Genomic DNA, 114842 nt, shown 5'->3' on the forward strand with positions numbered 1-114842 from the left:
CCGAGCAGCCACATCGGTCGCCACGGCTGGTAGCCCGGCACGACGCGGCTGGCAAAGAACGGGAACATCCGGTGGGCAACGGTCAGGTACACCGGCAGCAGCAACCCGAAACTGCCGATCTTGATGCTGGCGAACAGCCATGTCGGCGATGCGCCAAGCAGGAACGCACCCCACGCCAATACGCCGAAAAAGCCCAGCGCCAAAGCCGCGAAGCACGAACGTGCATGCCAGGTGACCCCCTTCTCCCGCCATAGCAGCGGCCCCAGGGTCAGCAGGCCAGCCAGCCAGCCAGCTGCGGTCATCCACATACCGATGACGACCCCGGCCTCCCAGCCCAGTGCGCCCAGCAGGGTCGCGATTTGGCCACCGAAGAGGCCCAGGCCAACCGGGACATACCGCCAGCGATCGATGTCCGGCAGGCCGAGCCATTTCGGGAAGGTGGTCAGCAGGAAGCCGAAGAAAAAGCTCGGTAGCACCTGGTATTGCATGACGAATGCGTGGATCCAGCCGGCATACGGCTGCGACTGCGGCATCGTCCACGCCGGCCAGCGCACCGCCAGCAGCCACCCGGCCCACCACGCCATTGCGATCAGCACGTTGGTGGCACCAATGAAGAACATCATTCGATGCGGCGCGGTTGCCAGCAGGCGCGCGGACATGGGCGCGGCTGGGGAGGGGGCGGGTCGAGTATCCATGGGTGACAGTGTGGGCCGGTACGTTGGCGCGGACATTGACCTGGATCATATGAGCAAAAAAGGGGACGGCCGAAGCCGCCCCCTTTTCCGGGTCATTGCAGGATGACGACGGCTTAGCGCCTTCCGGTCTCCTTCATCCGGGCGGGGGCCGGCTTCTGCACTGGACGCGGGCCCAACCACAGCGAGACAACGAACAGTGCGATCAGGAATGCACCGATCGCGAACACCGTGTCACCCGGCACCCGCAGCCATACCAGCAGGTCGATGATCGGGCGGTTCATGAACTCCGCCGAGCGTGCATACCAGTAGCCGTGCTCCAGATTGGCTTCCAGTTGCAGCACGCCCATCGGCAGCAGGGTCAGGAGGGTCATCAGGGCCAGTCCGATATTCAGCGACCAGAAGCCGCTGCGGATCAGTCCTTCCATCCACACCCGCTCGGGCCGCAGGCCGCGCAGGCAGTACAGCATCAGGCCGATACCCAGCATGCCGTACACGCCGAACAGCGCGGTATGACCGTGGGCGGCGGTGATGTTGGTGCCCTGCATGTAGAACAGCGCCAGCGGGGTGTTGATCAGGAAGCCCAGCAGGCCGGCACCGATCAGGTTCCAGAAGCTGACCGCGAGGAAGAACATGATCGGCCACTTGTAGCGTTGCATCCATGGCGTGGCGCGGCTGTTCCTCCAGGTCTCGTGGGCTTCCAGTCCGATCAACGCCAGCGGCACCACTTCCAGCGCCGAGATGCTGGCGCCCAGTGCGATGACGCCGGTAGTGACACCGGCGAAGTACAGATGGTGGAACATGCCCAGCACGCCGCCGGACATGAACACGATGGTGGCGAACAGCACGTTGATCGTCGCCGACTTGCCGCGCACCAGCCCCAGCTTGACGAAGATGAAGCTGATCACCGCGACCGCGAACACCTCGAAGAACCCTTCCACCCACAGGTGGACGATCCAGAAACGCCAGTAGGTGACGATCGAGATATGGGTGTCCTCGCGCCACATCAGGCCGGCGGCATATAACAGCCCGATTGCCACCGTGGACAGGAACAGCAAGCCGGCAATCGAGGACGTCTGGTCCTTGCGACGCATCGCCGGCCACAGGGCGCGGCCCAGCAGGACTACCCACAACATCAGCCCGATGAACAGGTAGATCTGCCAGAAGCGGCCGATATCGGTGTATTCCCAGCCCTGGTGGCCGAACCAGAAATTGTTGGCCAGGCCGAGCTTTTGCATCACCGCGAACCACTGGCCGGCAAAGGCCCCCACCACGATGATGATCAGGCTGATGAACAGGAAGTTGACCCCGAGCTTCTGATACTTGGGTTCATGTCCGGAGATGGCCGGCCCCAGGTACAAGCCGGTGGCCAGCCACGCCGTCGCGATCCACAGGATTGCCAGTTGCGTGTGCCAGCTTCGGGTCACCGCGTAAGGCAGGTAATTCGCAAGTTCGAAGCCGTAGGCCTGCTGGCCTTCGATCTGGTAATGCGCGGTGGTCGCGCCCATCAGGATCTGGAACAGGAACAACGCCATCACCAGCCAGAAGTACTTGGCCGTGGCGCGCATTGATGGGGTGACCACGATCTTGGCGACCGGATCCTCGACGGGCGGCACCAGTGGTTTTTCCTTGCCGTGATAGGCCGCGTAATGCCAGGCCAGCAACGCGATTCCGGCAATCATGAACAGGATCGAGAACATCGACCACATGAAACTGCTGGAGGTCGGTTTGTTACCCACCAGCGGTTCGTGTGGGAAGTTGTTGGTATACGACTTCACGTCATCGGGACGGTTGGTCACCGTCGCCCAGGATGCCCAGAAGAAGAACCCGGTCATCAAGCGGCGGTGCTCTTCATCGGGGATCGGGTTCTCGCGCAGCGCGTAGGCTTCGCGCAGATGCGCGGTTGCCGGATCTGCGGAGAACACGCTGATGTAGTGCGCGGCGACCTGCGAGATTGCCTGCGCACGCTCGTCGGAGATGACGATGTTGCCGGTCTCGGGATCGTAGGTATTGCGACGGATCTCCGGTTTGATCTCTGCCTGCAGCTTGGCCTTGTTGCTGTCGTCGAGGTCCTCGTAGGACATCCCGAGCTCGGACTGCGCGCGCAACTCCAGCCACGCCATGACCTCCAGGTGCAGCCATTCGGCCGACCAGTCCGGTGCAATCAACGCGCCGTGGCCCCAGATCGAACCGTTCTGTTGCCCACCTATGCTTTGCCACACGTGACGGCCGGTCAGGATCTCGTCGCGGGTGTAAACCACCTCGCCACTTTCGGTCACGACTTGTTCCGGCATCGGCGGTGCCGTCTGGTACAGATCCTTGCCGATCCACAACATGATGCCGAAGCTGACGACCAACAGGGCCCCCAGGCCCCACCAGAGTCGCCTGGTGACTAGCACGCTTTTTGGTTCCATAGCATTCGTTCTCCGGACAGGTGCCGCATCTTCGCCGGTTGCCGGTGCGGGCACGTTGATTTGAGTCAAGCTTGGAACGCCATCCCCTTCGGCGTGTCTTGCTTATACCAGTCCGGCGGCAGTTTGTTGCTGCGACGCCGGATATCACCGGCGGCAAAGGCAACTGGCCGTCAGCGATGCAGTATGGGATCGGCCAGTGCGTCGAGCCGGTCGCGATCAAGCAATTCCAGCTCGCGCCGATCAACCAGCAACAATCCATCCTTCTGGAACCGGCGCAACACCCGGCTCACCGTTTCCGGTGCCAGGCGCAGGTAGTTGGCGATATCGGTGCGCGCCATCGTCAACTGGAACCGGTGGGCGGAAAACCCGCGCGCGGCCAGTCGCCGCGACAGGCCGATCAGGAATGCGGCCATGCGCTGGTCGGCCGTCCAGTCGCCGGCCAGCATCGCCGCACGACCGATGTCGCGGCTGAGCAGCCGGAACAGGTGGTGTTGCAGGCCGGGCAGCTTGGTTGCCAATACCGCGATCTTGGGGAACGAGAACCGGCACAACATCGCCGTGTCCAGTGCGACCGCATTGCACGGGTAGGTCTCGCCGTCGATCGCGTCCAGGCCGATGACCTCGCCGGGCAGGTGGAAGCCCAACACGTGTTCGCGCCCATCGCGATCGATCATGTAGGTCTTGACCGTGCCCGCCCGGACCGCCGCGATGGCCTCGAACGGGTCGCCCTCGCGGAAGATGTGGTCGCCGGCGTGGTACGGGCCGACATGCTCCACCAGCACGTGAAGATCCTTCAGCGAGCGCTTGTCCATGCCCTCGGAGAGGCAGGCCTGGGAGAATGCGCAGGTCGAGCAGAATGTCAGCTCGTCGCCGTCATCGGCCAGCGTGTTTGCATCCTGCCGCGGAAATGCGGTCGGGGTCACCCGCGCCTCCGTGTCGCGCTCAGATGGCGCGGGAGAAGCGGGGCGAGGTGGTGGGCCGGGTCAGGTAATGGTCGAAGCACATGGCTATGTTACGCAGCAAAAGCCGGCCGCGCGACGTTGCGACGATGCGTCGTGGCTCGACCCGCACCAGGCCATCGTCAATCAGCGGTTGCAACTGTTCCAATGCATCGGCGAAGTACTCGTGGAAGTCGATCAGGTACCGCCGTTCCAGCGCGTCGATCGGGATCTCGCCCTGGCACATCAGGCGCTGGATCACATCGGCACGCAATTGGTCGTCCTCGCTCAGGCGCATGCCGCGGAACACCGGTAGCCGGCCTTCGTCGAGCGCGATCTGCCAGCTCGGCAGGTCGCGCGGGTTCTGGCTGAAGCTGTCGCCGACATGGCTGATCGCGCTGACGCCCAGGCCGATCAGGTCGGTGTCGGAATGGGTGGTGTAGCCCATGAAGTTGCGGTGCAGGCCGCCGCGATCCTGCGCTGTGGCGAGGTCGTCGTCGGGCAGGGCGAAATGATCCATGCCGACATAGCAGTAGCCGGCATCGGTGAGCTTTTCGATCGCCAGTTGCAGCAGTCCCAGCTTGACGTCGGCCGAGGGCAGGTCGGCGGCGTTGATCTGTCCCTGAGCCTTGAACAGTTCCGGCAGGTGCGCGTAGCTGTACACCGCCAGCCGGTCCGGTCGCACTTGGATCACCGTGTCCAGAGTGCGTGAGAAACCTGCGAGGTTCTGCCTGGGCAGGCCGTAGATCAGGTCGACATTGACCGAGCGCAAGCCGTGTTGGCGGCAGGCCTCGATGATCGCCACCGTCTCGGCGACCGACTGGATGCGGTTGACCGCCTCCTGCACCGCCGGGTCGAAGTCCTGCACGCCCAGGCTGGCCCGGTTGAATCCGATCGCCGCCAGTTCGCCGACATCCGCCGGCGAGATGAAGCGCGGGTCCAACTCGATCGACAGGTCGCGCTTGGGTGAGTTGGAGAAATGGAAATGGCTGCGCAGCGAGTCCACCACATCGCCCAGTTGCGCCGGCGACAGGAAGTTCGGGGTGCCACCACCGAAGTGCAACTGGATTACTTCGCGGTCGCGGTCGAACAGCGCCGCGGTCATCGCGATTTCCCGATACAGCCGTACTAGATAGGTTTCGCCACGGGCGAGGTCGCGGGTGATGATCCGGTTGCAGCCGCAGTAGAAGCACGGACTCATGCAGAACGGCACGTGCACGTACAGCGACAACCGGCGCGGGATCGGGTCGCCATTGCTGGCCATCACCGCCTCGCGCAGCGCCTCCTCACCGAAAGCGGAGGAGAACTGCGGCGCGGTCGGGTACGAGGTGTACCGCGGCCCGGGCCGGTCATAGCGTTGCAGGAGCGCCGCATCGAAGAGGAGAGGGCTGGACATGCGGTCAGGCTATCCAGCCTTTCCCGGCAACGCCTTGATCGGCGTCAAATGACTGGGGATGAGTGGGAGGAGCAGCTACAGTCGGTTAAGTGGCCAACGCGCGCGGCCCCCGTCCTGCGTGCTGGATCCCAGGGCCCGCACTAGATATCAACCCCAAGCTCCGTGAAACCAACACAGGAATCGTGATGATGGATAGGCAGCCGAACGCAGGCTACACGGATCTCTCCGCAGTCTTCATCAATACGTCGCTGAAGAAGGACGGGGCCGGTTCCCATACCCGCGCCCTGATGAGCGTGTCGGAGAAGATCATGGAAAAAAATGGCGTCCAGGTGGAGCACATCCATTTTCTGGATCATCAGGTCGCCTTTGGCGTCCAGCCGGACATGACCGAGCATGGCTGGGACCGGGACGATTGGCCAAAGCTCTGGGAAAAAATATCCAAAGCCGAAATCCTGATTGTCGGAACACCCATCTGGCTGGGCGAAGAAAGCTCGGTTTGTCGCGTCCTGATCGAGCGTCTGTATGCGATGTCTGGACTGCTCAATGCCAAGGGCCAGAGCATCTTTTACGGAAAGACCGGCGGAGCTGTGGTGACCGGTAACGAGGATGGGATCAAGCATTCATCGATGACGATCCTGTACGCGCTGCAGCACCTGGGCTACACGATTCCCCCACAGGCGGATTGCGGCTGGATCGGCGAGGCCGGTCCGGGGCCATCGTATGGCGACAAGTCGGAACAGGGGCCCATCGGATTTGACAACGAGTTCACCCAGCGCAACACGACGATCATGACCTGGAACCTGCTCCACATGGCGCGCATGCTCAAGGACGCCGGAGGGTTTCCGAACCACGGCAACGACCGCGAGGCCTGGGAGGCGGGCAGCAGGTTCGACCACGAGAATCCCGAGTAGCGAAACTGATCCTTGGAGCAGTGACCTGATTTCGCGTGGGTAAGTCGTTCGCCAGCCGCATGGTCGCTGCACGCCACCGGGCACAAAAAACCCCGCAATTACGCGGGGTTGGCTGTTTCCCTAGTCTCGCTCCAGGGTGATCATCACGTGGTGGCAGCATTATGAGAGCTAGGACGGAGCGATACGTTTAGTGGTGTAAGAAAGCATCGACGTACATAAAGCTACCTTGAAGCGTAATGGTTATAAGGGCTTCCGTTTCACCAAGCACAGGCATTGCCGGTCAACTAGGTGCATCAATGCCGCTTAAAAAGTATAAGATTGAGGGCACCTACAGGCACGCGGATCAGCAGCTTCATGACCCCAGCACTTCGTGCCGTCGACCCAGATCGCGTACTTCAGACCATCGGCTCGACCCCAATTGGCGAGCAACTGCTCCGGCCGCTACTCGTTCTGTTCCCACTGCCGGGGCCAGCGCACGCCGTGCTGCTGGTTCGTGCAGTGGGCAGGGTCTCTAAGTCTGTTCGCTGGTTCGAGGACGCGCTCGGCATTCCGGATCTTGCAAATGAAATTGCAGAACTGGACCGGCAACTCATGCGCGCGTATGGCTCATGCCCGAACGAGGCTGCGACCCACCTGACTGGCGATTTCCTGTTAGCCAGATCTCTGGTCGGGAAGGATCTGGCTCCCGCACCGGGCCCCGAGGCGCTTCGCGCCTCACTGGTGCTTTGTAGTCTGAGGTGGCTGGAAGAGGATTCGGCACGTGCAACTGCGACAGAAACACTTGCTGCTGCGATTCGGGGGGTAACAGAGCAACGTAGGAGCCACGGTGCAAGCGTTCAGCTCCGCCCCCACCTTCGGCTGCTGGGGGATGCGGACACCCTCACGACTTTCATACAAGCAGCGCAGGCCATCGCGGCTCTTGGTGATCGGTGGTTGCCTGACGCATGGAGGCGGCATTTTGGTCCGACACTAGCCCAGATAGATGACGGGATTTCGGCAAAGAGGCGCAATCAGGCAGCCGAGGCCACTGACCCTTCGTTTCGCAAGCCACCACCCCTTGCTGATGAGGAAGAGCCTCCGGCACCAGCGGTAAGGGTCAGGTCTTCACCTCCTGGCGCAGATCGCGAGCCCTATGAGCCGGGAGACGAAGCTTCAACGCCGGACTTCATCGCCGTTCTTCCGGGCGCGCGCGGCAATCCGGACGCGAAACGGGTATCCCACTATCTCGCCCGCCAGGCGATCTGGAGCAGCAACCATCTGTTGGTGACGCAACATGCCGACGTGCTTCCGCCTGTCCAGTACCGCCGTGTGCTCCGGACCATTGTCGAGCAATTAAGTACTAACGCCCTGACATCAGACGTTGCGGTGGGACTGGCTGGGCTGCTACTGCAAGCCGTCACCGGCCGCACGTCTCGCCTGCTGCCGCCTATGGTCGCCGACGGACAGCATTCTTCCTCCGGCCAGTGCCGGCTACTCGTCACACACGGCTGCCTCGAACTTGGTGTGGCCTGGCGACTGCGCCCTGAGGGCGAAACGGGCGCTACCGGCTACTTTCAACCGTTGCCGCCGATCGCGCACCTGTTCGAGCAGGTCGCCCCCAATTTCAGGTTGCCCCTCGCTCCATCCCTTGTCACAGCCTTGGCCCATAACGAAGCGCTGCGCATTCTTGGTGGTGCCGCCGTGCCGAAGGTCGATGACTGTCTGAGAGCGGCCGCTCGCCATATCTCGCCGATGGTTGGATTCACAGTCACACCTGGCCAGGTTCGCCGTTCGTTTTCCACGCACCTTTACGAGAGCTGCCGCGATCTCGCAATGACCCAATTGATAAGCGGCGATAGCTTGGGGCAATCGGAGGCGCCGCTGCACTACTACAGCCCTCGAAGAGGCGAGGTAGCCAAAGCCTATTACCGCTTCTTGCGCGAGCTTCTAGAGCTGGACGCCGGATTGATCTCCGACCGAAAAGACTCGACGCGAATCGGCGCAGCAAGCCTGCTCGTGGAGGAGCGAGCCAAGCGCCTTGCAGCAGTCTCCGGGGCGCTTCTCAATGCGGGCATTGATGGCTTGGTCGAAGCAGGCAAGTGGAGGGAGGTCCACGATGCCATGGTGACGCATCTGGCTTGCATGCTCATGGGAGTAGCGGGGCACCGTCCTGTGCAAGCACTCTTCGACCTAACGATTGCGGATCTGCATTTGACCAGCGGAAAAGGGGCTGGCCTCTTCTGTGACAAGAGGCACGATCCCGCCCACAACCCACGCTTTGCAGCGCTACCTTCATGCGTATCGCAGCAGCTCAAGGCGTATCTCCTTCATCTACAAGGTGTCGCCGCTCTTGAGCCAGCCATGGCGTCGCATGTGCGTGCAGTTCTTGTGGGAAGTGCCCCTCTGCTATTTGGGGTCGGCGATGGTGGTGTCGTCAGCGCCATCACATTGGCCGACTGGCGTAAGACGCTTCCGCCCGAGTGGCAGGAGGTGCCCCTCAACTGGGGCCGCACCTGGATACGCACCCGAGCCGTCGAAGCAGGTCTCGCGGCGGAGTGGGCCGCCGTGCAGCTGGGTCACTTGGAGGCGGTGGGTTATCCGTTCTCCAATGCTAGCCCCACGATACCCGCACACTCAGTCAGCCTGATTGCGCCACACTTGGAAGCCATGGCGCGCAAACTGGGATGGAGAGTGCGGACCGGCGTTCCATGTGCTGAGCCTGTGAGGCAACTGCCTCTTCCCGGGCTCCGGCTGTGGCGCGGTCAGGTTGCGGAGCATGAGTCGCAGATGCGTGAGCAGATGCGGCAAGCGCGTGGGACCCGGACGGCAGCCATAGCCGCCTACAAGGTCCGAGCTGAAACCATGGTGCTTGAGCATCCCGTACTGCGCCGCAGAAATTTGGACGTCGTTTTTCGGGGTGAGGCCGTTTCCCTGTCGGCAAAACCCCTCTCGCGCGCCGAGGCAGAGACGCTGAGAGACGCGATGGTGGAATCGGCGGGGGACGATCTGGCGTTGGCGATTTCCTACGCACGCGCCTTACGGCGAATTCTCGCCCGGGTGAACAAGCGGTTGGGTATCGCGGGTCAGGACCCTGCAGCATTGGATCACTTTCGGCGGCCACTGGACAACGCATTCGTCCCTGGAATGATGGTGGCGGTTCGTCAGGTCGAAGCGCTTCGAGCTTACGCGGCATTCTTGGGCTCTCAACCGCCGGGAGATAGGAAAGACTTTGTACGTGAGTGCGCACGAGTTGCGTATGTGCTTACGGTGTTTGGGTTCATTGACGATCCGGAACAGGTCTTCGGGCTGATTAAGCACCGTGAGGGATTGATGGCCCCCGCTCGCCTTTCCGATACCGTCCTTGTTCCCTGGGGAGAAGATCAGGGTCAAGTGCTCGCTCTGCGCAATTTAGCTGCGGTGTGTGTCGCCCGTTTCGCGACACGGAACCCAGGGTCGTCGGTGCCGGAGCGCGCAGCTCTGGATGTGGCGCTCAACTCGCTGTTGCCCCAGTGGGCCAATCCCGCAGAGAAGGGGGATGTACTTCAGCGGCTGTGCGAGACGGTCGGTGTAGCCAACCGCTACGAAGTGTCACCCGCTGCGCGTTTTGCACTGGATCTTGCGGAGGGCGCTGTCAGTGCGAGCATGGCTGATCAGCTCGCATTGATTGACGGAGACCCCGTTGGCACGGTTGCACGTATTCCAGGTGACGCACGTGCCCGCGATCGAGCCAACATCACTGTCATGCCATCAATGGGTACGGGGAATGCACGCTCGCAGTACGTGGATTTGTGCAGGGTTCTTCCGCGATCCAATCATGCGTTGGTGCTCCGTCGGACAGGACTGCGCATCGCGGCGGAGCAGCTCTTTACTGCAGTTACCCGGCGGGCTGTGGTTGCGGAGGTCGACGCGCTCTTGGCGGACCAGAAGCCCGAAACGGTGCTGCGTCCAGTAGTACGGCTGCTGGCAACATGGGTTCGGCACATGCTGGTCGAAGGGACATCGGCCACGACCAACCCAGCGGACAGCACAATCGGAACCTACTTGACGAGGATCGGTGGAACGCTCGTTGAGCTGTTAGGAGGCGGATCCCTTGATGACCTGGACGAGGTAGAACTGGAGGAGGCCTATCTGGCGGCCATCCTCACGGGCAATTCCAATCGTGCTCAAGCTGCCGCCGCGGTCTTGGCATTCGACGCATGCGCCCGCGAACACCTTGATCTGCCCGACACAGATCTCAGTGAGGTACGAGCTTACCTGCGTGGCTCGATTCGGACGGTAGATGCGGAACTGATCCTGCCTCAGGAGCGGTTCGCGATGCTTGAACTCGCGAGACAACGTGACAAGGCCGCTGATACCGCGAATCCTGCGGACGCGCGTGTTCTCCGCCAAGCGTCGGCTGCGTTACCCGTATATGCATGGGGCGGAGCCCGTAGGGCAGAGATTCTAGGAATACGCGCACGCGATGTATGGACGCGCGATGGTGTTGCAATCGTTCGAGTGAGCCGCAACAGATCTCGTCGTCTGAAAACCGCGGCCGCTCGCCGGATGCTCGTGCTAGATGACAGTTATCCAGGTCTGGATGGATTCACGTCCTGGGTGGCCAGTGATCTACAGCGAAGTCCGGAATGGCGGCATTCGTCGACATATGCGTTTTCACCCCTTGCGCGGCCGGAGGGTGCTGAGGGACGCAACGCAATCGCGACAGCATGCGCGGAGATCATGCGAGAGGTCACCGGCCGCTCCCGTGAGAGGCTGCACCGGCTCAGGCATCTGGTGGCTCTCGAGAGAACATTGCCGGTCGTCCTAGCTCCCGAGGATCTGGCTTGGATGGAGGAATCCGGGTTGGTGGTAAGTCCGGCACAACACTGCGGCGTCGCACTTCCTCGGGATCTAATGGAGCGCGTTTCACCACTCGGGCACTCGGACTGGCGGACCACCTTACGCAGCTATGTACATGTGCCGTGGCTTTGGCGGTCTTGCTCCGATAAACGAATCGTGATGGACCACATGGCCCGGCGCGAGGTGGCATTCGCGATGGGCGTAACTCTCCAAGCTGCCGACAAGGTTGTCCAGCAGGGCAAACCAAACAGCGCTCGGACAGCGTGGCTTCAGCACGCTCGTACACCTAGGGCAGTGCCTAGCTTGGATGTGGAGCAGACCGAGCCCCCGCTGCCGCGGGCGCATGCCTGGTCAGCGCTAGAGCTTGATGAGTTATTTCAGACCGCGGATCGGGTTGGTAGCTTGGAGGCGGCAGTTCGGCTATCGGGAGGCAGCGGCGCGGACTTCTGCAACATCGCTGAGCTGGTGCAGATCATGGAGCTGCGAATTGGAGGCAGGATATATAGACGGCGGGACAAAGAGCGTTTCGCCAAGGGGCCGAGCCGCACGCTGCGGCGGCTCGACCAGACACTTAGGCTGGAACTACTGGGGTGGCTGGATGCACCCACGCTCAACGGTGATCCGGTGACGGCAGGGCTGGTCGAGGCTATTGTCGGCGCGATGAGTCCCTACAACCGTCCGCATGTGTTGGGTGGATCTGGCGCGATCAATCGGTTGGCGTTAGAGCTAGCGCGACTCACAGCGAACCGCGTCGTTGCGAAAGTGGGCCCTGGAGAAGGTGGGCTTTTGCAAGCGACCTTCCATGATGAGAAGGGCTCGACTGTGGTCGGCGATGTAAAGCGATCCTTCGCCACGGCATGGATCTCGTCGCAACTGCGGGCCGTGGCGTACAAAGCCGCTTAGCGCCCATCGTTTGCGGCCTCGACGAACAGATCCAGTTCCTCGACGACGGTACCCCGCGCCCGCCGTATCACTGTGAGTTCTCTAAGGCGGCCCGGTGGAATGACGTCGCCGACGGCTATACTCCCAGCCCGGTCAAAGGGCACGAGAAACGCCCCTTGCGGGTAGTACGTGATCAGTGCCATTTTGCGAACCGCTCGGACGACGTGGGGTGTAGCGGGGCGTCCAGCGGCGCGGGCGCCTAACGGTCTTGGTTTGATGCGCACACGCGGATTGTTTTCGACAACGATCTCCACGGTGCGACCACGTTTCACAGACTCGCAAACATCATCTATGGAAACGCCGAGTCGATCGATAAATTCCGCATCGCACGAATCGCCGTATCCCCCGTTGGGCCCCTGGAAACGCTGGGCCACAAGTTGAAAAAAGCGATTGATATCCATCTGGTCCATCGATTGAGCCAAACCCGTGGCGACGTGATGTACGCAGAGAATGAAAGTGCCGGGTTCAAAATGCGGTTGTGGGTCGAGCGTGCAAGCGTGCAAATGAGTAAATAGAGCTTGTATCGTCTGATACGTTTTCAGTACCTCACCGTGAGCTTCCAGGGACATCTCTACCACGCCATCCACTGTCCTAACTCCGTCGCACGTAATGCGTAGCGTGAAGATCCGAGGGGGTGGGTCGTGGGGACGATTAGGATCCGTGCTACGCCGAGTTGCGGAGTTATTCACCATTTGCTCCTGTATTTGTGTCCCAATGCTCGCCCCAACCGAACGGCTGGGCAGGGCGCATGTTGATTACGACGTGCTGCGCAGGCTGAAGGCCTTCGCCGCCGACGACGAGCACTCCGAGTCCGTCTTCACACAGCACTTCAGTGACGGCATCGACTTGCTGCACCACCGGCGCATCCTGCGACTTTAATGGTGCATTGCGGCCCCGCTGGGTGTAGAGACTCAACTGGGTTCGATGCGGGAGACGAACCTCCACTGACGAGTCCCCGATATGTGCCTGCAGTTGGCGTGACTGCGCACGCACAACGCTGTCTAGTGCATTACAAAGCGACTTCAGGGCGGCGGGGTCGAAAGCGGACTCCGCCTCCCTCAGCTCGTTCGCTTTTGTGGACGACGGATCCAGTGCGTGTGCCTCAATGGCCCCGGTCAGCCTGCCAATAGACGTAAGCTGCGCATGTAAATTCTCATTTGGTACCAACCCGCTGAACACCAGGAAGGTGCCGTCTTTGGAGAACCGCAGACGGGTACGAACGAAAGGGCTGGAGAGCGTGCTCTGCAGAGCTGTAATTGCAGTCGCAGCGGCGTGGATGTCGGCATGTTGGGCCATGGTTAGTCGTGAGCGCCCCTGTTCGTCCAGACCGATGGGGTAGAGCCTGATGGTGTGGTTCATTGGTCTTTCCAGTTGAGCCGACCTCCAGCGTATCGACTGAACGCAGACAAATTAGCCTCTAACCGGCGCTGTTCTAGGGGGGGTTAGGGACCCGCCCACGAGGTACGGAGCAGCAAGTTTCGTCGAACCGGTTTGCATGGCTTTCATAAGGCCCGGGATCTCCCCGAGTCTGCGCAAATCCTTCTACGCCAATCAACTGGCTTATCGGACGCGCGCCCTCAACGAACGTGAAACAGTAGAAGAGCCGGCTTTCGCGATGTTTACGTGTCGTCATGTGCGGGTCCGGCCAAGTGAACTGTTGGAAGGATCTCACCCAACAAGACCGAACCAAGGGCGTAACCGACCCTCGTAAAGCGGTGGTTAGCCTCTATGAAGGTTGATTTCGGATTGCGCACCCTCTATCCGGAGGTAGGGAGCCGGACCCCAGTCGGCCGATCCGGGCTTTTCCTCGCTCGCTCGGCTTGGTAGTGATAGAACGTCGCTTACAGCGAAGGTCTTCATGGAACCTCCTCGGGAAAGTCTGTGAGCAAATTTCACTTCAGGCGTCAGCTAACCTGTGGGGGGATTACCGTGCGAACCCATCAGCACATCAGAAGCCCCGAATGAACCTGTCAATCAGATTTGGCCGTTTAGATAGTGCTTACGCGATCATGTGCTATCGTCAAACGATGGAAGCGATTCCCGCCCTCGTTATACGCAGCATTGCCGAAGCCACTCGAGACTTCTTTGCGCCAATCGTTCTGGTAGGCAAGGTCGTTTGGTGGACCTTGTCAGGCGGCCCCCGGCGCTAACCCATCACCGCTGGTGGGTTAAGGTCTTTCGCCTGTGGCAGAGATCCGGGACACTGCCAACCAATCAGCGATGTTGGTCTTTCGTTCGCCAGAGCTCGCTCAACATCGACTCGACGAACGTCCGCCATGTTGGAAGCGGATGATCTGGAAACCGCGATCCCTTGCGCGCAGCAGAACTTTCTGGGCTACAAGCTACAGACCAAGTGCGCGGCTGAGCAGCTTGTCAAGGCCCTCGTTGGACCGATTGAGTAAAGCGGCCCTCATTCCAAATGCGACCGGTCCTTCTACGTCAGCTCGTGGACTGTCGCCTACAAAAAGTACGTGTTTAGGCTGAACCGCCAGCGCTTCGGTGACAGCGCGGCATATGACCGGAGCAGGTTTGCAAGCACCGACCTCGCAACTCAACACGTAGGCGTCGAGGCCTGGAAGCAGTTTCCTGATGGCAGGAGCATAGGCAGCCGCAACGTTGTGTCAACGGTCTTCATACTTCCTTACCGTGGTCATCGATCCCTTGGGGTGCGTTGTGCGGTTCTGTTGACCAAGCGCCGCTACCGCTCACGGAATCGCGCTTGTGGCCTGCCAGGCGAGTTCCACTACTTGCTTGGTGGGTCGTTGAAGCCGTCCGGCTCGCCCTCGAATGCTTCATCGTCGTCGTCTTCTGGAAAATATACATTAGGAGAACCGATGACGCCGATCAGGCGCGGGCGTTCCCCTTGGTCAGGCACATCCTCGTAGAGAGTTTCCATTTCCTCGACGACGTGCGCCCGGGCACTTTCGGACTGAAAGCAATCCAGATAGTCCTCGACAAGTCCTGGATCGAATGGCAGCGGTTCGATGCCGCGAAGGAAGTTTAGGTATCCCGATGTCTCCTTCGTGTTCATGAAGAAGACAAGCAATTCTTTCCAGAGGATGTCTTCGGTAGGGATGTTCGCTTCGCCGAGAAAAACGGTCTCGGCTTTCGATCCGCTGCGCAGCTCGTGAGTGTAGAGACCGAGGGATCTGGTGCGTTCCTCAATGATGCCGTACAAGCCGCTTGCAATCTTGACGACAATCTTGCGAATGAATTTCTTGTACTGGTCGGTGTTCTGATGGCCGAATATCGAGTTCCGGTCCTCGAACTTGACCTGCAGGTGTCCTTCGAGGAAATCGAACAACTCATGCTTCTCTTTCCCAAGAGTCAATGGCGACTTTAGCGAGAATCGGTCGTAGCGCAGGTTCTCGTAGAAGCTAGTGAGGAGGTGCAGGAAGGCATTGTCCGAATTGGAAAGCTTGAGGTCGACGTGCTTCTGGATCCTCCCAAGAAGCGCCTGATGGTTGTGGGTGGAAAGCGACTTCTCGAAGGTATCCTGATTGTTCGCGTCATCATGCTCCAGCAGGACAATGGCAATCTTCATCAGGCGCTCGATGCCGACGGAAAGCTGATAGAAGACCTCGAACAGGTCCGCGCTGTAATCGAGCTTTCGTTGCTCGTGGAATCGGCGCAGGCCGTTGTAAATGAAGGTGCCGGATACGTCCAGTTCCTCGCCCAGCCGGAAGTTCTTCCAGAGTTCGGACCGATTCATCTGCATTGATACGAGTCTCCCGGCGTTCGGTTGAATGTGCCTACAAAGGCGTGTTCACGGAGGGAATAGCAAGCCGCGCGAAGGCCCGGTGGGTAGTCCTCACGCCGGTGCCGCTGTGAAGCCGCGAGCGAGCAGTAGGGGGCGCAGCTCTTCCAGCGCGTTGGCGGGTACGCCGAGCCACAGGAGATTGCGGGCACGGGTTACGGCAACATAGCCAATGCGTCCCACTTCGGTGTCCACGCCGGCGAGCAATGCATTCACGTGGTCCCGGTTTGCGAGGTACAGCACCGCGTCCAGGCTTTCTCCTTTAGCCTGATGGACCGTATCCACGCGGATGCGCGGCGGATCATTTTTGGCAGCGAGGTCTGCAGCGGCGATCAGCGGAGCATTGGTCAAGCCTCTCTTGGCCAGCTTGTTGCCCAGATTGTCAGCGCTCGCCAAGCCCTGAACCCGTTCGATCACGGTCAGTAGCGCTCTTGTCCTTTCCAGCAACTGCGGGTGCCAATGCGTGTCTCCTGGCAACGTGGCCGCCGGCAAGCCCGAGTTGGGGTTGCGGGTGAATGCCCAGATTAGTCGGCGCAGCGGCCGGTCATCGGGATAGCGTGCAGGGTGAGTGATCCTGGTGACGAGTCCCTGCGGCGGATCGGCCAGCAGGCCGACGATACAGGTGGCAGCGAGCTTGTACGCGCCGAGGAAATCTATTTTGTGGTCCCGGAGGATTGCCGCTTGGGCCAGACCCTTTACGATTCCCTGGCCGGGGGCACCTTGGTTGCCTGCGAGCCGATCGGCCATATCGCGGCCGCGGCACAACACTGCCGATCGCTCGGGGTTCAGATCAGCCGCCGCTATCGCGGCCTGGAACGCGGCAACGAGGTTTTCCCGATCTGCATTCCGGTACGGTACGAAGAAGGCGCCATGCATTGTGCCGGGCGCGACCCGGTCTGCCGTGTCCGCGCGCGCCGACAGTCGGTTGGCCAGGCCCAGTAGCGCCGGCACGGATCGGTAGTTCCTGGTGAGGCCGAGGTTGTTCACTCCCGCCTGTTGGCCGTATTGAGTCAGGAAGGCACCGTTTGCGCCGGCGAACTCGTAGATGCCCTGGTTTGGGTCGCCGATCAGCGATACATGGCAGCCGGCGCCGACAAGCAACTCGATGATGGCCTGATGCACCGTGCCGACGTCCTGCGCTTCGTCGATCAGGATATGCGGGTAGCGGCGGACGAGGGCGCGAAGGATGCCGGGCTGGTCCGTCAGCGTCCGATGGCACCAGTAGCGTCCGAGGTTATGGGTATAGGCGCCCACCTCGCCAAGGCGATTGACAATGCGTGTCGCATACGCTGGATCCAGTCTGTGCGTTCTGTTGTTGTCCGAGTAGCAGAAATAGGCCGCGCCGTTTTCGATGCCGACCTGCATCTGGGTGATTTCCCGCGGGTAGGTGCCAGTGTTGAATTTGAACCCGTTCAGGAATGCCTCGCCACCGGTCACAAGGAAGGCCGCCTGCTGGGCGCCCATCGTTCGATAGGCGTGCGGGCGCAATACGTTGCCGGTGATGCAACCGTCCAGAGTGTCGATTTCGACGCGGTCGTGGGCAGTGCCGGCAGATGCGCTCTGAACCAGGTTCTGGTACTCCCGCCTGAAGGTGTCTACGGCGACGTTGGAGAACGACAGTAGGGCGACGCGGCCGCGATGATCCCCCAACTGCTGGCGCATTTCCGCGAGCCGCCGTACTGCGGTATACGTCTTGCCGCTACCGGCGCAGGCGATCACGGACATTGGCGCGATCGGTGCGCCGATGATCTGCAACTGTTCGGTGGATGCTTGGGTCATTGTTCGGCAGGCTCGGCCTGTTCGGGCTGCGCGGCATTGCCGGCCTGACAGGCATGGGCGACCGCATTGCCGATGTAGTCGGGTACCACGCAGGCGGCGCCATCGGCGAATACCTGCGCGAGCGCTTGAGCGAAGCGACCCTTCTGCACGTTGTTCTGGGGGCGCTCGAACATGCCGCTGAACAACGCACGCGCCTTGGCCGCATCGTCCTGAGCAGCTTCGACCGCGGCGGCGACGGTTTCGCCGATCCTAGGGTGCAGTTCCTTGAGCGCCGCCAGCATCGCCGCGCGGTTGTCCGCATGCAGGGCCAAGTCGTATTCGAGCGTCTTGAGCCCGTGGAAGACCTTGACGAAGGCGTCCTCGCTTTCCTTCATCTTCGACGTGTTGGCCGACACCTGCACCGCGTCTCCGAGAGCCGGATACAGCGCCCGTGGCTCCTCGCCGTCGGCCGCAGCAGCCACCGGATCCGCATCGGTGATGACGGCTACCGGGATCTTCAACGCCTTTGCGCCGAACAGCGGAATGAACGAGTCGAAGTTCAGTCCTTCGACGCTTATCACGCTGACGCCGTGCTCGCGCAGCTTGTGGCCGCCCTTCTCAGCCAGCACGCTCACCAGCATCAGTTCGGCAGCGCCCTCGACGAAGACCACCCTGCGGGCGAAGAACAGTTCGGCACGGGTCACGTCGAGGTAGCGCTCCAGCTTCTCGCGCTTGCCCTTGCCAAAAGTGATCGCGCGTGGAAAGAAGGTCTCCACGCCGGCCTCGGTGTCGACGAGGCAGGCCAGGCTGTCGAGGTCGGCGATGCTGGCGAAATTCGGCGAGTGGCTGGTGACGAACAGCTGCACGGGCTTCTCGCCTTCGACGGCCTTGATCGCTTCGAGGTAGCTGAGCAATACCACCTGGAGCTGCGGATGCAGGTGGGCCTCCGGCTCCTCGATGATGAGGCCGCGGTAGCTGGCCTCTGGATTCTTGGCCAATTCGCTGAGCACTACGGCCATGAAAATCAGGTTGTTGAAGCCCAGGCCATTCTGTTCGATCTCGAAAGAATCCACCATCAGCGACAGGCGTGACGCCAAGCGCTGGAAATCGCTGCCGCTTAGGCCGAGGTCCAGCGCTTGTACCAGCTGCGGTCCGAGCATGGCGCCGTGCCGCCCCTTGATCGCCATGTGGGTGCTGATGACCGGCTGGTGTTTCTTCAGTTCTTCGTCAAGTTCCTTCAATGCGTTGTTAATGCCCTCCTTGCCGGCGTCGTCGGCAAGGAGCTGGAACAGGTGCGACAGCCGGCTGGTGCGGTTGGGCTTCAACCCCTGCGAGGCATCGCGCAGCGGCGGTAAATATACGCCGCGGAGGTTCTCCATCACGTCCGAGGTCAGACCCACGTCCTCGTGGTCGCCGCACCAGCGCTTGGCGCGCAGCCGCCCGGTCTTATCCGCTTCCGAGTAGCGGATGGTGATGTGTGCTTCCATCTTGCCGTCTCCGGCGGGCTTCAGCGCCGCCAGGAAGTCGGCCTCGTCGTCCGGGTCGAGGTCGCGGAAGACGTAGTGGAGGAAGATGTCGCCATCCGGGTTGCCACCCTTGGGTCGGTGGATGTCCTCGGCGTCTAGGCGCGGGAAGGGTTCGTCGTGTCCTGCGAGCAGGGCGCGCAGCGCGTCGACGACTGCGGTCTTGCCTGCATTGTTAGCGCCGACCAGTACGTTGAGACCCTTCTGAAAGTGCAATTCGGCTTTCTTGAGCTTCCGGAAATTGGTGATGTTGAGCTGCGCCAGATACATCGATCGCCCCTTTTTTCCGTTGTTGTTGATGCGCCATTCCCCGATATGGCCATCGTAGCGGATCGGGTTGGAGCGGAAACGGGAGTGATCGGCGAAACAGGGATTCCTTGATTCTCGGAGGACGGGTCGGACGGCATAGCAGGGGCAAAACTAGCGACTGCGGGGCCCAATGCGGCCAGATCAAAGACCGCTTCTGGCCGAGAGCGGCCGTTGGATAGGATGGCGCATCCTCACCTTCGTCGGTGCTAGTTGCTACGCGAAGTCAGCGGATGGAACGGGCGGGAGGCACTGGCTAAAACGACGCTGCATCTCCCCGATCTTTCCTGTTGGGCCACCGCAGGTCATTTGAAGAACATTGGTTGCGAAAATGAAGAAGCCATTTCCATTGAGGACAATGGCAACTTTCTGACGTTCTGGGCAGCCAAGCAGAGCCTGCAGAACGGGCCGAATTCCGCCATGCACGTAGGAGTGCATTGGCTTCCAAGTAGCGTCCTTGAGCGCAGCGAGCGACTGATGCACCCATAACGGATGGTGCCTCTCGATCGTCACCAGCATGGAATCTACTGGAGGCCCCTTGATGGTCTCATCTCTAACATCCGCCTCAGGAGATGGTGGGGTGAGAAACTGCCGGATCCAGTCTTCACTAGCTCCTTGCAGACTCCAGATTGCCCGCACAAGCGATTCAAATGAAGGGCGCACCAAGGTCATGGCAGTAACGTCGAAACCAAGCGACAGCAACCGCTGCTGGCTTAGTACATGCTCACGTACGATGGAACAGTAGCCCGCGACCACGCTCCCGCGTTGCGAGGTGGGGGGCAGGAAGTTTTCCCACAGATCATCGAGCTCCGAGTGAAGCGCTGCCGACTGCTGGAGTACTAGTTCAAGGTTCTGCATGGAACGCAGCATAGCCGGATGTTTTCGGGCGGGGCTTAGCACCGTTGATTCGCAAGGCCTTCGCTCTTGCACGCTCTGCGTCTGGTCGGGCGCGGCCGTTCGTTCAAGTGGCCGCTTCCGACCCGAAGCGGACATCGGCGTCCGTATCCGCGACTCGTTAGAGCATGTCGAGTCTGTCCAACGGGCTGACAGTTCGTCGGGCGGCATGCTCCACGTGGGTGTACATCATCGTCGTTTTCAGATTGCGGTGGCCCAGTAGCAGCTGGATGGTGCGGATGTCTGTCCCCGCTGCCAAGAGGTGGGTGGCGAAGGAATGTCGCAAGGTATGCACCGACGCATGCTTGTGTATCCCCGCCTGTTCCAGCGCGACCTTGAAGGCGGCCTGCACCCCGGTTTCGGACGCATGCCAGCGCAGCCGCCGCGCCGTTTGCGGGCAGGTTCGAGCCAGGCGGGAGGGAAATAGGAACTGCCAGGTCAGGCTTTGGCTAGCGCTTGGGTACCTTCGATGGAGGGCGTTTGGCAACGGCGCGTACCCCCAGCCTTGGGCAGTATCCCGACGGTGGAGGGTGGCCACGCGAAGTAATTGTCGCTGCAGCGGCTGGACGAGGCGTTCGGGCAACAGCGTGGATCGATCCTTACCTCCCTTGCCTGCCCGCACTTGGATCAACCGCGTTTTCAGGTCCACGTCCTTGACGCGCAAGGTCATGCATTCGGTGACGCGCAGCCCGGCGCCGTACAACAGCTCCGCCATTAGCCGGCGCGGTCCATCGATGCCGTTTAGAACCGCCGCCACCTCTTCGGTGGACAGCACCACGGGCAGTCGGTCCCGGCGCTGGACACGCTTGAGTCCCGCCAAATGGCCGACCTCGATAGCCAGGACGTCCCGGTAGAGGAAGAGCAGCGCATTGAGTGCCTGCGACTGAGTGGAGGCCGCAACCTGTCGGGCGGTGTCCAGATGGTTTACAAACGGGGCGATGCCCCCTGGGCCCACTTCACGGGGATGCTGCTTAGCGTGAAAAAAAATATAGCGACGGATCCAAAAGCGATACGCCTCCTCGGTCCTCGGGCTCAAGTGTCGTCGACGGCACACCGTCGCCACTTGCTCCATTAAGCGGGGCGGCGGGTTGGGCCCGGGGAAAGGTAGCTCACCCCATTACGGTCACTCCTGTTGTGGCAAATAGCTGCAGTTTGCCAAAACAAGCTCCTCGTTTGGGTCCGGTTATGCTTCCACTTGTTAGCCGGACCCCGGTGGAATAGGATCGAATGGAGTCAAGGGGATAGGCTCATCGTTCCGTCCCTGTGGGTAAGTCGTATAACCGGACCCTAGGGTCCGGCTATTAGGTAGTTAGGCGCTATATGAAATCTTTCGCAATCGGAAGCAGTGAAGATGAGACGGTCTCGCTTACCGTGCTCAACTACATGCAGCCTCTGGCAGGCAATTTCTACGACGATAATTGGCTGCTTTGCCAGGTTGCAATTCGGGCTGGCGCGTTTAGGGGTACATTCCAAGCCAATTTCTTGACCTCTGAGTTAGAGGGGCTCCGGCAAGGACTTGAGAATCTGCACAAGGAACTACGCGGTGACTACGTCTTTGACCCCATGGAAGGCCAGCTTGTTCTTCGCGCAGCGTGCGACAGCCTTGGCCACATTCACATCGCCGGCAAGGCCATGGACCAGGCAGGCATCGGTCATGGCCTTAGCTTCAAGCTGTCCGTGGACCAAACGTACATGGCAGAGACCCTGCGCGAGCTGTCTAGTGTGGTGCGGACGTTCCCGGTACGCGCCTAACAATTCATTCAAGCCGACGCCGCTTCGCGGCGCGGCTTAATTCAGGCGTTAGGCGGCATGGAAATAGATCAGGTTGCCACTGTTGAGATTGACCAAGAGGGTCGGTTGCATATCGTGCCAGCCACCCAAGAATTTCCGTACGTCTATCGCGAGGCCATGGAGGTTTCGTGGGATCCGGCCAGGCGCACACTCAACTCCCCTGTCCCGCGCGAGTGGAGTTATGGCCGCTGGTTCCGGCAGATCCTGGCAGCCTCTTCTGCGCAAGGCGTGCAACTGGCCATTGGTCCTGGTACGCAATGGGTCAATGTTCCCGACAGCGTACGGGTTGAGGTCTTGGAGGCGGCGGCTCATGCTGCCTAACAATTCATTCAAGCCGAACTTGCTTCGTTACAGCAAAAGCGTGGCACAAAAAGCCTGCCACGCTTTTGCCTCCACTACGCAAGTCGGCTTAATTCAGGCGTTAGGCCTCATGACAGTGTTCTGGAAGAAGCCCACATTTCAGGATCCCCAGCTCGGGCTCTTGTCCCACTCCGGGAACGTATGGCAATCCAAGTCAATTCGTACTGTGTCAGGTGAGGTGCTCGTCAGCCTGGAGGGCGGTCCTGCATCTCCTGACCCAATCGCGTTGGCTATGGCGCACGACGTTCTGCCAAATACAGAGCCGGTCGTAAAGTCGGCCATGGCCTTCGCGCTGGCCCATCCTGATTTCCAAGAGTTCATGGCTGGCAACGGAGACATCGCTCTCGATGGCTTCTCGTTCAAATCTTCACCTGACACGTTCGATGTAGAGTTGGCGCTGTCGGAGTGGCCGGACGCAATGATCACGGTTGTGTGCAAGGGCGGCATTCCTTGCGGCATTCTGCTTGCGGACTGAGGCCTAACAATTCATTCAAGCCGAACCCGCTTCGCGGGTCGGCTTAATTCAGGCGTTAGGCACCATGGAAGCTCTCCTTATTCTCTTACTCAGCGCCGCTGCAGCTGACGGCCCAGCGTCAGAGCGACCGGTCGTGGCGGCCCCGGTGACACTTCCACCTCACACCCCTGCCCACGCGCGGTCAGTGAGCCTCAAAGTTAGCTTCGTCGTCCTGCCGTCGGGCGCTACAAGCGATGTTCGCTTAGAGGGTTCATCCGGCCAGCGCCCCTGCGATCGAGCGCTTCTGGAGGCAGTCAAGCGCTGGAAGTATGCTCCGCGCAGTGAGCCGCTTCATGTCACGGAGACGGTTGAGACTTGTTCGTACTAATGGTGCCTAACAATGCGTTCAAGCCGAAGCCGCTTCGTTCCACCAACCACATGGCAGGTAAAGCTTGCCATGTGGTTGGCTCCACTACGCGTCTCGGCTTAACTTAGGTGTTAGGCTGCACTGGAGACTATGGACAGGACTCGTAACAATTTCCTCATAGTTGGCGCGGCGCTCAGTGCCCTTGCTGCTCTGCTGCACCTAGGGTGCATTGCGTTCGGTGCGCCTTGGTATCGCTTTCTCGGTGCCGGCGAGCAAATGGCACAAATGGACCTGGCTGGGCATTGGTATCCCACTGTTGCAACCTTGGTCATCACCGCCATCTTGCTTGTCTTGTCGCTCTACGCGCTGTCCGGCGCCGGGGTTATCCGCAAGCTCCCGGTTACTCGGCTGGCACTGTGCGCTATCACCGGTGTGTACTTGCTACGTGGGGTAGCCTTTACTCCGCTTATGGCCTACTTTCCCGGCAACAGCACAGCATTCTGGTTCTGGAGCTCGGCCATCTGCCTATCTTTCGGCGTTGTCCATCTCGTTGGGCTTCGGCAAGTCTGGGCGCGCTTGTGAGTCGGGCGCAGCCTAACAATTCGTTCAAGCCGAACCTACTTCGCTACACCAGCAACATGGCAGGTAAAGCTTGCCATGTTGTCGGCTACGCTCCGTAGGTCGGCTTAACTCAGGCGTTAGGCGCGGGGACCAATGGACAACCTGTTTCGAGTAATTTCTGCAGCGGAATTAGCATTGGCAACGGCATCTGGGTTGGTTCCGCGCTGCCCGTCTGATGAGCGGAGCAACTGCGTGAATTTGAACCACCGGATTGATGTTGAGACCGTGGCCAACTTGTACTTCGAGCCAGACGAAGCGCCGGTGGCCCTGGAGATCCGACGCTCAGACATAGAAGAAGATTTGGCCTTTGCGCCTCCTACTGAGGGAAAGCCTTTCGGTCAGGTCACACTGGCTCGGCCGAACATCTTGCTTACGTCAGTGGTCGCAGTGCATCCACTTGATGTTGTTCAATTCAACAGCTTGCCTACGTTCAAGTTCGCTGCAGGCGCCTAACAATTCATTCAAGCCGAACCCGCTTCGTCGCTTCGTTCAAATGTGTCGCAGGTGTTGTAATGTCAGCTCACGGCCAGCGCGTTGCGGGTCGGCTTAATTCAGGCGTTAGGGCTCACAGGAAACAACGTCGTGGCTGATAATTTTGACGTAGAGCAGTTCGTGTACATCAAGATTCCCGACGCGATCCAACCTGTTGATCGGGCTCGCCTGCTCGAGGATCCAATTGACGCTGCCCTTGATCCGAAAGGGCTCGGTCATGTGTCAGGCGGTGGATCGCTCCTAGGTGACAAAAAGCCGGACGGAACCCGTGCCATTGAGTTCTGTGGCATTGACGTCGATACCACTGACCGGGACGCTGTCCTTGGGATACTTCGTAGCCTTCTGCCAGAGCTTGGCATCCCATCCGCTACTGAGCTGCACTACACTGCCAGTGACGCAAAGCTCCAAGACCGCTTCCTCGGCTCCGGTTGGGCTGTTGGGGAGCCTCGGGAGTTCCTGCATCCTGGGTTTGACATCTAATGGGGCGTGAGCCCTAACAATTCGTTCAAGCCGAACTTGCTTCGTTACACCAAAGCTATGGCAGAAAAAGCTTGCCATGGCTTTGGCTCCACTACGCAAGTCGGCTTAACTCAGGCGTTAGGCCGCATGCCAAACATCACCGCAGATTGGCCAGATGATGCAGATGGCGGAGTCTTCCGCAATCTCGCAGCAGACGGCTTCGACTTCTCCAAACCTCACTCTGTCGATTACAACGTTGACTTTAAGAGCTGGCCTCCTCAAGCGGCAGCGCTCGAGTGGCTCCGCACTCGCTACGGCGAGCTCGGGCTGTATCCGTCAAATCACGGAGATGGCTACGTCCAGTTCCAGGTCATAGATCGGGTCACCTATGAGGGTGTCACGGCTATCCAGCGGCGCGTGAGCACGGCAATGGAGCCATTTGGCGGCGTTTGCGAGTCGTGGGGAGTCATGCACAATGTGGCCTAACAAATCGTTCAAGCCGAACTTGCTTCGTTCCACCAAAGCCATGGCCAAAAAGCTTGCCATGGCTTTGGCTCCACTACGCAAGTCGGCTTAACTCAGGCGTTAGCCGCCATGAGAGGTACACGTGTGAACTGTCGGATTTGGTTTCTCGCTGCCCTAACTGCTCTGGCGTTAACTGGCTGCTCAAGCTTGTCCAATACGAGCGAAAGGGCTCATCCCTCGCCGGATGGCTCGTGGAGTGGATCCCTGCCATTCACGGATTCGTCTTCCGAGCACTTGGATCTGCGGCTCTCAATCAACGGAGAGCATGCCCAAGTTTGGGTCGTTCATGACGGGAGCTGGACTGAGGTCAAGCCTGGAACGTTCCAAGTACGACGTCATCTCAGCAACGCGATCGTCCATTCAATGGATTCTGGAGAAGATGATGACGGGACTTGGGTAGAGAGCTGGGCTCTTGTCCTGACGCCGATGGCACCAGAGAAGCTGCTGGTTGCGTGGACACGTGTCGTGAACAACATCGACATGGAGGCTGAGTCCAGCAAATTTGTTGTGCAAGCCACTGGTATAGCGCACCGTGTGCCGCGTGGCGGCTAACAATTCATTCAAGCCGAAGCCGCTTCGCGGCTCGGCTTAATTCAGGCGTTAGACCTACAGACATGACTACGCGGACACTTGCAGCCATCGCCGCCGTCTCGCTGAGCGTGTTGACTCACTCGGCACATGCGAGCCCGAGCACCGATCCTTTCGTCAAAATCTTCCTATCAGCCTGTGTCGTCAGCCACGCCCAACCTGCCGCCGTCTCCGAAGAAGCTCAGCGACTAGGCCTGAAGGAAATCGAAGATGAGGTTGCTGATCGCTACCTAGTCGAACTACCTGGGAGGGCATGGCGCGGCGACGTGGACGGCAATACCTACGCCGTTGCCGTTCGATTTGACGGCTCTTGCTCTGTCTTTGTGCAAGAAGGAAACGTCGAGCAGCTGCAAGAAGCTATTGAATCTTGGCTGCCACCTGCTGGGAGCGGAATCTCGATAGCTAGAGATCAGCCGAGTGCGCCACAAGGGCTGCAGTCATTCCGCTACGTCATGCAGGGTCGCAGAGTCCATGAGGAGTGGTTGCTAACGGTTTCTCACGTTGACCTACCTCTGCCACTAAGAGCGATAGTCACTTATCGTGGGCTATAGGTCTAACAATTCGTTCAAGCCGAACCTGCTTCGCTACACCAACAACATGGCAGGTAAAGCTTGCCATGTTGTCGGCTACGCTACGCAGGTCGGCTTAACTCAGGCGTTAGGCCTACTAATCAATGTCACTTGCACTCCAGACAATCTTTCTCCTGTCGCTGCCGCTCACGTTTGGCGCTGCGATCATGTACTACTCCACCCTGTTTGATCTCCACCGCAGCCTGGAGACGCATCACCCAGATGCACTTGCTCTAGTGCGCTCCGAGAAGCTCTTGCCTATGTCAAGGTTTCAGGCGGCGTATCAGGCGCTCCGCGGGGTCAAGGGCGGCGCCTTTCGCGGCACTCAGCTCTCGCCAGACACGGTTCGTATTTCGTCTTCGGCAAACCGATTGCTGCATGTCGCAATGTTCTCGTTCATGGCTTTGCTGTTCTCAGGTCTCGCGTCAGAGTGGTTCTCGTGAGCCACCCGGCACGTAGGCCTAACAATTCATTCAAGCCGAACCCGCTTCGCGGGTCGGCTTAATTCAGGCGTTAGGGTGTTTTATGAAATGGCGTGAGCCGTGGGCGGTTTCCCTTAAGCAACAGCGCCCGTTTAACCTCTTCGGTCGCGAAGCGCTGAAGGGAATGGCCGTGTGGACTGCTGTTCTTGCCGCAGTTGGCCTAATCGCCAACCTCGGCGAAGACCTACCAACGCAGTTGGACCGCGCGGCCAACTTGTGGATTGCGCCGGCAATCGGAGTACCGCTCGCGGTGTTTATCTACGTCACCGGCTGGCTCAGCCCCAGGAGCATCGATTCGGGGCCAAATGGGATCGTGGTCGTGAAGGGCGACCAGATCGCACTCGTCCCTTGGCCGGGCATCGAGAGCTATGGCTTCGCCCGCAGCGGAGGCCACAACGTGCTGCACATCGAGGACCAGTGGGGCGGCGGTCATTCGCTCTACCTAGCCGATAAGGTGCACCCCAAAGAGGTGGAGCGAGAGCTCGTGAAGATGACTGGAAAACACCCTAACAATTCGTTCAAGCCGAACTTGCTTCGCTCCACCAACAACATGGCAGGTTAAGATTGCCATGTTGCCGGCTCCGCTACGCAAGTCGGCTTAACTCAGGCGTTAGGTCGCACAATGAGCAAACGAAACTACGACGCGATCGGAGCTTGGTGCAAAGACGCGCATTCCATCTTGGCGATCGACCTTCCCGAGCCCATTGCAGCACTTAGGTCTGAAATAATTCAGCGCTATTCCGGACGCCCGCCAATCCTGGACGTGGCTAGAGACTTGGCTGAGGGCTTGAGCCACCTGCCCAGCGAAGTACGCGCATCTGCTAACGACTTTCTCAAGACCAAGCACGGCTTCGGCGACGAGTACTTCACCGACCGCACTCGCAGTCGCCTCAACCGGATACTCGCCCGAGGCATCATCCGCACGGAGAAAGAGCATCGTATGGTCGCAGATGCCCTCACCGACACCACCCTGGATCCCGGGTTGGGTGCCGCGCTGAGCCAACTTGTCCTCGAGCGCGAGAGGCAGATGGGTGCAACCTAACAATGCGTTCAAGCCGAAATTGCATCGCTACGCCGTCAACATGGCAGAAAAAGCTTGCCATGTTGCCAGCTACGCGCTGCAATTCGGCTTAACTTGAGCGTTAGGCTTGCAGAGACACATCACATGAGGTCGAAGATTCTTGTCTTGCTTGCCCTTGCTGTAGCGGCCTTTATTTCTGGCGCCGCAGACCAATACTTCTATCCGGGTGTAATTACTCCGCCCTCTGCATTTGCATTCGCCGTTGTCGGAGGGCTGCTGATATTTGCCTGGTATCGCCTAGACTCGGATCAGCTCGGGTATCGCCGCTCACCTTGGCTCAACGTCGGCGTGGTTGGTCTATCGCTGCTGGCACTGCCCTACTACTTCTTTCGCTCGCGCGGCGTCAAGCGCGGCACAGTCGCATCCGTTGTATTTATTGCAGCGCTCCTGCTACTGGGCGTCATCGGCAGTGCAGGTCAGTATGCGACGTACTACGGGCTGCAAGCCTAACAATTCGTTCAAGCCGAACTTGCTTCGCTACACCAACAACGTGGCAGGTAAAGCTTGCCACGTTGTCGGCTACGCTACGCAAGTCGGCTTAACTCAGGCGTTAGGCCGTGCAACCAACTTTCCCAGCAGTCTTCATATCTTCAAGCCAAAGCAGTAAGCAATTCCTGCTTGCGTGCAGCGACGCACCGACCGTTCAGTTCATCCACTACTTCACTCGGCCATTGCACTCCGCTCTACTTGTGGATGCAGACGGTTGCGTGTATCAGATCAAAGATACCTCCATATCTGGCATCAACTGGCAATGGATCTTTATGGGCGGATCAATCGCTGGTCTTCTTGGCCTCCTCGTTAGCGCACTCACACTCAGCGTGCCGATTCGCGTAAAAGTCTGTTACACGCCACACTCAGCAATGGAGCTCAAAGAATTCAAATCTGCGGTGCTCTCCCGCATTGCTGCATCAACCAGCAATTTCATGGGCGGCGGCGGTGCAACCGAGTGGCGGGGGCCAGTGCATACTGCAGTATCCTTCCGCCAGGTAATAATGCGGCTGTGCTTACGTGCGTGAGCACGGCCTAACAATTCGTTCAAGCCGAACTTGCTTCGTTACACCAAAGCCATGGCAAAAAAAGCTTGCCATGGCTTTGCCTCCACTACGCAAGTCGGCTTAACTCAGGCGTTAGGCGGCAAGGGGCAGTACTCGTATCTCCATTCTTAAAAAGGGGGCAGAGTCATGAGCACAGAGCTTCTGTATTTGACGTTGGTCGCTGCGTTCACCGCAGTGCTGTGGGTTCCATACATCCTGAACCGTTTTGCTGTCTGGGGTCTCTCCGACACCGTCGGATACCCGTCCAATCCGAAGCCCCAGTCTTCCTGGGCAGTTCGCCTACTTAAAGCACATGCCAATGCCGTGGAGAACCTGGTGGTCTTCGCCGCCCTAGTGCTCATCGCGGATGCTGCCGGCGTCAGTAACTCCATTACTGCCGGCGCATGCGTGGTGTACTTCTGGGCCCGGGTAGTACACGCAATCGCCTATGCGTTTGCACTGCCATGGCTTCGCACCCTAGCCTTCGTTGCCGGGTTCTTTGCACAGGTGGCAATTGCATGGCAGTTACTCGCTGCAGCGTGAGTTGCCGCCTAACAATTCGTTCAAGCCGAACTTGCTTCGCTACACCAACAACGTGGCAGGTAAAGCTTGCCACGTTGTCGGCTACGCTACGCAAGTCGGCTTAACTCAGGCGTTAGGCCCCTTGTTTAGCAGAATCGCCACCTTTGTAGATAGCAGACTCATTCGGGGCGCCTTCGTGGCCGTGTTGGTTGTCGCATGCGTCTTGCTTGGGCCACTGGCGGCATTACTTGTCGCTGTCGGACCGCGAGAGCCTGCGCTTATGGCATTGGGGCTCGGCGGCCTTGCTGGTCTTGTGGGTGCATGTGTCCGCCTTTGGCTTGGTCCACGCTTCTCGCCGCTCTAGATTCTTGGTAGCAAGTTCCCTGGCGCTCGGGTCGGGTGCAGCCATCCTTGCTGCGTTCGCCCTTCCTTGGCATGTTTATCTCGCTACTCTTATGCCAATAGTCGCAGTGTTTGGCATAGTGCTTCTTGCGGGCTCCATCAGGCCGGGGCCTAACAATTCATTCAAGCCGAACCCGCTTCGCGGGTCGGCTTAATTCCGGCGTTAGACGGCAACAGGGGGAATCATGCCGAAGGAAGCTCTGTACAGAACGTTCATCGCTCGCATGAAGTCAGCGTATGAGGCATCAATGTACTTGGAGGCATCTTGGTATGCCTATGCGGTACTGGAGGATCGGCTGGTTTCGCTACTCCAAAATTCTGGCGGCGTTGGAGAGAAAGCCGGAGGAGCCAATGGAAAGCCCATAAAAATGATGGGGCCAAAACTCAAAGAGTTGTCTAGACGCACTAAGCAGGACAAGCTCCTTAAGGAGAACTTCGAGCACGACAAACTCAATACCTGGAAGGAATCGCGGAACAATCTCATGCACGCCATGGGTGACGCTACGATGCCCATCGCTGATATTGATGCAGCAGCAAAGAAGCTCGCCGAGGACGGTCAAGAATTGATGCGTGAGTATGCAGCATCTTGCCGCCGACTCAAGAAGCATCGCGACAAAGTCGCCGTCTAACAATTCATTCAAGCCGAACCCGCTTCGCGGGTCGGCTTAATTCAGGCGTTAGGCCGCTGGGGAGCAACATGGCCAGTCCAACCAACAAGCTTCTGGTAGTCGGCGCCGCCCTCAGCGGCCTCGCCGCGCTGATGCATTTAGCGTGCCTGGTGGTGGGCGCTCCGCTGTTTCGGCTCTTGGGGGCTGGAGAGCAAATGGCGCAGCTGCACTTGGCCGGCCACTGGTACCCGACCGTCGTTACCCTGGTCATTGCCAGCGTTCTCACTGGGTGGAGCGCCTACGCTCTCTCCGGCGCCGGTCTGATTCGCAAGTTGCCGTTGCGGCGTACCGCTCTCTCCGCGATCACGACCATCTACATTGTGCGTGGCGTCGCATTCGTGCCGGCCATGGCGTACTTTCCAGGGAACAGCATGACGTTCTGGGCCGTGAGTTCTTCAATCTGCCTACTGATCGGCATCGTCCATCTTGTGGGGCTTCGACAGTCTTGGGTCAGGCTTTCTGGCGGCGCGGCCTAACAATGCGTTCAAGCCGAAGCCGCTTCGTTCCGCAAAGCACATGGCAGATAAAGCTTGCCATGTGCTTTCCTCCACTACGCGTCTCGGCTTAACTTAGGCGTTAGGCGCCAACCGGAGATACGTCGCAAATGGAAGCAGTCATTTTCGCGCTGAGCTTTGCTGCAATTGCCTTTCTGGTCTTTCTTGCGTTCAAGCACTTCGACAAGCGCTTGACCTTTGCCTTTGGGGTGTTGTTCGCAGCCTACCTAGGACTCGATGATCTGGTCACCGGGTTGCCGTCCGGCTCGTCTGCATTTAGCTTTATCGGCGGAGAGTGGAATTGGTCTGGAAAGATCTACAGCCTACTGTTGTCCGTCGTGGTGGTGCTCGGGCTGGGGATCAAGCCCGAGGCACTTGGCCTTACCTTGTCGCAAAGAAACCTCAGAGCATCTCTAATCGCTCTGTTCCTTTTCATCCTCTGGGGTCTCTCACTCGGGCTGCTCTTCAAACCCTCAGTCCCGTCTGTAGAGACGTTTGCGTTCCAGGCGTCGATGCCCGGAATTGTGGAAGAGCTGGTGTATCGCGGCATCGCTCCAGCCCTCTTGCTCGGCCTCATCCGTGGCAAAGAGCCTTCGCAAGGCATACCTTGGGCCGTGGTATTCATCACCGCTGTTGCCTTTGGCATCTGGCACGGGCTGAGCTATTCGGACGCTGCGTTCTCATTTGACCCAATGTCTGCCTTGTTCCCGTTCATCGGTAGCATTGCCGGCGGTTGGTTGCGGTTCAATAGTGGCAGCTTGCTCTTCCCAATCTTGGCGCACAGCTTTGCAAATGTCGCATTCCATCTCACGGCACTGATTGGCGCCTAACAATTCGTTCAAGCCGAACCTGCTTCGCTACACCAACAACATGGCAGGTAAAGCTTGCCATGTTGTCGGCTACGCTACGCAAGTCGGCTTAACTCAGGCGTTAGGTGCTTGTGGATACTTCCTCGCTCGCCGATACAACGATAGAAGCAATCCACACCTTCGCTTGCGAGCCCGTTCATCCTGCGTGGGTAGACGAGCTCACGACGGCAATTGCAACGGCTATGGCTGTAGTGCAACTTTCCGGCGGACGCCTGCTGCGGATCGCACCCCGCGAGGTAGAACTAGACCCGAGCAAGTACCCATCGCTTGGCCTCGAGGTCACGGACTGCGATGCCACGGCCTTCCAGTGGCTGGCGCCTAGCGGCAAGACTTACATCATGCAGCCCCTCGCCGCTGCAGCAGCTTTGCTTCCTTTTGCCGTGCAGTCCATGGCAGAGTCGGACACGCTCGGAGAAGGTGCTGTAAGTGAGCTCGCCCTTAGCAGTCCTGGAGGTTCTTGCCTTGTATTCCGCCACATCATGCCGCCAATGACACTTGGCATAGATCTGGTGCATCCCGGCCAAGCACCTAACAATTCATTCAAGCCGAACCCGCCTCGCGGGTCGGCTTAATTCAGGCGTTATGCGCCACGGGGGGCTGGATGCGCACTTATCCGCAGAGAGTTCGAGACAACATTCTTCCTCTATCCGTTGGCAGCACACTGCCAGAGGCCTTTGAGGAGTGGTCATTCACCGAGCGGACGATCGACCATGAAGAGCCTGTAGAGACATGTCTGCTCTGTGAGCAGGAGCAGCTTCGCTACCACTTCGAAATTAAGAATGCGCTGACGCATAAAACATTAATGGTTGGCTCACAATGCATCTTAAAGTTCAATCTTTCTGTCTTTGAGCAAGGTCGTCGTCTCTCCGCCAAAGATGCAAAGAAGAAGCTTGAGCGACTTGTGCAGCAAATGCGGCTGCAGTCATGCATCAAAGCGCTGGACAACTGCGCTACTAAGGAAGATAGCGACATCTTAAGAAATGCGCTAGATTTCTATAAGAAGAACAAGCACCTCACACCAAAGTTCGCATTCGTTGTTCTTTGGCGACTACAAAAAAACAAGATCGATCACAGCCCTTCGTTCTTTAAGATCAGCCTTAAGAAAGAAAAGTATCAAAGGGATCTTCGTGAGATGCAGCTTAGTCGGGTTCATGCGATCTGGCCTGCGCTATCAGCGTCGCAACGCAAGAAAGCCATGTCTATGGGCCACGTGGCGCCGGGTGGCGCATAACAATTCGTTCAAGCCGAAACCGCTTCGCGGTTCGGCTTAACTCAGGCGTTAGGCCGCTATGACTGATATCGGGCTCACACACATAGCACTTCCAGTTCGCTCACTCAGAGAGAGTGTCGCGTTCTATGAAATGTACGCAAACATGCATGTCGTGCATGCACGGCCTGGTGTCACTTGGGTCAGCGACCGCACTAGACCATTTGCAATCGTTCTCATTGAAACATCAAGTGAAATTCATCCACTCTTACCAATGGCTCACCTTGGTGTTGGCGTTTCATCCCGTGCAGAGGTAGATCGCCTTAGCCAACTCGCAACACAAAATTGTTGCCTTGTTCGTGAGGCGGAGCAAATGGAGCCGCCTGTCGGTTACTGGGCACTAATTCGAGACCCTGATGGACATACACTTGAGGTCTCTTATGGTCAAGATCTCGCCGGCATCGTCGAGAGCGCGGCCTAACAATTCATTCAAGCCGAACCTGCTTCGCTACACCAACAACATGGCAGGTAAAGCTTGCCATGTTGTCGGCTACGCTACGCAGGTCGGCTTAACTCAGGCGTTAGGCCGCATGGGCACTGTCGAAGACACTCGAAGCATTACCATCTGGAACCGGATTGCTAACGTCCGCGTCTGGCTATTTGCGCACACTCGGCCGCAGTTCCACTACGCGGTTGAAGTGCTCTTCCAATCTTTTTACTACGGGGCGGTGCTTGGGCTCACTGTGCTTGTGCTCAATCTCTTCAACCTCGGCGTAACCATCGACTTTGAGTTGGTCGCGCATCTTGTTGGCCCGCTTTGTGTGGGCGGCATAGCCGCGGGCATCCTGCGGGAGTCGATTCCTGCCCCAAGCCCGCTGCGGGGTTGGGGCGTGGCTGCTACATATGGTGGTGTGACGGGCCTAGTGTTTGCCGTTCTCATTGACTTGCGTTGGCGAGGGCCAACTCTCTCAGGAGTAGCAATCGGCTTTGCTCTGGGCGCAGGCTTCTTTATGCTTCTCCACTGGCTGTATGAGCGTGAGGCACGTAAGCAGCGTGCGGCCTAACAATTCGTTCAAGCCGAACTTGCTTCGCTACACCAACAACGTGGCAGGTAAAGCTTGCCACGTTGTCGGCTACGCTACGCAAGTCGGCTTAACTCAGGCGTTAGACCGCAATGACAGATCGCTTGCGATTGACCCTTACTCCGGACGACGACGGCACTGCCGAGCTACACGGAGAAGTAGTGGCGGACGGCTTTTCCGGGCGCGGCTCTGCTTGGTTCAATGTGAGCGCGATAGCGGATTTCGCCGGAGTCTTGGGCAAAGCGTTCCCCCTCTCGGATGTGGTTGAGTTGAAGGGCGGCTATTGGGGCAAAGAGTCCGGTGCTGGCCTTACGCAAGAGCATCTCGCTCTGCGCTTCTATCCGGTAGCCGGTCGTGGCGTCCTTGGCTGCCAAGTCCGTTTAGCCACATCGGTGCAAGAGCACCACCGTCCAGAAGAGCAGCGCGTCGTTCGGGCCGAGCTAACCACGTCGTATCAGGAGCTGCAGCAGTTCTCGGCAGACCTGATTAACTTGGCAAACGGAGTGACACATGAGGCTGTACTTCATGCGGTTGCGGTCTAACAATTCATTCAAGCCGAACCCGCTTCATCGCCTCGTTCAAATGTGTCGTTGGCGGTGTTGCCTCGGCTCCCGGTTCGCACGGTGCGGGTCGGCTTAATTCAGGCGTTAGGCATCATTTCCCATGAACTGGAAGCTCATATTCATAGCCGGATTCTTCATACTTCTGTCAGGAGTCACGATTGGCGTCGTGGAGAGCGGTTTCACCGCCCAATCAAGAGAGATGGTACTGGTAAAGTTCCTCGGCGCCCTAGGAGCTCAGTTTCTGCTGTATGCAGTAGTTTTTGTATGGCTCGGCTACCGCCAACTACATCGCCCCCTTGCTCATGCCGTTGCTGCGGTTTTCGTATCTTTCATTTTCGCAACTCTATCGATGGTGGCTATCAGTGGCTACCTCTCATTACCAGCAACTGAGCGCCAACCGCTTCCCCTTGTTGCGATTGATTGGGCCGTGACAGCTATAGCCCTAGCTATTGGCCTGCTCATTGGGCGCCATTGGGCCAAAAGGCGGCACTCCGCACTTCCAAGCTATGATGCCTAACAATTCGTTCAAGCCGAAACTGCTTCGTTACACCAAAGGCATGGCAGAAGAAGCTTGCCATGCCTTTGGCTCCACTACGCAGTTCGGCTTAACTCAGGCGTTAGCCCCCTTTGAGACATCACACATGATTCGATTCTTGTTACTCGCACTTCTGGCGGCGTCATCAACCGCTAACGCCATCGTGATTCGAGATGACGTTGATGACTCAAGGTATCGGGTTCTGCCATCTGAGTTCCCCGCTCTCGTTGACATGCCTGGCGAGGGGCACGGCGTACTGATTGCTCCGCAGTGGGTAATTACCGCCGCTCATGCCATCACGTGGCAATCTGAAATTAAGCAAGTAACAATTAACGGGGTACCTAGAGACGTTGAACGTCTGGTAATACACCCCGGATACAAGAAGCCTCCGCAAGAGCTACTTGATCATGCGCTGGCCACTTGGGATTGGACGCTTTTTAGGGTGCTGCTCTCCACCTCGGATGACATCGCACTTTTGAAATTGGCACAGCCCGTTGCAGACGTCTCTCCTGCCGCGTTGAACAAGAGCGACAGCCAGCTCGGCCAAATCATTAAGATCATAGGAAAAGGCGCTACGGGTAACGGAGTCACTGGGTACGAGTTTAGTAGCTCCCACCGTACTGAGCTTCGCCATGCGTACAACAAAGTGACCAGCGCCCACGGCCGCTGGTTCTGCTATATGTTTGACAAGCCGTCAGACGCCATGCCCCTTGAGGGCGGGGCAGGAAGTGGTGACAGCGGCGGGCCAATCCTTATCCAGGTTGAAAAGGACTGGCAGTTGGCCGGACTGACATCCTGGGTAGATCCTCAAAGCTCCATTAGGACGCCCGGGCGATATGGTCAACTCAGTTGCAATGTCCAGCTACACCATTACAAAGACTGGATTGAAAGCGTTATCTCTGCGCAGCCGTAGGCGGGGGCTAACAATTCGTTCAAGCCGAACCTGCTTCGCTACACCAACAACATGGCAGAAAAATCTTGCCATGTTGTTGGCTCCGCTACGCAGGTCGGCTTAACTCAGGCGTTAGGGGGCTTAGTACATGTACTCGTTTGCCGATCTAGAAGCAGCGAAAGCTGACCGGAAGAGTTGGGAGGACCGCTGGGACAACTACAGTGGCAACAATCCCAACAAGTACAACTCCCAGCGTAAAGCTGCTCAGGCCAAGGTTGAGGCCATTGAGTCGCACCTAAAAGCATCCGGCGCTGTTCCACTTTCTGCTCAAGAGGTCCTTGAGAAGGAACTGGACAGCATGTTTCCTGACGCAACAAGCAAGGAGATCGTAGAGTTTCAGGGAACTCGCTATCAGCGCCGTTTCTCCCCAGCAGAAAAGTCCCGCGGTGGTGCCGTTACCCGCTGGGACAAATCGTGGGTGGCTGTGCCATGAGTGGGGCGCCCCCTAACAATTCATTCAAGCCGAACCCGCTTCGCGGGTCGGCTTAACTCCAGGCGTTAGGCGGCTTGTCAGGCAACGTTGATGATTGAAGTCCTAGCTCTTACTATTGTGGTGCTTGCCGGGCTTTACTTCATTGCCTTGGCGGCCGTCTCGCTGTTTCTGCCAATCCGGGCCAATCGCTTCTTGCTCGGCTTCGCTGACTCTGCGCTCAAGCATTACGCGGAGCTGTTCTTGCGCGTTGTGGTTGGTGCCGCGCTCATACTTCATGCGCCTCGCATGCTTCTCTCTGGCGCCTTTACGCTCTTTGGCTGGCTTCTGCTTGTCACAACAGCTTGCCTTCTCCTCGTTCCATGGCGGTGGCATCATCGGTTTGCTCAGCGCGTCGTCCCTCGGGCAACTCGCCACATCACGCTGGTTGGCTTGGTTTCCTTAGTACTTGGCGGACTCATCCTGGCGGCGGTGGTACGTGGCAGCGCCGCCTAACAATTCATTCAAGCCGAACCCACTTCGTGGGTCGGCTTAATTCAGGCGTTAAGCCGCATGACCGGTTATCGCTTCACCTCAAACTTATTTGACGTTGAGCCCGGCGAGGACGAGGAGATCAACCCTCGTATGTACGGGCGACAACTTGCCACGTGGCTCAGAAGGCAACTGGAGCAGCGCGGTCACAACATTGAGTGCATCGTTGCCGAGGATTGGGGCCGCTGTCTCATGTGCTCTGACGAGCAATTTGAGTTGTGGGTTGGCTGCGGCAGCTCTGTTGACTACGACACCGCCCGGCCAGGCGACCCACCGCCACCTAAAGAAAGCATCGTCTGGCATTGCTTCTCGGAGGCGGAGCTTTCTCTCTGGCAGCGCTTGGTCAAGAGACTGGACGCTGGCCCCGCGCTGGCAAAGCTGGACAGCGACCTCCATCACATACTCACCAGCGAGGCTGGCATCCGGCTGGTGGAAGTACGCAGCAATGCGGCCTAACAATTCGTTCAAGCCGAACTTGCTTCGCTACACAAACAACGTGGCAGGTAAAGCTTGCCACGTTGTCGGCTACGCTACGCAAGTCGGCTTAACTCAGGCGTTATACCTGCGGAGAGACCACATGCGCTTCCTGGTTGCACTATTCCTCATTGCTGGTGCCTTTCCGTGCTCGGCGGTCGAAATTTCAAATTTCAAGGCGGGGCTCGCCTGCACCAACACGAAGATCACTGAGGATGGGGGCGGCTGGATCTGCCAACAGACAGAAGACATCTTGGTCACTGATCAGGGTAGTTGCGTGTACGACGGCAGGGCCGAGCCATGTACTTGGATAGGATTTGAGTTCGACTACAGATCTTCGGAGGAGCGGACAAAACTGCAGTGCGTCGGTGAGACATCAATACCTTCATCTCCTGGCAACCCTCGTGAGGTGCTTGCTAAAAACGTCAAATCTCAATCGTATGAGATTGAGTTACCGGGAAAGGCAGGTCATTTCTACAATCCGATGTACTACATATTTTCCGTTAGGCCGTCTGGCGACTCGGTGATAGTAGACACTCTCACCTGCAAGGCTAACGGCGTCGTGCTGTTTCAATCCAAATTCACCTTGCATTTTCCATCGCCACCCGATTGAACCGCGGCAGGTATAACAATTCATTCAAGCCGAACCCGCTTCGCGGGTCGGCTTAATTCAGGCGTTAGGTGCGGCCGGATGGTTACGATGAATCTGCAAGTTAAGAGCGGCCTTGGATACGGTGCCGCGATGGCTGCATCAGTCGCTTTCTTCTTGGTATCGGAGCCTAGCCTTGCGGGTGCCGGTGCGCCATGGATCGCTGGCGTGACCTCTTCGCTTGCCGCTTTGACCGTCGGATGGTGGCTTGGAGATTGGTACGCTCCGGTGGACGGCGAGCGCCCCACATACGAGTTCGTACTTTGCCCGTTTGTGGTCCTCGGGCTGTCGCTATCGATCGGTCTTGCTCTCCTCACAGCCTGGGGGCTGGCGGTTGGCCCATCCGAACCGCGGCCATTGATGGGCTTGGCGGCAGTTCTATATTTCGGCGTGCTCATTTTCCTCGGCGCCGCGTGGCCGGCCATTGCTGTCACGTTTGGCGCAGTTGCCGTTTGGCTCGCATGGTGCAGTAGGTCCGCACCTAACAATTCATTCAAGCCGAACCCGCTTCGCGGGTCGGCTTAATTCAGGCGTTAGCGCCGCGGGGGAGATTCGATGCGTGCAATTATCAGCATTGCTATTGGCATAGCAGCGTGGCTGCTGCTGGACTGGCTGATCTTTCGCCAGTCGGATACCGTGAGGGTTCTCCCGCTCCAAGTGATCCACTTCTTAAAGGTAGTTCAGCCCAATTTTCTCGGCGCCTTGCTGCACATAGTTCCGTGGATGCTTACAGGACTCATAGCAGTCCGGCGCCCAATTCTGTGTGGAGCAGTTGCTGCGGCTATCGCGAGCTGTATAAATAGTGCTGAGCTAGTGGCTCACGTACCGGATGGCTATCTGACGCAACTATTTGTCAGTTCACTTGCGCTTGCTGCGGTGTGGTCACTGTACGGCGCAGCCGGTGCTGCACTCGGCAATGCGATGGGCGGCTCTAACAATTCATTCAAGCCGAACCCGCTTCGCGGGCCGGCTTAATTCAGGCGTTAGGGCTCACATGAACCAACTCGCACGGCTGATAATTCTTGGAGCAATTCTCGCCATGTCGTCAGCCTGCGCGCAGTCTCAAGCTCCTGTCCCAGGCACGGTCGCAAAGGTCAGTGTGCTTGCTTCTGGCAAATTGCTTCTCAATGGTGTGCCATCTGATCTGGCGCAAATCGAGACTGAGTTACAGCGACAAAAAATGAATGGCGGATCTGTCTGGTACTACCGAGAGAATGGCCAGTCAGAGCCTCCGCCTGAAGCCATGTCGGTTATGGATCTCGTGACAAAGCATGGGTTGCCCGTCAGCATGTCCGCTCAACCGGACTTCTCAAAGTACGTTGATGGCAACGGACAGGTTCACGCGCGTGAGCCCTAACAATTCATTCAAGCCGAAACCGCTTCGCGGTTCGGCTTAATTCAGGCGTTAGGCGGCATGAAATACATCATCGCGTTCCTTCTAGTGGCGCTCCCCGTCGCAGCGCTCTCCAACCCGTCGAGCATCCCGCACTCTGAGCTTGCATTTGGTGGCATCTCGATCGATGCAACAGAACAGCAAGTTCGCGCCCGCCTTGGAGAGCCCTTCAGCATCACTAAGGAGTTCGATCACCTCAACCTTCATTTTCATTACCCGCACCTCACCGTTTCTTTCAGCGGCGAGGTGGTCGGCCACCTGCGGAGCGAAAGCGATCGTGCATGCACCCCTGCAGGCTTGTGCCCGGGCGACCCACTCGGTCGCGCGGTTGAACTTTATGGGGAGCCCGAACTGACAGAACGTGAGGGTGGCGTCATTTACTGGGAGTACTACACTGAGTTCCCATGCTGGCTCCAGCTCGTTCCAGAAGAGAGCCGCATCGGTTCAATAAGAGCGGTTTGCCAGCCATAGTGGCCTGCCGCCTAACAATTCATTCAAGCCGAACGCGACAAGTCGCGTCGGCTTAATTCAGGCGTTAGGCCTCACAAGTAGGAGTATCCAGTGAGACATCTTGTCACTTTGCTTCTCTTCGTCGCTGCCATTGCGGCATACATCGCGGGCAGCATGCCGGGGGCTGTCGCTCTGGTGCTGGTTGGTCTCGTCTTGGAGGCGACAGCGTGGCTTCGGGTCTTCCGCGGCAGGAAGCAGCCGCCTGTATCGCCGCCCTAGCGCGGAGACTCTCAGTGCTCAAGGAAGTTGGCGGCGTCAAGATTCAGCCCAAGCACCGGGCAACTTGTCACTGTGGCTCAGTGGAGTTCGAGATCGATCTGCCGGACGGCATCGTCAATCCGCGCCGCTGTGACTGTTCCATCTGCCGGCGCAAAGGCGCGGTTGTCGCTTCGGTATCCTTGAACGGCATCCGCATCGTCAAAGGCGCAGAGCATCTGAAGCTCTACCAATTCAATACACACACCGCAAAGCACTATTTCTGCGCCAATTGCGGCATCTACACACATCATCAGCGTCGCTCCAACCCAGACCAATACGGCTACAACGTTGGCTGCCTGGAGGGCGTCAACCCGTTTGCAATTCCAAATATTCCAACCAATGATGGCGTCAACCATCCAGCGGATCGGGGTTGAGGCCTAACAATTCGTTCAAGCCGAACCTACTTCGCTACACCAACAACATGGCTGGAAAAGCTTGCCATGTTGTTGGCTACGCTACGCAGGTCGGCTTAACTCAGGCGTTAGGCCGCATTCAAGCACGTAGGTGCGCTTAGCGAGCGCTAACGTATCACTCCTTCTGTGATCTGAACCGAAAGGAAAACCCATGCGCTATTTGATGTGTTTCATGGCATTCGCACTGCTGTTTACTACTGGCGCTGTAAAAGCAGAACCCGTTGCCACTGACATTGTTATCAGGGCCAAAGCCCGAGATGGGAAGTTTATCGGCTCATCTGTTGGCGGCGCATTGATCCGGATTAAGGATGCTGATAGTGGCAAAGTGCTGGCGGAAGGTTTGACCGAGGGCGGCACCGGCAACACCGACCTCATCATGAAAACGCCGAGAACACGGTACAGCTCCATCACCGAGAACGCCGCCGCATTCAAGGCTACTTTGATGATAGAAAAGCCGACTTTCCTGACAGTTGAGGTGCTGGCGCCTTATATCCAGAAACAGGCCAGAACCGTATCTCGAACACAAACCTGGCTTGTTCCCGGCAAATCAATTTCCGGTGACGGGTTGATTGTCGAAGTGCCGGGCATGATCGTCGACATACTGAGCCCCGGCACGCATCTCTACACGCCGCTCAGCCAAGCGCCTTACGAGATCAAGGCGAACGTCGTCATGATGTGTGGCTGCATTCTGACTCCAGGCGGCCTATGGGATGGCAACAACATGGAGGTCGCCGCAATCGTCAACAAAGACGGCCACCACTACCAAACCATTCCACTGCATATGCAGGAGACAATGAACACCTTTCGCGCCAAGTTGCAACCTGACTCCCCTGGAAACTACCACATCACCGTTTTTGCATATGATCCAAAAACTGGCAACACTGGTGTTGATCAAACGAGCTTTGTGGTTACGAACTGAAGGTTGCGTTCTAACGGTTGGTGTCGAGCGCAGGTGCGGCCTAAAAATTCGTTCAAGCCGAAGCCGCTTCGCGGCTCGGATAACTCAAGCGTTAGGCAGCAGAAAAAGGATTCGGCATGCTCAGACTATTTAGGTGCGCGACTGCTTTGTATGTCACCGCAACGCTCGCGTCCTGCGCTACTCCCGTCGATCACGGGACGGTTTCGTTGATCGAGAACGTGGTCACGAATAATGCGACAATGCATGGCATTCCTGCCCAGGCGGTCGTCATTCTGCGAAATGGCGAACCTGTCTATCGTGGGTTTTTTGGGGAAATTGCTGCAAATGGAATCCCGGTGGATGAAGCGGCGGTCTTCCCGGTTTTCTCAGTGAGCAAGCTTTTTGCAGGAACATTGCTCCTGCAGCTCGTTGAGGAGAAAAAGGTTGACCTTGACGTGCCTGCCTCTCGCTACGTAGCCACCTTGCCGCCCGCTTGGCGTGCGATTACGGTTGGGCAGTTTCTCAACCATGTCTCTGGTGTCCCCGAATACTTCGATCTTGCGAATCTTGAGAAACCATTCCAACCCTCTCTGCGCGCAGTATTCGAGCATCTAGCCGACGTTCCCTTCGTTGACCCGCCAAGTACACGAACACGCTACACGAGCACTAACTTCCTAGTCATCGAGGCAATACTCGAGTCCGTAACTGGAGAAAGCTATCGCGACCTGGTCCGCAATCGCATCATTACCCCGCTTGATTTACGTAGCACTTGGCTCGGCCTTAATAATGTACCGCGCGGGCGGCTGGTCGCCAGCTATCATGGTGAGAACGGACGCATTGTGCCGGATATGCCAATTGCTTGGCCAGCCTACAGTACGGCCCACGGCGAACTCTATAGCACGGCCAACGACTTGGTAACGTTCCTGAGCGCCGTAGCGGAGGGCAGGTTTATCTCGCGCAAAGCCTTGATGCAGTTTTGGAAGCCTTATGCATTCTCCAATGGGAACAACGGATACTTTGCGTCGGGCTGGGAGTATGGCAAGAGTGGTGCTTGGCATGAGGTCGGGCATGATGGTGGCGCGAAGGTGCGGGTGCGTATCCTGTTCACGGAAGATCTCGATGACCATTTCATCATTGTCTATCTGATCAACGGCAGTCGCGATAATGTCTGGTCGCGCACGCTGGTCGACTCCGTCCAACCATTGGTTCTGCCTCAATAGACCGTGACCATCCGTAGCTGCGGCCTAACAATTCGTTCAAGCCGAACTTGCTTCGCTACACCAAGCACATGGCAGAAAAAGCTTGCCATGTCTTTGGCTCCGCTACGCGGTTCGGCTTAACTCAGGCGTTAGGCCCCACTGGAAAGTTCATGACCGACATCAAGTTCACGGAAGACGAGAAAGCTCTTATCGTTCGAAAGATCCAGCTCTACTTCAACGAGGAGCTGAAACAAGATATCGGACGCTTTGATGCAGAGTTCCTGTTGGAGTTCTTTGCCAGCGAGGTCGGCTCGTACTTCTACAACCGCGGCCTCTATGACGCGCAAGCCATTCTCTCCAGCAAGCTTGATGACCTAAGTGAGGCCATCTATCTACTTGAACGTCCCACTGAATTCCGCAAATGATCGTCGCCTTGATAGAACGCTTAGCACAGTCATCACGGCCTGGCCGTTGTACGGGCGGGGCCTAACAATTCGTTCAAGCCGAACCTGCTTCGCTACACCGGCAACATGGCAGATAAAGCTTGCCACATTGCCGGCTCCGCTACGCAGGTCGGCTTAACTCAGGCGTTAGCTGTGAAACCAACACTTCTAGCTGCATTGAAAAGAACCAATACCGCGGACCTCTTGGACGACGGGATAGAGAACGGTAGTGATCTAGCTAGGGCAAGCGCTACACAATCAGCTGCGCCCTCAATGTCAGTTGACCCCGTATCTACTACTGCCAGAATAGAGGCAGCCCAGATCGAGACGGACGCTCCACAGCCCGAGAAACGTAATCTCTCAGGCTCCTGGAAGTTTGTGTATGCGTTTTGCGCCCTAACATGTACATTCATCGCGTATGCAGCTTGGTCAGCCTTAATTTCCAAGCAAACGATAGTCCAAGGATTCTCCGAGGACTGCAGAGAAATTAGTAGAATTTCCAGCCGCCACGGACCCACAATGTTCACGTATCGCTGCAAAATAAAGCTAGATAACGGTCGCATCATCTATGCAACGTCGCACGCGCACAATACGGGATCTGTCACGGTATCTGTGTTAGAAAACACTATTACCAACAACAAGACGGCGAGTATTCTTTGGTAGTCGCGGCACAGCTAACAATTCGTTCAAGCCGAACCTGCTTCGTTACAGCACCGCCGTGGCAGAAAAAGCTTGCCACGCCGTTGCCTCCACTGCGCAGGTCGGCTTAACTCAGGCGTTAGCCCGCTTTACGGATTTCGCATGCTTCTCACAGACTATGTTTTTTTCTTGGCATACCACTGGGGTGTAAAGCAGAAGAGGAGAAGCCCAGACTCCTTCGCTCAACGTCCTATTTTTGGTGCAATTGGCTTCACTTTTATGTCTATCGTACCTATCGTTCACCTGCTCTTTGACTTTGACGTCTTTGATGCGCTACGAGGAGGCGCGCCAAGCGTAAAGACTGGCAGGTATTCTGCCGAGACAATAGCTGTTGCGCTTCCCATACTTGTCATTGCGATCATCTATGGCTCGATAAGGCTTAGGAAGAGCAAAAGGGTTGCCGCACTCAGGGCATTCTCGCCCCCGACAATCACGGATTTGAAGTTGGCGCCGTGGTTCGTACTTGGCTCTTACCTAAGCGCAATAATATTCGCCATCATGCCTCTTACCGGCAGCTTCATTGGCAACATACTTGTTTTACTAGCTGTCATGTGGGCCAACGGTTACGCTCACACTAGGCGCAGAGCGGGCTAATAAATCGTTCAAGCGGACATGTGTCCCGCTTAACTCCGGCGTTAGGCGGCTAGACTATCTCTGTCGTTCATCAACTAAAGGGGAACAACCATGGGGATGGTTTTTTGTAGGGGTTGCGGCAAAGAGATCCACGAGACGGCGCCGGCATGTCCGCTATGCGGAGCATTGCAGGTCGGTCCAACGCAACCCACATCAGGGCGCAGCGTCGGCAAGCTAATTGCATGGGGATTTGTGTGGGTGTGCGTTTTCTGGCTTGTGTCGTTGTTCTTCGCAGGCATGTTCGCAGGCGCCCTCGATCCAGAGAATGCTAGCGCCGCCGGTGAACGAGCCGGAGAGGCCATCGCCGCCTCATTCCTTCTACTAGCAATCCTGGTGTCCGCTCTGCTTACCTACCTCGGCAAATTGCCCGGTACAAGAGTAGCCGCCTAACAATTCATTCAAGCCGAACCCGCTTCGCGGGTCGGCTTAATTCAGGCGTTAGGCCTCAAGGGAGTTAACTAGTGCGAACTTTGATGATCGCTGTTCTTTTGCTCCTCACAGCATGTGTATCCATCGGCACCTATTCACCCTTTCGTGAGGTTTTACGCGCCTCGCCGGACCATGCTTTGCTCTACGTTTACAATTACTGTACCGAAGGCGGCGTTGTCGGTAGCGGAGCCAACATTTCTGTCGACAACCAACGAAAAGCCTATCTAGCTCAGGGCACCTATTTCGGAATGTCACTCGAACCCGGCTCTCACCAGCTCAAATGGAGTGGAGCGGACGTGCCTACACTAACGTTACCAATCGACGCAGAGCCAGGCGGCACCTATTATATAAAGGTAACCGCTCCTGACATCATCTCCGGCAATGTTCAGTTCGGCGTACTACAAAGCGGCGTACTCGAACATCGACTTCAGCTTGTGAACATGGACTTGGGAAACTACGAGACTCGTCTTTGCAAAGTCGGGAAAGAGAGTTATTTTAGCACCAAGGATTTTCGATAAATGCTCAGGCGCTCTCAATAGAGGCCTAACAATTCGTTCAAGCCGAAACCGCTTCGTTACACCAAAGGCATGGCAGAAAAAGCTTGCCATGCCTTTGGCTCCACTACGCGGTTCGGCTTAACTCAGGCGTTAGGCCTCTCTCGGAAGGTCATCGCAAAACTGGAGAAGGATCATGGGAGTTCTAGGCAATCAGCCGTCCAGAGAAGACTATCGTGTCAGCCATCAATTGCTTGATGCCCATCTGCACGACTTTGTCGATTTGGCAAAGAAGCATGGTGTTTCTGTGGAGACAGTCATTGAGGCTAAGCGCGTTCTGGAGATGGATCGCCGCAACTCCATGGAATCGTTGGCCGGCGACTACCACGACGAACACATGGGTGGACTAGGCCAGATCTTGTCGCGGATCGCTGAGGCGCTTGAGCGAGAGGCCTAACAATTGGTTCAAGCCGAAACCGCTTCGTTACTCCAAAGGCATGGCAGGGAAAGCTTGCCATGCCTTTGGCTCCACTACGCAGTTCGGCTTAACTCAGGCGTTAGACCCCAAAGGAGAGTTACATGGCTAAGAAAGAAGTGACGTCCAAACCGGCTGCTCGTAGCGCCTCGAAGACGCTTTCGAGCCCCGCTACTGGTAAGGCCTCCAAATCTTCTGCTGGGAGCGCGCTGTCTCAGCGCAAGTCCCCGCAGAAGGTCACATCACCGCCTGCGGCGAAAGCGGCGTCAAAGACGCTCAGAGATGGTCGCACGGCCAAGGATTCAAAGTCCGCGGCAGGTAGCACCCTGACGCAGAAGCCAGGCTCCAAAAAGAAGTAGTTGGGGTCTAACAATTCGTTCAAGCCGAACGCGCTTCGCTACAGCAACAACACGGCAGATAGAGCTTGCCATGTTATTGCCTCCGCTACACACGTCGGCTTAACTCAGGCGTTAGGCTTACTTGGAGATACAATGCACATGAAGTTAATTTTTTTTGCAGCTGCCATCGTCACGTTTCTGTTGGTTGGATGCGCTCACCAGACTGCAACTCAAGCGAAGGCCCCTGATCCACGAGAAACTGATCAGTGCTTCACTCAAGAAAGCCTTACTACGGCGTATGTCGTCACGCTGCGCGAGAGCGGCCTCACAAAAGAACAATTTGTTGACCGCGTCGCAATGAAACAACAAAACCTCAGCCTGCGTCAGCGAATACTCGATCAAGGCGATGATGTTTATGGCAACCCTGAATTGAACGCGTTGACACTACGCATGTTTCGAACTGCAAAATGCCACGTCGAGATTGGTCGCGGCGCTCAAAGCTATCGCGATTCAATTCGCGCAGACTTGCTCGCGTGCCAGAATAAAGCGAATGGTGTGGTTCCAGAGTTGTCCCCCTGCCTTATCGATGCTATAGACGCCAACGTGGTGTCCGGCGGGTAAGCCTAACAATTCGTTCAAGCCGAACTTGCTTCGCTACACCAACAACGTGGCAGGTTAAGCTTGCCACGTTGCCGGCTACGCTACGCAGGTCGGCTTAACTCAGGCGTTAGGCATCTGGGGAAGATTCTCGCAACTTCAAACAGGGGGCTGTAGATGGCCGGCAAATCCACCGGTGGTAAGGCTGCAAAGAATGCTTCTTCAGTGTTGTCGAGCAAAGACACGGGCAAGAGCTCAAAATCAGCTGCGGGCAGCGCGCTTTCCCAGGCGAAGACCTCCAAGGATACTTCCGCAAAAGCAGCAACCGCGGCGTCCAAGGTTTTGCGTGACGGAAGGACCAGCAAAGAGTCAAAGTCAGCTGCGGCCTCGGCGCTATCGCAGACGCGTAGTAGGACTGCATCTAAGGGCGGCGGCACGGAGAGCGGCGGACCGCGCGGGAAGAAAAAATGAACCTTAAAGATGCTCGTGACAACTACTACACATTTTCTGGTAAAGCCAGCGACATTATTCGGCAACTTGGGCTGGGCTCTATTGCAATCATCTGGATTTTTCGCAAGAGCACTCCAGACGCAATTGCCATTCCCGCATCACTGGTTCTGCCGCTCAAGCTAGTGGTTGCAGGCCTTGCGTTCGATTTACTCCAGTACGCCATCGCCGCCATTCTTTGGAGTTTTTTCGCCTGGCGCAAAGAACGCTCCGGCGCCCTTGCTACTGATGATTTCAAGGCGCCTCAGCAAATCAACTGGCCAGCAATTCTCTTCTTCTACTCAAAAGTCGTCCTCATTGTACTGGCGTACTGGCACATCTTTCGGTACCTGACCCTAATCATTCGGGCAGATGCCTAACAATTCATTCAAGCCGAAGCCGCTTCGCGGCTCGGCTTAATTCAGGCGTTAGGCCCCATGGTAAGAATCTGGCGATTTGCAGCAGTAGTTTTAGGACCTGGCATCCTGCTTGGGCTGATGCTTGTGGGGGATTCTGCGGCTGACGCCTACCTGCTCGACAACTGCCACTCGAGGTTTGGCTGCGCCGGTGGAGTTCAGATCGCAGCGTTTGCGGCAGGGCTGGCACTTGTATCATCATCAGTTGGAAATATTGTTGCGTGTGTCCTCTACCGAAACACCGTGGGTGGTGTGTCTCTTGGATGGTTGGTTTTTGCGGTCGCTATCTTAGGCTTAGGGCAGCGCGGACTTTTTATGATGCTTGACCGCCTTCCTGGTGACTCATTGACAAGCAAGATGGTCGTATGGGGGTGTGCATCTGCGGCTATGGCGCTGATCGTGTTTGCAGCAGTTCGTCGCTGGGCGCCTAACAGTTCATTCAAGCCGACGCCGCTTCGCGGCGCGGCTTAATTCAGGTGTTAGGCGGGGACACAATGGACAACCTGTTTCGAGTCATTTCGGCAGCGGAATTAGCTGTGGCAACCACATCAGGCCTGGTTCCACGCTGCCCGTCCGATGAGCGGAGCAACTGCGTGCATCTGAACCACCGGAATGACGTTGAGACTGTGGCCAACTTGTACTTCACGCCCGACGAAGCGCCGGTCGCCTTGGAGATCAGGCGCTCAGACATAGAGGAAGGCTTGTCCTTTGCGCCCGCCACGGAGGCAAAGCCCTTCGGTCAGGCCACACTGGCACGGCCAAACATCTTGCTTGAGTGGGTGGTTGCAGTGCATCCGCTTCATGCCGTGCAATCCAAAAGCGCGCCTACGTTCAAGTTCGCTGCAGGCGCCTAACAGTTCGTTCAAGCCGAACTTGCTTCACTACACCAACAACATGGCAGGAAGAGCTTGCCATGTTGTCGGCTACGCTACGCAAGTCGGCTTAACTCAGGTGTTAGGCGGCAGGAAAACCTATGCAGGCACTGTGGCAAAGAGCGCATCCGTCGATTATTTCGCTGACCTTCCTCAATACGGCTGGTGAGCGCATTACGTCGGGCTCCGGGTTCAAAATGGGCAGGTATCTGATCACGAATAACCACGTGATCCAAGCTCCTTCTGCTCGTCGGGTAATCTTGCGTACTGTAGGCCCGGACGGCTCGGCACCAGTGTTCGAAGCCGACTTTGGCCGCCTAAACTTCCAACATATGCTCCGATCCGGTCAGGATGCGTCGAGCTGGGACTATGCGGTCATGGCGGTAGACCATCCCGCGTTCGCACAAATTCCGGACCTCGAAGCGAAAGAAGACGAAGGGGTAACGATCGGGTCCGAGGCCTGCTTCCTTGGGTTCCAATTTGAGCAGCCAAACCTAGCCCTGCACCGCGGGCTTGTGTCTTCGACCTTCGTTAAAGCGGGTGTGCGCTATATCCAGATCGACGGCAGTGTCAACCACGGCAACTCGGGCGGTCCCCTCATCGATATCGTCGATGGAAAGGTGCTCGGCATAGTTACGCGGAAAGCCACTGGCCTTACCAAAGACTTTGAAGACCTGGATGCAGTGCTACAGAGCAACATAGAGTTGCTCAACCGCAGTGCCGGCGGGGTGTTCCTAAGCGGAATCGATCCGATCGCGGCGACGCGGATGGTCCAAGAGCAGATCCGGGTTATAGCGCGCAACATCGGCCGCTCAGCTAATGTAGGAATTGGCTACGCCTACCACATCTCAGAGGTGCGGTCGGCGCTGCAACTGTTGTAGCCTGCCGCCTAACAATTCGTTCAAGCCGACGCCGCTTCGGGGCGCGGCTTAACTCAGGTGTTAGGCCCCACATGGAAGGATCGATGAGGCTTGTAGCATTAATAGCGGCAGTCTTCTTGGCGGGTTGCGCTACCGCAGCGCGGAGCGATGCAAACCTCATAGAGTCGACCGAACTTTGGGACGCGAGCCGTGAGAGGCAAGTCCCTATTGCACTCTATTTCCCGGCGCAGCCCCGCAACTGCACACACTCAAGGCCATGCCCGGTAGCCTTTGTGAGTTCAGGTTACGGTCTTCTCAACACCGACTACTCGTTTATCTCCAACGCACTGGCAAAATCGGGCTACCTAGTCGTGGCAATTCAACATGACTTGCCCTCGGACCCTGCCCTAAGCAAGAGCGGCGACCTATTCGCTAGTCGCATGCCCGCATGGAAACGCGGAGCTGAAAACATCCACTTCGTGCGTGACACCTTGGCCCGAAAGTACCCGATGTTTGACTGGCCTCATTTGGTGCTCGTCGGTCACTCCAATGGCGGAGACATCTCAGCCCTTGCTTTGCGTGAGTCGCCAACGCTTGCGACAACCCTAGTCACACTGGACAATCGTAGGTATCCGCTTCCTCGGAACCCTTCTATCAACGTTCTCTCTATTCGGGGTAGCGATTCTGAGGCAGACGCTGGCGTTCTTCCCACAGCGCAAGAAAAAAGTGCTGGCACTTGCATTGCTGCAATCTCCGGCTCCCGTCACAACGACATGAACGACCATGGCCCCACCGAACTACAGTCTAGGATCAGCATGCTCATCTTGCAGTTCCTCAAAGACGGTCGGTGTGGGGCCTAACAATTCGTTCAAACCGAAACCGCTTCGTTACACCAAAGGCATGGCAGGAAAAGCTTGCCATGCCTTTGGCTCCACTACGCGGTTCGGCTTAACTCAGCCGTTAGGCCTTCCTTGAAAGACCATCGGAGATCATATGTTTCGCACACTAGCGCTACTTGCAGCCGCCGCATGCCTTGGATGCGCGCATCAAGCCGTCGCAAACTCCAGTACTCTCGCAGACACTGGCAGTGCAGCAGAAATCTACAGTGCGTTCCTTGATAGTTGGACGGGCAAAGAGAAAGACCCAATCAACGTATCGATCGTTGCCAAAGCACCCACCGCAGAAGCTCTGAAAGACTTTTCGGAGTGCGCCCACAACACCCCCTGGGCGCCAGTAGAGCCTATAGATGATCTCACCAACATCGTCGGTGATATTGCTTATGTGCACCTAGTTGATCCGGACAAATGGAGCCCGCATGACCCGCGCGACCTCATCGCTCAAGGCCAGTCAATTGAGTCTGCCGTTGATAGCGGCTTTGAGCAGGGACTAATCACTTTTTCAGCAATAGCGTTCAACAGATCTCACACAACGGCAGCATTTACCTACTCATTTGTATGCGGCGGCCTGTGCGGTAGCGGCAGTACGATTATCTTTAAGCTCGCGCCGTCCGGATGGGTTCAAAGTGACAAACAATGTGGTGGTTGGGTCTCGTAAATTTAAAGGGGCAGGCCTAACAATTCGTTCAAGCCGAACTTGCTTCGCTACACCAACAACGTGGCAGGTAAAGCTTGCCACGTTGTTGGCCACGCTACGCAAGTCGGCTTAACTCAGGCGTTAGCCCTCATACGGAGCAATCACCATGTCGGAGACAAAGTTTGAAGGCGGCTGTCAGTGCGGCGCCATCCGGTACCGGATCACCGGTGAGCCCGTTATGACTGCAATCTGTCATTGCTCCATGTGCAGGCGGGCCAATGCAGCGCCCGCCGTCGCGTGGGCCATGTTTGAGGAGCCGCAAGTAGTCTTCGCTCAAGGCCAGCCCAAGCTCTATGCCTCCTCGGAAGAAGGGAAGCGGGGCTTCTGCGAGACCTGCGGTACGCAGATCTCTTTTGCCGCAACTTACATCCCCGGCGTGGTGGACATCACCATCGGAAGCTTTGACGAGCCGGCCTCAATCACCCCACAGCTTCACTATTGGCATGCCAAGCATCTTGCGTGGGCGGAGTTCGCGGACACCTTACCCCGTCATGCGGAGTTCCCACCGCTGACTGAGGGCTAACAATTCGTTCAAGCCGAACCTGCTTCGCTACACCAACAACATGGCAGGTAAAGCTTGCCATGTTGTCGGCTACGCTACGCAGGTCGGCTTAACTCAGGCGTTAGGCGGCTATGGAGGATCAATGAGCTCCCTTGAGGCAAAAATTCATCAGGGCCGCTATGACACAGAGAAAGAATTGCTCAACCTTCGTGTCAACGCAATCGCAAGAGATCGCCTTGACATTATTGATGCAGTTAATCAGCGCCTGAAAAAGAAACATTCAAAAATATACCAGCGACTGGTCGGGCCATTGCGTGATAGAAAGCGTGATCCTAAGTTCAAGTGCTATTGCAACAATCCAAAGAGCTTGAGCAGCATTTGCCAGGACATTATCAACAACAGCGTGCATCCACACTGCCTCACTTGCGACGATTGCTGGCAAGATGATCTATGCGTTACTTGGGGGTATTACGGATTTTCATCTAAAGTGATCGACAAGGCGGAATGGAATCTACTCTGCGACGAGAGAGCTCAGTACAAGTTCGTCGAGTAGCCGCCTAACAATTCGTTCAAGCCGAACCTGCTTCGTTACAGCACCGTCGTGGCAGAAAAAGCTTGCCACGCCGTTGCCTCCACTACGCAGGCCGGCTTAACTCAGGCGTTAGGCCGCAGTGACAGAACTCTTCTATCAATCAGCTATCCAAGAGCACCTCACCGATATCGCAGAGCTCGACGAGGTGGTTGGCCCCGATGAACTTATCTGCGGCTGGTTCGATGATTTGTACTTTCCTGCTGCCCAGAAGTCTATCCACAGGACACGTGGAATCGCGGACAGAGGGAATGGTTCTGGAAGCAGCCGCTGCGCGTCGTATCGAGCTGTCTGCTAGCTGGCCAACTGCAGCACAGGTCGACCAGATGCTGTTGATTACAATTGGTTAGCGGGCCGCAGCTTTGCGAAGGTCTGGTCGGCTGCTGGGGGTAACCGAACCCCAACACCACTACAGATTTCCAACTTGGCAATTCCAGCCGGATGGACAGCTCGTCGCTCATTTTCCTGAGATTCTGTCGACCATTCGTGACGCCTGCGCCTCGATACAGAAGGCCTGACCGCTGGTTGGGGCGAAACCGAATGGTTCTACTCGCTCCACGGCCTCCCGGATGGCGAACGACCTTGCGACTTGCTCGGTCAATGTGCCGTCCTTGTACTACGGGCGGCGCAGGTTCATCGAAGAGAACAACGGACTCGAAGGCCGGCGGACGTAGTCAATGAATTAGCCGAGAAAAGTGTCGTCGCTGCTGCGGAGGATGTAACGTTCGGTTGGCGACCGCCACCACTCAATATAGCAACGCTGGAGTAGCGCTATCACTGTTGTCATTTTCGATGCGTTTGGCACCACGATCCAACCTCCAGTAGGTCGTCGCAACCCTTACGATCGGCTTGCTGTCGAAGGCGAACGTCGCCAATTCTTGATCAGGAACGAGTCGATCCAAACGATCGCCGCCAAGATGGGGATGTCACACCTCGTGCCTGTGTTGGAGCGCGAAGTCGCGACGGAGATTGGAGCATTGCGTCTGTATCCGGATGTCGCTGGGGTACTCCGCAAACTCCGGTCCCGGTAGATTCGTGTTGCCATCTGCAGCAATGCTGCCCATGCCTACGCGACTCGCCTAAGAGAGTTGCTTCCCAATCTCGATGCGCACGCGTTGAGCTGCGAGGTGGGCGAGTGCAAGCCCGCGCCGGCTGTGTGCGGCGCCGTCATCCAGGCTCTGAACGCTCAGCCCAGACATGCGCTTTTCGTAGGGGACAGTCCGCGGGCCGACTTGGAAGGCCCGTTGGCGTTCGGAATGAAGGCCGCGCTGCTTGATCGATTCCGAGAAAAGTCTCGATGAGCTGCTCAGCCGCGAACTAGGCTGGCGTTAGAACACTGTCGGTATACGGGAACCGCCTGGTCCTATGTTGGACCAGGAGATTGCTACGGGTGGCTCGATGCCCGCCGACGAGCAGGACGCGGTCATGGCGATCGAACCTCCCGAGCAATCGAACGCCTTGAGGCGGACGTCGGCATCCGAGAAGGCGATATTGATCGGCAGATGGACGGCGCCACTACCCGCTCTGCACCACGGTCCACCTCCAGCAGGCCGCAACCCATACGACCGACTTCCGCTCCAACCTGAAAGCAGCCGTCGGGTGATTAGGGAGCGCGCTCGAGGATGCGGCAATTGGTTCCAACTGAATTCGATGGTGCGCGCCCCATGACCGCAAGTTGATCGAACTGATCAAAGACTCGGATGCAGATCAACACACCCTCTGTGGCAAAACACCGTTGGGCGTCTGCCATCGCGGCAGTCCAAGCTCGATAGAGCGTTGGATAACGCATGTTTGCGGCTGGACTCGGGATCAGATCGCCGGACTGGTCGTTTTCTCGCAACTCAACGCGGTACTTCATGCCTGCGACCTTTGGACTTCAGGGATGCCCCGGCGCTCTGCTTCGATTCCGTTCGGCCGGACTCCGATGCGATCACGGCAGCTTCAGTGGTGGCCTAGCGCCGGGGCATGTACAGGTTGTTGCTCTGAGTGATTGATCGCCATCGGTGAACGTCTCGTCGAGATGTCAGAGAACTCCTACAATTAATCAGATTGAACAATCCATTTGAACGGATAATTTTGCTGCCAATCAGGGGGCAACTGAGCGCCGAACCACGGTTCCTCAATGACAAAGGCTTCTTCGCCGTCCGGCAGATCAACCAAATGGAGCGCGGGGTAATGGCGAACTAGCCGATCGGCCTCTTTCCTGATGTGCTCGGGAAGCGTCGTGTCCTCCCGAAGCTCCTTCAGGAAGCTGCCTGCCTGGATGAGGTTTCGGGTTAGCTCGGTAGACGTTGTCATGTGCTTTCCTTGGTGACAGGACCGTACAGGTACTCTCGCCACCAGCCGGGGTCGATCTCGGGGTCGAAGCACATGCCGCGCATGCCCTTCTCCTGCAGCAAAGCTTCCGTTTGGATGTCAGTGGCGGTCGGGTAATGCCGGAGGAGGCGATGCGACTCTTGGCGCACTGGTTCCGGCAGTGTGTCGTCACTCCGAAGCGACTGCAGAAACCGTCTCGTCTGAACAACGCACAGGCTTCGTTCGTTGGGAGTGCTCATGGAATTTTCCTGTGGCGTGAACTGGATGGAGTGTGGCGACGTGTCGTCGCAGTGGATGAGATCGGTAGGCGTGTGGCGGGATCCCGCCAGCTCGCCGTCCCGGCGAAGCGGGCGCCTGAAAGCGGCGTGGAATTCACCACAGGTGTTCATCGGGTGCACGAACCCCTATCGGAAGTCGCGGGAACTCGATTACGTTCCCGCCGGGGGGCGAGCCTTCGCGGATCTCTTCGTGCCGGTAACGATGGACAGCTTCAATCTCGGCCAGTATCGCTTGGTGCTTTTGCGCACGAGCAACCAGCTTCGTGACCGCCTGCGCCGTGGTGTCCCGAGCCGGTGAGCGCTGCTCCAACATCAGTTCCCGCAGTGCTGTTGCCAGTGCCGGGGCCTCATATGCCAGCTGATCGAACGGGCCATCCAGCTGGCTGAGTGCTACAAGCTCCTGTTGGGATATCTCATAGCCGTTGCTCCAGTCATCCCTTAGACACCAGATGGCACCGACGTGACGAATCAGGGCGAAGGTGATGGCGACGTCACGCTCACGTACCTCCGTGGTGCGGCTGTCCTGGACTGCTTCGGCCAGCGCGACCGCATCCAGGGCGAGGCTGCCGGGGGCACCACGATGCTCCAGTGGCGTGTCCCAGTACTCGTAGAAAATCGCCGGCGTGTTGAACACATCACCCAAGAACCTGCGTAGGGGTTTTGTCGCCATGGCGTCAACGACATCGCGGCACCGAGCCACCACCTCGTCGGTCGTGCCGAACGAATGGGGCACCAAGCTGAGCGCGTCCATCGTGTGACACCACTCAAAGCGGGTAACCACATGCAGGCCATGCTCCGTCTGACCCACCGGGATCAGGTGCGCAACGGCTTTTCGCAGGCAGGCTGCCGGTACCTTCGGTATGGGCTCCCAAGTCAATGCGTCGAGGGATCCGTGCTCGTGAATTAGTCGAACCTGTCGACACTCATCGTGGTGGATATGACCAGGCTCGATAACCGCGTTGAGGGTGATGGCGTGAGGCAGGGTGGGGTGGTGGCTCATGTTGGGTTCTCCAGTTAGCGGGCGACGAGATCGGCGAGGGCGCGACGTAACTCGTCGACATCCATCGAAGCGAGCTGGTCGGGGGAAAGGACGGCTGTTGTGTCGGCACCGCTGCCGGTGTTGATCAGGCCGCTGAAGGCCAGTCCGTCCTGCCGCGTCAGGTTGGGGACATAGCGCGAGTACACGGTGAACAGCATCTGGGTGTTGGCGTGGCCCATGACCCGGGCGATCCACTCAGGGCTCTCGCCAGCGGCGAGCATCAACGTCGCAGCCGTGTGGCGTGTCTGGTACGGCCGCCGCTTCTCAATCTCCAGATAGCGCAGCAGCGGGTACCAGATGCGGTTGGCGAAGTTGTGGGCGTCAAGAGGAAAACCACCGCGTGACGTGAACACATACGGGTTGCCGAGGTCACGCTGCGCGAATTGATCCTCCATGGCTCGCCTAACCTCCGGGAGCATTGGGATGTCTCGAGCGGACTGCTGGGTTTTAGTGGCCTCCTCGCTCTCTCCGGCGGAGTACGTCTCGCGGACCAGGATCAAACCCCGCTCCATGTCGACGTACTTCCATTTCAGGCCGTTGATCTCGCCGGTGCGCATTCCGGTGAAGAACCGGACTGTTACATAGTTGCGGAAGTCGACGCGGATGGTTGAGCGGATCTTTTCCACCTCCACGAGCGAGAACGGCTGGACGTCGGGGCGGCGTGCCCTGAGGCGTCTCACGCCCTTGAAAGCGTCGGGCAACCCATAGCGGTCACTGGATTCCGTCAGCATTTGCCGCAGGATGCCGATGACCTTGTTGATGGTGGACGCAGACAGCGTTTTGTCGGCGCGCCCTGGCAGCAGCGGCAGCTTGGCCCGGAACGCGAGCACGTCCGCCTTCGTGATGTTGGACAAGCGCTTCTTGCCGAACTCCGGGAGCAAGTGGGCTTCGAAAGTGGCGTCCACGCTGTTGCTGTGGAGTCGGCGCCACTGGGGTGCCATTTCCGCCCGCCAAGTCACCGAGAACTCGGCGAAGGTTGGTGTTTCGGGTACGGCCTGCTTGGGAGTAGGCGACGTGATTGCCGCCAGCACTTCTCCCGCGACGTGCGCAGAAAACCGCGCCGCCTTCGGGCTGTTGGGAAATGTGGCCGCGTAGTCGAACAGCCCCTGCTTGATCTCCTTGGAGATCCGGCTCATTAGTGCCTGCACTCGGCTGCGGTTTTCTGCCGTGTCCGGCAGGGTCGTCTGCTCCCGGCAACGGACGCCGCGGTAGAAGAAGTCCAGGTAGAGGGTGCCCGTCTCGGCCCGGGCGCGGACCTTAGCCATGAGCCCGCCCTCCGTTGGCCATCGGGATCTCGTCGGCAATGCCAGCGGAGACCGGCCCGCGGCCCGCCGAGAACTTGCCGATGTCGCGCTGGATCGCATCCCAAATGAAGAGGAGCTTCCGGCCTCCGAACGGGCGGATGTAGTGGACACCCTCCAGCAGTACGGCATCCTTCAGCCGGGTGCGGATAGTCCGGGCGTCGTAGTGAATCCGGGTGGCGAGTTCGTCTGTGGTGATGTAAGTTTGCACGCAGTTGCTCCTTGTCGTTTCTAGTCAACGGGTGTCGCCGATAGGCGACGCTTGTTGACGATCATAGACGACGAAAGGCGCTTGTCAACGACTAATGTCGTTTATACGCGACAATATTTAAGAGATATTCATGATTCGATTCCGTCTAGCCGAACTGATCGCGGACAAGGCTTTCAAAGAGCGACGCGTAGTGCCGCTGACGGAAGTGGCGGATGCAACGGGCATCCACCGGGCGACGCTGTCGAAGATCGCCAACCAGCCCGGAGCAAATATCGGTACGGACATCATCGACAAGCTCTGCAAGTACTTCGGCTGCCAGCCGGGCGAGCTACTTACATACATTGATGAATACAAGGGGACGGTCTAACCGCCCCAGACTCAGCATCTGAGAACACGGTCTGCAACGATCGCTGTGATCAGCAGGGGATGAAATGACCAACGACGAATTCAAGCGCACCCTCTGGGAGGCGGCCGACAAGCTGCGTGGCTCCGTGGCCGCGGCGACCTACAAGTACCCGGTGCTCGGCCTGGTGTTCCTGAAGTACGTGTCGGACATGTTCGATGCTCAGGGTCGGGTGATCGCAAAGCGGCTGGCCGACCCAAAGTCCGAGTACTACATTCCCGACGCCGACAGCCGCGACGAGATCGCCGCGCAGTTCGCGCAGGACAAGACCTTCTACGACACTGACAACGTGTTCTGGGTGCCGCCGAAAGCGCACTTCAGCACGCTGTTGGGTCAGGCTGCCGCACCGGACCTGGCCCAACGCCTGGACAAGGCGCTGGGAGAGATCGAAGCCGAGAACCCCAGCCTGAAGGGCGTGCTTTACCGCGAGTTTTCCCGCCTGGAGCTTGAGCCGGGCAAGCTCGGCGAGCTGATGCAGCTGCTGGCCAAGCTCAGTTTCGACCCCGAGCTCCACGGCAGCCGCGACGTCTTCGGCGAGGTGTACGAATACTTCCTCGGCCAGTTCGCAATGAAGGAGGGCGCACGTGCCGGCGAGTTCTACACGCCCAAGAGCGTGGTCAACCTGCTGGTGGAGATCCTCGCCCCGTTCAAGGGCACCATCTACGACCCGGCCTGCGGCTCGGGTGGCATGTTCGTGCAGTCGGCCAGGTTCAAGGATGCCCATGCGGCGAAGCTGAAGAAGAAGGGCGATCTGGCGATCCACGGCCAGGAGCTGATGGCCGCCACCCGCCGACTGGCGCTGATGAACCTCGCCGTGCATGGCCTGCATGGCGACCTGGGCGCCACCTACGGCGACACCTTCAACAACGACCAGCACAAGACCCTGCGCGCCGACTACGTGCTGGCCAACCCGCCGTTCAACATATCCGACTGGGGCGGCGACAAGCTCACCGACGACCCGCGCTGGGTGTTCGGCATCCCGCCCAAGGGCAATGCCAATTTCGCCTGGTTGCAGCACATGCTGGCGCGCCTGTCATCGCGTGGCCGCGCCGGCATTGTGCTGGCCAATGGTTCCATGAGCTCGCAGCAGTCCGGCGAAGGCGACATCCGCCGTGGCATGGTGCAGGGCGACGTGGTCGAGTGCATGGTCGCGCTGCCGGGGCAGCTGTTTTCCAATACCCAGATTCCGGCCTGCCTTTGGTTCCTGAGTCGTGACAAGGGCGCGGGGCAGGGCGGCAGCGTCGACCGCAAGGGTCAGATACTTTTCATCGACGCCCGCAAGGCGGCGAGTGGGCGTATCAGCCGCACGCAAATCGAGTTCACCGACGAGGATCTGCAGCGCATCGCGCAGGCGTATCACCGGTGGCGTGGGACGGAGTTCAGCGATGGCGGGGAGTACGCCGACGAGCCGGGGTTGTGCTTCAGCGCCTCGCTGGAAGACGTGGAAAAGCATGGATTTGTGCTCACGCCCGGTCGCTATGTCGGTGCGCAGGTGGAAGAGGACGATGACGAGGTATTCAACGAAAAGATGGAGCGGCTGACCGCGCAGTTGGCCGAGCAGATAGCGAAGGGATCGGAATTGGACGGGGTGATCCGCGGGAGATTGGGGGCCTTGGGCTATGGGATCTGAATGGAGCTTTGTTTCTCTATCTGAGCTCACCACGACCCCGGTGACGTACGGTGTTGTGCAGCCGGGCCAAAATGTTCTAGACGGTGTACCACTGATTCGGGTCAACAACTTTCAGGACAACGTGCTCAATCTTCGAGAAGTGCTGCGGATCTCGCGAGACATCGACGCAAAGTATCAGCGGACTCGTGTCCAGCACGGCGACGTACTCGTGACCATCGTTGGTTCGGTTGGGCAGGTGGCGATCGTTCCGCCAGCGTTAGATGGCTGGAACATTGCTCGTGCTGTCGCGATGATCAGACCCAAGTCACTGGATATGTCGCGCTGGATCTCGTTAGTCCTGAGATCTCCCGTGGCTCAGCATCAGCTGGGGATGGCTGCGAACACAACGGTGCAGACCACCATCAATTTGAAAGATCTTCGGTTGTTGCAGGTTCCGATGCCGGGAAAGCCAATACGGGACGGGATCTGCGAAATTCTCGGAGCACTCGACGACCGCATCGACAACCTGCGTCAAACCAATGCCACCCTCGAAGCTATCGCCCAAGCCCTGTTCAAGTCGTGGTTCGTGAACTTCGAACCCGTCCGCGCCAAGACTGAAGACCGCGAGCCCGAGGGCATGGATGTCGCCACCGCCGCGCTGTTTCCGTATGCGCTGGTGGATTCTGAGCTCGGCTCCATCCCGGAAGGCTGGAAAGTTGCGCAAATCGGGGAGTTGGTCGATTGCCTTGGTGGCGGGACTCCCAGCACCAGGAACGAGGGCTTCTGGGAAGGCGGTGAGCACCACTGGGCGACGCCCAAGGACCTTTCTGGCTTGAGTGCGCCTGTTCTTTCGAGCACCGCGCGCAAAGCGACGGATGCGGGTATCGCCCGGATCAGCAGTGGCCTGCTGCCAGCGGGCACGCTGCTGATGTCCTCTCGAGCACCTATCGGCTATCTCGCGATCGCGGCAATGCCGACAGCGATCAATCAGGGGTTCATCGCAATTCCACCAGGGGGAGCTTTGCCGCCTGCTTATCTCCTGTTCTGGGCCAAGGCCAACATGGATCTGATCAAGCAAAAGGCCAACGGCTCAACGTTCATGGAAATCAGCAAGCGCGCGTTTCGCCCGATCCAGGTGCTGCTGCCGCCGCCGGAAGTCCTGGCGGCTTTCATGGCTGTTGTCAGCCCGATCCTCGATCGCATCAAAACGAACGAAGGGCATGGCGCAGAGCTGGCAGAACTCCGCGACACCCTCCTCCCCCGCCTGATCTCCGGCAAGCTCCGCCTGCCTGAGGCCGAGCGCGCAATCGACGCCGCCACCGCATGAGCTACGCCTGCCCAATATGTGCGACTTCGCTGGAGCCGCAGCCCCGCTATCCGCGCTACGTCTGCCAGGCCTGCGCCAGCCGCGCCCGCTCCGCCGAAGGCCGCCCCCTCACCTTCGCGAACGAAGGATTCGACGGTGGGTATGTCGCCACCTATGCCGACACCGACGAGCCCTACGACAGCCACGACTGCTGGATCGACGGCGTCGCATGCCGCGCAGACGGAGCCCGGTTCGGCGGAATCGTCATTGAAGTCTCGGACGGGAGCGCACCGTGAGTGACGTGGAAGTGGAAGCTGGTGCAAAGACGCAATGGGAGCAGGTGATTGAGGCTGTTTCCGCACTTGGGGGCAGGGCGACGCGATACGAGGTTTGGGAGTACCTGAAGAAGTCCCAGCCGGACATTTCCTTCAGCTCCATTACCGCCAACCTTCTCAGCGCGTCGGTCAACTCGCCTGCGCGGACATCCCATCACACCGGCAAGGTCCCGCGGCGGACGGATGTGGGGAACAGGTACGACCGTCTCTACAAGGTAGGCGTTGGAGAGGGAACCCACTTTGTTCCCTACGATCCCGAGGTGCACGGGGTGTGGGAGATATTTCCTGATCCCGACGCAACCAGTACTCACAAGAACTCCATACGCCTCGTTGAGTACGGCCGGTTCAATGCCGATGCGGCCATTTCGTATCTGAAGCAGCGCTACCCTTCTACCTATTCCGGTACGTCCCATGTCGCGGCATTCAAGACGCCCGCTGGACGTCAGCTCGCTTTGGACCCAAAAATCAAGAAGGGCGCCCGCGTCTTCGTCGATGCCAGGCCTCCCGGCGTGGATGAAGACCAGGTCAAGGAGTACCCGCCCGACGAGACCAGAAACCACCACTTGGATCAGCACGCGCCCGCTCTGGGAAGGGGAAAGCCAGCTTTCCTCATCCTTCTGGGTTCTCTTCGGGAACTTGAGGGGCTGTGCGACTGGTACGAAGGCGCTGCAGAGTCGCCAACCGAGTCCTCAATCAAAGCCGAAGGAAAATCTGAATCAATGTCTGGTCCAATCAACCGCATCCTTTACGGCCCGCCGGGCACCGGCAAGACCTACCACACCGTCAACGAGGCGCTGGAGCTGCTGGACCCGGAGTTCAAGCAGGCGCACGAGGATGATCGCGGCGCGCTAAAGGCCCGCTTCGATGAGCTGGCTGCCGCGCAGCGGATCCGGTTCGTCACCTTCCACCAGAGCTTCAGCTACGAGGACTTTGTGGAGGGCATCCGCGCCGACAGCGAGGATGGGGAGCTGCAATACCGGGTGGAGCCCGGGGTGTTCCGCGAAATCTGCGAAGCCGCCCGTAGCCGGGCGGTGGCGGATGCCGATGACGGAATCGATGTTTCCGGCCGCCGGATCTGGAAGATCTCGCTTGGCGATGCCAGTACGGAAGGCCACGTATTCGACGAGTGCATGAAGGAAGGAATCGCGCTGCTCGGCTTTGGCTTTGGCGCGGATTTCTCGGGTGTGGATTCGCGCGAGGCGATCCTGCATCGCATACAGCAGGCCAACGACGAGGTCGGGGCCGGGGACTATGCGGTCACCGCGCTCAACACGTTCATCCGCAAGGTGCGGATCGGCGATCTGCTGGTAGTGACGCATGGCAACCTCGCTTTCCGCGCCATCGGCGAGGTCACTGGCGAGTACTTCCATCGGGAGCAGGAGGAGGGCGAGCACTATGTGCAAACGCGACCGGTGCGCTGGCTGCGCAAGTACGCGCCGCCGCGGCCGTACGGCGACCTGATGGAGAATCGCTTCAGCCAGATGACGATCTATGAACTCCGGCCAGGGTCAATCAGCCTGGAGCGGCTGGCCGACCTGCTGGCGCCAGGGCGCGTTGACGCAGGTGAGCCGGAGGCGCGCGTCCTGATCATCGATGAGATCAACCGCGGCAATGTGTCGCGGATCTTCGGCGAGCTGATCACGCTGATCGAGCCGTCCAAGCGTGAAGGTGCCGAGGAAGTGCTGAGAGTGACGCTGCCATATTCGAAGGAGCCCTTCAGCGTGCCGCGCAATGTGCACATCATCGGTACGATGAACACCGCCGATCGGTCGCTGGCCGGGCTGGACGTTGCGCTGCGCCGCCGCTTCGAGTTCCGCGAGATGATGCCGGACACCGCCACATTGGCGGGCGCGGCAGTTGCAGGGATTGCGGTGGACCGGATGCTGGAGACCATGAACCAGCGGATCGAGGTGCTGCTGGGCCGTGACTTCATGATCGGCCATGCGTACTTCATGGGTCTGAGAGCTTCCGGCGGACTGGATGATCTGGCCCGGATCTTCCGCAGGCAGGTGATTCCGCTGCTGCAGGAGTACTTCTTCGAAGACTGGGAGAAGATTTCCCTGGTTCTCAACGATCACCGCAAGGCGCCGGAGCATCGGTTCGTGCGCGAGCGTACCGCTGGGCTGGAGGCCTTGTTCGGTGCCGAGATGGACGTGCCGCGTAATGGCAGCCGCTGGGAGCTAAGTGTCGGTGCCTTTGAAAAGCCCGAGGCCTACAGCGGCATCATCGAAGTAGCACCCGCACCGCCGTGAACCTGGTCACCGTCCGCGAGCACGCGCGCCTTGCCGTTGGCCCCGTGGCCGCAGGCAGCCTGGACGAGGCCAGCCTCTCGGAGTCGGCCTTCGACTGGCTGTGCGCCGAAGCCCAGCGGCATCGTTTGGGCGGGGCGCCGCTGGTCGAGGTCGGTGGGCGGCGCTGGCTGCGCGTGGACAACTACGTGGGCGTGCTGGAGTCGCCCTGCGGCACCCGGATCGAGATACTGCCCAAGCACGTGGACGGTGAAACCGACGTCGCCACGGCGCGCCGGGTGCTGGTCAACATGCTGCGGCACGGCTTGCGCCTTCCGGTCAGGGATGTCGGGCCCACGGGGCTGCAGACGTTCGACGCGCCGGTAAGCGAATGGATCATCCAGCAGTTCCTGCTGGAGCTTGACCATCTGGTCCGGCGTGGCCTGCGATTCGATTACGTGGCGGTCGAGGAGGAACTGCGCTACCTGCGCGGACGCCTGCGGGTTGGCGCGCAGCTGCGCCAGCCGCCGGGTCGCCAACACTTGTTCCAGGTGGAGCACCAAGTCTTCAGCCCGGACCGGCCGGAGAACCGGCTGATCGCGTCGGCCCTGTTGAAGGTGGCGAAGGCCACGCGCGATCCGGGCAGTTGGCGGCTGGCGCATGAGCTCGAACACCAGCTGGTCGAGCTTGAGCGCAGCCGCGACATTGCGGCGGATCTACGACGCTGGAGCAGCGACCGGCTGATGGCCCATTACAGCGACATCAAGCCGTGGTGCGAACTGATCTTGGGCGATCGCAATCCGCTCTCCGCGCTGGGGGAGTGGCGGGGGCGCAGCCTGCTGTTCCCGATGGAGCGGGTATTCGAGCGATATGTCGAGGCGCGCCTGCGAGCCTTGCTCCCACGCGGCGCGGTGCTCCGCTCCCAAGTGGCGAGCCAGTGGCTGTGCCGTACCGAAGAGCGTGAGATGTTCAACCTCCGGCCGGACTTCCTGATCGAGTGCGCCGGACAGAAGTACGTGGTGGACGCCAAGTGGAAGCTGCTCGATGCCACCGATCCCGCCAACAACTACGGCTTGTCCCAAGGCGACTTCTACCAGTTGTTCGCCTACGGGCACCGCTACTTGGGCGGGGAGGGGCGTATGGCGCTGGTGCATCCCCGTACGCCCAGCTTGGGCTCGGCCCTGCCCCGGTTTCAATTTGATGAGCGGTTGAGCCTGGATGTGTTGCCATTGGATCTCGAAACAGGCGTTATCGCCTTGGCGCGTTTGTATGGCGAGTAATGAACAGGGTGCGGTGCTCACCTTTTTGCCGAGAGAAAGGCTCCAGGCCGCCGCCCGGAGAGAGCGACCGTGCGTGTGGCGGGCTGCGATTGAACTTCCTGACCCCATCGTCGAGCGACGGCTATTGCTTGCGCGGCAGGTGGAAGCCCTGACACAGCTTCGTGACGGGCTGCTTCCGCATCTGACCTCTGGCCGCCTCCGTCTCCCCGAAGCCGAGGCTGCCGTCGACGAGCCGTTTGCATGAAGGCTACAACAACGTCATGCAGGAAATCTTGAGTTCTAATTTCACTATGGTGGAGCGCTGTTTAAAGTGAGAAAAGATCTGATTCATCACTACACAAGCGTTGCCGCCTTAGCCGCAATTTTACGTCATAGGACGATTCGATTTGGAAGGCTTGATACTTTAGATGACACGCAAGAGGCACAGAGGCTTGGGGGATTCGACTTCGGAGGAATGTTATTTGCAAGCTGCTGGGTCGAAAAAGACGACGAGGATATAGCTCAATGGGCCATGTACGGGGATGCGATGAGGGGAGTTCGAATATCGCTTCCAAGGCAGCCATTTGCGCAGGTTCCACGGCTTTCTGATCCAGCGTCTATGCTCCATACTCGGGGGCAGGGATACACTCTGACGCCAGATCTTATCGACGATGATGCAGATTTCCTCAGTCGAGTGATCTACGTTGATGATGTCGCTGTTGAGTATGCGGCTCGGGTTGAAATTACTAGCCCCGATGGGTTCCGAATTAAAGGGCGGCCCACAGCGTTGGCAACATTAAAGAGTCGACGATGGTCATTTCAGCAGGAAGTGCGATTTATTCTGCATGCGATGCCTGGTCCCTCCTCGTGGGCGAGCGATGCAGAGTGGGCGATGAAGTTCCATGAGATGACTAAATCTGGGGAGTGGGGTGCCTTCGGACCAAGCCTTCGCTTTATTGACAGAGACCTTGCGCTAGATGCTTTAGGTCAGGGGGAAGTCGTCCTTGGCCCTCTCGCAGACGATTCAAGCCGATTCATTGTGGAATCGCTGATCGCAACTTTGGCGCCTAACCTGAGGTTACGCCGAAGTGATTTAACCGGACTCATTCGGCATCGGTAGACGATGGTGGCTATCTTATTGCGAAGAGCATGCGCGCTCTGGCTACTGGCCACGTGCACAAAACTGGGGCGGCTGCGAGTATGGCGACATGCGCGATGCGCTCACCTGGTGATGCGTATCTGCTGGAACTTGCCTTTGCCTACGATGCGCCAAGGTACGCGGAATACAGCGGGCGGGACCATCGACTCAGCGTGCGCGACGACCCGCGGCCACCACTGTATCAAGCGTGCTGCCTTCTCGAACGCAGGCTGTGAGGCCCAACCCCTGTCCAACACGAACACGATCAAGCCCGCTGACGCGATGGCGTCTCGCTCAACTTGGCGGCGGTTGTGGTGGTCTTGTGTGATGTGAATTTGAACCTTCGCGCTCACGCAGGCAGCGAACAGCTCCACATCCGGAGTACCGCGTGGCACCAGATCATTCACATGAATCACTTCGTGGTCGTCGGCTTGGGCGAGACAGTGAAGTGCGCCGGCTAAGGCGCGCGACAAATTCTCGTCAAGCTGCGCCTTCAAGCAGCGACAACCTTTGCCTCAAATTCGAGAGCTCTGCGCACCGCCGAAAGCGGGATCTCGTAAAGCTTGGCAACACGCTTTTCGTTCCCGCCTTCCGCGCTTACGGCATCCACAATTGCGATGGTCGGAATGTCGTACTCAGCCAAGATAGGTTGGCCAAACTTGCGGGCAGGATCAAACACAACTGACTTGGACCCACGCAGAGGGAACCAGCGCATCGCTTCGCCCTGCATGTCGAGTTCCACACCTTCGCGTAGCGACGGACCAATGACCTTTTGAATTACGTTCTGACGCTTCACGATGTCCACCAGCGACTCATCGCCGGTTTCCTCGATAACCTCCATGAAGATGCGGCGACCGTCCGTTTTGAACTTCTTGCAGGTGAATGGGTATGGCGAAGCAAACTCGTCACGCGCTTCTTCCAGAGTCCGCCGAATCACCTGCAACGGAACGCCCTCGTTGCGAAATGCACGGACGAAACGAAGTTCAATTAGGTCCTTGAAGCCCAAGCCCTCAATGCCTGTCTCGGACAACTGAGTGGGCCAAAGCGGCGGCGAGAGCTTACGCTCACCGCTGGGGCTCTTATGGATATAGCCAAGGGTCCAGCGTCGAAGCTGGCTGGACCTCGCGCCGATGAAACGTGCAGCATCAGCATACGAGTAGACGCCTACTCCAAAGGTTGTCTGTGCTTGCATCGGGATGCCCATATGGTCAGTGTACGGGACGTCGTTAGCGAGAGGCTAGCTGGTGGCTTAGTAGCATGCAGGAGCGGTATCGCAAGGGTTGAGACCAAGCTCTGTCATGGGCGGCCAATCTCATCTCTCGGGTCCTAAGCAGCGGTACGACGGCGCAGAGCGCTACGAAGCCCACGAATCCGCCAACAACTCCGCTTGCGCAATCACCTTTGCAATCGCCTCGGGCTGTTTATCCGGCGGATACTTGTGCGTCGCCAGCAGCACTTTGACCATCGCCACCATGCGTGCTCGCGAATCCTTCCGGTTCTGCCAGTTGATCGTCGCTGACTTGCGCAGCTTGTCGGTCAGCTCCTGGGCCAGTGCGCGGAGGGTGGGGTGGCCGAGCTCCCGCACGGCAGATGCGTTCTCCGCCAGTGCCTGGTAGAAGGCGAACTCCTCCTCGCTCATTCCATCCGGCGGGCGGGTCTCGTTGATCTCCTTGGCCAGCCGGATCAGCTCCTCGATCACCTCGACCGTGGTCAGGCCGCGGTTCTGATAGCGGTTGATCGCATCTTCCAGCCGGGTGGCGAATTCCTTGCCCTGCAACGCGTTCTTCTGGCCGCGTGAGCGGATCTGATCCGCCAGCAGTCGCTCCAGAAGTTCGGCGGCAAGGTTCTTCGTCGGCATCTCGCGGATCTGGGCAAGGAACCGCTCGTCGAGCAGGCTGATGTCGGGCTTGTCGAGCCCCAACGTGCTGTAGAGGTCGTTCACACCATCCACCAGCACGCCCTTGGCCACGAGCTGGCGCAGTGCGGCCTCTTTCTCCACCCGCGACCTGCCGCTCGCCGATCGGGTCAGCTTGATCAGGCTCACGCGCACCGCTTGGAAGATGGCGATCTCTTCGCGTACAGCCATTGCATCGGGCCGGGTTCCGGCCAGGGCCTGTGCCTTGGTCAGCTTGGCGACCTGGTCGAGGTAGGCGCGTACGCCGCGGTTGCGTCCCTTGTCGTCGGCTTCGGGATCCAGCTTCAGAATGTGCTCCATTGCCGGCGCCAGCAGCGTCAACGCCCGCTTCGGATCCTCGAATCCGCCGTAGTCGAACCCTGCAAAGAACTCCTTGCGGATGACGTCCATCGTATCCAGCAGGATTTCCAGCGCCGCGCCGGAGGTATCCACAGGCTCGCGTTCCGCGCCGCTGTCGCGGGTGTATTGGCGGATCGCCTTCTTCAATTCCTCGCCGATGCCGATGTAATCCACCACCAGCCCGCCGGGCTTGTCCTTCCAGATGCGGTTGGTGCGGGCAATCGCCTGCATCAGGCCGTGGCCCTGCATGGGCTTGTCCACATACAGCGTGTGCACAGGCGGGGCGTCGAAGCCGGTCAGCCACATGTCGCGCACGATCACCAGCTCCAGCGGCACTTCACCGGGTTTCAGGTCATCCGGTGCCTGCTTGAAGCGCTTCTCCAGCAGCTTGCGGTCGGCCTTGTCGGTGCGGTGGGGCTGGAAGTGCGGTGGATCGGCCGAGGTGCCGGTCATCACCACCTTGAGCCGCCCGGTGTTGATGTCGTCCGAATCCCAGTCCGGCCGCAGCTTCACCAGCTCGCTATACAGGCGCACCGCGGCCTCGCGCGAGACCGCAACGATCATGGCCTTGCCGGCCACCGACTCCTTGCGCGCCTCCCAGTGCTTCACCAGATCTTCGGCCAGGGTTGCCATCCGGCCATCGGCCATGGCCAGCGCCTCCAGCCGGGTATAGCGACTGGCCGTGCGGCCTTGCTCGGCTTCGTCTTCATCGTCGGTGGCGTCGAGGAACTCATCCATTAGCGCCTGCTTCTCGGCCTCGTTGAAGCGCAGCTCGATGATCCGCGACTCATAACTGACCGGCACCACCGCCTCGTCTTCCTGGGCGGCAATCATGTCGTAGACGTCGACGTAGGTCCCGAACACTGCCTCGGTGTCGCGGTCGTCCAGGCTGACCGGCGTGCCGGTCATGCCCAGGTAGATGGCGTTGGGCAGGGCGTCCCGCATGTACTTGGCCAAGCCGTACTTGGTCTGGCCGGTCTTTGTATCCATGTCGGCGCGGAAGCCGTACTGGGTCCGGTGCGCCTCATCGGCGATCACCACCACGTTGTCGCGCTCGCACAGGACCGGCACCGTGGTCTGGCCAGATTCGGGCGCAAACTTGTTGATGGTGGTGAAGAACACGCCGCCGGCCTGCACTTGGGACAGCATCCGGCGCAGGTCCTCGCGGCTGTCGGCCTGCACGGGCGTGGCGCGAAGCGACCAGGCGCTATCGGAGAAGGTCTCGTAGAGCTGGCCGTCGAGATCGTTGCGATCCGTGACCATCACCACAGTCGGGTTCCGGAACTCTGGTCGGTCACGTAGCGCCATCACGTAGAAGAGCGCCAGCAGCGACTTACCCGAGCCCTGGGTAAACCAGATCACGCCGCCCTTGCCGTCCTTGCGTTGCGTGAGTGCTTCCACTGCACGCTCTACTGCCTTCTTCACGCCGCGGTACTGGTGCCACTGGGCGATGATCTTGAAGCCGGCGCCGCCGTCCGCTCCGCCGTAGGCAACGAAGCCCCGGAAGAAGTCCATCAGCGTTGCAGGCTTCAGCAGACCGCGCATCAGCACTTCCAGCTCAAGCTGCTCCTTGCCGACCTTTTTGCCATCCAGCAGTCGCCAGCGCGAGTAGCGTGACAGTTCGGCGCTAAGCGAACCGTAGCGGGCGACCGTGCCGTCGGAGACCACGTTGAGCAGGTTGAACCAGAACAGCTGTGGGATCTCGGCCTTGTAGTTCTGGATTTGGTTCCAGGCGGCCTCGTGGTCCGCGTTGAGGTCGGCCGGATTCTTCAGCTCGATCACCACCAAGGGTAGACCGTTGACGAACAGCACGATGTCCGGCCGCCGCAGCTTTGCGCCCTGCACGGTGAACTGGCGGACCGCGAGCAGGTCGTTGTCGCCATCGAAGTCGATCACGGGCACCCGCAGGACTTCCCGTCGACCATCGAGCGCGGTGCGCTCAAGGGGCACGCCGTTGCGCAGCCAGTCATAGATTTCGCGGTTGCCGTCAACCAGTGACTGGTGGCCGTAGCCGGCGACTTTGGAGACCACGGCGTCCACCTCGGACCCGGAAAGCGTGGGGTTGAGCCGTGCCACGGCCTCTTGAAGGCACGGAGTCAGTACCACCTCCGACCAGCGCTCACGTGCTGCCAGCTCGCCACCGGGTGCGACCGTCTCGCCCTCCAAGACCATCCAACCAACGTTGGCCAGCCAGTCCAGGCAGCCGTCTTCGAGATGGTTCTCTTTCATACCCGGTGTGGCTCCAGCTTGCCCCTGGGGCCAGTATGCCGCTGAACGATTGTTTGCGTTGGTGGGCGACCACAGCCTTCGTCGATAGTGAAGGCCTCAGGTCATCGAGCCTCGCAAGCTTGCTCGGACTTGGGAGTGAGGTAGTACCTGGTCGTGGACCGCTTCGGGAGCGTGCTTGAATTCGAGTGCTGGGGTCGTTTTTGCGCATTCGCTCAGGCCTGTGACACATGGACCTGTCACAGAAACTGTCACAGACGATTCCGGCAGCTTTTGGGGGAGGCCGAGGTTGCCTCTTCCGGGGGTGACGCTCTACCTCGGTGTGACAGTCGTTCTGTCACAAAAAAGCCCGCGTCGATGGCGGGCTATTGTCGTGTAAGGCATTGTTTCTGCTTCGAAATCTGGTGGCTATGGGTGGAATCGAACCACCGACCTCGGGATTATGAGTCTCGCGCTCTAACCGTCTGAGCTACATAGCCGATTGCTTAAATTTTACTACCTATGACCCCAGCCTTATGAGTCTCGCGCTCTAACCGTCTGAGCTACATAGCCGATTGCTTAAATTTTACTACCTATGACCCCAGCCTTATGAGTGCTGTGCTCTAACCGGCTGAGCTACATAGCCGCGCGGAGAACCGGGAATTCTTCCTGATTCCGGCCCGCGTGTCAATTGCCGCAACCGTGCGTTGCGCCCATGTGCAAGCAAACCCGCCACGCTACAATTTCCGTCGCATCGCATCTGGTACAGGCGTGATGCGACGCGAATTGCAAAGCCACCGTCGGCCCACTGTGCCGACACCGCGGATGGAGTCGCGACTCAGGCAGGGTCGGTACCGCCTCCGCGGTTAAGGGACTACCTGGGGAGGGGAATGCGATGAATCGTGATCTGGCCGGATGGCTGCGTTGTGCACTGATCCCGGGTTTGCTTGGGCTTGCCTGCTGGGCTCCGCAGGCGTCGGCATCCTCGTTCTGCCAGGTGATCAACAATCCCGACGGCACGCCGCGCAGCGGCAGCGTTGCCAATGGCGGCGGTGTCGACCTCAATGACGTCTCGTGGGCATCGAACGTCGGGGACACGGTCTCGCTCGAGATCTCCAATATCACCGCGGGTTCAACCGGATACTTTTCAGGCGCCGGTATCTCCCTCAGCTTCAGCGATGCCGGCGCATTCCAGGAAACAGTCGGGAGCTACTACTCGGGAGGTTCCGGCAGCATCTCGCTCAGTTCCGATACGGGAGGGTTCGACTACACCATCAGTTGTGCATCGGCGCCGCCGGTGCTGGCCAGCGTGAGTCCCGCCAGCGGTGAGGTCGGCACCAGCGTCACGCTGAGCGGGCAGTCGCTCTACGGCTTCGACAATGAAGTGTCGATCACCATCGGTGGCGTCGCGGCCACCTTCGACAACAATGACGGCACCTCGATCACCGTGATCGTGCCCGCCGGCCTCGCCGCCGGCAGCCACGACGTGACCGTCACCACTGATGCCGGTGCTTCCACGCTTCCCGACGCGTTCACCATCCTGGCCGCCAACCAGCCGCCGGTCATCAACGCGCCCGGTAGCCAGGCGGTGGAGCAGGATGGCGCCCTGGTGTTCTCCAGCGACAACGGCAACCTGATCTCGGTCGGCGATCCGGATGCCGGCGGCGGCACCATGCAGGTGGAACTGGTAGCGACCAACGGCTTGACCACGCTTGGGAACGCGGGCGGGCTCACTTTCCTTGTGGGCGACGGCACCGGCGATGCGGCGATGACGTTCCAGGGCACGCTCTCCAACATCAATGCCGCCTTGAACGGGACCACGTACACGCCCACGTCCGGCTACAGCGGCTCGGCCTCGTTGCAGATCGTCAGCGACGATCTTGGAAACACAGGCACTGGCGGCGCGATGACCGACACCGATGTCGTCACGATCACCGTCCTGGAGCTCGACACCGACCCGCCCGAGGTGACCGCAATCGACCGCGTCGACGCCTCCCCCACCAATGCGGGCAGAGTGCACTACGCCGTGACCTTCTCCGAGGCCGTCACCGGCGTCGACGCCACTGACTTCGCGTTGGCCGCCACGGGAACGGCGGCCGGCACCGTCGCCCAGGTCGCGACCTCCGATTCCATCCAGTACACCGTTACCGTCAACGGTGTCGGCGGTGACGGCTCCCTGCGGCTGGATCTCAACGGCAGCGGCACAGGCATCATCGATGGCGCGGGAAACGTCGCGGCCGGATTTACCGGCGGGCAGGTGTACATCGTCGACGCCACGGCGCCGGCGGTGACGTCGGTGGACGTGCCGGCCAACGGCCGCTACCTCGCAAACGACGTGCTCGACTTTGCCGTCCACATGAGCGAAGACCTTGACGTCGACACGTCCGGAGGCACGCCACACCTGGAATTGACGCTTGGCTCGACCCTGAGGCAGGCAAGCTATCAGTCGGGTTCGGGCACCAGCGTACTGGTCTTCAGTTACACGGTCGCCAGTGGCGACCGCGACGACGACGGCATGATGCTGGCCGAGACCATCGAAGCCAACGGCGCGACTTTGCGGGATGCCGTGGGGAACGACGCGGCACCGGCGCTCAATGCCGTAGGCAACACGACCGGCGTGCTGGTGGGGAAAGGCGACCAGACCATCACTTTCGACGCGCAGGCGGCGCAGGCGTTCGTGGCGGGCGGGACGTTCGCGCTGGATCCGGTCGCGACGGCCAGCAGCGGTCTGCCGGTGGGTTACGCCACGCAAACCGCCGGCGTGTGCGCCATCAGCGGCACCACGGTGACGATGCAGTCGGCCGGTACCTGCACCATCGCCGCCGACCAGGCGGGCAATGGCGACTACGACGCCGCGCCGACAGTGACGCAGGACATCGTGATCGGCCAGGGCAGCCAGACGATCAGCTTCGGCGCGCAGGCGGCGCAGGCGTTCGTGCCGGGTGGGACGTTCGCGCTGGATCCGGTGGCGACGGCCAGCAGCGGCCTGCCGGTGGGCTACGCCACGCAAACCGCCGGCGTGTGCGCCATCAGCGGCACGACGGTGACGATGCAGTCGGCCGGCACCTGCACGATCGGTGCCGACCAGGCAGGCAATGGCGACTATGCGGCCGCGCCGACAGTGACGCAGGGCATCGTGATCGGCCAGGGCAGCCAGACGATCAGCTTCGGCGCGCAGGCGGCGAAGGCGTTCGTGCCGGGCGGGACGTTCGCACTCGATCCGGTCGCGACGGCCAGCAGCGGTCTGCCGGTGGGTTACGCCACGCAAACCGCCGGCGTATGCACGATCAGCGGTATCACGGTGACGATGCAATCGGCGGGGACGTGCACCATCGCCGCCGACCAGGCGGGGGATGCCGACTACGAGGCCGCGCCGACAGTGACGCAGGACATCGTGATCGGCCAGGGCAGCCAGACGATCAGCTTCGGCGCGCAAGCGGCGCAGGCGTTCGTGGCGGGCGGCACGTTCGTGCTGGATCCGGTGGCGACGGCCAGCAGCGGCCTGCCGGTGGGTTACGCCACGCAAACCGCCGGCGTGTGCGCCATCAGCGGCACGACGGTAACGATGCAGTCGGCCGGCACCTGCACCATCGCCGCCGATCAGGCCGGCGATGCCAACTACGCCGCCGCGCCGACGGTGACGCAGGACATCGCGATCGGCCAGGCGGCGCAGGCGATCACCGCGTTCGCCGCCGATCCGGTGGCGCCCGCATTCGTGCCCGAGGGCACGTTCACGGTGTCGGCGACCGGCGGCGCATCAGGCAATCCGGTGCTGTTCGGTACGGCGACGCCAACCGTCTGCGCCGTCAGCGGCAGCACGGTGACGATGCAATCGGCCGGCACCTGCGCTCTGACCGCCAACCAGGCCGGTGATACCAACTACAGCGCGGCACCGCAGGCGAGCCTGGATGTCGTCATCGGCGCGGGCAACCAGGCGATCACCTTCGGCGCGCAGGCGGCGCAGGCGTTCGTAGCGGGCGGCATGGTCGCGCTGGATCCGGTGGCCACGGCCAGCAGCGGGCTGCCGGTGAGCTACGGCAGCCAGACCGCCGGCGTATGCACGATCAGCGGCAGCACGGTGACGATGGAGTCGGCCGGCATCTGCACCATAGCCGCCGACCAGGCGGGCAGCGACGACTATGCGGCCGCGGCGACCGTGACCCGGGCCATCGCGATCGGCAAGGCCGCGCAGGCGATCACCGGGTTCGTCGCCAATCCGGAGGCGCCGACCTACGCATCGGGTGGGACGTTCGCGGTATCGGCGACCGGTGGAGACTCCGGCAATCCGGTGGTCTTCGCCAGCACTTCGCCGCAGGTCTGTGCCGTCAGCGGCAGCACGGTGACGATGCAATCGGCCGGCACCTGCGCTCTGACCGCCGACCAGACCGGTGATACCAACTACAGCGCGGCACCGCAGGCGAGCCTGGATGTCGTCATTGGCGCGGGGAGCCAGGCGATCACCTTCGGCGTGCAGGCGGAGAGGACGTTCGTCGGCGGTGGCACATTCGCACTCGACCCGGTGGCGACCGCCAGCAGCGGGTTGCCGGTGAGCTACGCCACGCAGAGCGCGACCGTATGCACCATCAGCGGCAGCACGGTGACGATGCAGTCGGCCGGCACCTGCACCATAGCCGCCGACCAGGCGGGCAGCGACGACTACGCGGCCGCGGCGACCGTGACCCGGGCCATCGCGATCGGCAAGGCCGCGCAGGCGATTATCGGGTTCGTCGCCAATCCGGAGGCGCCAACCTTCGCATCGGGCGGCACGTTCGCGGTATCGGCGACCGGTGGCGACTCCGCCAATCCGGTGGTCTTCACCAGTACTTCGTCGCAGGTCTGCGCCGTCAGCGGCAGCACGGTGACGATGCAGTCGGCCGGCACCTGCGCGCTGACCGCCGACCAGGCCGGCAGCGACGACTACGCCGCGGCGGCGCAGGCCACGCTCGAGGTGGCGATCGCCGCGGCCACGCCTACGCTGGCCTGGCTCGATGACCTGCAGAAGATCCTCGGCGAACCGGCCTTCGACCTGCCCGATCCCAGCAGCGATAGCGCCGGCGCCTTCAGCTTCGAGAGCAGCAACACGGAAGTGGCGACGGTGAGCGGGTCCACGGTGACGATCATTGGTACCGGTACGACCACGCTGGTGGCCACGCAGGCCGCGAAAGGCAACTACACCGAGGGCACTGTGAGCCTGATCCTCGCCGTGATGACGCGCCCGGACCCGACGCTCGACCCGGAAGTGGTGGGCGGACTGCAGGCGCAGGTGGACGCCAGCGTGCGCTTCGCCAATGCGCAGCAGGACAACATCCGCGACCGGCTGCGCCAGCTGCGCGACGGCCGCGGCAATCCCTCGGCCAACAGCCTGGCGTTCAGCGTGAGTGCGGGCCACGGTCCGGGGCTATCGCTGGGTGCGGAGCAAGTGGCTGGTGGCATGCCCACCCTGGCGCACGGCTGGGGCCTCTGGATGGCGGGCACCGTCGCGCTGGGCGAGCGCGACACCCGCGGCGGGGCCAACGGCTTCGATTTCCGCAGCGACGGCGTGACTCTTGGCGTGGACCGCCTGTTCGGCGAACAACTGGTGCTGGGCGTGGCCGGTGGCCTGGGCTGGAACGACACCGACTTCGACGACTCGCCCTCGCAGCAGGACGCGCGCCAGCGCAGCGTGGCGTTCTACGGTCTGTGGCGTGGCGACGGACCCCTGTTCGTCGACGGTCAGTTGGGACTGGGACGCCTGGACTTCGACCTGTGGCGCTGGAGCACAGTGGCCGATGCCACCGCCCGGGCGAGGCGAGATGGCGACCAGTTGTTCGGCGGGTTGACCTTTGGCTACGAACACGCCGGCGAACACGGCCGCCTGGCCGGATACGGCCGCTACGACGCGAGCCACACCACGCTCGACGCCTACCGTGAACGCGGGCTGGGCATCTACGACCTTTCCTACGACCGGCAAACGATTGACAACAGCACGCTGGCGCTGGGCGTGGAGGGCAGCCACCAGTTCAAGACCACCACGGCATCGCTGCGACCGTTCTGGTCGATCGAGTACCGACAGGCGCTGGAAAACCGCGGCGACGCACGGCTGAACTATGTGCTGCTGCCGGTGGCGCAGGACTACCTGCTGGGCATGCGCAGCTACAACGACGACACCTTGGCCTTTGGCGCCGGACTGGATATCGACCTGGACTCGGGATGGAGCCTGTCGTTCCTGCTGCGCCGCGAACAGTCTTCGGGAGCCGGCTCCGCCAACAGCTTTGGATTGCGTTTTACCTACGGGCAGGCGTCGACTGTGTTCCCCGGCCTGGACCCCACACAGACCACTGACCCACGCACGGGCCAGTCGATGCAGCCCCACTAGACGCGCAGGCGTGCGCGGAGGCAGGGTCGCGTCCACTCCACGCTTGTCGTACCGCGAACCCCGTGGCAGAGTCGGAACCAGTGACGCAAGTCAAATAAAATCAGGAGTCCGCGTCGTGATCGATCCGGACGGTTATCGACCCAATGTAGGCATTGTATTGATGCATTCCGACGGACGCCTGTTCTGGGCACGTCGGGTGCATCGCGACGGTTGGCAGTTCCCGCAGGGCGGGATGAATACCGACGAGACGCCGATCGAGGCGATGTACCGTGAACTGCGCGAAGAGACCGGGTTGCGGCCCCGGCACGTCGAAGTGCTGGGTGCGACCCCGGGCTGGTTGCGCTACCGCCTGCCGCAACGATCGATCCGCCGTAACGACCGGCTGGTCTGCATTGGGCAGAAACAGGTCTGGTTTCTGTTGCGGTTGACCGGGCAGGAAACCGATCTGCAGTTGGACGCGACCAGCAAGCCGGAGTTCGACCATTGGCGCTGGGTCGACTTCTGGTACCCGTTGGAGCATGTCGTGATGTTCAAGCGCGGTGTGTATGCCAGCGCATTGCAACACCTGGCCCCGTTTGCCCGCCATGTGGCTGGTGCCCAGGCGGTGCCGCTACCCGGTCCGGTGCATGGCGGGTGGAATCGGCAACGATCGCGTTCCCGCCCCTTGGGATCGTCATTGCGGAGCGATAGCGGCGGCGGAATTCCTTCGAATTGACAATCATTCTCATTCGTAGTTGAATGGCTCTGCAGCCAGTCCGGTTGCCAACCTGCCGTCGCCGCGCGGCCTTGTCCGTATGTATGTATGCATCTGCAACGGGATTACCGACCATGACATCCGTGAGGCTGCGCAGGCCGGTTGCAATTCGCTCGCCGAGTTGACCATGCGCACCGGCGCGGGCTCCTGCTGCGGCAGTTGCGTGGACATGGCGACCAGCCTGTTGGAAGAAACCCGCGCTGCACGCGAGCTGCCGCTGCCGGTCTTGCGCCAGGCCGCCTGACGCCGCCGCGCGCTGTGCCGTAGCGCCTTCAGGACAATGATTCGCGTCTGCGGGCGCACTCGATTCGCATTCCGTCAGCGTCTGTCTGAAGCGTCTACAGTGGTCGCATCCCCCCCAACGGAGCGTGTCCATGAAAGGCGACGCCAAGGTCATCGAGTTTCTCAACAAGGCGCTCTACAACGAGCTGATTGCGATCAACCAGTACTTCCTGCATGCCAAGATGCTGAAGAACTGGGGCTTGAAGGAACTTGCCGAGCACGAGTACCACGAGTCGATCGACGAGATGAAGCATGCCGACTTGTTGTCGGAGCGGATCTTGTTCCTGGACGGCTTGCCGAACTTCCAGTCACTGGGGAAATTGCGCATCGGCCAGGGCCCACGTGAAGTCCTGGAGTGCGATTTGGCGTTGGAGATGGACGGACTGCCGGTGCTGCGCGAAGCGATTGCGTATTGCGAAAGCGTAAGCGATTACGTCAGCCGCAAGTTGTTCGCCGACATCCTGGAGTCGGAGGAAGAGCACGTCGACTGGATCGAAACCCACCTCAGCCTGATGGATCGCCTGGGCGAGCAGAACTACCTGTTGACGCGCACCGAAAGTTGATCGCCGCGCCGTCGCACGAGTGATAACGGCCAGGCCGGCGGCTAGGGACTGCCCGGCCGATTGCTGTCATCCCCGCGAAGGCGGGGATCCATGGACTTACGTCGCCGGCCTGATCGGGCCTTTCGCCCGGTGCCGGAACAGCGTCCGCCATAGCCACCACAACACGGTGGCCATGGTCACGCTGACCAGCACCACGATCGACAGGGCGATCCACGGGTAACTGAACACCAGCGCCAATCCGCCGACTGCGGTCAGGTCCTCGGTGAGGCTGGCGGTCCAGTTGGTCACCGGTTCGGGCGAGGTATTGAGCAGGGCGCGAGAACCCGATTTCAGCGCATGGCTGGCCAATGCGACGCCGGCGCCGGTGGCCAGCGCGCCGACGCCGAGATTGCCGTCCGGCGACAGCGTGGCCGCCGCAAGGAACGCGCCGGCAGGCACCCGCATCAGGGTGTGCAGCAGGTCCCAGACGGAATCGACGCCAGGGATCTTGTCGGCGAAGAATTCGACCGCCGCCAGCAGCCCGGACACGCCGATCACCCAGGGCGAGGTGGTGACTTCCAGTGCCTGTGGCAGGTCGAGCCAGCCAAAGAACCCCGCCAAGCCGACTCCGAACACGGTCATGTAGGCGCGAATGCCGGCCAACCAGGCCAGAACTATGCCAATTGCGAACAGGTGCGCATCCGTCATCGGGCAATCTCGCTAGACTCGGGTCGAGTATAGGGAACTTCGGCGATGTCCTCGCCTTTGCACCATGGGGAAGAAAAACAACTTTCGTTACGTGATCGTGCCGCACCGGCCCGGCCACCGCACGCAGCTGTGGGCTGCGCTGGCACTGGCGTGGCTGCTGTCGCTGGCGGCGCTATGGGCGGTCACCAGCTGGAATACCACGCCGATCCTGCCGGGCCTGAGCTCGGCACTCACGTCGAGTCGTGGGCATCTGTACCAGGTCCAGGAGCAGTTGCAGGCGTCGCGCCAACAACAGGCCACGCTGGAGCGATCGGACCAGATCAGTCGTGCCGCGAACCGCAAACTCCAGCAATCGCTGGCCGAGCGCGAGGAAGAGATCGCCGACCTGCAGGCCAACCTGGCTTTTTACGAGCGGCTGGCCGGGGCAACCGGCAAGCCCAAGGGGCTGAGTGTGCATTCGGCCGAGTTCAGCGCCGAGCGCGGCGGCACCTGGCGTTACCAGATCGTGCTGACCCAGAGTCTGGAGCGTGGCACGGTCAGTGCCGGGAAATTGCGTTTTTCCATCGATGGCGTACGCGACGGAAAACTCACGTCGATCGCGTGGGACGAGCTTCACCAGCGCGAGGACGCACCCGCGCATGGGTATTCATTTCGTTACTTCCAGCAGATCAAGGGCAGCGTGATGTTGCCCGTGGGCTTCACGCCCCAGCGGGTGCGAGTGTCGTTGCGGGGCGAGAATGCCTCGTTCGACCAGGCATTGGCATGGGTGCAGCCCGCGCAAACCGGAGACATCTGACATGTTCAAGAACAAATCCGTGCCCGCAGGCCACATCGACACGTTGATTGGCGCGCACGTGGTGATCCACGGCGAGTTTCATTTCAGTGGTGGCTTGTATATCGAAGGCCGGGTCGTCGGCAAGCTGATTGCCGAGGAGGGCAAGGAGGCCGTGCTGACCCTGGCCGACAGCGGCAGCATCGAGGGCGAGGTGCGTGCGCCGGTCATGGTGGTCAATGGTCGGATCGATGGCGATGTCCACGCCAGCGAGCGGATCGAGCTGGGCGCGAAGGCGCGGGTGGAGGGCAATGTCTATTACAAGGTGGTCGAGATGACCGCCGGCTCGGTACTCACCGGTCGGCTGTTGCACGTGGAAGCGGCAGCCCAGGCAACCGAGCCGCATGGGGCCCAGCTGCATGAAACGGAAACAGCCGCCGACTTCGCGGTGGTCGGCGGCTGACCGGCACGGGACTGACGTTGTAATCTGGTCGCCGCGCAACTGCCGGCGACCGCCATGACCGAGCCTGAATCTGCCCAGACCCCTGATGACGCCGGCGCCAGTACGGGGGCGCAAGCCGGCGTGGATTGGCGTCGCCGGCTACGGATGGGCGCGTTGGTGGCGTTCGTGCTCGCTTTGGCATTTGGTGGCTGGGGACTGTGGCGGGTACTGGCACCAGGATCGGCCGACGTGCGCACCAGACTGGCCGTGAGTGAGGATGCCGCCGAGCAACTGCAGGGGAGCGTTGAGGAACTGCAACAGCGCGTCGCAACGCTGGGCCGTTCCGATCAGATCAGCCGCGACGCCAACCAGGATCTGCAGGGCACCCTGGCCGAGCGTGACGAGGAGATTGCCGGTTTGCGCGCCGATGTCGCCTTCTACGAGCGTCTGGTAGGTGCCACCGCACAACGTCGTGGGCTGAGCGTGCACGCGTTGAAGGTGGAGCCGCAAAGCGACAGCGTCTGGCACTTCCAGACCACTCTGACCCAGAACCTGAACCGCGGCGCGGTCAGCAGCGGGCAACTGAGCCTGTCCATCGAAGGCTCGCGCAATGACAAGCTGCAGACCGTCGACTGGGATGCCTTGCGCCAGCAGCCCGATGCCGACGATGTGGAATTTTCCTTCAAGTATTTCCAGCAGGTTCAGGGCGATGTATTCCTGCCCGAAGGCTTCACACCGGTGCGGGTAACGGTGCGGTTGCAACCCCGTTCCGGTGCGCAGGTCGAGAAGTCATTTACCTGGGCGGAGGCGACCGGGGCAGTGCCACCGGCGAAGGCGCCAGCGGTGGAATGAACCTTTTCGCACCGCCGGCTTGAATGCACCCGTCGAACCCCCCATCCTGAGCACATGGAAAGCCAGATCATCCCGTTACCCGGCATCGACAGCGCGCCGGACTATCAATCGCTGGATCGCCCGTTGCAATTCACCTCCGCCGCCGCAGCCAAGGTCACCGAACTGGTGGCCGAAGAAGGCAACCCGGCACTGAAGTTGCGGGTGTTCATCCAGGGCGGTGGTTGCTCGGGCTTCCAGTATGGGTTCGAGTTCGACGAGGAGCAGGCCGGAGACGACCTGGCCGTGCAAACCGACGGAACCACGCTGCTGGTGGATCCACTGAGCCTGCAGTACCTGATGGGCGCGGTGGTCGACTACACCGAAAGCCTGCATGGCGCCCAGTTCGTGATCCGCAATCCGAACGCGAAGACCACCTGCGGCTGCGGTTCCTCGTTCGCCGCGTGAGTGCCGCCCGCACGCCTTTCGCATTCGTCGAGGCGGGTGCATTCGCCACCGGTGACGCCATCGGGAACCGGGCAAGAGCCATCCCCACCCGGGACGACCCGTCCTCATCTGGAGCGCTCGACCGCGCCGATCACCTGCGTGATGATCCCGAAGCGCTGTCAGCGCTATGGGCGCACGCACGGGTAATTCTGCTCACCGATGATGGCCAGGCCCTGGCCGATGCCGACGGCGTGCTGTACGCCCCGTTGGGCGAAGACCTCAGCCAGGGCCCGGGAGGCACCGGTGCGGCGATTTTCCTGGGCAAGGACGGAGATGGTCGCGCCTGGTTTGCGCTGGATGCCGCGCTGACCGCCGCCAACGCACCCAATTGCATCGATCTGCGTACCGCGGCCGCCCAGTGGCCGGCGTTCGACGCTTGCGTGTTTGCCCAGGCCCGGGCGTTGCAACACTGGCGCACCCGACACCGCTATTGCGGCGTATGCGGCGGTGAGATCGGTTTTTCGCGTGGCGGCTGGCTGGGCCGCTGCGGCGGCTGTGGCCTGGAACACTACCCACGCACCGACCCGGCGGTGATCGTCGCGGTGACCGATGGCAAGCGCTTGCTGCTCGGTCGGCAGGCTGGCTGGGCGCCGCGGCGCTACTCGGTCCTGGCCGGGTTCGTGGAGCCGGGGGAATCACTCGAGCAAACCGTTGCGCGCGAGGTCCTGGAGGAATCCGCGGTCCGGGTGCGGGCGTCGCGCTATCTGGCGTCTCAACCGTGGCCGTTCCCCGGTCAACTGATGCTGGGGTTCATCGCGCTGGCCCATCCCGATGAGCCACGGGTTGATGACGAGCTGGAGGATGCGCGTTGGTTCAGTGTCGATGAGATCCGGGCCGCCGTGTTGGCCGGCGATGACGAACCCGGTGACGGCCTGCGGCTATCGCCCTCGATCTCGATCTCGCGCTGGCTGATCGATTACTGGCTGGCCGCCATGGATGAAGCGGCGTCGGGCGACTGACGCGGATACCGGTACCCGCGCCGATCCGGATGCGCCACCCTGCACCCGGTCGGCAATCCCGATAGCGGCTTCCCCGCTGGAGTTTCCCCGTTAGAATCAGGCCTCAATGCACTCGGTCGCAACCATAGCGACGCTGGGAGGGAAGCCAACATGTCCATCGCCCTGATCGCCACGGTCGTCGCGCTCGTGCTCGGCCATCTCGCGCCGTCGTTTGCGGCTGCGGTACGTCAGCACGCCTGGTATGGCGACCTGGCTGGTTGGCTCAACGGGCGCTTCGGCGAGCAGACCTTCTGGCGCAGCCGCTGGGGCATCGTGTTGGCGCTGGCGCCTGGGCTGTTGATCGTCGGACTGTTGCAACTCTCGCTCGAAGGCCGCTTGGCGGGTATTGCCGAACTGCTGTTCGGCGTTGCCATGCTGTTCTACGCATGGGGGCCACGTGACCTGGACCGCGATGTCGGCGCAGTCCTGGATGCGACCGATTCGACCGCCCGCCGGGATGCCATTGCGAATCTGACGGGCATGGAAACCGACGCACCCGTGGATGGAGCGGGTTTGGTCGAACCGGTATTCCGCAGCGCGGTGCGACGCTGGTTCGGCGTACTGTTCTGGTTCCTGGTGCTGGGTCCGTTTGGCGCGGTGCTGTATCGCTTGAGCGTGCTGTCGGCGGTGGGCGATATCGCCGCCCGGGTGCCGGATCAGACCCGGCGTGGAGCGCGAACCTGGTTGGCCGTGCTGGAATGGCCGGTCGCACAGTTGGTGACCCTGTCATTGGCGCTGGTTGGAAACTTTGACAGCGTGCTGGACGCATGGCGTTCCGGCGGAGGGGCCTCGGCGCGGCTCGATAACCGATTCCTCGGGGCCGCGGCGCGCGCCAGCGTGCGAAGTGAGCTGGCCGAAGATGCATCCGACGGAGCGGCTTTGGATTATCCCGCGGCCGGTATCGATGGTGACGCCGATGCGGCCGGGCCGGGCGTGGCGGCACTGCCCGAATTGCACGATGCGATGAGCCTGGTTTGGCGCTGCCTGCTGGTCTGGCTCGCCGCGCTGGCGCTGTTCGTGATTGCCGGCTTCGTGAGCTAGAGCTTGCGACAAAGCGGGGGCAAGGAGCCGGGGTGCCTAAGCGGCATCCCCACGTAGCGCACGCACCTTCGCCTCCAGCACTCCCGCATCCACGTGGGCGCCTTCCAGCGGGCTACCGATCACCACTTCGACCTGGGCGCGGAAGCGCCGCGGCACACGCATACGGCCCAAACGTGTTTCGTGCCGACTCCACATGCTGGTCCACATTCCGCGCAATGCCATCGGGATCACCGGCACCTGTCGTCGTTCCAGTATCTTCTCCACCCCCGACTTGAACGCGGCAATTTCGCCATCGCTGGTCAGCCGGCCTTCGGGAAATATTCCCACCACCTGGCCGTCCGCAAGCGCCGCGTCGATCTCGTCGAACGCGCGCTGCATCAACTCGGGGTTCTCTTTCGCGCCGGCGATCGGGATCGCCTTGGCGGTGCGGAAGATCCAGCGCATGACAGGCACGTTGAAGATCCGGTAGTACATGACGAAACGCACCGGCCGCGGGATGCTGGCGGCCAGCAGCAACGCGTCCATGTAGCTGACGTGATTGCACACCACCAGCGCCGCGCCCTCGTCGGGAATGTGGTCGATCCCCTGCACCCGAAGCCGGTACAAGGTGCGCACCAGTACCCAGCTCAGGAAGCGCATCAGGAACTCGGGCACGATCGTGAAGATCCAGATCGCGACCAGCGCATTGGCGATCGCCAAGGCCAGGAATACCTGCGGGATGTCCAGGTCGGGCATCGGCACGCGCATGCCCGCCAGTTCGAACGGCGGTAGCTGCAGCGCCAGCCCGAGCACCGCGGCCAACACGATGAAACCCGAGTTCTGGATGTTGAGCCCGGCGAACACCCGCGACATCTCCGACTTTGGCGTGCGGCTCTGGATCAACGCGAACAGCGGCACCACGAAGAAGCCGGTGAACAGCCCGATGCCGAGCAGGTCGACCACGATCCGCCAGCTGCCCGGCTGCTGCACGAAGCCGAGCACATCCAGCCCGCTGACCGTCGCCGCGCCGGGACGGGCGAAGTACAGGTCGAGCATGAAGGCTGTCATGCCGAATGCGCCCAGCGGTACCAGGCCGATCTCCACCGTCCGTGCCGACAGCCGCTCGCACAGCAGCGAACCCACGCCGGTACCGACCGAAAACAACGCCAGGGCGAAGATGTACAACGTCGCCGAGCCGCCCAGGTTGACCTCGGCGTAGGTTGGCAGTTGCGAGGTCAGCACGGTGCCGACAAACCAGAACCACGACACCCCCAGCACCGCATTGCGCACCGCCAACTGCTTCTTGGCCAGACGCAACACGGCAATCGACTCGGGGATCGGGTTCCAGTTGATCTTCAGCCCGGGCGCGCCGGCACCGGCCTTGGGGATCGCCCGGCTGACCAGGTGGCCGATGATCGCCAGCGTGATCACGGCCGCGCCGGCGACCCACGGACCGCTGGCGCCGGCCATGGCGAAGATCGAGCCACCCAGGATCATCCCCAACAGGATCGAGAACGAAGTGCCCATCTCGACCAGCCCGTTGCCGCCGGTCAACTCACGCGGGTGCAGCACCGCCGGCAGGATCGAATACTTCACCGGCCCGAACAGGGTCGACTGCAAGCCGGTACAGAACAACGCGACCAGCAGCACGGTCATGCTTTGCAACACGAAGCCGACCGCCGCCAGGGACATGATGCCGATCTCCATCGCCGTGGTGATCCGGATCAGCGTCGACTTCTCGGTCTTCTCGGCGATCTGTCCGGCCAATGCCGAGAACAGGAAATACGGCAGGATGAACAGCGCCGGCGCCAGGTTGGTATACAGCGTCTTCTGCTCGCTGCTGACCCCCAACCAGAACAGCAGGCCGATGATCGCCTGGCGGTAGACGTTGTCGTTGAAAGCCCCCAGCGACTGGGTTGCGAAGAACGGCAGGAAACGGCGTTGTCCAAGCAATGCGTACTGGTTGTTCGACATGCGGCCCCCGGGATCTGCGGCGAGCCTAGCAGACCACTGCGTTTTCGATCCCCCACGCTTTTTGCTCTTACGTAAAGCAGGTTGCGAGTTATCCGCGCGCGGCACGCTCGCGGGCGATCGCGCGCCAGCCGATGTCGCTGCGATGGAACTCGCCCTCCCAGGAGATCTTCGCAACCGCTTCGTAAGCGTGTTCCTGCGCGGCGGCGACGGTGTCGCCGAGCGCGCACACGCACAACACGCGGCCGCCGGCGGTTACGACTTGGCCGTCGACAAGTTTTGTGCCGGCGTGGAAGACTTTTGTGTCGGCGATATCGGGCACATCCCGTTCGCTGATCGGGTCGCCGGTGCGTGGGGTGTCGGGGTAGTTCTCGGCGGCCATCACCACGCCCAGCGATGGGCGCGGGTCCCATTGCGCAGTGACCTCGTGCAGGCGCTCGTCGATTGCGGCTTCGACCAGCTCTAGCAGGTCGGACTGCAGGCGCATCAGGATTGGCTGGGTTTCCGGGTCGCCGAAGCGTACGTTGAACTCGATCACCTTGGGGGCACCGGTCTGGTCGATCATCAGCCCGGCGTAGAGGAAACCGGTGAACGCGATGCCGTCGGCAGCCATGCCGCGCACGGTCGGCTCGACCACTTCGCGCATCACTCGGGCGTGGATCTCGTCGGTCACTACCGGCGCCGGCGAATATGCGCCCATGCCGCCGGTGTTGGGGCCGGTGTCGCCATCGCCGACGCGCTTGTGGTCCTGGCTGGTCGCCATCGGCAGCGCGGTGGTGCCATCGACGATCGAGATGAAGCTGGCTTCCTCTCCGTCGAGGAATTCCTCGATCACCACCCGCGCGCCGGCGGCGCCGAACGCGTTGCCGTCAAGCATGTCGATGATCGCGGCCTCGGCCTCGGCCAGCGTCATTGCGACGATCACGCCCTTGCCCGCGGCCAGGCCGTCGGCCTTGACCACGATCGGTGCACCTTTCCCGCGGACGTAGGCCAGCGCCGCGTCGACTTCGGTATGCACCGCGTAGAACGCCGTCGGAATACCGTGGCGGGCGAGGAAATCCTTCGCGAATGCCTTGCTGCCTTCCAACTGCGCGGCTGCGGCGCTGGGGCCGAAAATCCGGTGGCCGGCCGCGCGGAAATGGTCGACCACGCCGGCTACCAGCGGCGCCTCGGGACCGACGAGCGTAACCGCAACGCCCTCGCGCTCGACCAATGCCAGCAAGCCATCGATATCGGTCGCTGCGACATCCACATTGCGGCACTTGCCCTCGGTCGCGGTGCCGGCGTTGCCGGGGGCTACCAATACCTCGGTGACACGGGGTGATTGCGCGAGCTTCCACGCCAGCGCGTGTTCGCGACCGCCAGCGCCGATGACGAGGATTTTCATTGCGTGTTCCTTGTGGGTGGATCGCTGATTTGTCAGATTTTACCGGAGGGGGAGCATTGCCGGCTGCTAGCATCCCTCGCTCCGGTGACAACAATGGAAATCGCGATGGAGTTCATCCTCGGCGGCATCGAGGCGCTACTGGCGCCGGTGATCGAGTTGATCAACACGGTGTTGTGGAACTACGTGCTGGTGTACGGCCTGCTCGCGGTCGGGGTGTTCTTCACCGTGCGCTTGAAGTTCCTGCAGCTGCGCCGGTTCCCGCACATGCTGCATGTGATCGGTCGTGGCACCGGTGGTGACGCTGCCGGCATCTCGCCGTTCCAGGCGCTGTGCACCAGCCTGGCCTCTCGGGTCGGCACCGGCAATCTCGCCGGGGTCGCGATTGCGCTGAGCCTGGGCGGGCCCGGGGCATTGTTCTGGATGTGGATGGTGGCCGTGGTCGGCATGGCCACGGCGTATGCCGAGAGCGCGCTGGCGCAGCTGTACAAGGTCCGCGATGAGGACGGCCAGTACCGCGGCGGGCCGGGCTACTACATGTCACGAGGGCTGAAGTTGCCATGGCTGGGCGTGGCGTTCTCGGTCTGCCTGGTGTTTTCCTACGGGCTGATCTTCAGTGGCGTACACGCCAACGCGATGGCGCAGTCGCTGAACCTGGCGTTTGGCTTCAGCCAGGCGCAGATCGCGACCGGGCTGGTGCTGCTGACCGCGCTGATCATCTTCGGCGGCGTGCGCTCGGTCGCGCGGGTGGCCGAATGGGTGGTGCCGTTCATGGCGATCGCCTACCTCGGCCTGGCGGGGTGGGTGGTGATCACCCACATCACCGAGGTGCCGGCGGTGTTGGCGCTGGTAGTGCGCAGCGCATTCGGCCTGGAGCCTGCGGCCGGCGGACTGATGGGTGGGCTGACCGCGGCGATGCTCAACGGCGTCAAGCGCGGGCTGTACTCGAACGAGGCCGGCATGGGCAGCGCGCCCAACATTGCCGCCGCCGCGACCCCGGTGCCACACCATCCGGCCAGCCAGGGACTGGTGCAGTCGCTAGGGGTGTTCATCGACACGTTGCTGATCTGCACCGCGACCGGGCTGATGATCCTGTTGTCGGGCGTGCTGGCCGACGGTGGCGACGGGGTGGTGATCACCCAGAACGCGCTGGTGGTGTTCTTCGGCCAAGGGGGCAGCTGGTTTGCGGCGATCGCACTGTTTTTCTTCGCGTTCACCACGATCCTGGGCAACTACGCATATGCGGAAAGTGGCTTGTTGTATCTCGGTGGCGGTGATCGCGGGCTGTTCGTGCTGCGGGTCGCCGCGCTCGGGGTGATCGTGTGGGGTGTGTACTCGAAGGTGCAACTGGTCTGGAACGCGGCCGACGCGGCGATGGCAATGATGGCGACGCTCAACCTGGTCGCGCTGCTGGGGTTGTCGGGCGTGGTGGTCAAGTTGACCCGCGATTACGACCGGCAGCTCGACGCCGGCAAGTCGCCGGTATTCCACATCGCCGATTATCCCGAGCTCGGTGATGGCGTGGATCATGAGATCTGGAAGGATCGCGGGTAGCGATGCGTGCCGGGACCGCATAGCCAGATAACAGAATCTCCGTCCCGTCCATGAGGTAGGATTGCGCCATCCACACAGGACGTGTCGGGGCAGCGCCCCGGTCAAGGAGCGACGGGCGTGAACATCATGGATGCGGTGCAATCGGTACTGGCGGGGTTGGCCCGGTACACCGATGCAGATCGGCTATATGCATTTGAACTCGACGGCCTGGCCGCCGGCGTGCTCACCGTCGAGCGCTGGCAGGGTTGGGAGTCGCTGTCTTCGGGTTATGAATGGTGGGTCGACCTGCTGTCGACCGACGCCCAGTTGCCGCTGGATGACCTGCTCGGCAAGCGCGCGACCCTGCTGACCCGCAGCGCCGATGGCACTCGTCTGCCGCGCAACGGCCTGGTTCGCGAGGCCATGTGCGTCGGGTCCGACGGCGGCCTCGCCCGCTACCGCCTGTGCCTGGTGTCGTGGACGTGGTTGCTGAGTCAGGGCCGGCACAGCCGGGTGTTCCAGGACAAGACCGTGATCGAGATCGTCGAGGCGGTGTTCGCCGACTACGCGCCGCTGGCGGCGTGGCAGGTCGGCGACGAGGTCGGCCCGTTCCTCAACGACGTACGCCCCCGCAGCTATTGCTGCCAGTACCGCGAAAGCGACTTCGACTTCATCAGCCGTCTGTTGGCCGAGGAGGGTCTGGGTTGGCGGCTGGAAGAATCCGCCGACGCTCCCGGTGGCCACGCCATGGTGGTGTTCGCGGCGAGCGGGCAGGGCTTGCAGGACGCCACTGCCGAGGCCGGCAACGGCATCCGTTTCCACCGCAGCGATGCCACTGAATCGAGCGACACCATCCAGGCGCTTGGGGTCGCACACGGCGTTGAGTCGACCGTACTGACCCTGCTCAGCGACGACTACAAGAGCCACAGCCTCAGCGCCAGCCTTCCACTGGGCGCGGCATCCGATAGCGCGGCAATGTTGGAGGACTACGACCCGTCCGGCGCTTACGCCTTTGCCAACCAGACCGAGGCCAGCCGCTACGCCGAACTGATCGGCCAGGCCCGCGCCGCCCAGGCCACCCAGTGGTTAGGCCAGTCCAGCGTGCGCAGCTTTCGCGCCGGCCAGTGGTTCGCCGTCATCGACGCACCTACCGACGGCGAGGCGACGCCCGACGAGCTGCTGCTGGTCGCCGTGCACCAGGCCGGCATCAATAACCTGCCCGACACCGTCCGCGACAGCGCCGCCCGCCTGTTCGGCGACGCCGGTGCCAGTTCGGTCGCCGACCTGTCCCGCACCACCTGGGCTGCGGTGCAAGCGCGGGCCGAAGCTGTCGGCTACGGCAACGCCTTCACCGCAGTGCCGCGCGACCTGTCGTGGCGGCCGATCCTGACCGACGATACCGGTGCCCGCTTGAACCCGCGGCCGACCGCGCCGGGCTACCAGAGCGCAATCGTGGTTGGAGCAGATGGTGCCAGCGCCGGCGAGTTGCACAGCGACTCGCTGGGCCGGATCAGGGTGCGCTTCCACTGGCAGCAGGATGCCGACGGCGCCAGCGCCAGCCACAGCTGCTGGCTGCGCGTGAGTCAGCGTTACGCCGGCCCGGGTGTCGGCAGCCAATTCCTGCCACGGATCGGCCAGGAAGTGCTGGTCGGCTTCCTGGACGGCGACATCGACCGCCCGGTGATCGTCGGCGGCCTCTACAACGGCCAGGGTGAGGCCGGCATCCCGGCGACGCCGGGTGGTCAAGAGGCCGAGTCCAACACCGACACTTACGGCGACGCCCGCGACCATCGCCCCAGCGCCCAGTCCAACCTCGCCGGTGGCAACGCCCCGGCCTGGCACGGCATGAGCGGCGACAAAGACGGCCACCGCAACCCGGCGGCGCTGTCGGGGTTCAAGTCCAAAGAGTTTGGGGGTAGCGGCCACAACCGCTTGGTGTTCGACGACAGCGACGGCCAACTGCGGCTGCAACTGGTGACCACCCAAGGCGCGACCGAGCTCAACCTCGGTCACCTGATCCACCAGGCCGATAACTACCGTGGCAGCTTTCGCGGCGAGGGTTTCGAGCTGCGCACCGACCAGTGGGGCGCGATCCGCGGCCAGCGCGGCCTGTGGGTCAGCGCCTATGCCAACAACGGCCCCGACGCCCCGGCCGGCGAGCAAGTAGCCGCCACTGCCTTGCTCCGGCAGGCCGAACAGCTGGGCCAGGCCTTCAGCGACATCGCCGGCACCCACCAGACCGTCCAATTGGCTGCTCATCAAGGCGAGGCGAAACCCGGCCAGTCGCGACTGATCGATGACCAGTCGCCGCTCAAGGCGTTGCTGACCAGCGCCAAGACCGTCGTCGACGGCAGCGCGTTCGCCGCCGGCGAAGCCGACGCCCGCAACCGCAAGCCCAATGCCGACAAGAACCGCGTCCCGCACAGCGGCGACGCCATCCTCGGCCTGACCGCCCCGGCCGGGATCGGCCTGGTTGCCGGCCAGAGCCTGCACTGGAGCGTCGGTGAGACCCTGACCATCGCCAGCGGCCAGGCCAGCAATGCCGCCATTGCCGGCGACCTGCGCATCCATGCAGGCCAGGCCATCGGCTGGTTGGCCGGAGCCGCCCACACCCCCGGATCAAGTCCGGGGCAGGCTCTGGCCCTGGTCACCGCCGAAGGCGAACTGGACCTGCAAGCCCAACACGACCAGCTCAAGTTGCAGTCGAAAGACCAGCTCAAGGTCATCAGCGCCAACGCCGAAGTCGAACTGGCCGCCGGCAAGACCATCCACCTGGCCACCGAAGGCGGCGCCAGCATCACCATCGAAGGCGGCAATATCAGCGTCACCTGCCCCGGCAATATCACCGTCCATGCGGGGAAGAAATCGTTTGTGGGGCCGGCCAACATCAACTATCCGTTGCCGGCGTTCGGCGAGTCCGAGTTTTGTCTCAGTTGCTTCTTACGGGCCGCGGCGGCGGGTGCTCCACTGGTTCCTGCCGATGGGCAGCTTTGACGCCATGAGCCACTACTACCTGTTCGACGGTGTGCAGCTGCGCGACGAGGAGCACACCCAGCTTGAAGGTGCCCCCGCGGTACGGGTTTACGCCGACCTCGGCGAAACGGCAGCCCGGACCGGACCGATGCTGGTCGAGCACGATGCGACCGATCCGTCGTTGGTCGCGGCGCTCAACGACGCTCGCAAACCGCGCCATGCCCTTGCAGAGCTTACGTCGCCCGCCTCGTTGGAGTCGCTCGGCAGGCACTTGGTGGCGATGCGTTACCTGCACCTCAACGAGTACTCGCAACACTTCCTGCGTTACGCCGACACCCGTGCGTTCTCGATGGTGGTGCAGGTGTTGAGCGCGGCGCAACTTTCAGCGCTGTTTGGTCCGGTTGAGCAGTGGAGCCACCGCGACCGCAGTGGGCGCTCACGCGTACTTCAGAGGCCGGACGTAGCGCCGGGTCAAACGCCGCTTCACCTGGATCAGGCGCAACAGCGGCAGCTATTCCGCCTGGCCGCACCCGATCAGCTGCTTGCCGAGGTACTCGCCGACGAACCCGCCCTGACCGAGCGCGGCGACGACAGCCAGCGACATGGCTGGGTTGCCGGCGCACTGGATTTCCTGGAGCAACGCAGGATGCGCTCGTTCCCCTGGCGCCTGGCCGTGGCCAACGCGGCCGTGCGCAGCAGCGGAAAAGCGCTGGACGATCCGTCGTTTGCCGATCTTGTGGACCAAACCTTCTCGCGGGGTGGCGATACCGACGCGTTATACAACTGGGAGAGCCCGATGGAGACTGCACCATGACGCCACGCCACGCTCCGGATCGCCGATATCGTGTTCGCGCCATCCTGGCTGCGCTGCTCTGCCTGACGCTGAGTGCCTGCGATGCCATGCCCGGGCAGGCCGAGGAAGAGAGTTACACCGTGGCGACGACCCTGACCGGCATCGACCATTTGGCCGGCCATCTCGCGGTGCAATCTTTCGCTGTCGATGGAAAGGGCGGTGGCAGTGCTGGGAAAGGAGGCAGCATGATGTGCTGCATGCGACTGCCCGGCAAGTGGCGTCCGGACATGATGGTGCGGATCAACTGGGGCGTGACCAACTTCCGTGACTGCAAGGCCGACGAGTACGTCGCGCATGTGCCGGTGGAGCGTTACGAGGAGATCGGAGCGCTCTACGTGCATTTTTTTGCTGATGGCTCCGTCCGGGTCGTGTCTTCCACCGATGGTCCTGCAGGGGCGCTGCATCCGGAATCGGTCTACCCGATCAAGATTCCGATCCCGCAGAAGGATCCGTGGCACGAGTACCCGTTGGAGCAAACCTGCCAAGGCAAGGATCGCAGCGTGGCCCCCACGCAGCACAAGGAAGGAGACGTGGACTATGTCGATTAACGCTACGCACCCGGGCGATGTCGGCGGCATCCGAGCATTGCGCCCGGTACGCGATTGCCGCGCCGACCAATGCGAGGTCCGGATCAACATCGGGCTGTTCTTTGACGGTACCGGCAACAACGCCCGCTGGGTGGAACCCGGCACCGTCGGTAACCAGGAAGCACGACGGAAAGACAGTAATGTGTTCCGGCTCTGGGCGGCTTATCCGGATAATCCAACGGCTGGCCTCTTCCGAAGCTACGTGCCCGGCGTCGGCACCCCGTTTTCGGAGATCGGTGAGCATGAGCCGGCGGATCTCGGGATGGGTTTCGGTGGTGGCGGCGAGGGCCGCATTGTGTTCGGCCTGCTGCAGGTCTTGAACGCGATGCACCGAGTCATCGAGCGTGACCGCCCCATGTTCCAACCCGCCGTCGTCGAAGCCCTCTGCGGCCTAGGGCGGGAGCCCAGCATGCCCGAGCGCCATCGCCTTGTGTTGCGGCCATTGGGCATGACCAGCGGCGGCCTGCTCAGCGACTGGCCCAGCGGGCTCGGCGCGCGTCGCCCATTCCTCCAAAGCCAGGGCGCACTGCTGGCGGAAAAAATTGCCCGGACCGACAAGCCCAAACTGGTCGAGGTCTTCATCGACGTCTTCGGCTTCTCGCGCGGTGCCGCCGAGGCACGGGTGTTCTGCCATTGGCTGGACGAGCTGTTCCAGGGCAACCGGCTGTTCGGGGTGCAGGCGCATATCCGCTTCGTCGGCCTTTTCGATACCGTCGCCTCGGTCGGAGTGCCGACCTCAGCGACGCCGTTCACCGATGGGCACATGGACTGGGCCGACGCCGAGCACCTGCGGATACCCCGGCGGGCCGGGCATTGCGAACACTACATCGCCGCCCACGAGAACCGCGGCTCGTTCCCGGTGGATGAGGTGCTTGCGCCATCGGGCGCGTTGCCGTCCAATTGTCGCCAGTTCGTGTTTCCGGGCATGCATTCGGACGTCGGCGGCGGCTATACGCCGCAGGAGCAGGGACGCGGGCCGCGGTCGGACAATGCCGAGAAGCTGGCGCAGATACCGCTCAACCACATGTACGACGCCGCGCGCGCCGCACGCGTGCCGCTGGACAAGACACTGGCCGTGCAGGGACTGTACGACCCCTACCAAATCGCTCCGGAGCTGCAGGCGGCTTACGACGGCTGGCGAGCAGAGAACAGCGGCAGCAAGCCGTTGCGCGAATGGCTGCTGCCGTACCTGGCCTGGCGGTATCAGGCGCGCCACCGTTACGGGCGGTTGCCCGCGTTTGAGCGCGCATCAGCGAGGGATCGCGATGACCTACATGGCGCCAACGCCACCTTGCTTGCCGATATCCATGCGCTGGAAAATCCGCCGTCAGCAGGAACACGCGCGGCGGAATCACTGTTGGGGACCATTCCAGGCTTTGGCATCCTGGCGCGCCACGTCATTGCTCGTGACTATGACTGCCTGGCGCCCGAGGCAACGGCGGTTCTTCAGCGGATCAAGTCGGCACCTCCAACGCCGCCGGCCTCGGCGACCCTCTACGCCGATTACGCCCATGATTCGTTCGCAGGGTTCCGACCATTCGACAGTAAGATCATGGGCATTGATCCGCCGGGTTCCTGGGAGCCGGAAGGTTATCTGCGTTGGCGGGTGCACTATCGCGGCAACGATACGCGGCTGACGCGGCGCACAGGAGTGGAGTCGAACTCCCAAGTGGCGTAATTGGCTGATCTCTGGCGTATCGGGGGCGGCCGACGAACCATTGATGATCATCGGATGGCGCTGTTCGCGGGCCATCCGAGCGCTCTGGTAGGCGTCGGCCTCGGCGGCGCCAGCGCCAGCCACAGCTGCTGGCTGCGCTTGAGCCAGCGTTATGTCGGCCTCCGACAGCCTCCGACAACTTCCGCAGAAAAGCTCTATCAGTGCCGGAAGTGCCGCACGCCGGTGAACACCATGGCGATGCCGTGCTCGTCGGCGGCGGCTATGGTTTCCTTGTCGCGCATCGAGCCGCCGGGCTGGATCACGGCCTTGATGCCGGCGGCCGCGGCGGCGTCGATGCCGTCGCGGAAGGGGAAGAAGGCGTCGCTGGCCATTACCGAGCCGGGCACGCTCAAACTGGCTTCTTCGGCTTTCAATCCGGCGATCTTCGCCGATACCACGCGGCTCATCTGGCCGGCGCCGATGCCGATACTGCGCTGGTCGCGGGCGTAGACGATGGCGTTGGATTTGACGAACTTGGCGATCCGCCAGGCAAACATCAGGTCAGCCAGCTGGGCGTCGGTCGGGGCCAGTTGGGTGACCACTTTGAGCTCGTCGCGCGTCACCTCGCGAATGTCGCTGGTCTGCATCAACAGGCCGGAGCCGACACGCTTGACGTCGATGTTGTTGCGACCGTCGCCGTGAGGAATTTTCAATACGCGGACGTTGGCCTTCTTGTTGCAGTAATCCAGCGCCGCCGGCTCGTAGTCGGGTGCGATCAGGACTTCGACAAACTGGCGGTCCAGGATGGCCTTCGCGGTTGCCTCGTCGAGCGTCTGGTTGAAGGCGATGATGCCGCCGAACGCAGAAGTTGGATCGGTCGCGAAGGCGGCCTCATAGGCGTCGCCGTTGTTTGCCGCCACCGCCACGCCGCAGGGGTTGGCGTGCTTCACGATCACGCAGGCCGGAGCGTCGAACTGGCGCACGCATTCCCACGCGGCATCGGCATCGGCGAGGTTGTTGTAGCTCAGCGCCTTGCCCTGCAACTGGGTGAAAGTGGCCAGCGTGCCCGGCACCGGCCACAGGTCGCGGTAGAACGCGCCCGACTGGTGGGGGTTCTCGCCGTAGCGCAGGTCCATGACTTTGACAAAGCTGCTGTTGCTCTGCGCCGGGAACAGGGCGCGGCTGCCGTCGTCGTTGAGCGATGACAGGTAGTTGCTGATGCAGGCGTCGTAGAAGGCGACGCGGTTGAACGCGGTGACCGAGAGCGCGAAACGTGTCTGCGCCGACAGCGCACCGTCGCTGCTCGCCAACTCCTCGGCCAACGATGCGTACTGTGCAGGATCAGTCGCCACTGCGACGCGGGCGAAGTTTTTCGCCGCCGAGCGCAACATCGCCGGGCCACCGATGTCGATGTTCTCGATGATCTGTTCCATCGAGCTGTCCGGGTCGGCCGAGACCCGCTCGAACGGATACAGGTTCAGCACCAGCAGGTCGATCGCATCGATGCCGTGTTCGGCCATCACCGCATCATCGGTCCCGGCGCGGCCCAGCAGGCCGCCATGCACGACCGGGTGCAGCGTCTTGACCCGGCCATCCATCATCTCCGGGAAACCGGTGGCATCGCTGACGTCCCTGACCGTCAGGCCGGCGTCGCGGATCGCCTTCGCGGTGCCGCCGGTCGACAGCAATTCGACGCCATGACCGACGAGGGCGCGAGCCAGCTCGATCAGCCCGGTCTTGTCGGAAACAGACAACAGGGCACGGCGAATCTTGACCGGATGGTGGGTCACCGGGCCGGGCGTGGAGGTTGAGGTCATGGCGGCAGGCTTTGGTCGGGAAAGCCGCCAATTATACCGGCCGGCACCCGACTGGTCTGGCCGGTTGCGCTCTTGCCGGCAGCAGTGCTGGACGAGGGGTCAGCGTGTCTAGCGTCAGCGGGTATCAGGCCAAATCAGGCCAGCCCGTACTCACGCAGTTTCTTGCGCAGGGTCGCGCGATGGATACCCAGCATCGCCGCGGCGCGGCTCTGGTTGCCGTCGCAATGGCCGAGCACTTCGGCGAACAGCGGGATTTCCAGCTCGCGCAGCGCGATCTCATACAGATCGCCGTTGTCGTCGCAACCGTCCAGGTCCCCTAGGTAGCGGCGGATCGACGTGGCGACGTGATCACGCAGCGGCACCCGTGGCCCGGGACGGGAAGAGTCGGTACGGCTTGCAGCGTTCAATGGTGTCCCCCAAAGCGTGTGGCGTCCGTCATCGTGTGTTTCCATCGCGAGGCGCGAGACGACGACGGCCTAGGAGTCTAACGTGCGATTGCCCTGCAACATATCGATTTTCTCCGCATCAGCGGAAGTCGAATGCAAACGCGACGACCGGCACGGCCGGTTCGATGATCTCGAATTCGACGCTGGCGCTCTGGCCCGGCGCCAGCTCACTGCGGGCACCGCCTGAACCCGGATGCGGGTACTCCGACGCGTCGAACACGCGCGCGACGACGGGCTGCCCGTTGATGTCCGACAGGTTCAGTACCAGTGCGGGCCATGGTTGTGGCCAGCGCGCGTCGTTGCGGAAGCTGGCCCGGACGCGGAGTACGCCGTTCTTGCCGGGGGCCGGCTGCACGCTGCGAGCCAGCATGGTGTATGCGCCCGGCTCGTGCCAGGCGGGCAATTCACACCACAGCGCGGTACAGATGGCGCCGATCATCGGGCGCCAGCGCTCGTTGGCGGCGAGCTCGTTGCGTTGCGCCAGTACCAGTTGCGCTACCAGTAACAGACCCAGCGCGGACACGCCCAGCACTTTTGGCCAACGAGGACCAGTAGCCCGGGACCGTGAGGCGATGCGTGCAAAGCTGGGAATGCCCCGCTTTGTGCGACCACGCCCAGTGCGCATCGAAACGGTGTCGGCTGGCGCTTTTGATGCGGTCAGGGAGGAGGCTTTGGTTGCCGGCGCGACAGGGCCGCTTGGAGGGGGACTGGTCGAGTGGGCTTCACTTCGCAATTCAGTCTGGCAACGTGGACAACGCTGCGGCGCACCGGCGCCAGAGACGATCAGTGCAACCAGGAAGCCACAGTGTGGGCACGGAACGAACATCGGCGCAGTCTAGCCGACACCGACGGGCAAGCCGGCTTCCGCACTGGCTTGCGGACGGTCTGGCGAACGGCGAGACCGGCGCATCAGTATGACCATGGCCATAGTTTGTCCGTCGGATCAGCGGCGCCGGACGCCGCTGATCCGGATCCAGTCTTCGTGCTGCGCAACCTGCAGTTGCTCGAAGTCCGCCTCATAGCGGGCCAGGACCTCGTTCTCTTGTCCGGCGAGGATGCCCGACAGAGCGATGTGGCCGCCCGGCGTAACTCGCGCGGCGAGCACGTCGGCCAGGGTGATCAGCGCGGTGGCAAGAATGTTGGCGACTACCACCGGGTAGCAGATCCCGGCAGGCTCATCTTCTGGCAGGTACACCACCAGGTGTGGTTCCACCCCGTTGCGGTGGGCATTGTCGGCGGTGGCCGTCAGCGCCTGGGGGTCGTTGTCGACCCCGGTCGCCCGCGAGGCGCCGAGCTTCAGCGCGGCAAGCGCGAGGATGCCGGAACCGCAACCGAAGTCCAGGACGCTCGCGCCGGGCAACACGCCGTCGCTGGCGAGCCCGTCCAGCCATTGCAGGCAAAGCGCGGTGGTCGGGTGGGTGCCGGAGCCGAATGCCAGACCGGGATCAAGCCGCACCACTGCAGCGTTGGCCGCATCCGCGCCGTCGGGGAGATCGTGGTTCCACGGCACGATCCAGGTGCGCTGACCGAACTTCAGCGGCTCGTACTGGTCCATCCACGCGCGCTCCCAGTCCTGGTCGGCGACCTCGCGGAACGTTGCGCGCGACCAGTCGATGCCTTCGTCGGCGGCCGACAGCGCATGCAGCAACAACTCCGGCAAGGCATCGCCTTCGAACAGCGCCGTCAGCGACATTTCGCCCCAAAGCGGCGTCTTGCCGACGCCCGGTTCGAAGATCGCCTGCTCGTCGGGCGCGTCGGCGTTGGCATCGGTCAAGGTGACCGCGAGTGCGCCGACGCTTTCCAGCGCGCGCTCATGGCGCGGCTGGTCGGCCTCGGTGCAGGGCAGGGTGAGTTCGAGGAAAGGCATGCCGGCGGAGTGGGTGTGGGGCATTGCATGTTGGGGCGTAGTGCGGACGCAGGCAACCGGCCGATCGGGGTTTGATTTATGATGGCGCCGGGCCGAACCTTGGGAGTCGCCGTTCCATTGCCAGCAATACCTCGCCAACTGCTCCTGCTCTGTCTGGCGTCGTTGCTGTTGCTGGCGGCGGTTCTGGCGTATCCAGGCGGGGAAGGCACGATCGCCTCCACCGGCCCGGGACCGGTCGAGGCCGATATCGCGGTTCCGGTACCCGCGAATGCGCAGCGAGCCTCAGCCGATCACGTCACCCTCGACCTGCGTCGTCAGACGCACCGAGCCACGTTACCCGGCAAGTCCGGCCGCCGCGCGGGACTTGAAAGCGCGCCAGACCTGTATACCTATGCCAACACCCTGGCTCCCGCCGTGCGGGCCGGGGATCCGGAAGCGACCTGGATGCTGAGTCGGGTCCACGAATACTGTTCGGCTTATGCGATGGCACCGGCAGACTATGCCCGTGACACGCAGGCGATCGGCGAGATGCAACTGCGGAGCTCCGAAGCGGTGGTCGCCGCCCGAACCCGAACAAGTGGGCGTTGTGCCCGGTTCGTGCCGCGCGATGACCTGTCCTATGCGGCGATCCTCGTGCGGACAACCGAGGCGGCCGAGGCCGGCAGCCTCGCCGCGGAGGCAGCCCTGCTGGCGGTGGGCGAGCCGCTCGACACGAGCGACGCGTACAAGCATGACCTGGTCGAGCGGGTGCAGCGCTCCCGTGACCCGGAATCGTTTGCCGCGCTGTCGCCGGCGATGGGCATCCGTGCCAGCGGCCAGCAGGCCTTCGCCGGACAGGTGGCGGGCACGCAGCTGGCGGAGGTGGCCTGGAAGGTCGCTGCGTGCGAGCTGGGAATGGATTGCAGCGCCGGTAGCACGTTGATGACGTCGCAGTGCGCCAATGGTGGGATCTGTTCGCGGAATCCCGGTCAGGATTTCCGTAGTTTTGTCTTCGATGCTGCAGTTCCGCGACAGGGGGCGGACGTGGTGAATGAAATGGTCAACTCGCTGACAGGCGAGGAGAAGGTGCCGAAATGAAGAAGGAAGCCACCGTGCGCAGGATCAAGATGATGTTCTGGACGTTGTTGCTCGCGGCGTACTCCGTCGCCGCCACCGGGGTCATGATCGACGTGCTGGGACAGGATTACCGCGAGATGTCGGCCGTGGCCGTGACCTCGATCCATTCGCCGCTGGACAAACGGATGGCGGGAGCCGCGCAGGTGGCCGCTGCTTACCGGGCCGGCAGCGGCGCGCCGTTTTCCGCGCTGCCGACCGGCAGCACCTTCAAGGTGGTCTGGCCCGACGGTTCAAGCGAGTACGTGACCGTGGTCAGTGTGTCCTCGAGCGACGGCGTGCAGCCGGTCGCGGGGACGCAGCGGCCGGCACCGGGAGAGGCCGGCGAGCCGCGATAGCCCGCTGGGCCGACAGCCCGGTCAGACGATCGAGAGCGATTTTTCCTTCTGCTCCTTCAGCCGCTTTTCCAGGTAATGGATGTTCTGCCCACCCTGCTGGAAGCCGACATCAGCCAGGATGCGCTGGTGCAGCGGGATGTTGGTCTTGATGCCGTCGATCACCATCTCGCTGAGTGCCACGCGCATGCGGGCGATCGCGGTTTCGCGGTCGGGGCCGTGCACGATCAGCTTGCCGATCATCGAGTCGTAGTTCGGTGGCACGCGGTAGCCGGCATAGATATGGCTGTCCACGCGCACGCCCGGGCCGCCCGGGGCGTGGAACTCCTGGATCAGGCCGGGGCTGGGCATGAAGGTTTCCGGATCCTCGGCATTGATCCGGCACTCGATCGAGTGGCCGTTGACCACGATGTCTTCCTGCTTGATGCTCAATTTTTGACCGCTGGCGATCATCAGCTGCTCGCGGATCAGGTCGATGCCGGTGATCATCTCGGTGACCGGGTGCTCGACCTGGATGCGGGTGTTCATCTCGATGAAGTAGAACCGGCCGTCCTCGTACAGGAACTCGAACGTGCCCGCGCCGCGGTAGCCGATGCGGATGCATGCATCGACGCAGACCTGGCCGATGTCGGCGCGCTGCTGGTCGCTGATGCCGGGCGCCGGCGCTTCCTCGACCACCTTCTGGTGACGGCGCTGCATCGAGCAGTCGCGTTCGCCCAGGTGGATTGCGTTGCCCTGACCGTCGGCAAGAACCTGGATCTCCACGTGGCGCGGGTTCTCCAGGAACTTCTCCATGTAGACCATGTCGTTGCCGAACGCGGCCTTGGCCTCGGCCTTGGTGGTCTGGATCGCGGTGACCAGTGCGGCTTCGGTGTGGACCACGCGCATGCCGCGCCCGCCGCCGCCGCCGGAGGCCTTGACGATCACCGGGTAGCCGATCTCGCGGGCGATCTTGATGTTGGCCTGCGGCTCATCGCCCAGCGGACCGCCACTGCCCGGCACGCACGGCACGCCGGCTTCTTTCATGGCCCGGATCGCCTCGACCTTGTCGCCCATCAGGCGGATGGTCTCGGCCTTGGGGCCGATGAAGATGAAGCCCGACTCCTCCACGCGTTCGGCGAAATCCGCGTTCTCGGCCAAAAAACCGTAGCCGGGATGGATCGCCTGGGCGTCGGTGACTTCGGCCGCGGCGATCAGGGAGGCCATGTTGAGGTAGCTGTCGGTCGACGGCGCCGGGCCGATGCAGACCGACTCGTCGGCCATGGCAACGTGCTTGAGGTTGCGATCGACGGTGGAATGCACCGCGACCGTGTGGATGCCCAATGCGTGGCAGGCACGCAGGATGCGCAGCGCGATTTCGCCCCGGTTGGCGATGACGACTTTGTCCAGCATCGCCGCGGCCTCAGCCGATCACGAACAGGGGCTGGTCGAACTCGACCGGCTGGCCGCTCTCGGCCACGACCTTGAGCACGGTCCCGGAGGCGTCGGCCTCGATCGGGTTGAACATCTTCATCGCTTCGATGATGCCGATCGTGTCGCCGGCGGCCACGGTCTGGCCGACGGTGACGAACGGCGGCTTGTCCGGTGCCGGAGACGAGTAGAACGTACCGACCATCGGCGCGCGCACGACGTGACCCTCGGGTAACGCCTGCCCCGGCGCCGATCCGGCGTCGCTGTCGGCCGGTTTGCTGCCGCCGGTGGCGGCATCCACTGGCGAGGCCATCGGCATCGGCGGCAAGGGAGCCGCCATCGGCGCATACGCTGGTGCAACCGTCGGAAAGCCGCCGCGCGGCGTGCGCGCCAAACGGACGGATTCCTCACCTTCCTTGATCTCGATCTCGGCCAGGTTGGACTCTTCCAGCAGGTCGATCAGTTTCTTGATTTTTCGCAGGTCCATGGTGGGCCCTCTTGGTGTTTGATCGGGTGCCGCCGAGGCGACGGAATGAATGGTCGGTGTGCCTGGGGGTCAGGCGGCCGCTAGCCGCAACAGGGCGGCATCGAGGGCGTAACGGTAGCTGTCGGCACCGAAGCCGGCGACCACGCCCAGTGCCAGGTCGCTGAAGTAACTGTGGGCGCGGAACGGCTCACGGGCGTGCGGGTTCGACAAATGAATTTCGTAAAAAGGTATCCCAACGGCGGCGAGTGCATCGCGCAGGGCTACGCTGGTATGAGTGAAGGCGGCCGGGTTGAGCAGGATCAGCGCGGTGCCATCACTGCGTGCCACTTGCACCCGTTCGACCAGTTCGTGCTCGGCATTGGACTGCAGGCTGTCGAGTTGATGACCCGCGGCCATGGCGGTGGCGCGCAAGCGGGAATCGATCTCGGCCAGGGTGGCACTGCCGTAGATGGCCGGCTCGCGCTCGCCAAGCAAATTGAGGTTGGGGCCATGCAGGAGCAGCAATTTCGCCATGTTGGGCCGGCTATCGGAAAGGTCGGCAGTGTGGCGGAGCGCGGGGCAGCTGTCCAGAAGTTCGCAGTTGTTTCGCCGAAGTTGTCGCAAATTAAGCGGCTGTTTGAAAAATGTCAGGGTCCGGGAACGCCGCTGTCCCGGCGGTTATTGGCGTACCCAGTGATCAATCTCGCCGGATTGAAACGGGCCGATCTTCTGCTTGACCAGCCGACCCTGGCCATCCAGCAGGACCGTATATGGCAGCACGCCTCGCAGATTGCCCAACTGCACGCCGGAATCGGCCGGTCCGGCGGCATCGATCAGGATCGGATAACTCACCGGGATCTTCTGCAGGAACGCGTCCACGGCGTCCGCATCGTCCAGTGCGATGCCGATGACCTGCGTCCCATCAGTGGCCTGACTGGTGGCAAAGCGGTCCAGCTCCGGCATCTCCTCGATGCACGGGCCACACCAACTGGCCCAGAAGTTGATCAACTGGGGACGACCGAGGTGCGCCGCTGGCAATTCGATGATGCGGCCGTCCAGATCCGGCAGGTGCAGGGTCGGTATCGTCTCGCCGCGCTCGGCGACTGCAAGCCCGGCCGGCGCGGGCGGTGCAGTGGCCGAGATCGCCTGGTGCAGGGCGCGCTGGCCGAGATCACTGCGCAACAATGGATCGGAACCGTTGAACCACAATCCGGCAGCGGCGCCCACGACGCCGGCGGCCACCGCGACCAACACGATCCGGGTGCCGGACTTCATGCTCCAGCTCCCATCGAGCTGCGTGCGTATTGCGCGCGTTCGGCGAACTTGCCGGCTTTTTCGAAACCGAACAGTCGCAATTCGCGTATCTCGGCACCGTCGACGTAGTACAACGTGGCCGGCGGGCCGATGATGCCAAGCGCCTTCATCAGCGCCTGGTCCGTGGCGTCGTTGGCGGTGACATCGGCCTTGAGCAGGACGAAACCATCCAGCGCAGTGTGCACTTGCGGCTCGGGGAAGGTGTACTTCTCCATCTCCTTGCAGGCCACGCACCAATCGGCATAGAAATCCAGCAGCAGCGGTTGGCCGGCATCGCGTGCGGCCGCGACCTCACGTTCCAGGTCGGCCACGGACTTGATGGGACGGAATGGCAGCTCGCGCGATTCAGTCGCCGTGCCCGAGGCCAGACCGTCCAGCGGACGCAGCGGGTCGCTGCTGCCGGCCAGCGATCCGACCAGCTGGCTCGCCCCGACCACGCCCAGTGCGATGGCGGCGGTCCAGCCCAGCACGCGCAGCACGTCGCGGGCGGCGGGTTTGGTGGCCGCCAGTGCCAGCGACGCCGCCGCTGCAATCAACAGCAAGCCCCACAGCGCCAGCGTCCACGAGTCGGGCAGCACCCGCGACAACATCCATATTGCCAAACCCAGGAACACGAAGCCGAACGCGCGCTGCACCGCGACCATCCACGGCCCGCTGGTCGGCAGTCCCTTGCCGGCGGCGACGCCGAACGCCAGTAGCGGCACGCCCATGCCCATCGCCAGCAGGAACAACGCGGCGCCACCAAATACCGGGTCCTGGGTCTGGCCGATGTAGAGCACGGCTGCGGCCAGTGGCGGTGCCACACAGGGGCCGACGATCAGCGCCGACAGCGCGCCCATCACGGCCACGCCGGCCAGTGAGCCACCGCGCTGATGGTCGGCCAGCGAGCCCAGCCGATTGCGCAGGCCCGACGGCAGCTGCAGCTCGTACAGACCGAAGCTGGACAGTGCCAGGGCAACAAACAGCAGGGCGAACGTCCCCAATGCCCACGGGTTCTGGAAGGCAATCTGCACGTTCGCGCCCACCAGCCCCGCCACCACGCCGGCGACCGTGAACACCAGCGCGCTGGAGAACACGTAAACGAAGGACAACCCGAATGCGCGCCCGGCACCCAGCCCCTTGTCGTGGCCGGCGGATGCGCCGGCAATCAGTCCCGACAGGATCGGGATCATCGGCAGCACGCAAGGCGTAAATGCCAGCAACAGGCCGAATCCGAAGAAGCTCAGCAGCGCCCACCAGCGGCTCGGTCCCGACAAAGCGTCGGCCAGCAGGCTGTCCTGCGCTTGCGGTAGCTGGTTGGCGTCTGGTGCGCCGGTGCTGCCGGGGGAGGCAAACCCGTCGGTGCCCGCCGTGGTGGCCTCGGGGGTGGCTGTCCCGATCGCGGCCCTGGAGTCCTGGTCGGCATTGCTCGCTATCGGCGAATCCGGAATATCGGCGGCCACTTCGTTTACGGCAGGCGCGTCGGTGCTCGTCGCCTGGTTTGCCGCAGCCGTTGCGGTGGCCGCCGTGCCGGTCGGCAACGCCACATCGACCGTTCGCGTCATCGGTGGATAACAGATGCCATCGTTCTGGCAGCCCTGGAAGGTTGCGGTCAGCGTGACCGTGGTCGCATCCGTGCGTTGGCGCATCAATGGCAGGGGTACGTCGATCTGGTCGAAGTACACCACGACATCGCCGAAATATTCGTCGCTGTGGTCCGTCCCGCGCGGCCATTGAGGTTTACCCAGGCGGATGCCGGCGTCGTTTGCAGCCAACGCCAGCGTGGTGTTGTCGCGATACAGGTAATACCCGCTGGCAGGAGTGAAGCGCAGTAACAACGAGTCCCCGTCGCCGGCAATGGCCTCGAAGCCGAACGCCTGCTCGGGCGGCAATGGCAACGGGTCGGTGCCGCTATTCGTCCAGCCGCCAAGCAACGAGCCCGATGATCGGGAGCCCGACAGCAGCGGATTGGCACTGATCGTGTTCGACAGGCCGCTCCCGGAACGCGGCGACACCACGTTTGCCGGATCCGCGTTTGCCGGGCTCGCGGCGGATGGGTCCAGTGGCGCTGGCTGCGCCGGCAACGCGACCGTCAACGTACGGGTCTGGGGCGGGTAGCAGATGCCCAGGTCCGCACAACCCTGGTACTTGACCGTCAACGTCGTGCTGGCGGCCGCCGCCGTGCCCGGCAGCCTGGCGCTGAGTCGGTCACGATAAGTCTCGACCTTGCCGAAGAACTCGTCTTCGTGGGCCTGGCCCTTGGGCAACTGCAGCGGCCTTGCTTCGAAACCGGCGTCGGTGGTCACCGAGATGCGATGGCGGTAGAGGTAGTAGCCATCGGCGATCTTCCACTGGATGGCGACCGCATCGGCGCTTCCGGCGCGTGCGCTGACCGCGAATGCCTCGTCGACCGGCAGCAGGTCATCGGGATTGATCGCCGCACCTGCGGGCAATGCCAGCGCCGCCAACACGACAAGGGCGCTGACCCAGGTCGTCCACCCACCCATGCGTCGAATGCAGCGCGGCGAAGGGTTCGGTTCAGTCATCGTCATCATTTATCTGTTCGGCGATCCACGCCAGGTACGGGGCGTGTCCGCCGACGGCTTCGACCGCGATCAACTCCAGGAGTTCTTAAGCAATAAACGATCACGACCGACATGCGGACGATTGTACTGATGCGAGCTGCTCGTGACGGCGGTGGCCCTTGCCCGCCGTCACGGCCCGGGATAGTGCTCTGGTGGCAGCGCTGATAGTGGTTGCCTATGGCAAAAGTGACGAAAATCGGCCAATATTGCCGCTGGCCGACAAGGAGTCGGCTTTGACGAGGGGGTCAGGTCAGGGGAGGGGCGCAGGATGCGCCGAGCTGGATGCCATTCCCGAACCAGGAGGAGCGCGTTTCCCATGGGAGGCGCGCTCTTTCTTTATCGGATTCCGCCAGCTTCGAGCTTGCCGCCGCCGTGGGCAACTAATCCGCGGACGAGCCCTTGAAAGCCCTGCCGCACGCCCCATCTTCGTGTGCAGTCCCGGCTTGTCGGGCGCGCTGGCAGTTGATCCGGTATCGGTCCGGTCGGCGCGAGCGTCGAAATCCCACCGTTTTACGATTTTTTCAACCATCTACGAGGTTGCTGCAAATGAATATCAAGCCGCTGTTCGACCGCGTGGTCATCAAACGCATGGAAGAAGAAAAGATGTCCGCTGGCGGCATCGTGATCCCGGACTCCGCCACCGAGAAGCCGATCAAGGGCGAGGTTGTCGCCGTTGGCGAAGGCAAGACCCTGGACAATGGCAGCGTGCGCGCCCCGAAGGTCAAGGCCGGCGACAAGGTGCTGTTCGGCAAGTACAGCGGCACCGAGGTCAAGCTGGACGGCACCGACCTGCTGGTGGTGAAGGAAGACGACATCTTCGCGATCCTCGACTGATCCGGGCGCCAGGGCCGGGGTTTCCCGGCCGGTCACCCACTCTTTTCTCCAATTTACGTTTTTGAGGTTTTAGACAATGGCTGCCAAGGAAATTCGTTTCGGCGAAGACGCGCGCTCCAAGATGCTGCGCGGTGTCAACACGCTCGCCAATGCCGTCAAGGCAACTCTGGGCCCGAAGGGCCGCAACGTCGTGCTCGACAAGAGCTATGGCGCCCCAACGATCACCAAGGACGGCGTGTCCGTCGCCAAGGAGATCGAGCTGGCCGACAAGTTCGAAAACATGGGCGCGCAGATGGTCAAGGAAGTCGCCTCGCGCACTTCCGATGATGCCGGCGACGGCACCACCACCGCGACCGTGCTGGCCCAGGCGTTCATCCGCGAGGGCATGAAGGCGGTCGCCGCCGGCATGAACCCGATGGACCTCAAGCGCGGCATCGACAAGGCCGTAACCGAGGCCGTCGCCGAGCTGAAGAAGCTTTCCAAGCCGTCCTCGACCAGCAAGGAAATCGCCCAGGTCGGTACCATCTCGGCCAACTCCGATGCCAACATCGGTGACCTGATCGCCAAGGCGATGGACAAGGTCGGCAAGGAAGGCGTGATCACCGTTGAAGACGGTTCGGGCCTGGACAACGAGCTGGACGTGGTCGAGGGCATGCAGTTCGACCGTGGCTACCTGTCGCCGTACTTCATCAACAACCAGCAGTCGATGCAGGCCGACCTGGAAGACCCGTTCATCCTGCTTTACGACAAGAAGATCTCCAACGTGCGTGACCTGCTCCCGGTCCTGGAAGGCGTGGCGAAGGCTGGCAAGCCGTTGCTGATCGTTGCCGAGGACGTGGAAGGCGAAGCGCTGGCGACCCTGGTGGTCAACACCATCCGCGGCATCGTCAAGGTCTGCGCGGTGAAGGCACCGGGCTTCGGCGACCGTCGCAAGGCGATGCTGGAAGACATGGCCGTGCTCACCGGCGGCACCGTGATCTCCGAGGAAGTCGGCCTGCAGCTCGAGAAGGCGACCATCGCCGACCTGGGCCGCGCCAAGAAGGTGCAGATCTCCAAGGAGAACACCACCGTGATCGACGGCGCCGGCGAGACCGGTGGCATCGAGGCGCGCATCAAGCAGATCAAGGCGCAGATCGAAGAGACCTCTTCGGACTACGACCGCGAGAAGCTGCAGGAGCGCGTGGCCAAGTTGGCCGGTGGCGTGGCGGTGATCAAGGTCGGTGCCTCGACCGAGATGGAAATGAAGGAAAAGAAGGCCCGCGTCGAAGATGCCCTGCACGCCACGCGCGCTGCGGTGGAAGAAGGCGTGGTTCCGGGCGGCGGCGTTGCCCTGATCCGTGCACTGGCCGCGATCACCGGTTTGAAGGGTGACAACGAAGACCAGAACCACGGTATCGCCATTGCCCTGCGGGCGATGGAAGCGCCGTTGCGCGAGATCGTCATCAACGCTGGTGAAGAAGCCTCGGTGATCCTCAACAAGGTCATGGAAGGCAAGGGTAGCTACGGCTACAACGCCGCCAACGGCGAGTATGGCGACATGCTCGAGTTCGGCATCCTGGACCCGACCAAGGTCACCCGCACCGCGCTGCAGAATGCCGCGTCGATTGCCGGCCTGATGATCACCACCGAAGCGATGGTGGGCGAGGTGCCGAAGAAGGACGAGCCTGCGATGGGCGGCGGCGGTGGCGACATGGGTGGGATGGGCGGTATGGGCGGCATGGGCTTCTGATCCAGCCCGACCGTTCCGGATGCATCAACAAAAACCCCGCCGTGAGGCGGGGTTTTTGTTTGCCTGCGAGCCGGGGGGTTACAGGTCGACGCCGAAGCCCACGCCCGCCGAGCGTTCGCTGCCGCTGAAGGCGGTTCCGAATGAGAACGAGGTCCGCCCGATGCGCTTGCCGTAGCCGATCGACAGGCCCTTCTCCCCGCCCTGGAAACCCGCACCTACGGCGATGCGGCCGTTCTCGCTCTGACCGCCGGCGGCGTTCATCGCCATGTTCAGCATCGCCGCGCTCATGGCACCCATGCGGTCGATCCGGCCATCCTGCTGGTGCAGGCGGCGATCAACGTCCTCGAAGCGATCCTCCAGTACGGTCATGCGGTCGTTGATCCCGCCGACATCGAAACCGACCAACTGCTGGATCGCAGAGTCGGTGTAGGTGTTGGCCGACGACAGCGTGGCCGTATCGCCAGACTGCATGTCACCGCGGATGGCGACCTCGCGCTCGTCGGTGTACTCGCCGGCCTCGGCGAGGGTGGCGGCATCACCGGACTGCATGTCGGTGCGAATGGCGACCTCGCGCCCGTCGGTGTAGCTGTTGGCCCCGGCGAGGGTGGTGGCATCACCGGCCTGCATGTCGGCGCGGATGGCGGTCTCGCGGGTATCGGTGTAGGCAGTGGCAGTGGCCAGGGTGGCGCCATCACCGGCATCGGAGTGCGCATTCGCGCTGGTCAGGGTGGCCGCGTCACCGGTGTCCGCGATCTCCTGCACGCGGGCTTCGCTGATGCCGCCACCGCCGACCACCCCGTCCAGCGCGGACTGCATCTGGCGCAGGTTGACCGCATCGGTGCCGGTGATGGCATCGGCGACGTTGGTGATGCGACGCTCGTTGTCGACAGCGCCGACCGAGACCGTGTTGGCCTCGCTGGCGACCGAGGAGGCGCCGAGCGCCACCGAGTTGGTGGCATCCACCGTCACCTGCGCCTGCGCACCCAGGGCAACGCTGTTATCGGCCAGTACCGCAGCGCGGGAGCCGATGGCGATGTCGTTCGGGCCCGCTGCGTTAGCTTCCGAGCCCAGGGCCAGGCTGTCATCGCCGGTCGCCACCGAGCTGTATCCCAGGGCGGTACTGCGCGCGCCGCTGGCGATATTGCTGCTGCCGAATGCACTGCTGCGGGCGCCGGTGGCCTTGTTGTTATGCCCGAAGGCATTGGTGTGCTCGCCGTCGGTGGTGTTGCCGTAACCGAACGCGCTGCTCAGGACGCCCCCCGCCGTGTTGCTGCGGCCAAAGGCGCTGGCATGTTGGGCGGTGGTGGTATTGCCGTTGCCGAAGGCGACGCTGTGGACGCCGGCAGTCTCGTTGTCGCTGCCGAACGCCGTGCTGGAGTCGGCTGTGGTGGTGTTGCGCAGGCCGAACGCGGTTGTCTGTGAACCCTCGGCGATGTTGCTGTAGCCGAATGCCGTACTGCCGAAGCCGGCCGCCTCGTTGAGGCGTCCGAACGCGTTGCTGTGCTGGCCGGACGAGCTGTTGGAGAAGCCGAACGCGCTGCTGAGATCGCCTCCGGCCTCGTTGCTGCGGCCGAACGCGCTGCTGGAGCTGGCGCTGGCGGTATTGCCGCTACCGATGGCATTCGCGGTGGTGCTGGTGGCCTCGTTCCCGCCGCCGATCGCATTGCTGCCACTGCCGGACGCGTTGTTGCCGTAGCCGATCGCAGTGCTGCGATCGAGCGAGGCGATGTTGTTGTTTCCAAAAGCGATGCTGGAGCTGCCGCTGGCGGTGTTGCTGCGGCCGAACGCGGTGCTGTCATCGCCGCTGGCAGTGTTGGAGAAGCCGAATGCGCCCGCGGAGGTGCCGCTGGCCTCGTTCCCGCCGCCGAAGGCGATGCTCTGCGTCCCCGTGGCGGAGTTCGACCGGCCGACGGCGCTGGCCTGATGGCCGGACGTGTTGCGGTAGCCGACCGCGGTGCTTTCGCGGTCCTCGGCGATGTTGTTGTGGCCGATCGCGGTGCTGTTGTGGCCCCGGACGATGTTCTCGAAGCCGAACGCGCTGGCGTTGGTGCCGCTGGCATGGTTGCCTTCGCCGTAAGCGCTGGCGCCGACGTGGCAGGTGCTGTTGCCCTCGCCGTGCTCCTGGCCCTGGGTTTTGTCGATCGAGGCGTCCTGCTCCCACTCGTTGGTGGTGGTGTTGAACACCCAGCAGTCGGGGCCGCCGACGGCCGCCTGGGCCGGCATGGCGATGGCCAGGCCGAGCGCAAGGGCGAGCGGCACGAGTTTGAGGGTGTGGGGGATGGCGGGGTACTGCATGAGGTCTCTCTCCGTAGTGGATAAACGTGCCGCGCACGAGCGCCGGACCCTCCAACCACGCAAACGGGCGGCAAGAACTGACAGGAATGAGACATTTTTTTGTGAACGGCCTTTCTCAGCCTTCGGCGTGAAGTGTCATTCCACGACCACCGTCCCCGCTTGTCGTCGCCCAGGGCCGGCGACGGCGTCCATCTCGCTCACCCCATCTCGTCTTTTCGAGCCTGGTGGCTCAGCGCGCCTCGTAGGACACCTGACCGTCAAGGCCGGCGACTTCACCCTCCGGATGGAAGCGGAGGCGGAAGCTGCTGTTTTGCTTGTTCAGACGCAGGGTGCTCTCCACGCTGCCCGGGTGGCCGGGACTGACGATCACCTCCGCCTTGGTGCCGGTGTTGCCCCGCAGTTCGATCCGTACCGTGCCCTGCTGGACGGTGAAGTGTCCGGTCACGAACGCCTGGCGCCGCTTGGTCTTGACCTTGATGCTGGCCGAGGCCTGCCGGTCGAACTTCTCGATGGTGACCGTGCAGTCCTTCTTGACGGCGACGTCGGAGAGGTTCGAACCCGAGCACTTCACCACCGCGGCGTGTGGAGGCGCTTCGCACGCGGATAGCGCGAGGGCGAGGGACGCGGCGACAAGGCCCGCCAACCACCAACGTTTTTTCGCGGCACGGAGCGTGGGGCGCATCATCTGGAGGTGACCTTCAGGCGCTCGACGCTGCCGGAGACGGGGGCGTCACAGCTGTCCTGGTTGGAGAAGCCCGCGACCGGCATGTTCTCGCTTCCCTGGCGCTCTCCGGCCGCTATCTCGTGGCAGGCCGAGCCGGTCATCTCGCCGCCGTTCTGGCAGGTGATGATCAGATCCCAACAGGCCTCGAAGCTGCCGTCGCCGCCGGTGCGCTGCACCTGGCAGTCGACGCCGTGGGGGCCGGGTGTGCCGCAGTCGACGCGTGCGGAGTCGGGGTTGGAATTGACGGTACACGCGGCGAGCACCAGCCCGGCGGTGGACAGGGCGGCGGCGCGGGCGATGGTTTGCAGCTTCATGAGGTTGATGCTCCGGATGAGTTCGTGGGATTTTCAGTAACCGATGACGATGGATACGGAAGCGCCTGTGCTGCCGCCGGATTTGGGTATGAAGTCGAGCTGGAGTTCCGATTCGAAATCGCCGTCCGTATGCCAGTCCTGGATTCTCAGCGGACGCGGCCCGTCCTTGTTCTTCAATATCGCCGTGACCGTGTAGCGGCCGATCGGGATGTCTTGCAGGTAGCCGAACTGCACCCAGTAATGGTCTCCCTGCCGCAGGACGAGTGTCTTGCCTTCCGAGCCGTCGATCAGCGGGCCGCTGGGCGTCAAGGTCAGTTCGACGTCTTCCATGTCGTCGTAGAAATCCGTGTCCTGGAATACCGTGACCAGGCCGCCGTAGTAGTTGTATTCGTTTTCCGGCTCGCGCCCCTCCAGTTTCCAGACGAAGTTGCGGACGGCGCCGGTGTCGTCGAACGAATCGATGGTGTCGGGATGCAGATCCAGGGAATAGGTTTTCCCGTTGTATGTTTTCTTGAAGGAAGCGTAGGCCCGCCATGCGCCGGGCTGGGCCTTGATCCTGTAGGTGCCGTCTTCCTTGGTGGAGCCCTTGATGTAGGACGCGTAGAACACGGTGTTGTCCAGCAGGATTCTTGCTCCGGCAATCGGCTTGCCCTGCGTGTCGACGACTTTCCCGGTGGCGTAGCCGCCTTCTGCCTTGGCCGTGCCGGTGCCGTCGTTTCCTCCGCAGGCGGCAAGTCCCGACAGGATCAGTCCGGCCAGGAGAGTCCGTGCAATCAACGCCCGAACAGCCCGCGCAGCACGCTCTTGGCCGCATCCTTGGCCGCGGGTTTCGCGGCCTCCCGAGGATTGCCGATGGCGCCGCCCGACGGCATCAGCATCGCGGTGGACTTGTTGCGCACGTGCACGCGCCAGCCGGGCTGGGTGATCGTGCGTTCGTTGCCGTAGGCGATCATCTGCACCATCGGCGCGGAGCCTGCGAACACCTCGCGCGGGATCTGGCAGCTGCGCGCGTCGGCGCCCAGCAGCGTGCGCTTCTTCGTCCACTGCGCGACCAGCGATTCGGGCAGGAAGTCGACCAGCTCCGGGCCAGCGTAGCCGTCCTCGGCGCTGCTCCACATCACGATGGTGTCGCCGTCCGACGCGGTGGCGTGGATGAAGTAGGCGCGCGCGCCATCGACGCCGCTCCAGCTCAGCAGCGTGCCCTGGTCGGTGGTTTCACGGTCGAGTTCGAGATCGGGCAGGAAGTCGTGGTCGCGGCCGAGATCGAACTGCATCGAATCCGGCAGGCCGTCACCGGTGACGTGGTGCTTGCCGGCCAGCGACGCCTTCGTGGATACCGATTTGCGGTGCGACTGGTTCGGCCACAGCGCATGCTCGGGGCCGGCGTCGATGCCGTGCTGCGGCACCTTGCGCGGCGTCATGGCGCGGCCACTGTTGACCGGCTTGCCGTTGCGCACGCTCATCGTGAACTCGGCCGGCTGGCCGGCGCGCACCTGCTCGCCGCAGCCCCAGTAGTAGCGGATCTTGTAGGGGCCGCCGTCAGCGAGGGCCTGGTGGCTGGTTGAGCCGTCCGTGCCGCCGTCGTGGCGCGCCTGTTCGCGCGCGGGCGGCAGGAGCGCGATCTCGTCGCCCAGGCGCAGGCCCTTGGGAACGGCGTGGTTGGCCGGCGTGCCGGGCTGGCTGCGGTTGTGCAGCGCCACGTCCAGGTACCTGCCGGGCATCCCCGGATGCCGGGCCATGCCGTAGCTGGCGTTGCCACCGGACATGGCCCCGGCCATGCGGCCGAGCGCCCCGAGTCCGCCCATGCCGGGCATGGTGTGCGTGGCGACGTCGATGTAGAGCTCCGCCTGAGCGGCCTGTGCGGCAGCGGGCGCGGGGAGGACGGCAGCCATGGCGAATGCCAGCGCCGACGGAACGAGGGAAGAAGAAAGATGCATGTTGGAGCCACCCGAGGAGGGGCGGGCCGAACGGCGACCCGGCCGTGCCCGGTGCATCCGGACACTCCATCCACGAGATTTGGTGGCGGGGACTGACAGGGGCGGTGACGACAGGGCCGCCGAAAGACAGCCCGGCCTGCCGTCAGGGAAGTGCCAGGCAGTTGGCTTCGGTGGTGGCGGCAAGGCACTGCGCCACGGGCGGGGCATCGTCGATGAATGCCGCGGCATCCGCAGCCAGGGTCGCTCCAGCCTCGACATCGCCGGTCTTGTTCGCCAACAGCAGTGAAAGCATCCAGGGGCGCATCCACGAGTTGTCCAGCCCGCGCTTCACGCGCTGGCGCAACCCCTCCGCCAACTCGGTGGCTTCCTCCAGCTTTCCTTGCGCCATGCGAACTTCGGCTTCGGCCAGGTCATAGATATGCGAAGTCCCGACATCGGAGCGGGCGTTGCACTGCTCGAGAGCCTGGCTTGCCTGCAAAACGTTGCCTTGGCGCAGGTGGAGCGACGCGCGCATGCCGCAGATGCTGCGTCCGATGGCCGACTGGTTGCTGTCGTTGAGTATCCGCAGCGATTCGGCCACCTCCAGTTCCTCGAGCGCGGACGGATACCGGCCGAGCGTAGCCTTGATGATGCCGCGGTAACGGGCGCACTCGGAGGCGCTGAGGCTCTTGCGGTCGATCGCGCGATCGATGTCCGCGCTCCGTTCGTAGTGCGTCAGGGCACGATCGAGTTCGCCGGCCAGATGCAGGTGTGCGGCCATGTTGCAGTGGATCGTCGCGGCGAGCTGGTGTGGTTGCTTGTAGACCTCATCCACGATCGCCACGGCTTGCTCGAGCATCCGGGTGGCCCGGTCGGTCTTTCCGGCAAACAGGAAGATGCGCGAATTGTCCGCGAGCCTGTAGGCATACCAGCCACTGTGCTCCCCGTCGAGCAGTCGGCCGAGCCGCAGTTCTTCCTCCACGACCTCCATGAGCTCGTCCTG

110 protein-coding genes and 1 tRNA gene (2 of these 111 cut by a window edge) are annotated in these 114842 nt (G+C 61.4%); 72 read left to right on the plus strand and 39 right to left on the minus strand.

The features are described 5' to 3' along the window. The 4 genes from ACW5DN_RS13150 to hemN form a co-directional block, all read right to left on the minus strand. Positions 1 to 659: the 5' portion of an NnrS family protein gene (locus ACW5DN_RS13150; protein WP_456963263.1), read on the minus strand. Its footprint begins 577 nt before the window's first position; only the first 659 of its 1236 coding nucleotides appear in the window; the start codon lies at positions 657 to 659; its stop codon lies off the left edge, out of view. Positions 660 to 808: 149 nt separating this feature from the next. Further along, entirely contained in the window at positions 809 to 3091 is a 2283-nt protein-coding gene (locus ACW5DN_RS13155; protein ID WP_456963264.1) for a nitric-oxide reductase large subunit, read from the minus strand. 185 nt (positions 3092 to 3276) lie between these two features. Beyond that, positions 3277 to 4029, minus strand: coding sequence for a helix-turn-helix domain-containing protein (locus ACW5DN_RS13160; protein WP_456963265.1), 753 nt, complete (start codon positions 4027 to 4029; stop codon positions 3277 to 3279). Positions 4030 to 4048: 19 nt separating this feature from the next. After that, positions 4049 to 5440, minus strand: a complete 1392-nt coding sequence (hemN, locus tag ACW5DN_RS13165) for an oxygen-independent coproporphyrinogen III oxidase (RefSeq protein ID WP_456963266.1) — start codon at positions 5438 to 5440, stop codon at positions 4049 to 4051. Between the two features lie 89 nt (positions 5441 to 5529). Between hemN and ACW5DN_RS13170 the strand changes: the two genes are divergently transcribed. Then, complete coding sequence (locus tag ACW5DN_RS13170; protein ID WP_456963267.1) at positions 5530 to 6351, plus strand: flavodoxin family protein; 822 nt, start codon at positions 5530 to 5532, stop codon at positions 6349 to 6351. Between the two features lie 354 nt (positions 6352 to 6705). Further along, complete coding sequence (locus ACW5DN_RS13175) at positions 6706 to 12072, plus strand: hypothetical protein (protein ID WP_456963268.1); 5367 nt, start codon at positions 6706 to 6708, stop codon at positions 12070 to 12072. Here the strand turns inward: ACW5DN_RS13175 and ACW5DN_RS13180 are convergent. From ACW5DN_RS13180 to ACW5DN_RS13215, 8 genes are all read right to left on the minus strand, one after another. Beyond that, on the minus strand, positions 12069 to 12680 hold the full coding sequence (locus tag ACW5DN_RS13180; RefSeq protein ID WP_456963269.1) for a hypothetical protein: 612 nt from the start codon (positions 12678 to 12680) through the stop codon (positions 12069 to 12071). The genes ACW5DN_RS13175 and ACW5DN_RS13180 overlap by 4 nt on opposite strands. Positions 12681 to 12792: 112 nt before the next feature. Further along, positions 12793 to 13470, minus strand: a complete 678-nt coding sequence (locus ACW5DN_RS13185; protein WP_456963270.1) for a hypothetical protein — start codon at positions 13468 to 13470, stop codon at positions 12793 to 12795. Positions 13471 to 14453: 983 nt separating this feature from the next. Beyond that, positions 14454 to 14702: an HAD family hydrolase gene (locus ACW5DN_RS13190; RefSeq protein ID WP_456963418.1), complete on the minus strand. Its 249-nt coding sequence runs from the start codon at positions 14700 to 14702 to the stop codon at positions 14454 to 14456. 152 nt (positions 14703 to 14854) lie between these two features. Continuing rightward, a complete protein-coding gene (locus tag ACW5DN_RS13195) occupies positions 14855 to 15829 on the minus strand; it encodes a hypothetical protein (RefSeq protein ID WP_456963271.1) in 975 nt (324 codons plus the stop codon). A gap of 93 nt (positions 15830 to 15922) precedes the next feature. Further along, positions 15923 to 17647, minus strand: a complete 1725-nt coding sequence (locus tag ACW5DN_RS13200; RefSeq protein WP_456963272.1) for a UvrD-helicase domain-containing protein — start codon at positions 17645 to 17647, stop codon at positions 15923 to 15925. Then, a complete protein-coding gene (locus ACW5DN_RS13205) occupies positions 17644 to 19419 on the minus strand; it encodes an ATP-dependent nuclease (RefSeq protein WP_456963273.1) in 1776 nt (591 codons plus the stop codon). The genes ACW5DN_RS13200 and ACW5DN_RS13205 overlap by 4 nt, the downstream gene beginning before the upstream one ends. A 252-nt stretch (positions 19420 to 19671) precedes the next feature. After that, positions 19672 to 20313 carry a DUF6988 family protein gene (locus tag ACW5DN_RS13210; RefSeq protein ID WP_456963274.1) on the minus strand — a complete coding sequence of 214 codons (642 nt, stop codon included), beginning with the start codon at positions 20311 to 20313 and terminating at the stop codon, positions 19672 to 19674. A gap of 157 nt (positions 20314 to 20470) precedes the next feature. Further along, positions 20471 to 21421, minus strand: coding sequence for an integron integrase (locus ACW5DN_RS13215; RefSeq protein WP_456963275.1), 951 nt, complete (start codon positions 21419 to 21421; stop codon positions 20471 to 20473). Between the two features lie 248 nt (positions 21422 to 21669). On the opposite strand from ACW5DN_RS13215, the gene ACW5DN_RS13220 reads away from it, so the two are divergent. The 45 genes from ACW5DN_RS13220 (at position 21670) to ACW5DN_RS13440 (ending at position 53948) form a co-directional block, all read left to right on the plus strand. Next, a complete protein-coding gene (locus tag ACW5DN_RS13220) occupies positions 21670 to 22101 on the plus strand; it encodes a WapI family immunity protein (RefSeq protein WP_456963276.1) in 432 nt (143 codons plus the stop codon). A 57-nt stretch (positions 22102 to 22158) separates the two neighbouring features. Beyond that, a complete protein-coding gene (locus ACW5DN_RS13225) occupies positions 22159 to 22461 on the plus strand; it encodes a hypothetical protein (RefSeq protein WP_456963277.1) in 303 nt (100 codons plus the stop codon). Beyond that, positions 22451 to 22975, plus strand: a complete 525-nt coding sequence (locus ACW5DN_RS13230) for a hypothetical protein (RefSeq protein WP_456963278.1) — start codon at positions 22451 to 22453, stop codon at positions 22973 to 22975. Before ACW5DN_RS13225 ends, ACW5DN_RS13230 begins: the two co-directional genes overlap by 11 nt. 64 nt (positions 22976 to 23039) lie before the next feature. Next, positions 23040 to 23342, plus strand: a complete 303-nt coding sequence (locus ACW5DN_RS13235) for a TonB family protein (RefSeq protein ID WP_456963279.1) — start codon at positions 23040 to 23042, stop codon at positions 23340 to 23342. 693 nt (positions 23343 to 24035) lie between these two features. Beyond that, positions 24036 to 24395 (plus strand): hypothetical protein, encoded by a 360-nt coding sequence (locus ACW5DN_RS13240; RefSeq protein WP_456963280.1) that lies wholly within the window; start codon positions 24036 to 24038, stop codon positions 24393 to 24395. 129 nt (positions 24396 to 24524) lie between these two features. Further along, positions 24525 to 24914 (plus strand): hypothetical protein, encoded by a 390-nt coding sequence (locus ACW5DN_RS13245; RefSeq protein ID WP_456963281.1) that lies wholly within the window; start codon positions 24525 to 24527, stop codon positions 24912 to 24914. A 36-nt stretch (positions 24915 to 24950) separates the two neighbouring features. After that, a complete protein-coding gene (locus tag ACW5DN_RS13250; RefSeq protein ID WP_456963282.1) occupies positions 24951 to 25379 on the plus strand; it encodes a ribonuclease E inhibitor RraB in 429 nt (142 codons plus the stop codon). 653 nt (positions 25380 to 26032) lie between these two features. Next, entirely contained in the window at positions 26033 to 26557 is a 525-nt protein-coding gene (locus ACW5DN_RS13255; RefSeq protein WP_456963283.1) for an NMCC_0638 family (lipo)protein, read from the plus strand. 122 nt (positions 26558 to 26679) lie between these two features. Then, positions 26680 to 27018 carry a hypothetical protein gene (locus ACW5DN_RS13260; RefSeq protein ID WP_456963284.1) on the plus strand — a complete coding sequence of 113 codons (339 nt, stop codon included), beginning with the start codon at positions 26680 to 26682 and terminating at the stop codon, positions 27016 to 27018. 82 nt (positions 27019 to 27100) lie between these two features. Next, positions 27101 to 27619, plus strand: a complete 519-nt coding sequence (locus ACW5DN_RS13265; RefSeq protein ID WP_456963285.1) for a hypothetical protein — start codon at positions 27101 to 27103, stop codon at positions 27617 to 27619. A 60-nt stretch (positions 27620 to 27679) separates the two neighbouring features. Next, positions 27680 to 28099: a hypothetical protein gene (locus tag ACW5DN_RS13270; RefSeq protein WP_456963286.1), complete on the plus strand. Its 420-nt coding sequence runs from the start codon at positions 27680 to 27682 to the stop codon at positions 28097 to 28099. Positions 28100 to 28222: 123 nt separating this feature from the next. Next, on the plus strand, positions 28223 to 28588 hold the full coding sequence (locus ACW5DN_RS13275) for a hypothetical protein (protein ID WP_456963287.1): 366 nt from the start codon (positions 28223 to 28225) through the stop codon (positions 28586 to 28588). A gap of 257 nt (positions 28589 to 28845) precedes the next feature. Then, positions 28846 to 29154, plus strand: a complete 309-nt coding sequence (locus tag ACW5DN_RS13280; RefSeq protein WP_456963288.1) for a hypothetical protein — start codon at positions 28846 to 28848, stop codon at positions 29152 to 29154. A gap of 165 nt (positions 29155 to 29319) precedes the next feature. Then, on the plus strand, positions 29320 to 29715 hold the full coding sequence (locus ACW5DN_RS13285; protein ID WP_456963289.1) for an MAPEG family protein: 396 nt from the start codon (positions 29320 to 29322) through the stop codon (positions 29713 to 29715). Positions 29716 to 30281: 566 nt separating this feature from the next. After that, on the plus strand, positions 30282 to 30725 hold the full coding sequence (locus ACW5DN_RS13290) for a hypothetical protein (protein ID WP_456963290.1): 444 nt from the start codon (positions 30282 to 30284) through the stop codon (positions 30723 to 30725). 68 nt (positions 30726 to 30793) lie between these two features. Next, positions 30794 to 31240 carry a hypothetical protein gene (locus ACW5DN_RS13295; RefSeq protein WP_456963291.1) on the plus strand — a complete coding sequence of 149 codons (447 nt, stop codon included), beginning with the start codon at positions 30794 to 30796 and terminating at the stop codon, positions 31238 to 31240. A gap of 128 nt (positions 31241 to 31368) precedes the next feature. Next, entirely contained in the window at positions 31369 to 32088 is a 720-nt protein-coding gene (locus ACW5DN_RS13300; protein ID WP_456963292.1) for a CPBP family glutamic-type intramembrane protease, read from the plus strand. A gap of 640 nt (positions 32089 to 32728) precedes the next feature. After that, complete coding sequence (locus ACW5DN_RS13305; RefSeq protein ID WP_456963293.1) at positions 32729 to 33358, plus strand: hypothetical protein; 630 nt, start codon at positions 32729 to 32731, stop codon at positions 33356 to 33358. A 58-nt stretch (positions 33359 to 33416) separates the two neighbouring features. Beyond that, complete coding sequence (locus ACW5DN_RS13310) at positions 33417 to 33815, plus strand: VOC family protein (protein WP_456963294.1); 399 nt, start codon at positions 33417 to 33419, stop codon at positions 33813 to 33815. Next, the gene (locus tag ACW5DN_RS13315; protein ID WP_456963295.1) at positions 33775 to 34398 is read left to right on the plus strand and encodes a hypothetical protein; all 624 of its coding nucleotides are present in this window, start codon (positions 33775 to 33777) and stop codon (positions 34396 to 34398) included. Before ACW5DN_RS13310 ends, ACW5DN_RS13315 begins: the two co-directional genes overlap by 41 nt. Positions 34399 to 34508: 110 nt before the next feature. Then, entirely contained in the window at positions 34509 to 34958 is a 450-nt protein-coding gene (locus tag ACW5DN_RS13320; protein ID WP_456963296.1) for a hypothetical protein, read from the plus strand. Between the two features lie 121 nt (positions 34959 to 35079). After that, a complete protein-coding gene (locus ACW5DN_RS13325; protein ID WP_456963297.1) occupies positions 35080 to 35496 on the plus strand; it encodes a hypothetical protein in 417 nt (138 codons plus the stop codon). After that, positions 35489 to 36427, plus strand: coding sequence for a trypsin-like serine protease (locus tag ACW5DN_RS13330; protein ID WP_456963298.1), 939 nt, complete (start codon positions 35489 to 35491; stop codon positions 36425 to 36427). Before ACW5DN_RS13325 ends, ACW5DN_RS13330 begins: the two co-directional genes overlap by 8 nt. Positions 36428 to 36554: 127 nt before the next feature. Next, a complete protein-coding gene (locus ACW5DN_RS13335) occupies positions 36555 to 36899 on the plus strand; it encodes a hypothetical protein (RefSeq protein WP_456963299.1) in 345 nt (114 codons plus the stop codon). Positions 36900 to 36989: 90 nt separating this feature from the next. After that, positions 36990 to 37391 carry a hypothetical protein gene (locus ACW5DN_RS13340; RefSeq protein ID WP_456963300.1) on the plus strand — a complete coding sequence of 134 codons (402 nt, stop codon included), beginning with the start codon at positions 36990 to 36992 and terminating at the stop codon, positions 37389 to 37391. Positions 37392 to 37448: 57 nt separating this feature from the next. Next, positions 37449 to 37883 carry a hypothetical protein gene (locus ACW5DN_RS13345; RefSeq protein ID WP_456963301.1) on the plus strand — a complete coding sequence of 145 codons (435 nt, stop codon included), beginning with the start codon at positions 37449 to 37451 and terminating at the stop codon, positions 37881 to 37883. 121 nt (positions 37884 to 38004) lie between these two features. Further along, the gene (locus ACW5DN_RS13350; RefSeq protein WP_456963302.1) at positions 38005 to 38514 is read left to right on the plus strand and encodes a hypothetical protein; all 510 of its coding nucleotides are present in this window, start codon (positions 38005 to 38007) and stop codon (positions 38512 to 38514) included. 591 nt (positions 38515 to 39105) lie between these two features. Beyond that, the gene (locus ACW5DN_RS13355) at positions 39106 to 39525 is read left to right on the plus strand and encodes a hypothetical protein (RefSeq protein WP_456963303.1); all 420 of its coding nucleotides are present in this window, start codon (positions 39106 to 39108) and stop codon (positions 39523 to 39525) included. A gap of 19 nt (positions 39526 to 39544) precedes the next feature. Next, the gene (locus ACW5DN_RS13360) at positions 39545 to 39907 is read left to right on the plus strand and encodes a hypothetical protein (protein WP_456963304.1); all 363 of its coding nucleotides are present in this window, start codon (positions 39545 to 39547) and stop codon (positions 39905 to 39907) included. 57 nt (positions 39908 to 39964) lie between these two features. Beyond that, the gene (locus ACW5DN_RS13365) at positions 39965 to 40414 is read left to right on the plus strand and encodes a hypothetical protein (RefSeq protein ID WP_456963305.1); all 450 of its coding nucleotides are present in this window, start codon (positions 39965 to 39967) and stop codon (positions 40412 to 40414) included. 272 nt (positions 40415 to 40686) lie between these two features. Beyond that, on the plus strand, positions 40687 to 41085 hold the full coding sequence (locus ACW5DN_RS13370) for a GFA family protein (RefSeq protein WP_456963306.1): 399 nt from the start codon (positions 40687 to 40689) through the stop codon (positions 41083 to 41085). Positions 41086 to 41275: 190 nt separating this feature from the next. Next, entirely contained in the window at positions 41276 to 42043 is a 768-nt protein-coding gene (locus tag ACW5DN_RS13375) for a hypothetical protein (RefSeq protein WP_456963307.1), read from the plus strand. A 116-nt stretch (positions 42044 to 42159) separates the two neighbouring features. Further along, complete coding sequence (locus ACW5DN_RS13380; protein WP_456963308.1) at positions 42160 to 43242, plus strand: serine hydrolase domain-containing protein; 1083 nt, start codon at positions 42160 to 42162, stop codon at positions 43240 to 43242. Positions 43243 to 43391: 149 nt separating this feature from the next. Next, entirely contained in the window at positions 43392 to 43646 is a 255-nt protein-coding gene (locus ACW5DN_RS13385) for a DUF2164 domain-containing protein (protein ID WP_456963309.1), read from the plus strand. An 819-nt stretch (positions 43647 to 44465) separates the two neighbouring features. After that, positions 44466 to 44957 carry a hypothetical protein gene (locus ACW5DN_RS13390; protein ID WP_456963310.1) on the plus strand — a complete coding sequence of 164 codons (492 nt, stop codon included), beginning with the start codon at positions 44466 to 44468 and terminating at the stop codon, positions 44955 to 44957. A 512-nt stretch (positions 44958 to 45469) separates the two neighbouring features. Next, positions 45470 to 45943: a hypothetical protein gene (locus ACW5DN_RS13395; protein ID WP_456963311.1), complete on the plus strand. Its 474-nt coding sequence runs from the start codon at positions 45470 to 45472 to the stop codon at positions 45941 to 45943. A gap of 172 nt (positions 45944 to 46115) precedes the next feature. Further along, positions 46116 to 46376, plus strand: coding sequence for a hypothetical protein (locus ACW5DN_RS13400; RefSeq protein WP_456963312.1), 261 nt, complete (start codon positions 46116 to 46118; stop codon positions 46374 to 46376). Positions 46377 to 46891: 515 nt separating this feature from the next. Further along, positions 46892 to 47353 (plus strand): hypothetical protein, encoded by a 462-nt coding sequence (locus tag ACW5DN_RS13405; RefSeq protein WP_456963313.1) that lies wholly within the window; start codon positions 46892 to 46894, stop codon positions 47351 to 47353. A gap of 443 nt (positions 47354 to 47796) precedes the next feature. Further along, on the plus strand, positions 47797 to 48195 hold the full coding sequence (locus ACW5DN_RS13410; RefSeq protein ID WP_456963314.1) for a hypothetical protein: 399 nt from the start codon (positions 47797 to 47799) through the stop codon (positions 48193 to 48195). 530 nt (positions 48196 to 48725) lie between these two features. After that, on the plus strand, positions 48726 to 49085 hold the full coding sequence (locus tag ACW5DN_RS13415; protein WP_456963315.1) for a hypothetical protein: 360 nt from the start codon (positions 48726 to 48728) through the stop codon (positions 49083 to 49085). Between the two features lie 119 nt (positions 49086 to 49204). After that, complete coding sequence (locus ACW5DN_RS13420; RefSeq protein WP_456963316.1) at positions 49205 to 49984, plus strand: S1 family peptidase; 780 nt, start codon at positions 49205 to 49207, stop codon at positions 49982 to 49984. A gap of 972 nt (positions 49985 to 50956) precedes the next feature. After that, a complete protein-coding gene (locus ACW5DN_RS13425; protein WP_456963317.1) occupies positions 50957 to 51517 on the plus strand; it encodes a hypothetical protein in 561 nt (186 codons plus the stop codon). A gap of 145 nt (positions 51518 to 51662) precedes the next feature. Beyond that, the gene (locus ACW5DN_RS13430) at positions 51663 to 52079 is read left to right on the plus strand and encodes a GFA family protein (RefSeq protein ID WP_456963318.1); all 417 of its coding nucleotides are present in this window, start codon (positions 51663 to 51665) and stop codon (positions 52077 to 52079) included. A 121-nt stretch (positions 52080 to 52200) separates the two neighbouring features. Continuing rightward, positions 52201 to 52611 carry a hypothetical protein gene (locus ACW5DN_RS13435; RefSeq protein ID WP_456963319.1) on the plus strand — a complete coding sequence of 137 codons (411 nt, stop codon included), beginning with the start codon at positions 52201 to 52203 and terminating at the stop codon, positions 52609 to 52611. Between the two features lie 1079 nt (positions 52612 to 53690). Further along, positions 53691 to 53948: an HAD family hydrolase gene (locus ACW5DN_RS13440; RefSeq protein ID WP_456963419.1), complete on the plus strand. Its 258-nt coding sequence runs from the start codon at positions 53691 to 53693 to the stop codon at positions 53946 to 53948. 739 nt (positions 53949 to 54687) lie between these two features. Here the strand turns inward: ACW5DN_RS13440 and ACW5DN_RS13445 are convergent. The 5 genes from ACW5DN_RS13445 to ACW5DN_RS13465 all read right to left on the minus strand — a co-directional run bounded on the left by ACW5DN_RS13445 (position 54688) and on the right by ACW5DN_RS13465 (position 57792). After that, the gene (locus tag ACW5DN_RS13445) at positions 54688 to 54945 is read right to left on the minus strand and encodes a BPSL0761 family protein (protein WP_456963320.1); all 258 of its coding nucleotides are present in this window, start codon (positions 54943 to 54945) and stop codon (positions 54688 to 54690) included. Next, entirely contained in the window at positions 54942 to 55202 is a 261-nt protein-coding gene (locus ACW5DN_RS13450) for a BPSL0761 family protein (protein WP_456963321.1), read from the minus strand. The genes ACW5DN_RS13445 and ACW5DN_RS13450 overlap by 4 nt, the downstream gene beginning before the upstream one ends. 133 nt (positions 55203 to 55335) lie before the next feature. Next, complete coding sequence (locus ACW5DN_RS13455) at positions 55336 to 56241, minus strand: hypothetical protein (protein WP_456963322.1); 906 nt, start codon at positions 56239 to 56241, stop codon at positions 55336 to 55338. A 14-nt stretch (positions 56242 to 56255) separates the two neighbouring features. After that, positions 56256 to 57545, minus strand: coding sequence for an Arm DNA-binding domain-containing protein (locus ACW5DN_RS13460; protein ID WP_456963323.1), 1290 nt, complete (start codon positions 57543 to 57545; stop codon positions 56256 to 56258). Further along, positions 57538 to 57792 (minus strand): hypothetical protein, encoded by a 255-nt coding sequence (locus ACW5DN_RS13465; RefSeq protein WP_456963324.1) that lies wholly within the window; start codon positions 57790 to 57792, stop codon positions 57538 to 57540. Before ACW5DN_RS13465 ends, ACW5DN_RS13460 begins: the two co-directional genes overlap by 8 nt. A 130-nt stretch (positions 57793 to 57922) precedes the next feature. Between ACW5DN_RS13465 and ACW5DN_RS13470 the strand changes: the two genes are divergently transcribed. The 6 genes from ACW5DN_RS13470 (at position 57923) to ACW5DN_RS13495 (ending at position 64953) form a co-directional block, all read left to right on the plus strand. Further along, positions 57923 to 58159 (plus strand): helix-turn-helix domain-containing protein, encoded by a 237-nt coding sequence (locus tag ACW5DN_RS13470; RefSeq protein ID WP_456963325.1) that lies wholly within the window; start codon positions 57923 to 57925, stop codon positions 58157 to 58159. A 64-nt stretch (positions 58160 to 58223) separates the two neighbouring features. Beyond that, positions 58224 to 59825, plus strand: coding sequence for an N-6 DNA methylase (locus ACW5DN_RS13475; protein WP_456963326.1), 1602 nt, complete (start codon positions 58224 to 58226; stop codon positions 59823 to 59825). Further along, positions 59815 to 61131 (plus strand): restriction endonuclease subunit S, encoded by a 1317-nt coding sequence (locus ACW5DN_RS13480; RefSeq protein WP_456963327.1) that lies wholly within the window; start codon positions 59815 to 59817, stop codon positions 61129 to 61131. Before ACW5DN_RS13475 ends, ACW5DN_RS13480 begins: the two co-directional genes overlap by 11 nt. Further along, positions 61128 to 61406, plus strand: a complete 279-nt coding sequence (locus ACW5DN_RS13485; protein ID WP_456963328.1) for a hypothetical protein — start codon at positions 61128 to 61130, stop codon at positions 61404 to 61406. The genes ACW5DN_RS13480 and ACW5DN_RS13485 overlap by 4 nt, the downstream gene beginning before the upstream one ends. After that, the gene (locus ACW5DN_RS13490; protein WP_456963329.1) at positions 61403 to 63697 is read left to right on the plus strand and encodes an AAA family ATPase; all 2295 of its coding nucleotides are present in this window, start codon (positions 61403 to 61405) and stop codon (positions 63695 to 63697) included. The genes ACW5DN_RS13485 and ACW5DN_RS13490 overlap by 4 nt, the downstream gene beginning before the upstream one ends. Further along, positions 63694 to 64953 carry an McrC family protein gene (locus ACW5DN_RS13495; RefSeq protein WP_456963330.1) on the plus strand — a complete coding sequence of 420 codons (1260 nt, stop codon included), beginning with the start codon at positions 63694 to 63696 and terminating at the stop codon, positions 64951 to 64953. The genes ACW5DN_RS13490 and ACW5DN_RS13495 overlap by 4 nt, the downstream gene beginning before the upstream one ends. A 1200-nt stretch (positions 64954 to 66153) precedes the next feature. On the opposite strand, the gene ACW5DN_RS13500 is transcribed toward ACW5DN_RS13495, so the two are convergent. From ACW5DN_RS13500 to ACW5DN_RS13515, 4 genes are all read right to left on the minus strand, one after another. Beyond that, positions 66154 to 66567, minus strand: coding sequence for a PIN-like domain-containing protein (locus ACW5DN_RS13500; RefSeq protein ID WP_456963331.1), 414 nt, complete (start codon positions 66565 to 66567; stop codon positions 66154 to 66156). Beyond that, positions 66564 to 67262 carry a DUF433 domain-containing protein gene (locus ACW5DN_RS13505; protein WP_456963332.1) on the minus strand — a complete coding sequence of 233 codons (699 nt, stop codon included), beginning with the start codon at positions 67260 to 67262 and terminating at the stop codon, positions 66564 to 66566. Before ACW5DN_RS13505 ends, ACW5DN_RS13500 begins: the two co-directional genes overlap by 4 nt. A 162-nt stretch (positions 67263 to 67424) precedes the next feature. Beyond that, positions 67425 to 70553: a type I restriction endonuclease subunit R gene (locus ACW5DN_RS13510; RefSeq protein WP_456963333.1), complete on the minus strand. Its 3129-nt coding sequence runs from the start codon at positions 70551 to 70553 to the stop codon at positions 67425 to 67427. A gap of 399 nt (positions 70554 to 70952) precedes the next feature. After that, positions 70953 to 71029 (minus strand) — tRNA-Met (locus ACW5DN_RS13515). Positions 71030 to 71424: 395 nt separating this feature from the next. Here ACW5DN_RS13515 and ACW5DN_RS13520 point away from each other — a divergent pair. From ACW5DN_RS13520 to bfr, 4 genes are all read left to right on the plus strand, one after another. Continuing rightward, positions 71425 to 76884 (plus strand): autotransporter domain-containing protein, encoded by a 5460-nt coding sequence (locus ACW5DN_RS13520; RefSeq protein ID WP_456963334.1) that lies wholly within the window; start codon positions 71425 to 71427, stop codon positions 76882 to 76884. Positions 76885 to 76999: 115 nt separating this feature from the next. Next, positions 77000 to 77599 (plus strand): RNA pyrophosphohydrolase, encoded by a 600-nt coding sequence (locus tag ACW5DN_RS13525; RefSeq protein WP_456963335.1) that lies wholly within the window; start codon positions 77000 to 77002, stop codon positions 77597 to 77599. A 79-nt stretch (positions 77600 to 77678) separates the two neighbouring features. Continuing rightward, complete coding sequence (locus tag ACW5DN_RS13530) at positions 77679 to 77882, plus strand: bacterioferritin-associated ferredoxin (RefSeq protein WP_456963420.1); 204 nt, start codon at positions 77679 to 77681, stop codon at positions 77880 to 77882. A gap of 130 nt (positions 77883 to 78012) precedes the next feature. Further along, positions 78013 to 78483 (plus strand): bacterioferritin, encoded by a 471-nt coding sequence (gene bfr / locus ACW5DN_RS13535; protein WP_456963336.1) that lies wholly within the window; start codon positions 78013 to 78015, stop codon positions 78481 to 78483. A gap of 96 nt (positions 78484 to 78579) precedes the next feature. Here the strand turns inward: bfr and ACW5DN_RS13540 are convergent, their stop codons facing one another. Beyond that, positions 78580 to 79170: a DUF4126 domain-containing protein gene (locus ACW5DN_RS13540; protein ID WP_456963337.1), complete on the minus strand. Its 591-nt coding sequence runs from the start codon at positions 79168 to 79170 to the stop codon at positions 78580 to 78582. Between the two features lie 64 nt (positions 79171 to 79234). Between ACW5DN_RS13540 and ACW5DN_RS13545 the strand changes: the two genes are divergently transcribed. The 6 genes from ACW5DN_RS13545 to ampE all read left to right on the plus strand — a co-directional run bounded on the left by ACW5DN_RS13545 (position 79235) and on the right by ampE (position 83758). Next, positions 79235 to 79966, plus strand: a complete 732-nt coding sequence (locus ACW5DN_RS13545) for a DUF6776 family protein (protein ID WP_456963338.1) — start codon at positions 79235 to 79237, stop codon at positions 79964 to 79966. Between the two features lies 1 nt (position 79967). Beyond that, entirely contained in the window at positions 79968 to 80405 is a 438-nt protein-coding gene (locus ACW5DN_RS13550; protein ID WP_456963339.1) for a bactofilin family protein, read from the plus strand. A 54-nt stretch (positions 80406 to 80459) separates the two neighbouring features. Next, positions 80460 to 81236 carry a DUF6776 family protein gene (locus ACW5DN_RS13555; protein WP_456963340.1) on the plus strand — a complete coding sequence of 259 codons (777 nt, stop codon included), beginning with the start codon at positions 80460 to 80462 and terminating at the stop codon, positions 81234 to 81236. A gap of 54 nt (positions 81237 to 81290) precedes the next feature. After that, the gene (erpA, locus tag ACW5DN_RS13560; protein WP_456963341.1) at positions 81291 to 81680 is read left to right on the plus strand and encodes an iron-sulfur cluster insertion protein ErpA; all 390 of its coding nucleotides are present in this window, start codon (positions 81291 to 81293) and stop codon (positions 81678 to 81680) included. A gap of 80 nt (positions 81681 to 81760) precedes the next feature. Then, complete coding sequence (gene nudC, locus ACW5DN_RS13565) at positions 81761 to 82678, plus strand: NAD(+) diphosphatase (protein WP_456963421.1); 918 nt, start codon at positions 81761 to 81763, stop codon at positions 82676 to 82678. 150 nt (positions 82679 to 82828) lie between these two features. Then, the gene (gene ampE, locus ACW5DN_RS13570; RefSeq protein ID WP_456963342.1) at positions 82829 to 83758 is read left to right on the plus strand and encodes a regulatory signaling modulator protein AmpE; all 930 of its coding nucleotides are present in this window, start codon (positions 82829 to 82831) and stop codon (positions 83756 to 83758) included. A gap of 36 nt (positions 83759 to 83794) precedes the next feature. On the opposite strand, the gene ACW5DN_RS13575 is transcribed toward ampE, so the two are convergent. Both ACW5DN_RS13575 and purD read right to left on the minus strand, forming a co-directional pair. Next, the gene (locus ACW5DN_RS13575) at positions 83795 to 85711 is read right to left on the minus strand and encodes an MFS transporter (protein ID WP_456963343.1); all 1917 of its coding nucleotides are present in this window, start codon (positions 85709 to 85711) and stop codon (positions 83795 to 83797) included. Between the two features lie 88 nt (positions 85712 to 85799). Beyond that, complete coding sequence (gene purD / locus ACW5DN_RS13580) at positions 85800 to 87095, minus strand: phosphoribosylamine--glycine ligase (RefSeq protein WP_456963344.1); 1296 nt, start codon at positions 87093 to 87095, stop codon at positions 85800 to 85802. Between the two features lie 93 nt (positions 87096 to 87188). Here purD and ACW5DN_RS13585 point away from each other — a divergent pair, with 93 nt between their 5' ends. The 5 genes from ACW5DN_RS13585 to ACW5DN_RS13605 all read left to right on the plus strand — a co-directional run bounded on the left by ACW5DN_RS13585 (position 87189) and on the right by ACW5DN_RS13605 (position 94716). Beyond that, entirely contained in the window at positions 87189 to 88646 is a 1458-nt protein-coding gene (locus tag ACW5DN_RS13585; RefSeq protein ID WP_456963345.1) for an alanine/glycine:cation symporter family protein, read from the plus strand. Positions 88647 to 88772: 126 nt separating this feature from the next. Then, positions 88773 to 91619 (plus strand): type VI secretion system Vgr family protein, encoded by a 2847-nt coding sequence (locus ACW5DN_RS13590; RefSeq protein ID WP_456963422.1) that lies wholly within the window; start codon positions 88773 to 88775, stop codon positions 91617 to 91619. After that, on the plus strand, positions 91606 to 92412 hold the full coding sequence (locus ACW5DN_RS13595) for a DUF4123 domain-containing protein (RefSeq protein WP_456963346.1): 807 nt from the start codon (positions 91606 to 91608) through the stop codon (positions 92410 to 92412). Before ACW5DN_RS13590 ends, ACW5DN_RS13595 begins: the two co-directional genes overlap by 14 nt. Next, positions 92409 to 92999 carry a DUF3304 domain-containing protein gene (locus tag ACW5DN_RS13600; RefSeq protein WP_456963347.1) on the plus strand — a complete coding sequence of 197 codons (591 nt, stop codon included), beginning with the start codon at positions 92409 to 92411 and terminating at the stop codon, positions 92997 to 92999. Before ACW5DN_RS13595 ends, ACW5DN_RS13600 begins: the two co-directional genes overlap by 4 nt. After that, positions 92989 to 94716, plus strand: coding sequence for a T6SS phospholipase effector Tle1-like catalytic domain-containing protein (locus tag ACW5DN_RS13605; protein ID WP_456963348.1), 1728 nt, complete (start codon positions 92989 to 92991; stop codon positions 94714 to 94716). The genes ACW5DN_RS13600 and ACW5DN_RS13605 overlap by 11 nt, the downstream gene beginning before the upstream one ends. A gap of 197 nt (positions 94717 to 94913) precedes the next feature. On the opposite strand, the gene purH is transcribed toward ACW5DN_RS13605, so the two are convergent. The 4 genes from purH to prmA form a co-directional block, all read right to left on the minus strand. Next, entirely contained in the window at positions 94914 to 96512 is a 1599-nt protein-coding gene (gene purH, locus ACW5DN_RS13610) for a bifunctional phosphoribosylaminoimidazolecarboxamide formyltransferase/IMP cyclohydrolase (protein WP_456963349.1), read from the minus strand. 134 nt (positions 96513 to 96646) lie between these two features. Further along, on the minus strand, positions 96647 to 96919 hold the full coding sequence (gene fis, locus ACW5DN_RS13615; RefSeq protein ID WP_456963350.1) for a DNA-binding transcriptional regulator Fis: 273 nt from the start codon (positions 96917 to 96919) through the stop codon (positions 96647 to 96649). Positions 96920 to 97037: 118 nt separating this feature from the next. After that, on the minus strand, positions 97038 to 97481 hold the full coding sequence (locus ACW5DN_RS13620) for a DUF3426 domain-containing protein (RefSeq protein WP_456963351.1): 444 nt from the start codon (positions 97479 to 97481) through the stop codon (positions 97038 to 97040). Positions 97482 to 97901: 420 nt separating this feature from the next. Beyond that, on the minus strand, positions 97902 to 98825 hold the full coding sequence (prmA, locus tag ACW5DN_RS13625; protein ID WP_456963423.1) for a 50S ribosomal protein L11 methyltransferase: 924 nt from the start codon (positions 98823 to 98825) through the stop codon (positions 97902 to 97904). A gap of 162 nt (positions 98826 to 98987) precedes the next feature. Between prmA and ACW5DN_RS13630 the strand changes: the two genes are divergently transcribed. Then, complete coding sequence (locus ACW5DN_RS13630; protein WP_456963352.1) at positions 98988 to 99902, plus strand: hypothetical protein; 915 nt, start codon at positions 98988 to 98990, stop codon at positions 99900 to 99902. Next, positions 99899 to 100276, plus strand: coding sequence for a hypothetical protein (locus ACW5DN_RS13635; RefSeq protein ID WP_456963353.1), 378 nt, complete (start codon positions 99899 to 99901; stop codon positions 100274 to 100276). The genes ACW5DN_RS13630 and ACW5DN_RS13635 overlap by 4 nt, the downstream gene beginning before the upstream one ends. 21 nt (positions 100277 to 100297) lie before the next feature. Here ACW5DN_RS13635 and accC read toward each other — a convergent pair whose 3' ends face one another. The 5 genes from accC to dsbD form a co-directional block, all read right to left on the minus strand. Continuing rightward, positions 100298 to 101665: an acetyl-CoA carboxylase biotin carboxylase subunit gene (gene accC / locus ACW5DN_RS13640; protein WP_456963354.1), complete on the minus strand. Its 1368-nt coding sequence runs from the start codon at positions 101663 to 101665 to the stop codon at positions 100298 to 100300. A 10-nt stretch (positions 101666 to 101675) separates the two neighbouring features. Beyond that, on the minus strand, positions 101676 to 102170 hold the full coding sequence (accB, locus tag ACW5DN_RS13645; RefSeq protein ID WP_456963355.1) for an acetyl-CoA carboxylase biotin carboxyl carrier protein: 495 nt from the start codon (positions 102168 to 102170) through the stop codon (positions 101676 to 101678). Positions 102171 to 102239: 69 nt separating this feature from the next. Beyond that, positions 102240 to 102683: a type II 3-dehydroquinate dehydratase gene (locus ACW5DN_RS13650; protein WP_456963356.1), complete on the minus strand. Its 444-nt coding sequence runs from the start codon at positions 102681 to 102683 to the stop codon at positions 102240 to 102242. A 144-nt stretch (positions 102684 to 102827) separates the two neighbouring features. Beyond that, positions 102828 to 103424, minus strand: a complete 597-nt coding sequence (locus tag ACW5DN_RS13655; protein WP_456963357.1) for a TlpA family protein disulfide reductase — start codon at positions 103422 to 103424, stop codon at positions 102828 to 102830. Beyond that, the gene (dsbD, locus tag ACW5DN_RS13660; RefSeq protein ID WP_456963358.1) at positions 103421 to 105949 is read right to left on the minus strand and encodes a protein-disulfide reductase DsbD; all 2529 of its coding nucleotides are present in this window, start codon (positions 105947 to 105949) and stop codon (positions 103421 to 103423) included. Before dsbD ends, ACW5DN_RS13655 begins: the two co-directional genes overlap by 4 nt. Positions 105950 to 106573: 624 nt before the next feature. Here dsbD and groES point away from each other — a divergent pair. Together groES and groL are read left to right on the plus strand one after the other, a co-directional pair. Beyond that, positions 106574 to 106861: a co-chaperone GroES gene (gene groES / locus ACW5DN_RS13665; protein ID WP_456963359.1), complete on the plus strand. Its 288-nt coding sequence runs from the start codon at positions 106574 to 106576 to the stop codon at positions 106859 to 106861. Between the two features lie 76 nt (positions 106862 to 106937). Beyond that, positions 106938 to 108590, plus strand: coding sequence for a chaperonin GroEL (gene groL / locus ACW5DN_RS13670; protein ID WP_456963360.1), 1653 nt, complete (start codon positions 106938 to 106940; stop codon positions 108588 to 108590). 78 nt (positions 108591 to 108668) lie between these two features. Here the strand turns inward: groL and ACW5DN_RS13675 are convergent, their stop codons facing one another. The 6 genes from ACW5DN_RS13675 to ACW5DN_RS13700 all read right to left on the minus strand — a co-directional run. Next, on the minus strand, positions 108669 to 110885 hold the full coding sequence (locus ACW5DN_RS13675; RefSeq protein ID WP_456963361.1) for a hypothetical protein: 2217 nt from the start codon (positions 110883 to 110885) through the stop codon (positions 108669 to 108671). A gap of 229 nt (positions 110886 to 111114) precedes the next feature. Next, the gene (locus tag ACW5DN_RS13680) at positions 111115 to 111570 is read right to left on the minus strand and encodes a hypothetical protein (protein WP_456963362.1); all 456 of its coding nucleotides are present in this window, start codon (positions 111568 to 111570) and stop codon (positions 111115 to 111117) included. Further along, a complete protein-coding gene (locus ACW5DN_RS13685) occupies positions 111567 to 111923 on the minus strand; it encodes a hypothetical protein (RefSeq protein WP_456963363.1) in 357 nt (118 codons plus the stop codon). Before ACW5DN_RS13685 ends, ACW5DN_RS13680 begins: the two co-directional genes overlap by 4 nt. A gap of 33 nt (positions 111924 to 111956) precedes the next feature. Continuing rightward, entirely contained in the window at positions 111957 to 112700 is a 744-nt protein-coding gene (locus ACW5DN_RS13690; RefSeq protein ID WP_456963364.1) for a carboxypeptidase-like regulatory domain-containing protein, read from the minus strand. Further along, the gene (locus tag ACW5DN_RS13695; protein WP_456963365.1) at positions 112697 to 113815 is read right to left on the minus strand and encodes a hypothetical protein; all 1119 of its coding nucleotides are present in this window, start codon (positions 113813 to 113815) and stop codon (positions 112697 to 112699) included. The genes ACW5DN_RS13690 and ACW5DN_RS13695 overlap by 4 nt, the downstream gene beginning before the upstream one ends. A gap of 187 nt (positions 113816 to 114002) precedes the next feature. Next, positions 114003 to 114842, minus strand: the final stretch of a protein-coding gene (locus ACW5DN_RS13700; RefSeq protein WP_456963366.1) for a protein kinase domain-containing protein. Its footprint extends 1785 nt past the window's final position; 840 of the gene's 2625 nt are visible here — the last part of the coding sequence; its start codon lies beyond the right edge, outside the window — the gene reads right to left on this strand; it ends in the stop codon at positions 114003 to 114005.

The organism is Lysobacter sp. A289 (assembly GCF_054072675.1).

Coding starts and splice junctions, on each gene's coding strand:
- hemN (WP_456963266.1), bottom strand. CDS start 5,440: ATGTCCAGCCCTCTCCTCTTCGATGCGGCGCTCCTGCAACGCTATGAC.
- ACW5DN_RS13175 (WP_456963268.1), top strand. CDS start 6,706: ATGACCCCAGCACTTCGTGCCGTCGACCCAGATCGCGTACTTCAGACC.
- ACW5DN_RS13180 (WP_456963269.1), bottom strand. CDS start 12,680: ATGTCCCTGGAAGCTCACGGTGAGGTACTGAAAACGTATCAGACGATA.
- ACW5DN_RS13185 (WP_456963270.1), bottom strand. CDS start 13,470: ATGAACCACACCATCAGGCTCTACCCCATCGGTCTGGACGAACAGGGG.
- ACW5DN_RS13195 (WP_456963271.1), bottom strand. CDS start 15,829: ATGCAGATGAATCGGTCCGAACTCTGGAAGAACTTCCGGCTGGGCGAG.
- ACW5DN_RS13200 (WP_456963272.1), bottom strand. CDS start 17,647: ATGACCCAAGCATCCACCGAACAGTTGCAGATCATCGGCGCACCGATC.
- ACW5DN_RS13205 (WP_456963273.1), bottom strand. CDS start 19,419: ATGTATCTGGCGCAGCTCAACATCACCAATTTCCGGAAGCTCAAGAAA.
- ACW5DN_RS13210 (WP_456963274.1), bottom strand. CDS start 20,313: ATGCAGAACCTTGAACTAGTACTCCAGCAGTCGGCAGCGCTTCACTCG.
- ACW5DN_RS13215 (WP_456963275.1), bottom strand. CDS start 21,421: ATGGAGCAAGTGGCGACGGTGTGCCGTCGACGACACTTGAGCCCGAGG.
- ACW5DN_RS13220 (WP_456963276.1), top strand. CDS start 21,670: ATGAAATCTTTCGCAATCGGAAGCAGTGAAGATGAGACGGTCTCGCTT.
- ACW5DN_RS13225 (WP_456963277.1), top strand. CDS start 22,159: ATGGAAATAGATCAGGTTGCCACTGTTGAGATTGACCAAGAGGGTCGG.
- ACW5DN_RS13230 (WP_456963278.1), top strand. CDS start 22,451: ATGCTGCCTAACAATTCATTCAAGCCGAACTTGCTTCGTTACAGCAAA.
- ACW5DN_RS13235 (WP_456963279.1), top strand. CDS start 23,040: ATGGAAGCTCTCCTTATTCTCTTACTCAGCGCCGCTGCAGCTGACGGC.
- ACW5DN_RS13240 (WP_456963280.1), top strand. CDS start 24,036: ATGGACAACCTGTTTCGAGTAATTTCTGCAGCGGAATTAGCATTGGCA.
- ACW5DN_RS13255 (WP_456963283.1), top strand. CDS start 26,033: ATGACTACGCGGACACTTGCAGCCATCGCCGCCGTCTCGCTGAGCGTG.
- ACW5DN_RS13260 (WP_456963284.1), top strand. CDS start 26,680: ATGTCACTTGCACTCCAGACAATCTTTCTCCTGTCGCTGCCGCTCACG.
- ACW5DN_RS13265 (WP_456963285.1), top strand. CDS start 27,101: ATGAAATGGCGTGAGCCGTGGGCGGTTTCCCTTAAGCAACAGCGCCCG.
- ACW5DN_RS13270 (WP_456963286.1), top strand. CDS start 27,680: ATGAGCAAACGAAACTACGACGCGATCGGAGCTTGGTGCAAAGACGCG.
- ACW5DN_RS13275 (WP_456963287.1), top strand. CDS start 28,223: ATGAGGTCGAAGATTCTTGTCTTGCTTGCCCTTGCTGTAGCGGCCTTT.
- ACW5DN_RS13285 (WP_456963289.1), top strand. CDS start 29,320: ATGAGCACAGAGCTTCTGTATTTGACGTTGGTCGCTGCGTTCACCGCA.
- ACW5DN_RS13290 (WP_456963290.1), top strand. CDS start 30,282: ATGCCGAAGGAAGCTCTGTACAGAACGTTCATCGCTCGCATGAAGTCA.
- ACW5DN_RS13295 (WP_456963291.1), top strand. CDS start 30,794: ATGGCCAGTCCAACCAACAAGCTTCTGGTAGTCGGCGCCGCCCTCAGC.
- ACW5DN_RS13300 (WP_456963292.1), top strand. CDS start 31,369: ATGGAAGCAGTCATTTTCGCGCTGAGCTTTGCTGCAATTGCCTTTCTG.
- ACW5DN_RS13305 (WP_456963293.1), top strand. CDS start 32,729: ATGCGCACTTATCCGCAGAGAGTTCGAGACAACATTCTTCCTCTATCC.
- ACW5DN_RS13310 (WP_456963294.1), top strand. CDS start 33,417: ATGACTGATATCGGGCTCACACACATAGCACTTCCAGTTCGCTCACTC.
- ACW5DN_RS13315 (WP_456963295.1), top strand. CDS start 33,775: ATGGTCAAGATCTCGCCGGCATCGTCGAGAGCGCGGCCTAACAATTCA.
- ACW5DN_RS13320 (WP_456963296.1), top strand. CDS start 34,509: ATGACAGATCGCTTGCGATTGACCCTTACTCCGGACGACGACGGCACT.
- ACW5DN_RS13325 (WP_456963297.1), top strand. CDS start 35,080: ATGAACTGGAAGCTCATATTCATAGCCGGATTCTTCATACTTCTGTCA.
- ACW5DN_RS13330 (WP_456963298.1), top strand. CDS start 35,489: ATGCCTAACAATTCGTTCAAGCCGAAACTGCTTCGTTACACCAAAGGC.
- ACW5DN_RS13335 (WP_456963299.1), top strand. CDS start 36,555: ATGTACTCGTTTGCCGATCTAGAAGCAGCGAAAGCTGACCGGAAGAGT.
- ACW5DN_RS13340 (WP_456963300.1), top strand. CDS start 36,990: ATGATTGAAGTCCTAGCTCTTACTATTGTGGTGCTTGCCGGGCTTTAC.
- ACW5DN_RS13345 (WP_456963301.1), top strand. CDS start 37,449: ATGACCGGTTATCGCTTCACCTCAAACTTATTTGACGTTGAGCCCGGC.
- ACW5DN_RS13350 (WP_456963302.1), top strand. CDS start 38,005: ATGCGCTTCCTGGTTGCACTATTCCTCATTGCTGGTGCCTTTCCGTGC.
- ACW5DN_RS13355 (WP_456963303.1), top strand. CDS start 39,106: ATGCGTGCAATTATCAGCATTGCTATTGGCATAGCAGCGTGGCTGCTG.
- ACW5DN_RS13360 (WP_456963304.1), top strand. CDS start 39,545: ATGAACCAACTCGCACGGCTGATAATTCTTGGAGCAATTCTCGCCATG.
- ACW5DN_RS13365 (WP_456963305.1), top strand. CDS start 39,965: ATGAAATACATCATCGCGTTCCTTCTAGTGGCGCTCCCCGTCGCAGCG.
- ACW5DN_RS13375 (WP_456963307.1), top strand. CDS start 41,276: ATGCGCTATTTGATGTGTTTCATGGCATTCGCACTGCTGTTTACTACT.
- ACW5DN_RS13380 (WP_456963308.1), top strand. CDS start 42,160: ATGCTCAGACTATTTAGGTGCGCGACTGCTTTGTATGTCACCGCAACG.
- ACW5DN_RS13385 (WP_456963309.1), top strand. CDS start 43,392: ATGACCGACATCAAGTTCACGGAAGACGAGAAAGCTCTTATCGTTCGA.
- ACW5DN_RS13390 (WP_456963310.1), top strand. CDS start 44,466: ATGCTTCTCACAGACTATGTTTTTTTCTTGGCATACCACTGGGGTGTA.
- ACW5DN_RS13395 (WP_456963311.1), top strand. CDS start 45,470: ATGATCGCTGTTCTTTTGCTCCTCACAGCATGTGTATCCATCGGCACC.
- ACW5DN_RS13400 (WP_456963312.1), top strand. CDS start 46,116: ATGGGAGTTCTAGGCAATCAGCCGTCCAGAGAAGACTATCGTGTCAGC.
- ACW5DN_RS13405 (WP_456963313.1), top strand. CDS start 46,892: ATGAAGTTAATTTTTTTTGCAGCTGCCATCGTCACGTTTCTGTTGGTT.
- ACW5DN_RS13410 (WP_456963314.1), top strand. CDS start 47,797: ATGAACCTTAAAGATGCTCGTGACAACTACTACACATTTTCTGGTAAA.
- ACW5DN_RS13415 (WP_456963315.1), top strand. CDS start 48,726: ATGGACAACCTGTTTCGAGTCATTTCGGCAGCGGAATTAGCTGTGGCA.
- ACW5DN_RS13420 (WP_456963316.1), top strand. CDS start 49,205: ATGCAGGCACTGTGGCAAAGAGCGCATCCGTCGATTATTTCGCTGACC.
- ACW5DN_RS13425 (WP_456963317.1), top strand. CDS start 50,957: ATGTTTCGCACACTAGCGCTACTTGCAGCCGCCGCATGCCTTGGATGC.
- ACW5DN_RS13430 (WP_456963318.1), top strand. CDS start 51,663: ATGTCGGAGACAAAGTTTGAAGGCGGCTGTCAGTGCGGCGCCATCCGG.
- ACW5DN_RS13435 (WP_456963319.1), top strand. CDS start 52,201: ATGAGCTCCCTTGAGGCAAAAATTCATCAGGGCCGCTATGACACAGAG.
- ACW5DN_RS13445 (WP_456963320.1), bottom strand. CDS start 54,945: ATGACAACGTCTACCGAGCTAACCCGAAACCTCATCCAGGCAGGCAGC.
- ACW5DN_RS13450 (WP_456963321.1), bottom strand. CDS start 55,202: ATGAGCACTCCCAACGAACGAAGCCTGTGCGTTGTTCAGACGAGACGG.
- ACW5DN_RS13455 (WP_456963322.1), bottom strand. CDS start 56,241: ATGAGCCACCACCCCACCCTGCCTCACGCCATCACCCTCAACGCGGTT.
- ACW5DN_RS13460 (WP_456963323.1), bottom strand. CDS start 57,545: ATGGCTAAGGTCCGCGCCCGGGCCGAGACGGGCACCCTCTACCTGGAC.
- ACW5DN_RS13470 (WP_456963325.1), top strand. CDS start 57,923: ATGATTCGATTCCGTCTAGCCGAACTGATCGCGGACAAGGCTTTCAAA.
- ACW5DN_RS13475 (WP_456963326.1), top strand. CDS start 58,224: ATGACCAACGACGAATTCAAGCGCACCCTCTGGGAGGCGGCCGACAAG.
- ACW5DN_RS13480 (WP_456963327.1), top strand. CDS start 59,815: ATGGGATCTGAATGGAGCTTTGTTTCTCTATCTGAGCTCACCACGACC.
- ACW5DN_RS13485 (WP_456963328.1), top strand. CDS start 61,128: ATGAGCTACGCCTGCCCAATATGTGCGACTTCGCTGGAGCCGCAGCCC.
- ACW5DN_RS13505 (WP_456963332.1), bottom strand. CDS start 67,262: ATGCAAGCACAGACAACCTTTGGAGTAGGCGTCTACTCGTATGCTGAT.
- ACW5DN_RS13510 (WP_456963333.1), bottom strand. CDS start 70,553: ATGAAAGAGAACCATCTCGAAGACGGCTGCCTGGACTGGCTGGCCAAC.
- ACW5DN_RS13520 (WP_456963334.1), top strand. CDS start 71,425: ATGAATCGTGATCTGGCCGGATGGCTGCGTTGTGCACTGATCCCGGGT.
- ACW5DN_RS13530 (WP_456963420.1), top strand. CDS start 77,679: ATGTATGTATGCATCTGCAACGGGATTACCGACCATGACATCCGTGAG.
- bfr (WP_456963336.1), top strand. CDS start 78,013: ATGAAAGGCGACGCCAAGGTCATCGAGTTTCTCAACAAGGCGCTCTAC.
- ACW5DN_RS13540 (WP_456963337.1), bottom strand. CDS start 79,170: ATGACGGATGCGCACCTGTTCGCAATTGGCATAGTTCTGGCCTGGTTG.
- ACW5DN_RS13545 (WP_456963338.1), top strand. CDS start 79,235: ATGGGGAAGAAAAACAACTTTCGTTACGTGATCGTGCCGCACCGGCCC.
- ACW5DN_RS13550 (WP_456963339.1), top strand. CDS start 79,968: ATGTTCAAGAACAAATCCGTGCCCGCAGGCCACATCGACACGTTGATT.
- ACW5DN_RS13555 (WP_456963340.1), top strand. CDS start 80,460: ATGACCGAGCCTGAATCTGCCCAGACCCCTGATGACGCCGGCGCCAGT.
- erpA (WP_456963341.1), top strand. CDS start 81,291: ATGGAAAGCCAGATCATCCCGTTACCCGGCATCGACAGCGCGCCGGAC.
- ampE (WP_456963342.1), top strand. CDS start 82,829: ATGTCCATCGCCCTGATCGCCACGGTCGTCGCGCTCGTGCTCGGCCAT.
- ACW5DN_RS13575 (WP_456963343.1), bottom strand. CDS start 85,711: ATGTCGAACAACCAGTACGCATTGCTTGGACAACGCCGTTTCCTGCCG.
- purD (WP_456963344.1), bottom strand. CDS start 87,095: ATGAAAATCCTCGTCATCGGCGCTGGCGGTCGCGAACACGCGCTGGCG.
- ACW5DN_RS13585 (WP_456963345.1), top strand. CDS start 87,189: ATGGAAATCGCGATGGAGTTCATCCTCGGCGGCATCGAGGCGCTACTG.
- ACW5DN_RS13590 (WP_456963422.1), top strand. CDS start 88,773: ATGGATGCGGTGCAATCGGTACTGGCGGGGTTGGCCCGGTACACCGAT.
- ACW5DN_RS13595 (WP_456963346.1), top strand. CDS start 91,606: ATGGGCAGCTTTGACGCCATGAGCCACTACTACCTGTTCGACGGTGTG.
- ACW5DN_RS13600 (WP_456963347.1), top strand. CDS start 92,409: ATGACGCCACGCCACGCTCCGGATCGCCGATATCGTGTTCGCGCCATC.
- ACW5DN_RS13605 (WP_456963348.1), top strand. CDS start 92,989: ATGTCGATTAACGCTACGCACCCGGGCGATGTCGGCGGCATCCGAGCA.
- purH (WP_456963349.1), bottom strand. CDS start 96,512: ATGACCTCAACCTCCACGCCCGGCCCGGTGACCCACCATCCGGTCAAG.
- prmA (WP_456963423.1), bottom strand. CDS start 98,825: ATGCCTTTCCTCGAACTCACCCTGCCCTGCACCGAGGCCGACCAGCCG.
- ACW5DN_RS13635 (WP_456963353.1), top strand. CDS start 99,899: ATGAAGAAGGAAGCCACCGTGCGCAGGATCAAGATGATGTTCTGGACG.
- accC (WP_456963354.1), bottom strand. CDS start 101,665: ATGCTGGACAAAGTCGTCATCGCCAACCGGGGCGAAATCGCGCTGCGC.
- accB (WP_456963355.1), bottom strand. CDS start 102,170: ATGGACCTGCGAAAAATCAAGAAACTGATCGACCTGCTGGAAGAGTCC.
- ACW5DN_RS13650 (WP_456963356.1), bottom strand. CDS start 102,683: ATGGCGAAATTGCTGCTCCTGCATGGCCCCAACCTCAATTTGCTTGGC.
- ACW5DN_RS13655 (WP_456963357.1), bottom strand. CDS start 103,424: ATGAAGTCCGGCACCCGGATCGTGTTGGTCGCGGTGGCCGCCGGCGTC.
- dsbD (WP_456963358.1), bottom strand. CDS start 105,949: ATGGGTGGGTGGACGACCTGGGTCAGCGCCCTTGTCGTGTTGGCGGCG.
- groES (WP_456963359.1), top strand. CDS start 106,574: ATGAATATCAAGCCGCTGTTCGACCGCGTGGTCATCAAACGCATGGAA.
- groL (WP_456963360.1), top strand. CDS start 106,938: ATGGCTGCCAAGGAAATTCGTTTCGGCGAAGACGCGCGCTCCAAGATG.
- ACW5DN_RS13675 (WP_456963361.1), bottom strand. CDS start 110,885: ATGCAGTACCCCGCCATCCCCCACACCCTCAAACTCGTGCCGCTCGCC.
- ACW5DN_RS13680 (WP_456963362.1), bottom strand. CDS start 111,570: ATGATGCGCCCCACGCTCCGTGCCGCGAAAAAACGTTGGTGGTTGGCG.
- ACW5DN_RS13685 (WP_456963363.1), bottom strand. CDS start 111,923: ATGAAGCTGCAAACCATCGCCCGCGCCGCCGCCCTGTCCACCGCCGGG.
- ACW5DN_RS13695 (WP_456963365.1), bottom strand. CDS start 113,815: ATGGCTGCCGTCCTCCCCGCGCCCGCTGCCGCACAGGCCGCTCAGGCG.